The organism is Coraliomargarita sinensis, assembly GCF_003185655.1.
GTDB lineage: Bacteria > Verrucomicrobiota > Verrucomicrobiia > Opitutales > Coraliomargaritaceae > Coraliomargarita_B > Coraliomargarita_B sinensis.
This window is the reverse complement of the sequence record NZ_QHJQ01000003.1, coordinates 287,112-402,454: the sequence shown is the minus strand read 5'-3', so window position 1 is coordinate 402,454 and position 115,343 is coordinate 287,112. Positions and strand designations below refer to the sequence as shown.

Below are 115,343 nucleotides of genomic sequence, written 5' to 3'. Positions count from 1 at the left end.
GTTAATTTACTGAACGAACGGGTGCGTCACGCCGGTGAAATCGGGCGTATCAAGCACGCCCGTGGGGCCGACTACTACGATCCGACCCGCGAGGCCATCGTTATGGCCAAGATCGCTTCGCTGAACGAAGGGCCTAGCACCGATGTGACGCTGCAGGCGGTTTACCGCGAGGTCATTTCCAGCTCGATCTCTCTGGAAAAGAAGTTGGAAATCGCGTACCTCGGACCGGAGGCGACCTACACGCATCAGGCGGCCATCCGCAACTTCGGGGTGAGCCTAAACTACCGAGCGATGAAGACGATTCCGGATGTCTTTAACGAGGTGGAGAACGGAGCCGCCGATTACGGCGTGATCCCGATCGAAAATTCCACCGAGGGCGCGGTTTTTCACTCCATGGACATGCTGGTCGATTCCGATCTGCATATCTGTTCGCAGGTTTATCTCCCGATCGAGCATTGTCTCGTTTCGCGCGTGCCGCTGAATCAGGTCAAGGAGGTGCGTTCCAAAGACCAGGCCCTTGGCCAGTGCCGCGAGTGGTTGCACGCGAATTTGCCCGGCGTACCGACGATGGACGTTGTCAGTACCGCCGAGGCGGTGCGCATGGCATCCGAACTGGATGGGGTTGCCGCAGTGGCGAGTGTGCTTTCCGCCCAGCATTATGAAGTGCCGGTTCAAGCGCAGGGCATTCAGGACCGCGATGACAATGTCACCCGTTTCCTGGTGATCGGCAAGACGCAGGCCAAACCGCTGGGGAACGGCAAGGATAAGACCAGCCTGGTGATCTCTTTAAAAGACGAGCCCGGGGCTCTGGAAAAAACCCTCCGTCCCTTCGGGTCACGAGGGATCAACCTCAGCAAGATCGAGTCGCGCCCCAGCCGGAAGAAAGCCTGGGACTATCTGTTCTTTATCGACTTTATCGGCCACCACGACGATGCGAATGTCCAGGACGCGCTCAGAGAACTCGGTGAACACTGTGAGTTCGTGAAGTGGCTTGGGAGTTATCCGAATGTCGGACGCTGAAGTAATGTTCATCTAGCGTTTTCACTTAATGAGGGATTATACCATATCGAGTATGAAGGGAGAGCCCGTTTGGGGATCTCTCAGGCACATGCAACGCGATTCGGTTGATTTTCTGGAAACCTGTGGCGCACTGGGCGACATCGTGAATTACCGCTTTGTCAACCGGCGCATGGTTGGTTTGCACCATCCCGATCTGGTGAAAGATGTCTTGCTGACACGACACGAGCTGTTTGTGAAGAAGGGGATTTACAGCCGGATGAATGCGGTGTTCCGAAACGGGTTGCTCACCGCCGAGGGAGAATTCTGGAAAAAACAAAGACGTATTATCCAACCTTCATTCACCCGAAAGAATCTGAACACGATGGTGGCTGCTATGAGCGAGGAAGCTGCTGGCTTTCGTGATGAGCTTCTGGAATCTGCCGATAGCAACCAGACGGTGGATGCTTTTGAAGCCATGCTGAAAATTGCGCTTCGAATCATTACCAAAACCATGTTCAGTAATGATGTTTCCGGAAGGCACCGCGAAATTGCCGAGCATATTTATGCAATTAACGCGTTTCTAAAACACCGGAACTTCAGTTACGTTCCGCTGCCAACCTGGATACCCACACCATCGCATAATCGCTTCCGCCACGCCTTGAAGTCGTTGGACTCGATCGTAATGGAACTGGTCCGTGAGCGAATGCAACGTGAGGATCCTGGTGACGACCTATTGGGTATGCTGCTTAAGTCGACTGATCCTGAGACCGGCAAGCGAATGCCCATGCATCAAGTTCGGGCCGAGGCGATTACCATCTTCATCACTGGTCATGAAACCACGGCGACTGCGCTTTCCTGGGCCTATTATGAAATGGCGAAGGCGCCGAAGCTTGCGGAGGAATTGTATCAGACAGTGGATGCGGTTTTTGGATCAAGTGTGCCCGAGTTCACCGGCGAAGCGATGAAGGAGCTTGGGTGCCTTGACAATATCTTCTACGAGTCGATACGCATGCACCCGCCTATCTATGTGACTTACCGTCAAGCTGCGAAGGATGTGACGCTCGGCGGGGTGCGTATCCGGAGAGGGGATACGGTTCACATCAGTCCACTGATTGCGAATTACGATACAAGGTATTGGAACGAACCTGAGTCCTTTAACCCGCAGAGGTTTAAGGGTGGGGCAGAGGGAGACGATAAGTTTGTATTTTTCCCTTTCGGCGTTGGCCCGCGTTCCTGCATCGGTTCGCACTTCGCCTTGCTGGAGGCGCGTATTATCATGACAACTCTGGCTCAAGCGCTGAAGTTTGAACTAGTTGATCCCCACTTCGTGGCCAAACCGGAGCCGCTAGTCACGTTAAAGCCCCGGTCACCATTGCCGATGCGTGTACGCCGGCGTTGATCGGCTAAAAGCGGTAACTCAGCGAGGCCGCGATGGACTGGCTTTCCAGGTCATACTCGCCGTTAATCGGAAAAGAAGGATCGCCCGGCTGTGAAGAAAGTTGTCGTTCGGTATCCACGCTGAACTGGTAAGTTACCTGCCAAGACAGATTTTCGTAGTCGCGACCGATACCGAAGTTCAGGAAGGTTCGGTTGGCATCTGGCACCAAGGGCGAGAACTCTTCGCTGGGAATGGCATTTTCCGTGTAGGTGATACCGGCGCTGGCATGCCAGCCACCCTCAAAGAATCGGGTGGCTCCGAGTTCATAGAAAAAAGCGGATTCCCAGTTCAGCGGAACGGCTGCACTGAAGAAATCATTGGAGATGACCAGGTCGTCGACCTTATCCCAGTTTGTCCAGTCGATGTTGAATTCAATATTCCATTTTTCGTTAGGCCGCCATGAATAGCCCAGTATGATAGACTCCGGGAAGTCCAGCTTGGCCTCGGCTGATCCGCTTGTCGTGGCCGGTCCTATGGAAAAATTCTTCTGCTTTCCGTCGAATTCGAGTTCGGTCGCGTGTTGATAGTTCAGGCCGAAGGAGTGGTGCTCGTTCGGCTGCCAGAGGATACCAAAGGAGAAACCAAAGGTGTGGTCATCGCCCTCGAAGGTGCCCAGAGGGCCGGTCGTATGCAACTCGATATCTCCGTAGTCAAAGCTGGGCCCAAATCCAATCGAGAGTGTATCCGTGACCTGCCATGCCACCACGAGGTGGGACTTTAAGTAGTAGAGTTGTGATTTATAGCCCAGGTCAGAGAACGGCGCATCCTGACCCCAGTCGACACCGAGGGCAAAGGGGGCATAGCTGCCAAAGCCGATAGCAAAAGGCTGATCTTCGAATTTATGGGCTGCGAAGAAGCTCGGTAAGGGTTCGAAGCTATCATCGGTTTCGAATTCAAACGGACCGACTTTATAGGTATGTTCTGCTGAAAAGGCATAGACGCCGCCTTGAACCTCAGTGCCTGCCAACTGGGTTAATCCGGCGGGATTATAAAAAACTGCGGATGCTGAGTCCGCAGTTGCCGTGTAAGCATTGCCTCTGGCTGTGGCAAAAGCATCAATATAGGCAATACGGCTGCCCACCGCGCTGGTTATATTTGCGCAGAGCAGGAGCGGTGAAAGGGCAAGGAGGACTTTTTTCATCGTTTTTGTGGTGTAATAATTAGGTGGAAGCCGTCTCAATCAGCGCAGGAAGCCGAATGTCGATATCCCAGATGTTATCCGGGTTGCGTGGTTTCAATTGTAAAAAGCCGCCATGGTCAGTCACGACTTTATGGGCCACGGACAGCCCCAGCCCGACGCCTGTGTTTCGGGTGGTGAAGAAAGGTTCGAGCCCGGAGTCGAGGCTCTCCTCGGTAAAGCCTTTGCCTTCATCCCGCAGGAGTAGGTGGATAATGCCTTCCGCATTTTCCTGAAGTTCCAGGTGGATGGTGCGTGATTCCGGGCTGGATTGCAGGCCGTTCAGGAAAAGCTCTTCAAACGCATAGCAGAGTGCCTCCGGGTTGCCGTGAATAATTGCCTCGTCCTGTGAATTAGTCATTTCCAGTTTCGCGTCTTTGAAGCCGAGGTGTTCCTTCGCATTGTTGAAGGCGCTTAGTAAAACATCTTTTATTTCGATGTCTGCATTTCCGCTGGTGGCATCCTGGGCGAGGTAGAGCATCTGCTCACTGAAGCGTTTGATGCGTGATGTCTCCTTTAGCAGCGATTGTTTCAAAGACTTCTGGAATTTCGGATCGTCGATACGTTGCTCAATCAACTGGGCATGCGTCGTAAGTGGGACCAGTGAATTTCTTATTTCATGCGCAAAGCGCTCGGCGATCAGGCTGATTAATTCGTCGCGCGAGTCCTCAAGTGCCGTCTGTTTATTAGCCTCGATCTTGGTGAAATCATCCAACAACACCATGGTTGGCCGGGGGAGAAGTGTCAGCTCGCCTTCTGTGGTAAAAGGGAAGAGGGAAACTCTGAAAATTTCGTTTTCCTTCGAGCCCGGGATAAAGAAAGGCTCGCAGATATCACCTTTCTCAACGGCTCTGTGCACGACAGCTGCCAGCTTCGCGGGAAGCTCGGCAAAGTCGATCTGTCGACTGGTTTTACTCTCGACTTCAAGGAAGCGGCGAGCGGCTTCGTTCGCGTAGAGGATGTTTAATTCCTCGTCAATCACGATGGCGCCACTGTGTATCGCGCAAAGCACGTTCTCGATCATACGGCCATGGCTCGCCAACTCCATGTGCAGGCGGCTATTTCTTATGGCCAGGCCCAGTTCTTCCATCAAAAGGAACAGTAACTGCAATTCATCCTCGCTGTACGGGCGATCGGTGATCGGCCCGTTTAGGACCGCAAGACCGATGAGCCGCTCACGATCGGTAATCGGTACGGCCAGCTGACAGCCGAGGATGGCAAACTCCTTCATCAGGTCTTGATTGGTTAAGCATTCCGGTGAATTGGACCGGATGATTCGCGGATGTTCGGAGAGTGATTGTCCGATGCCCACGCCGCGACTGAGCTGGAAGCAGTCGATGAGGTCACCCGGAATGCCCAGAGATGCAATACATTCAAACGCTTGACCAACACCACGGCCAAGGAAAGGTTGCTTGGCCGAACCCTCGAGAAAGATGGCAATTCGGCTGAAGCTGATGTGCTCCCGCAACTTCATGATAAATTGCCGGGAGAACGCTTTGTAATCCAGACTGTAGCCGAGCACATGCGAAAAGTCGCGAAGGACTTGAAGTGCAGATGCCGTCGAGGTTGTATTGCCGTTTTGCGGAGGCAGGGTATTCGCCGTATGCGTCGTATCCGGCACTTGCTGTGTGGTGGGTCGTGTCAGGACACGCAGCAGCGTCCTGACAGGGAGCGGTTCAGCAAAGTAGAGGTCGGCCCCCGAATCAAAAGCGATCTTTTCCTCTTCGGCAGAGTATTCGGGTGATATAACAATCACTCTAATTTGATGCGATGCGTACTGTAACTGCGTCAGGTGACGCGCCATTAGGTCATTTTCCTGATTGGAATAGACCAGCGCGAACTCGAATACGTTTCGCTCCAGAGCTGTTTGAGCTTCCTGAGGTGATTGTTTGCAAACAATCCTTATGTCTGTGGTCGCGAGGGCTTCCCGAATGGTTTTCGGGGCTTTAGCCTCACTGCAAATAACTAGAATTTGGCTCACGGATTGGTAACTCAAATATTTCCTTGGTTTCGTGAGTTAAGAGCCTCGAACTGTTTGTGCAATAGAATTTCATCAGCAGGTGGTTATTGACCTGATCCTTGGAAGACAGTTTTAACTAGACAACCCTGCTCGATAAATAGTGCTACTTTCCTAAAATTCATATGCTCGCGCCAAAGACGACTTCTGGCCCGCAGGCCATCTCCAGCCGTTTGGTCTCGTTCCCCGGTCGACACGACTTGAGCTTGGTCGGTTACATTGACGAGGGACCGGAAGAAATCTGGAACGGACGTTTTATTATTCTGGCCCCGCGTTACGGGGAGACCAAAAAGAATAATCTTAAACTGGCGTACTCGTTCGCTGCATCAGGATTCCGCGTTTTACGCTTTGATCAAAGTAATCACATCGGTGAAAGCGATGGCACCATCGATAACTTTACCCTGCCCGGCGCGGTGGAAGACATTCTGTCGGCGGTCGATTATGTCGCTGGAGAGTTTGAGCCGGATGAGTTGATTCTTTTTACGGTAAGCTTGTCCGCCCGGTGCGGTTACCGCGCATGCTCGGTGGATTCGAGGATCTCCAGATTTATCAGCATGGTCGGAATGGTCGACATGGATGCGACTCTGAAATCAATCTACCAAAGGGATATTTTTGGTGAATTTGCTTCCGGGGCGGATTGGGAATCGATCGACATTCTTGGCTTTGAGATCAATGCAGAGAACTTTCATTCCAGCATGTGCCGTGCTGCCCTGATCGATTTGGAGGGGACTTTACAAGATGCCAGAAAGGTTGAGGCCCCGGTTTTGCACTTGCACGCTGCCAACGACCTTTGGGTCAAACTGGAAGATGTGGAGCGTGTTGTTGAAGCTTGTCCCCTTGGACAATTAATGACGGTTCCGGAAGTCGGGCATGAGGTAAACGAGAACAGGGAGTCACTTCAATTCGCCTTGGAGAAGTCGATCGAATTTTGCCTTTCCGGATTACCTCAGTCGGCCTCGAATGTGGCTCTCCCCGATAAGGAATCGCTCTTTCGTCAAAATAGGATCGAGCGTGAGCGAATGCAGAAGATAGTTCGTTTTACCGAACAGGAATCAGAATTCTGGGAGACTTATTTATCGAAATTCGGTATCATTGAAAAAGCTCATTATTACGTGGAGTATTTTCAACAATTGGCCGAATTGCTTGGGGGCGTAAAGGAAGACAGCGTATTTTTGGATGCCGGTTGTGGTAACGGCTTTTATGGTGTTGGCGTGATTCGTTCCGTCCTCCAGGGGGTAAATCAATTTGAGGGCTTTCCGAAGGCAGTCCATTATTGCGGAATAGATCTGACGGGGGGAGGCCTCGGCCATACCTACCTGAGGCATCTCGACGAGTTGTCCGAGGTTCATCTACAGTATCTAAGCCGTGAAGCGGGTATTGGTGTGTCGTACCGAAAGGTTGACTTCGATGTAGTCGATCCCCGCACGAACATGATTATTCCTTTGGCTGAGCAGAGTGTGGACAAGCTCTGCTGCAGTTTGGTTGTCTCCTATCTGAAGAAGCCACAGGCGTTGTTAGCGGAGTTCTATCGTTTGCTTAAGCCGGGAGGTGCGGCGGTTGTTTCAAGTATGAAACCGGGTTGCGATTTAACCGTTTTATACCATGACTCACTAGCGCGTAATTACTCGGATTCCAATCAGGAGCAGGCCACTGAACTGTTGAGTTCCGCCGGTCGTATCAAGACAAAGCAGGAAGTCGGCGTGTATAAATTTTATGAAGCTGCGGAGTTGGAAAGGCTGGCTTTTGATGCGGGTTTTACCGATATAAAAAGTATGAGCTGCTTCGGTAACCAAGCCAATTTGATTCGTATCTCAAAGTGAATCTGTATCTGACGGTTTCCTCTTTTCTTAATTTCTTCGTCTCCGTGGTTCTGGTGGCGTTGATTTCGTCCTCGTCGATGGACCGCAATCCGGTAAGCCGCCGATATCTTGCATTCCTGATAACGATCACCATTTGGTCGGCAGCTTATTTCTTCTGGCGGATCACTTCGTTAGAGGCCTATGCCTTCCTTTTCTGTCAGATACTGATTTCTGCTTCAGCGTTAATTCCGATAACCTTTTTTCATTTCTCAGTTAAGCTCGTCGGGCTTTCGGCGGAGCGTAGAGTGATCTTCGGATATTTGGTCGCAGGCCTGTTGGTCGCATGTGTCCCCTTCGGATGGATCGTGGAAAGCGTCTCTCCCAAGCTTGGACACGAATTCTGGCCTAATGCAGGAATTCTGATGCCCGCTTATCTGGTGTTTTTCACATTTTATGTTACTGCCAGTGCCTGGGTCTTGTTTAAAGGTTTCAAGGAACACCTTGGCCAGCGCGCCTCGGATTGTTTCTTTGTCCTGGGTAGCGGGGTGATCGGTTTTGCGGGCGGATCGACCAATTTCCCGCTCTGGTATGACATTCCGATACAGCCTTATGGCAATATTCTGACAAGTGTATATATCGTCATTGTCGGTTACGGGCTGTATAGCAAAAAAATCTCCGGGATCAGTCTGGATTTTTATAAGGCACTCTCAGAGCTTTTCCTCAATCTTTCGGTGGCGCTTTTTTATGTCATCGGCTACGGCATTTACATGCGCATCTCCGGTGAAGATGCCACACCTGCACAGCTTTGGATTCACGGCATAGGCTCTTTCTTGGTCAGTTACGCTTTGTTCTGGCTCATCCCCAAGGCAAAGTACTGGACGACCCGGATTGTAGACACGCAATTTCGTCAAGCTCAGGTGGATGCCCTTGAGTCCTTGAAGGCGCTGCCCACAGAGCTATCAGATATTTCCGACGTGAATGAGATCTTCAAGTTGGTGGGTGACTCTATCGCAGATGCTTTAGAGGTCTATGATGTTTCCATTTACATAGAGGAGACGTTCTCCAATGATTACGAATGTGTCTACGCAACCCGGGAACGGTTTGAGGAGTTGGGGAAAGAGCGCGTTTTCAGTATGGATCCACTGGCGGAGGTCTTGTCCAAAAAGCCGGATGTCATCGTCCTTGATCGGATTCATGATGTGCAAAGTTCTTTTTACGCGTCCTTGGTCGATTTAAAGCATCAGATGGACGTTTCTGTCATTGTTCCTGTTTTTGCCGGGCATGACTTGTACGGGTTGATTTTTATCGGCCAACCACGGCAGTCGAAGACATGGAATGATGAGGAAGTCTCCGCACTTTTTAACATCGGTGCTCAAGTCGGTTTGAACATCAGAGTTCGTGAGCTTGAGCGCAGATCGAGCGAGATCGACAAATTGGTCGCATTGGGAACGATGGCTGCCGGCTTGTCCCACGAAATCCGAAATCCGTTGGTTTCGGTTCAGACCATGACCTCGATGATAAAGAAGGGCAGTTCTGCGAACCAGATAAACGAGGAATTCAAGCAGGTCCTGATTCGTGATGTGAAAAGAATCGAAAATATTGTCGAAGGCGTTGCTTTATACTCCAGAAATCAAAAGGTGCATCAGGTTCCCATACGGATCGATGAGGTGATCGCAACCAGTATGGAGTTGGTCGAGGCGAAGGCCCGGGAAAAGGAGATTTCGATTCAGTACCGGGACCACTCCGATGTCGAAATTTCGGTCCGAGCGAACTACGACCAGCTGACTCAGGTGTTCCATAATCTTCTGGAGAACGCATTGGATGCGCTCTTGGTTGCAGATAAAAACGACAAAACCATTCAAATAGAAAAGAGGATCGTGACCGGTCAGCGGAAGCAGGCCTGGGTGGAGATTTCCATTTCCGACAATGGCGTGGGCATTCCCAAGAATATCCTTTCCAGAATCTTCGACCCCTTTACGACATCAAAGGATACGGGGCGAAGGGAGGACAAGTCCGGGATGGGCCTGGGATTGGCCATTTCCAAGCGGATTATTGATAACCACGACGGTGCAATAAACGCTCGAAATAATGCCGACTGCGGCGCAGTGTTCGTGGTTAGCCTGCCAGTCAAAGAAAATTGATTTAGAGTGATGAAAGGGAAGCAAGCCAAGTTGACGCAGAAAGCTGATTCTCCACAGGCGAGTCACTACTTAAGGGCGTTTGCTCAAGCCCTCGGCACGTTTCATGAGTTTGACGGTTTTGTGGCTTCGTTGAAACAACTTGTCTCCGAGGATCCGCATCTGCCGGGCCAGCTGAGTTTGCCTGCAGCCGACGCGTCTTCGTTACCCGATTTTGAAGGGCTTGATGATAAAGAATGCGTCGTGCCTGTTGTGGGCTATGAGGGAAATCACGGTTATATGCAATTCAGGCAAGCCAATGAAGGCCGACCTTTCGGCGCCGGAGACCTTCACCTTATGGGAGCGTTGGCCTCAATGATTTCTGCCCTGTATTCACAGGCACGCGAATACAGGCAGCAAAAGAGAAAAGCGAATATCATGCAGTTCCTGATCGACCAGCTGCCGGTAGGTATTATTTGCTTCGATGAACTGGGGGACTTGCTGGCCGGGAACAATTTGGCTTGGCGTCAGTTAAACCTGCAGAGCTTTTCCGGGTCGAAGAATGACGCACCTATACTGAATGCCTTGCGGGATGGCGTCGCGGAAAACGGGGAAGCCCATTTTGCGGTCGATGGACGTTTGATGTTTGCCATGAAGCGGCTCTTTGAATCCGCAGAGGGAGAGGCTATCTCGTCGTATGTTATCTACGACATGAGTAAGGGCAAAGAAAGGCTGATCGATGCGCTCGACCGGGACTACTATAAGGCCCTGAGCCAAGGTTCTGGTTTGTGCCTGGCCGTATTATATTCGGATAAGAGGGCCGGCTCGGTTTATTCAAAGGCCAAAGAACTTTGCGGTTCTCTGAATCTTGATGCCCAACTGATCGGTCCGGTTGATGCATACACCTGTGCCTGTGGGATCCCGGCGGACAAATTGTCACGGGCCAAGCTTGTGCTGGAATCTCTAGCCAAAGCTTTAGCCGAACCTGAACTGAGACTATCTTTGGTCCGTGTCGAGAAAACCCTGGGAACTTCTCCCGGGGCTAAAGGCATTGAACACGGAGTATCTGCACTGAGACCGGTTGAAGTGGCTTTGATTCCGAAATTAATGGTGCTGGATGTCTATCGCCCGGTATTTGAGACGCTTCGTATACTTCTCGATGGGGTGGCCGACTTGGATTATTTCCAATCTGCAGGCGAAGTCTCATTAGGAGTGCAAAGTGGTGATTATGACGGCGTAATCGTGGACCTGGATTCGCTTCAGTTCAGTGAAAGAGAGGTTTTGCTCGCGGATATGCATACCGAAGGCCAAGGAATGAAAGTGTTTTTTACCAGCACTCGTCGGAAATCGATGCTTTGTGAGGATGAGCTTCCGGTCCGTTTGGGCCAAATTTTATTTAAGCCTTTCGAAGCTGAGGCGGTGGTGAAAACTGTAAGATCGGCCTTTACCGAAGCACTTAATTAACTTGAGCTTTTTCTTCAGAGTTTGAGAGTTACAGTACGAATGAGCGAAAAGACAGATAGTTCTCTGGTAAAACGCCTTTTGGTCGTCGATGATGAAGAGGGCCCAAGACAGTCGCTCAGCATGATTTTTGGGGATGATTACGATGTTACGGTGGCCTCCTCGGGTGAGGAAGCCATTCAGCTATCTAAAAACGCACCCTTTCATGTCGTTATTACCGACATCCGTATGCGCGGTTTAAGCGGGATCGATGTTTTGCGTGAAGTGAAGGAGATCGACTCCCATACTGAAGTCATTGTTCTCACGGCGTATGAAACTCTGGAAACCGCCCGCCAGGCGATCAGCCTGGGCGCTTCCGAATATTTAAAGAAGCCCTTCGATATCGATCATATTCAAAAAGTGGTCGAACGCTGCTTCGAGAGCTACATGTTCTCGACCAATCAGGAGGTGTTGATCCGTAAGGACGTTAATGCGGCCAAGACGAACTTTCTGGAGATTGTCAGTCATGAACTGAATACGCCCATGAACGGGATCGTCGGCTTTATCGAGTTATTACAGGACACGAAGCTGGACGACGAGCAGACGGAATACCTCGAGACCATCCGGGACTGTAGCTTAAAATATTTCGAGCACGTGCAGGACATCCTGACTTACGCGAAACTTTCGATGAGCGACAGCGAAGTTTCCCGAAGCTCATTCAACCCGGCCACTTTAATCCTGAAGTTGATTCGTGAGGCCGAGGTTCCAGAGGGAGTGGAACTGCGCAGTGAAATCGAAGAGGCCATGCCGCAGCTGCTGACCGGCCCGGAACAGGAAATTCGCATCATTCACCGAAAGCTGATCCTGAACGCGCTGAAGTTCACCTCGGAGGGAGAAGTTGTGGTCGGGCTCAGCTGTGAGCCTATCGAGAAGGATCTTTACCGCTGCATTCTGACGGTGCGTGATACCGGCCCCGGAATCGACCCGGAGCTGATCCGTGGCGGCCGTATTTTCGATGCCTTTACCCAAGGCGATTCCTCGTTGAAGCGTCCCCATGAGGGAATGGGGCTTGGACTGGCTCTCTGCGACCGGCTCAGCGAGAAAATTGGTGCGAGCCTTAGTGTCGACAGTGAATTGGGGCAGGGTAGTACGTTCAAATTTGTCTTTGATCTGGTGAGTGATTCCTAGAAAAGCCTTCCCTCCGCTCGAAGTTTCGATTTGTCAAAGTACGGCAAATCCTCCAACCTGCGCCGCTTTTTTGACAATCGGCCGATAAAGCTCAATTTTGATAACATGCAGGTAACTCTACTAAAGTCCAAGCTGCTACGAGCAGAGATTACGGATCGGGCCCTTCACTACGAAGGTAGCTTGGCCATAGATTCTGCCCTCATGGAGCAGGTGGGCCTGCGCCCCTACGAAAAAATTCTCGTGGCTAATATTGCCAACGGTGAACGCTTTGAGACTTACGCCATCGAAGCACCTAAAGGTTCGCATACCATCTCGTTGAATGGTGCCGCAGCTCACAAAGGTGAACTCGGCGATTTGCTGGTCATTATGTCTTTTGCCCAGCTTGATGAAGCAGAGGCCGATACTTGGAAGCCAAAAGTTCTGGTACTGGCCGACGGGAACAAGCGCGTTGTGCGCGCGGACAATATCCAAGTCGCGGAAGACGTTTTCGTATAAGCGGCCGTCTATTCGTTTCGCTAATAGACGTGATTGAACCAGCTTTTAGCTGAATTTTGAGAATTGTTCTCACTCGTTGCCGTAATGTGATAATTCTGCGGGATTATCAGACATTAAAAATTCGTACACACACCGATACGACGATTGAATTTATTGCGCATGATTCTCATTAATCATTAAGGCTTGCTTCGCGAATTGGACTACCGCATCCAGCCTACATGCACCTGAAAAAAGTTATTCGGCAGACATTATTCATTCTCTCACTGGCGGCAGCTGGTTCGGTTTCCTTAGGGGCTGAAGAGCCAGAAACACCGGTTTACAAACTCGATGATTATGTTTTTGTCAGCACCCGCACACCACTAAGTACAGCGCGCTTGTCACCCTCGGTCACCGCAATAACCGATCTGGACATAGATCAGTGGCAGGATGCCTCTTTGTCCGAGGCTATTGCCCGCACACCCGGGATGGTGCTTTGGTCGAACGGTTCGCGTGGCAGCGTAACCTCGCTTTCAACACGTGGTACGGAGAGCAATCACACGGGATTCTTTCTCGACGGCAGGCGACTCAACCCCGGTTTTGGCAATCAATATGACCTGGGTTTTCTGCCGCTGAACAATTTGGAGAGCGTCGAGGTGCAACGCGGCGCGTCCACGGTCAATTTCGGTTCCAGCGGGATCGGTGGAGTGATCAACGCACGACTGAAATCTGCTCTTGGGCAAAAGCGCCCGGAAGCCAGCTTATTTCTTGAAGGGGGTTCAAATGACTATCGCAAAGCCGGAGTGGATTTTGCTCTGGGGACAGAGGCAGTGGGCCTGAGCCTCTCCGCTTCGACTACGCAGACCGATAACGAACGCCATAACGATAGCTTCGAGCAGCTCAGTTTGCTGAGTCGTTTGGATTGGAAACTGGCGGACTCCGTTTATCTGGAATTGATCGGTTCTGCCTTCGATACCATGAAGGAATTGCCCGGCTCCACGACAGGACCGACGCCGTTTGACAATCAGGATACAACCAGTTGGCTGCTTTCACCGGGGATTCGTTATTTGACGGACGACCTTTCGGTTCACCTGTTCTATTCGCGATCCGAGCGGACAGCCGACATTTTTGAGGTCAATTCAGCTTTTGATTTTGGCGTCTTTCCCGCCCTCTATTTGGGTGACTTTCCGATTTCGAATGAAATTGACGTATTAACAGACGAAATGGATCTGCAGATCGACTACTCACTCAGCGATAACGTTTTGCTGACCGGAGGTGTGGTGTATCGAAATGACGACGTACGTAATACCAACATCAACACAGCCAGCCCATTGGCACCCCCCGCACCTTACGGCGAAAGCTTCCAGCAATGGGGCAGCTTCGCCTTACTCTCCTGGCAACTCTCTGACAGATTTGAAGTTCGTGCGGGTATTCGTCACGATGATTATTCGGACTATGACGACGAAGTGACCGGCAACGCTACTTTTATCATAAACCTGGAAGAGCTGAATGCGACCGTCTTTGCCAAACTGGCAAATTCCTACGCCCCTCCCGGTCCCGTCGATCTTGCGTACGATTCCGACCAGAGCACACCGCTCAATGCGGAAGAAAGCGTTTCGTATGAAATCGGTTTTCGACAAAGTCTTTTGCAGGACGAACTGACATATTCGTTGGTGCTGTTCCGCAATGAGATTGATGACCTGCTAAGCTTTGAGCCGACGACCTTTGACACCTTCAATATTGAGGAAGCCGTTACGCAAGGTGCTGAAATATCCGTGAAGTATCAGGCGAGCAAGAAACTGGATCTCGGTCTGGGTTACACGTATTTGGTTGCCGAGAGCGATCGCTTGAACGATCCGAGGACGGGCGGGTTCGTGGCTGACCCGGCGAGAGACGTACCTTTGGCCCGCCGTCCGGAGCATCTTTTGCAGCTCTCCGCTTTTTATCATTGTACGGATAACTTCAGTGCCGGGGTTCAAGCGATAGGACAATTTGAACGCGAGGATATTGATCCGGAAACTTTCCTGCAGGTGCCGGCTGAGGATTTCTTCGTGGTTCGGCTCGTCGCGGACTGGGCGATCGATGAAAACTGGTCGCTTTACGCCAAGATAGAAAACCTGCTTGATGAAGAATACGCTTCTGCGGCAGGCTATCCTGCACTTGGCCGCGCCGGATATCTGGGACTGAAATTCACCTACTAATGCCGCATACAAAACAGCGTGAAGCGATCATCGATGTGCTGCGTGAAGCCGGTCGTCCCCTGACGCGCGATGAAATCCTTCGGCTGGGCCGTCAAAAAATCGAGCGACTCGGCTCAGCGACCGTGGATCGTGCCATCCGCGAAATGGCGGAGCAGTTTCACTTGATCGGTCTGGAGTATCCCGGTCAGCCCAAACGCTATGAGTTGCCCGCCGATGCTGAGCACCCTCACTTCGTTTGTCGTCGCTGCGAGCGGGTTTTCGATCTGCCGGTGGTGATGAAGGTTCCCGCGATCAAAGCGCCGTCCGGATTTAAAGTGACCGGAGGCGAAGTAATTTATTCCGGGACTTGTCCGGATTGTCGCTAATCGGTAGGGCATCCGCAAGCGGAGCCCCTACGATAAGTACGAACACAGGGCGTTACGCCCATTTCTGATTTAGCACCCAGTCGATGACTGCATCGATGGAATCAAATTCCGCTTGCTGGTCGCCGCGCGTTACTTGCCAAGCAGAGCCTTTGATATGTATCGAAAAAGCGGCGTCAGAGGCATCCTCGCAGATCCCGAAGCCCAATCGTTCCAGTGCCCGTCTTGTCCAGAGCGCGGCCACGCCTTCGCCCTCGATTTTAGCGTGGAGGCAGGGTGTGGGGTGGGTGCGAAAGCTGCCCGTTTGAGGGTCCCAGTCGAGGTTGTTGCTTTCAAATACCCTGGCAAAGTCTCCACTCATGGCGATGGCTTCGGGGTAGCCTTGGATGAGTTCGCCCTCGCCGCTGAGCACCCAGAGGCGGTCGGCAAAGCGCAGGGCCAGATCCAGGTCGTGCGTGGAGAGCAGCAAGGCCAGTTTTTCCCTGTGGGCAAGGTTGCGCAGAATACGCATCAATTCGACCCGCCTGGGTAGATCGAGAAACGCGGTGGGTTCGTCCAGGAGCATGACTTGTGTTTCCTGGGCCAGCGCCCGGGCAATCGTGATCTTTTGCCGTTCCCCGTCGCTTAACTCGGCAACCTGCCGCTGAGCCAGATGTTTGGCACCGACGGCTTCGAAGGCCCACTCAATGCGCCCACGGTCATGGGCATCCAACGAGCCAAACCAGCCGGAGTAGGGGTGGCGTCCGAGCGAGACCATGGCATAGGCATCCATCAATCCAATGGGGGCGGCTTCCGTCAGCACGACGCTGACAAGGCGGGCCCGCTCACGTGGCGGGATGCTGCCAAAGTTCTTCCCTGCGATTTGAATCTGACCGGCGAGGGGAGATTGCATACCGGCAAGTGTGCGGATGAGGGTTGATTTGCCGACGCCGTTTGGTCCCAACAGGCAAACGAATTCGCCGGGCATGAGCGAAACCGACAAATCCTCCGCCAGGCAGCGCTTGTCCGCACCTTGTTCGTAGCCGATGCTCAACGCGCCGGCCGTAAGAGCAGGATTTTGTGCCGTGGATGTCATCCGAAGAGTCGTTTCAAATTTCGTTGTTTGACCAGGGCGGCAATGATGACGGGCGCTCCGACCAGTGCCGTGATCGCGTTGAGCGGCAGCACGACGTCGAGCCCCGGCCCACGGGCGACGAAGTCGGATGCGAGGGAGAGCAGCGCTCCGATCAGAATACTGGAGGGGATGAGGATACGATGACTGCTGGTGCGGCAGAGGTAACGGCTGAGGTGGGGTGCCGCGATTCCCAGAAAGCCGATCGGCCCGCAAAATCCGGTGACGGCTCCGGCCAGAAGGGAAGCGGCCAGAAGCACAAGAAAGCGTGCCTGTTTGGTGCGTGTGCCCACACTCTCGGCGTATTGCTCCCCCAGAAGCAGGGCATCGAGCGGTTTGATGAACAAGCTGCTCAGCACAAGTCCGCCCAGAATCGCGGGGGCGAAGAATCGCAGGTGGCTCCAACTGACGTTGCCGTAATCCCCGAAGGACCAATTGATAAAACTTTGCAGGCGCTCCGCCATACTGAAAAACATTAGGATGCTGACGATGGCACCGATGGCGTAGCTGATCATCAGCCCGATAATCAGGACGGACATGATATCGACCCGGCGGGACAGGATAAGGACGACGAATAGAGTCGCCGCGGCACCTGCGCTTGAAGCCAGGATGACGAGTAACTGCCCCTTCGCGCCCAGGCCTGCTGTCAGGCTGATGCCGGCCGGAGCGAGGGCGAGCAGTACGACCGCTACACCCAAACTGGCACCGGAGTTGACGCCGAGGACGAAGGGGTCCGCCAGCGGGTTGCGAAAGACCGTCTGCATAAGCAATCCGGCGGTGCCGAGGGCTGCCCCGGCAAGCAGTGCGGTCAGAATGCGCGGCAGGCGAAAATCGATAATGATTTGCCGCATCACCGGTTCGACCGCATCGGAACCGGTTAAGGTTTTGATTACCGCATCAACAGGCAGGCGGACACTGCCCATACAGGTGCTTAACAGAGCCAGTAAAACAATGCCCAGTCCTGCGAGGAGAAAGACCAAAGTGGTGCGTTGACGGGTTGCGGTTTGCGAATGCACGGAACTGGCAAATCTGTGGTCTGTGGGGATTTTGCCAAACTATTTCAGGCAGCTTGCGAGCCATCATTGCAAAAGCTCGTAATAAACGAGTTCGTGCTCGGGCAGCAGGTCCGGATGGAAAATATGAATCAGGTCGGCCAGCACTTTGTCGGGTTGGGTGATGCCACGCTCCCAAATAGCATTTCCTCCGGACGGGCTGACTTGCCGGGTGTTATTGTAGACTTGGCCGTTCTTGGCGGGAGCAAACTTGGCAAAGCGCGCATCGGCAGCGTAAAGCGCGTGCATGCTACGGTAGAAACTCGGATTGATCCAATAATCGGCCCCGGCGGCTTTGAGAAAGACGCGTTCGGTATCGAGCGGGATGCCGCCTTGAGTACTGTCTTCGCTCCAGAGATAATCGCCCCCCGCATCAAAAATCATCCGTGCCGTGTAACTATCGCCCCCTGGTACATGCCAGACTCCGGAGTACGGGGCGCCGCAAAGGACGGTGGGCTTGTCCTCGATCTGTTTTGTCCGCGTCTCCAGTTTCCGGTAGCGTTTTTCAATGCCGTCGAAGATTTGATTGGCGAGCTCGTCCTCCTCGAAGAAGGCGGCCACAAATTTAATCCACTCCGCCCGGGCGAGAGGATCCTGCTCCATATACCCGGCAGACAAAACAATGGGCAAGCCGGTACGCTCCAGCTTGGCGGGGATATCAAACGCAGCGTCGCCGGAGACGCTGGTAATCAGGAGGTCCGGCTGTAAGAGAAGGAGCTTTTCCACGTCGATGGCCTGCCCGACCTGTACCGGTTGAATCGTGCCTTCGGCTACGCCCTGGCGAACCTTAGGATTACTGATGTAATCCACCGTCGCGGCGGCAATGATCGTATCCAGTTGGGCCAGGGCTTCCAGATAGCCGATGTATACGGTTTCCATGGCGACCACACGCTCCACCGGAGTACGGATGACGGTCGCGGCCTCGGGGAGCTCGGGCAGCTCGTTGCGCTTCGGCACCAGTGCGTAGTGGTGGATCTGTGTCGAATCGCGAAAGGCATTTGAGACGCTTAGCATGCGGTGGGTCCCGTAGTCGATGATCTCAAAGTTTCTGGCGTGTCGAACCTCACTGCTGGAGGCGGGCAGAAACGCGGCGGAGAGCAAGATGGTGAAATATGCGAGGAGCAGTAGTCTCATCGTCTCTTAAAGGTCAACCCGGTCGATTAGTTGCCGGTTATGACATCCTGCAAGGGTTGCAGGCGCCCGTCGGTGAGGCAGTAGATCCAGGTGTGGATTTCCAGATGTTGTCCACGCTTCCAGGCATTTTGAATGATCGGGTTGCGGCGCAGATTGTCTGCCTGGCGGATGACATTGAGTTCACACATACGGTCAAAGCGCGCGTCCTCGTCGAGCGGGGCGAGCTCATCCAAATGCACACTCTCGACATCCTGAATGTGCTGCAACCAGTTGTCCAGCAGCCCGTATTGTTCCTTGCGCATGGCGGCCTTCACGCCACCGCAGCCGTAGTGGCCGGTTACGATGACGTGCTTTACCTTGAGCAAGTCGATCGCATATTGCAGCACCGACAATAGATTCATATCCGTATGCACGACCATATTGGCGATGTTGCGATGGACAAAGACCTCGCCGGGTGCCAGCCCCATGATCTGGTTGGCGGGAATGCGACTGTCCGAGCAGCCGATCCAAAGGTAATCCGGGGTCTGCTGCTTCGCCAATTTGGTGAAAAAATCCGGTGCCTTTTCAGCAGCATCGTCCGCCCAGATACGGTTGCGCTCAAGTAGTTTGGAAAGTGTCGGCATTTGTGTGCCAAAAAAAGGCCGCCTTCCGAAAAAGGCGACCTTGAAAAAGGGGTTCGTTTCGAAGCCGTCTCGCTTTAGAAGGTAAACTCGTATTTCGCGAGCCGGTCACCGATTTCGGCGGCGATGGTTTTCTCGGCTTCCTCGCCCTGAGCAGCAAAGGTCACGGAGAAGCGGACAAAGCTGCCGCAATCGTCCCAGGGCACGGTGCTGATCAATTCGTTGGTGATCAGCCACTGGCTGAAGTCCTCACCGGAAGCAAACTCAGTCGTCTCCCCACCGATCGTCGCCGATTTAGGTGCGGCCACGTAAAGGAAGAAGCTGCCATTCGGCTTTTTCGCGGAGAAGCCGTTTTTGTTCAGTGCGTCGACCAGCAGGTCCATGCGGCGGGAGTATTTTTCCGCGATCTCTTCGGTAATATTCGGGTTGGCCAGTGCCGCTGCGCCGGCCTTTTGGATGGCGAGGAATTGCCCCGAGTCGGAATTATCCTTCATGTCGCCGTAAGCTTTGACGATGAGGGGATTGCCCACGACAAAGCCGATGCGCCAACCGGTCATGTTGAAGCTTTTGGAGAGTGAGTGCAGCTCGATTGCAACTTCCTTCGCTCCGGGCACTTGGAAGATGGAGAGTGGCTTGCCGTCAAAGATAAGTGATGCGTAGGCGGCGTCCTGCACGATGATCAGGTCGTTGGCCTTGGCGAAGGCGACTGCCTTTTCGAAAAACTCCAGCGTGGCGGAGGCTCCGGTCGGGTTGTTCGGGTAGTTGAGCACCAGGATCTTTGCCTTGGCCAGCACGTCGGTCGGCACGGCATCAAGATCGGGGAGGAAATTGTTCTCCGCTTCGAGCGGCATGTTGTAGACCTGACCACCGAGATACTTGGCATGGGTGCCAAGTACCGGATAGCCCGGCACTGTCATGAGCACGACATCACCGGGGTTGATGAAGCAAGCTGGCAGCATGCTCAGGGCAGTTTTCGAGCCGATGGAGTGGATGACTTCCGAAGCCGGATCGATGTCGGCGACACCGAAGACATCGGCCATGTATTTGGCGGCGGCCGCCTTGAAGTCGTCTCCGCCATTATCGGAGTAGCCGCGGTTCTCCGGCTTGGCTGCTTCGGCTTGAAGCGTCTTGACGACGACCGGGAAAGCCATCTCGTCGGGCTCACCGACGCCCATGTCGATGAGGTCGACGTCCGGCTTGGCTTCCTTGGCCGCCTTTTTGGCACGCTTAATCTTCTCAAATTTATAAATGGCAGTGGACTTGCCGTACTGATTGCCGCCGATGCGCTCGGCGAAGAGTTCCTGAATGTAGGGATCGCTCATGGTGTTGGTTTCGGATTCGTGATTACGGATTTCGGATGAATGATGTCGGAAGACGGACAAATTGGGCCGTCGGTCTTCCAATGTTTATGATTGTGATGTGAGTTTTTGGCCCCTAGCAAAGGGAGTTTAAGTGCTATGCAGACAATTCAATCGGTCAACGAAATGCAGTCTCACGCCATCGGGCTACGCTCGAGCGGTCATCTTATCGGCTTGGTCCCCACCATGGGGAGCCTTCATGAAGGACATTTGTCGCTGATTGATATTGCCAAGGAAAGGGCAGACAAAGTCATCGTTTCGATTTTTGTCAACCCCACCCAGTTCGGTCCGAGCGAGGACTACGAGAAATATCCCCGCGTTTTGGAGGAAGATCTGGAAAAATGCCGGGAGCGGGGCGTGGACATTGTCTTTAATCCGTCCGTCTCTGAAATGTACCCCAAAGGCTACTCGACTTACGTGAACGAGGAACACATCAGTGCCGGCCTTTGCGGGATCTCCAGACCGCACCACTTTCGTGGCGTGACCACGGTTTGCCTGAAACTTTTCAATATCGCCAGGCCGGACATCGCCATTTTTGGCCAGAAAGACGCCCAGCAATGCGCCGTCATCAAGAAAATGGTGACGGACCTGAACCTGCCGACAGAAGTTTTGGTCGGGCCGACGGTGCGAGAACCGGACGGTCTGGCCCTCAGTTCCCGTAATGCTTATCTGACCGACGTGCAGCGTAACGAGGCACTGAGTATTTCCAAGGCGCTCCACATCGCAAAGGGAATGGTCGATCAGGGGACCCGCAGCGTGGACCGGATTGTGGCCGAAATTACCCACCATCTCTCACTACATCGCCGCGTTCGTGTGATCTATGTGCAGGTTGTGGAAAAAGATACGATGGAGCCCGCAACGGAAATTCTCCCCGGCAAGCAGCTGGTGACGCTTGCCGCCTGGGTCGATCAAACGCGCTTGATCGATAATATTGAACTGTGAGCCGTTTTTAGACAGGATACAGAATGGCCCGTAAGGACGCGAGTGCTCAAAAACAACCGAGTCAGAGGAAGACCCCTGATCAAGGTGCGCCATCGAACTATGACTACGATGTGATTGTGGTGGGCAGTGGCATCGCCGGTCTTAGTTTTGCGCTGAAAGTGGCCGAGGCCGGCTGCAAGGTCGCGATCATCACCAAGAAGAATTCCGCGGAGTCCAACACCAACTACGCTCAGGGCGGCATCGCGGCAGTCACTTCACAGACGGACGACATCGAAATGCATGTCGCCGATACGGTGGACGCCGGCGACGGACTCTGTGATGAGGAAGCTGTTCGAGAGATCCTTCGGGATGGTCCGAGCTGTATCGATGAACTGATACAGCGTGGTGTGGAATTTTCGCAACTGGGGGACGGCCGCGTTTCCCTAGGTAGGGAAGGCGGACACTCCAAGCGTCGTATTTTACACGTCAAGGATGTGACCGGAAAAGCTATTGAGAAGGCTTTGCTTCATTCCGTCGAGACCTCGGAGAACATCGATACGCTGGAGCATCACTTTGCGGTCGAGCTCATTACGTCCGCCAAGCTCAGGCGCCATGGACAAACCGCTCCCGGTTTTAACCGTGTGCTTGGGCTCTATGCCCTCGATACTCAGAGTGGCGAGGTCGAGACCTTTAAGGCCGGTGCTGTCATGCTCGCTACGGGCGGTATCGGGCAAGTCTATCAGTATACCACCAATCCGTTCATTGCCACTGGGGATGGGATTGCCATGGCCTACCGGGCTGGAGTCGAGGTGCGTAATCTTGAATTTATTCAGTTCCACCCAACTGCTTTCTATACCAGTGATTCAGACCGCTTCCTGATCAGTGAGGCGGTACGGGGGGAGGGGGCCATCCTTCGCAATTTGGATGGCGAGGCATTCATGGAGCACTACGACAAGCGCAAGGACCTCGCGCCCCGCGATATTGTTGCCCGTGCCATCGATTCGGAGATGAAAAAATCGGGTGCCCGTCACGTCTGGCTCGATACCCGTGGGATCGGCCTCAAAACACTGCACGAACGTTTTCCTAATATTTACGGCTACTGCGCCAAGCGCGGTCTCTCTCTGGAAAAAGATATGATTCCGGTCGTGCCGGCCGCGCACTACCTGTGCGGTGGCGTGAAGACCAATCTCGACAGCGAGACGTCTCTGGCCGGGCTCTACGCCTGCGGTGAAGTGGCTTGCACCGGCCTGCACGGGGCCAACCGTCTTGCCAGTAATTCGCTTTTGGAGGCTGTGGTGATGGCCAACCGCGGGGCTGCTTCGGTGGTGGAATACATGCAGAAGACGTCGAAAGTAGGGAATGAGCTTCCTGACTGGCTTGATGGCGACGTGCGTGATTCCGACGAGCGGGTGGTTCTCTTGCACAACTGGGATGAAGTGAAGCGCACCATGTGGGATTACGTCGGCATCGTCCGGAGCACCAAGCGCCTCGAACGTGCCCGCACGCGCATCCATACCCTGGAGCGGGAAATCAATGACTACTATTGGAACTTCAAGGTGGATGAAAGTTTACTCGAGCTGCGCAACATGATTCTGGTGGCCCATTTGATTATCGAATGCGCTCTGCAGCGTAAGGAAAGCCGCGGGCTGCACTACACGCTCGATTATCCGGTCCGCGCAAAAGAAGCTTCCGACTCTTCAGTGCATAAGCTCTGAGCCTCGGTTATCTTTCGGTGGTCTTTTGGCAAAACAACTTTCTTTCGGAGCGAGGGCATTCTTGTCCACACTCCTGGGATGACTCTAATCAAAAAGAACTGTGTCCGTGCACTTGATATATTTTGAATTGGTAATGGATCACTTTAAAAAATTACTCTGCTTATCTTTCAGCGTATGAACCTCAAAGAAAAATCATGGGGACTCGTCGGCCCGGGGGCTGTCGGTCTCTATTACGGAGGCTTGCTGGCCGTAGACGGCCGTCAGCTCCATGTGCTGGCCCGGAGTGACGCCGCCGCGCTCAAGTCCCAGGGTATCATCATTTCAAGAATCCAGGCAAAGACCGGCGAAGTGCTGAACGAGACCACGATTCGACCCGAATCGGTGGCCACCGATGCCGGTTCGATAGGCCCGGTTGATTTTGTTCTGATCGCCGCCAAGTCGACGGTGAATGAACGGCTCATCGAGCCCCTCAAGGCGCTGGTCGAACCCGGGAGGACGGCGATCCTGACACTGCAGAATGGTATGGGGAACGCCGAGTTCTTCGCCCGTCATTTCCCCGAAAATCCGATCCTTTCCGGGCTCTGCTTTGTCTGCGTGAATCGTGTCGCGCCCGGCGTGGTCGAAAACTACCATCCCGGGCGGGTCGAAATCGGCTCGCTGCAAGACAGCTGGCCTGAACTGGCGCAAGAGGCGGTGGGCGCGTTTTCCGCCGCGGGGGTAAAGACAAACTTCTCGCCCGTGCTCGACGCCGCGCTCTGGCGTAAGCTCTGCTGGAACGTGCCGTTCAACGGGCTTTCCATCGCCGGAGGTGCCATCACCTGCGACCAGATTCTGGCCGACCCTGCGCTCAAGTCCCGCGCCCGTCGCCTGATGGAAGAAGTGCGTGCCGCCGCGGCCAGCTTTGGTCATGAAATATCCGATAGTTTTCTCGACGGGCAGTTCACCGTGACTGAAAAAATGGGGGCCTACCAGCCTTCCTCGTTGATCGACTTCGTTGAGGATCGTCCGGTCGAGGTCGAAGCGATCTGGGGCGAGCCGCTTCGGCGCGGAATAGCGGCGGGTCTTGAAATGCCCGAACTTCAACGACTGCACGACAGTATTGTTCAAGCCATTCAGCAGAGAGAGGCATCGGCCCGTTCGCAGTCACTCTAGTTGGCAGGTCTTTTCTATCGCCAAGTTCCCTGAGAGTCGTAGCGATTATTCTATGGCTGCAATAGATGATTTAATTGAAACGGTGGCGGCGCTCCGGGATCCGGAGACAGGCTGCCCGTGGGACATTGAACAAGACCATCAATCTTTGGCGGAATGCCTTGTCGATGAGTGTTGCGAGTTGCTGCAAACCATTGATCGTGCGGATATTCCGCATATGGAGGAGGAACTCGGTGACGTTCTGCTTCAGGTGGTCATGCACGCGCAACTGGCCGGAGAAGCGGGGCATTTTGATTTTGAGGGGGTATGCGCTTTGGTCAACGAGAAGCTCGTCCGCCGTCATCCGCATGTCTTCGGTGAAAACACCGATATCAAAGGTTCGGACGCGGTGTTGAAACAATGGGACGCGATCAAGGCGGAGGAAAAGAAACGCGGCCCGGAACAAAAAGGACGTTTCAAGGACTTGCCCCAACAGTTGCCTGCACTGATGTACGCCAAGGATGTTTTCAAACAGATACAAAAACAGGAAATGAAGGCCGATCATCTCCTCGATAATGGTTCCATACGTGACTGCGCGGACAGTTTCGAGACGGAGGAAGAGCTGGGCCAAAAGCTTTTCGAGATAGCAGCAGCTTGCCGCTTGAAGAAGCTCGACCCGGAAAGTGCACTGCGCCGGCATGCGCAGGGAATCGTGGATGCGCTCGAAGGTGAATCGACCTGAGTTTATAAGTTCGTCCGGGCGGGTCTTGTCCGTAGCGGTGCGCCGGCGCAAAGGCACACGCCACATGCGGTTGAGTATTGATTTGCACAACCAGATCGTTGCCTCCTTGCCCTGGCATTGCTCGGACCGGGCCTGTCAGAAGTTTATCGACCAGAATCGAAACTGGCTAGAGAAGCAAATCAATGCGGCCCCCGAAGTATCCGGTCTGCGCGAGTGGTTGAAGCAATCGCCCAGGCTTTCTGCTGGGGGCCGAAGTCTGGCCGTGAGTATGCACCTGTCATCCACCGCACGGGCGCACTATCGGATAAATGTACAGGGCTCGTGCATCGAGTTCTATCTTCCGGATGGCTCGGGTGAAGTGACGCGCTACAATCTGGTTTTGCAGTTTGCCAAAGCGGCCCTCTCGGATCGTGCCGCTGAGCTGGCATCGCGAATCGGTGTAACTTACCGGAGGCTCAGTGTGCGAAACCAATCGAGCCGCTGGGGCTCCTGTTCCTCCAGAGGGACGATCTCCCTGAATTGGCGGCTGGTTTTGATCGAGCCGCGGTTACAGGATTACGTTATCTATCATGAGTTCGCTCACTTAACGGAAATGAACCACTCCAGGCGTTTTTGGACCCTGCTTGACCGATATGATCCTCAGCGCGAGGAACACGAAAAAGAACTTGATGCGCTGACCCCGAAAATCATGCGGGTGCGATGGTGATGAGGAAGGGCCTTTTAAGGCCAAACTTCTTGTGCAGCCATAACCGGACTCTGGTCAGTTAAAAAAACGGGACAAGCGGAACATCGGTGCGCTTGCGTTCGATTGTCACACCGTTCTCAGTGCGTGAGGAGGCGCAACCACCTGCAGCAATGAGGCAGCAGAGGAGTAGTATAGAAATAAGGAGTCGAATGGTTTTCATAATTTCCCCTAGTTCTGGAGTTTGGTTTGGGACTGTTTGTTGTAAAGACTCCGGTAGAGCTTATTGGACTCATAAAGCTCTGAATGTGTCCCGGAGGCAATAATTTCTCCCGCATTAAAAACCAAAATCCGGTCAGCGTGCTGAATCGTGCTGAAGCGATGGGCAATGATAATGACGGTGCGGCCGCGCGAAAGCTCTTCGAGCGCGATCTGGATTTCGTGCTCGCTCTCCGCGTCGAGGGCCGAAGTAGGCTCGTCGAGAATGATAATCGGGGCATCTTTGAGAAAGGCACGGGCGATGGAGATACGCTGCCGCTGGCCGCCGGAGAGACGTGAGCCCCTCTCGCCCACTTGTGTTCCATATCCGTCTTCCAGCGCTTCGATAAATTCGTGGGCCTGCGCCATTTTACTGGCGGCCCGTATTTCCTCGTCGGTGGCCGACGGATTGCCGATGCGGATATTTTCCGCGATACTTTCTCCGAAAAGCACGGCCTCCTGAGAAACCAGTGCGACTTGCTGTCGCAGGTCGGCCTTACGCAGGGTTCTCACATCCTGTCCGTCGATCATGATCGAACCATCCGTAACGTCATAGAAACGCGGTACCAGGTTGGCAAAGGTGGATTTGCCTGCCCCGCTTGGCCCGACCAGAGCCACGGATTCGCCCGCAGGGATGCAGGCATTGATCTTGCGCAGCACGAGCTCGTCGTCGTAGGCGAAATTGACCCCCGAGAAGTCAATTCGGCCTTTCACACGTTCCAGTTGTTTGGGGTCCGGGGCTTCGGGCACGCTGTCCTCGCTGTGGAGAATGTATTCCAGGCGGTTGAGCGAGGCTTCGGCTTTCCGCAGGGTGTTGCTGACTTTGCCGAGTTTTTTAACGGGCTCATAACACATGTAGAGTGCGGTAAGAATCGCCGCGATGTCTTCGGGTTTAATCTCCTTTACAATCGTGACGTAAAAAGCGATCGGAATCACCAGGGCCGTGACCAACTCGATCATGGGCGTGAGTGCCTTGTCGTATTTGACCGTCTTTAAACTGTATTTAAAAAAGGCACGGCAGGCTTCCCCGAAACGAATACTTTCACGCTTCTGCAGGTTGTAAGCACGTACCTCCCGCGTGGCGCCGAGGTTTTCATTGAGCACGCTGTTGACGCGACCTGCTTCCTGCTGCGCCTGGGTTGCTTTTTTCAGAATCTTGCGACCAATGAGCCGGATAGGGAATACGCAGCAGGGAACGCTCATCAGAGCGATCAGAAGAAAGAATGTCTCCTCGGAGTGAATGGCCAGTCCAACCAGGAAAGCGATGGCAAAGAGCAGGGTCGCCGGTTGCCTCACGAGGCTGTTAACGCTGCTGATAATTGCGGTTTGCAGCGTTTGGGCGTCACCCATCACCCGAATCATGAGGTCGCCCGTCTGATTTTTTTGAAAGAAAGCGAGTGGCAGCGATTGTAGTTTATCAAAGACGCTGAGCCGTACTTTTTCCAGAACGTGCATCCCGGAGTGCGCCATGTAGTACTCGTTCAGGTAGGTCCCCCCTGCGCGGAAAAGAAAGACCACCGGGATCGTGAGTAAGATGCCGGCCAGTGCCATGCCGGTCGGTGCATCGTCCGAAGTCACAAGAGGCACCAGAACTTTGATGACAAAGGGCAGGCCTGCGCCGGAAGCTGCGGCCGAAAGAATGCCTGCCAAAAGCCCGACCGCGAATTTAACGCGGACTTCCTTTAAGTAAGCGAAGTAGGGTTTGAAGCGCTTTAAAACCATAGCTGTCTAAGCATAAAAATCTGCGATGACTTCGACCACACGCTCAATCATCTTCGGGCTTAAGTCCGGATAGATCGGCAGGGCCAGGCTCATGGCGGCAGCCCGTTCGGCATGGGGAAAGTCCCCTTTGGAATAAGCGAGCAAGCGAAAACACTCCTGCTCGTGCAGGGCAAGGGGATAGTAAATCTCGCAGCCCACATCGTTGGCTTTGAGGTGGGCCATCAGTGCATCGCGTTCTTCCGAATAGATAACATACTGATTATAGATGTGGTAGTTGCCTTCGCGCTCGCTCGGCAGAACGATGCCGCGCTCAAGGGAACTGTCGAGCTGGGTAACCTCGCGATTCAGGCCGGCCTCTTCGAATCGCTGACGGTAGAGTGCCGCATTTTCGCGCCGCTGTTCGTGCCAACGGTCCAGGTGCTGGAGTTTTACGTTCAGTACGGCCGCCTGCAGCGCGTCGAGCCGGAAATTGCCGCCGACCCTGGCGTGGTAGTATTTTGGCTCCATGCCGTGGTTGCGCAATTGTTGTGAGATGGATGCGTAGTCCGCATCGTCTGTCACCACCATGCCGCCGTCGCCAAAGCCACCCAGATTCTTGGTGGGGAAAAAGGAGAGGCAGCCGATGTGCCCGAAGGAACAGGCCGGGCGCCCGTTCTGTTTCGCGCCGATCGCCTGCGCGGCGTCCTCGATCACGAGCAGATCATGCTCGCGGGCCAGTCGATTGATCGACTGCATGGGGGCCATTTGCCCGAAAAGATGAACCGGCGCGATGGCCCTCGTCTTCGGTGTGATGGCAGCCTCGATTCTGGAGACGTCCAGATTGAAGCTGTCCGGCTCAATATCGACAAAAACCGGTTTTGCGCCGAGTCGGACAATCGAGCCGACCGTACCAAAGAAAGTGTAGGGGGTGGTGATGACCTCGTCGCCCTCACCGATCCCCATCGCCATCATGGCCACGATGAGGGCATCGGTTCCCGAAGAGACTCCGATGGCGTGTTTGACCCCGCAATAATCCGCGATGCCGTGCTCAAAGCATTCCACTTCAGGTCCGAGAATGAAATATTGCGATTTGACGACTTCTGAGACCGCAGCATTCAGGTCTGCCGCCAGTGCCTCGTATTGTGGCTTCAGGTCGAGTAAAGGAACTTTGATGGTGGATTCGCTCATTATTCTAAAACCCTTCATTCTCTGGCCTTCGTGGAAATAGTCTAGCCTCGATCTGGACGGGGCCAAGTCTTCCACCTGTAAGAAAGGCAAAGCAAAACAATAGTCGTCAGAAAAATGCACTCATGCCCGGGCAATACCTACAAATCAGCTGTCCGGTACGAATGCGTCGTAAATTATTTTGCTAAAGATCAATTCATCTCTACAAGTTCTCAACATTAATGGAGGAAGCAAAAACAGATTCAGGCGCACTGCTTGAGGTATACGACTTGAAGGTGTATTTCCCGATTCTGGGGGGCGTTTTGCAGCGAACCGTGGACCAGGTGAAGGCGGTCGATGGAGTCAGTTTTACTGTGCCGAGAGGGAAAACAGTCGGGCTGGTAGGAGAGAGCGGCAGTGGCAAGACCACGACAGGCCGTGCCATTGCCAAACTCGTTCCGGTCACCGAGGGCAGAATTTATTACGAAGGCGTTGAATTGACTGCGATGAACAGCAGCCAGTTTCAAAGTTACCGTAAAAGGATGCAGGTTATTTTTCAGGATCCCTTCGGTTCGTTGAACCCGCGAATGACGATCTACAGCATCATCGCGGAGCCTCTCGACATCCATTTCGGGGACTGGTCGCGCAGTCAGAAGCAGGACCGTGTGGCGGAACTGCTGAAACGGGTCGGCCTTGAGCCTGATTACATGCAGCGGTACCCTCACCAATTCAGTGGAGGGCAGCGGCAACGTATCGGTATTGCCCGGGCCCTCGCGGTGGAGCCGGAGTTTATCATTTGCGACGAACCGGTCAGCGCGCTCGATGTTTCGGTGCAGGCACAGATCGTGAATTTATTGCAGGATCTACAGGAGGAGTATGGCTTAACTTATCTCTTCATTGCCCATGATCTTGCCGTGGTGGAGCATATCAGCGATGATGTTCTTGTGATGTCAGAAGGGAAGATTGTGGAACAGGCCAGCGCTGAAGCGATCTACAACCATCCTCAGCATCCATATACCAGAAAACTCTTGGACGCTGTGCCCCAGCTCTAGCGTCTCAATTAATCAATTTTAAGCCGCTCGACAAATAAAGCGTTTTGCGCGAGAATATGAAAAATGGACGACTTTGATACTTTTAAGGCGTCGCGGGAAAAAATAGATCCTACATCACGGAAGTTTTCCAAGCGGCAGTGGCAGAAAGCCTACGCGGCCTACCGGAGTTCACGTGAACGGGTGGTGGAGAAAAGTTCCGCGAAATCAAGCGATTCATCCAAGCGGCACAGAAGCCGGGGGAAGAGTCGTTCCAGTCACCATGCGTCGAGTCATAATCCGGTGCTGAATCTGAGGAATGAAGTACGGCAAAATTCCGCTTACGGTGATTTGCGTCTCATGGTCGATTTGCTTGCATGGGTGGCGATCGCCGTGGTTGTACTGGTGGGAGGGGTCAAGCTGACCTTGCTCACGGATGGTATTGCACTGGTCGCTCTGCTCAACACATCAGCAAAAGTGATAGCGATCGTGGTTCTTCGTTTGCTCGGCCACGTTGTAATCGATATTCCCGATATCGCTTTGTACAGCCGAGTTCAGAAGGATGCGAAGGCGGCAAGCGAGGCAGCTGACACCGGGGAGTGAGTGTCCCGAACTAATAGCTTGTCAAGACGGGACGATTTTCCCTTTCTGCGTTCGCCCTTTAATTTATGCCCTACGAAGTAAGAGTTTCACATATTTGTGAAGATTACACGATAAGTGATGATCACTCCGAGGCATGGACAAGAACGATTGAAAAAAGCTCCGAACTTACACGGATACTGAACCGTATTGCTATCGCGACGACCCAATTTCCGGTTGTTGATTTTCCCGAGGTTAAAATTAACTGGGACTCCCACAACGTGCAGATTCGTGCCATACGTGGCAAACTTTACTACACCGAACTTAAATCGACGAATCGCAGGGACCTGGTTGTTACGCCGGACGAAGTCATCCGCCTTTTGGAGGGGCAATCGGTCGAGCAGGCACTGCGGCACGATCCGGACGAGGATGTTTACACTCGTCCATTGACCGGAGGCAGCCTCGGGACGAAGCAATTCAAAACGGGGTTGTTGACCATTTCTATGCTGGTTTTGGCAGGATCCATTTACTACAGCTGGAAAAACCTGAGCCATCAGGTCAACCTCGTTGAAGCGCCCCATTTCGTGCCGTCCATGGGGCAGGAGGGCAAGCTCTTGAGGCAATACGCGGACGTTTATATAAGCGAGTTTCGCGAAGGAAGTACAGTGATCGAACTCACGGAAGAAGGCTTGTTCACGATTTACGAATTATGGTATTCCCCGAAGCAGGAAACTTATAATCTGGTGCCCAAAGAGAGTTATGCCGTGGCGGCAGGGCTCCACCGGGGAGAGCCTGCACTGCTGGCGGGCGAAATACACTTGTTGGAACTGAAGGGTGATAAAATTACGCTACATGGTGTCACATACACGCGCCATGGTGATCGCCTGTCTTCACTGGGCGAAGTTCTGGAAGGCGGCTACTAAAACCTGATATAGTAGCGTATATTCAGTCCGTTTAAAATAAACTGCCCGGTCGAGGTGTTGCCGTCATCCATATCGTCGTCAATCTCCCTTAGCCGTTCCGCACTAATCAGAATAGGATTAGCGGGGCTATTCACAATTTCGATGTAGGCGCTGCGGTCGGAAGGTTTTTCCTCGGTGGTGTATACCCAGCGGTAGGTGCCGCCTATCGGGCTGGGCAGCTTCCAGGTGTCGGGCATAAGCTCGGCCATACCGTCAGGAAATTGCCCGGGAATGGGCTGGGATGGCGGAAAAAATTTATTCTCCAGTTCGAAAGTTTCAAAATTCTGTTCGTAAATACGAAGATCGTTTTCAATCGTCGCGATTCTGGTACTGTCTTGCGAGCGTTTATAGGCAGGAATCGCAAGTGCGACAAGTATACCGATAACAGCAACCACGACCGCGATTTCTACCAGAGAAAAGCCAGCTTTTTGCCGGGAAAAGTCTTGTATGTGATGGGTCACCGAATGGAAGCGTGCCTATTTCAATAGGAGGGCGTCGTTGGGGGTCAAGTACGCTTATGTTGAAAGCCCAATAACTCAATCTTCATTTCCCTGGCGGTTTTGAGGAGTTGAGCCTTGTCGAGCATGATGACACGACCGGCTTCCAATGCTGCAGTCTGGATACCGCTGGCATGCATGACCTCAAGAGTGCGCTCTCCAAATACCGGAACGTCGAAGCGGTAATCCTGATTGTGTTTGACTGTTTTTACGAAAATAAGGCCATCGGTTTTGAACGTTCCCGCACGTTGTAACATCGGGTCCGTGCCTTCATAAGCTTCGACTGCGAGCACGGTACCCTTGCGTACAACGCAACCCTGACCGATATCGAGTTCACTTACGCTTTTGGCGATTTGAATCCCGTGGTCGATGTAATCGGGTTCAGCTTTTAATTTGCCCGGAGTCATCAGACCTTCACTGGCCAATTGCCCATCCAGGAAACTTCGTGCATCAAGCATCCGGATATTGAGTGCTTCGATTTCAGCGGCAATTGCCCCAAAGATGGTTTCCGCATTCTTACGCCTCAGACCGTTTAAAATTTTCAGCGCTTTCAGGTCGGGGTGAAGTCCATGGAAAAGGCGCTTGGGAGTGAGTTGCCCTGCCATCAGAGCATAGCCGCAATCCAGTTTGCGGAGTGACTTCAGCAGCTTGCCCAGTTGCCCCACCTTGATCTGGCAGTGCTCTTCCGGTGCGAAGCTATCGATCAGTTCGGCTTCCGTTTCGCCCTGAAAGGAAATCAGCCGGACCGGCAGCCCTGTCCGACGGATCTGTTCGGCGGTTATGATGGGGTAACGCCCCTTGCCGGCAATCAGACCGATCGGTCTTTGGTCATAATCACCGGGCAGGAAAACGGATGGTTGGTCACGCATTAGTTCTGGTAACTGTAGGGGCGCGGGGACTCTTTTAGCAAGGCCTCAGGATCAGCCACAAGAACCGGGCGCGGAATGGCGGCCCCGCTCTCTGGACGGACCCTGAACAGGACTCGCTCTTTGGCGTGGTGGGTTGCGTCGATGAGCAGTTTGGTCAGTGTCGCGGAGCTGTCGGATTCCGATGGCTCCTTAGCCATACGTTTAAGCTCTGCGCCCTCCTGATTCAATCGCAGCTGATTCGGGGCATGAATAAAGTTTTCTTCCTCGCTGCCCGGGGAGTAGTAGCTGACGATGCCACCGGTAATGGTGATCACGGCTTCTTCTTCGTTGTAGATCAATCGTCCGGATGCCTTGTTCGCCTCGATTCGACCGATCGGTAATTGAATCACCAACTGGGAGAGCGGGGACAAATGCTCCGCCGAAAAAGTGAGACTGCCTTCCGTTAACTGAACGGTCATTCTGGAGAAAGTTGGCTCATGCTCAGTACTCTGCTTTTCACTGGGGAAGGGGCGTTGGCGGTAGCTCTCGAAACGCACTCGTGTGTTCTCGTAGACACCCAGGGCGCTGCCATTAGAGAGCGATAAAAAGATGTGGTCGTTCGTGCCGGTGGTGATTTCCGTTCCGCTCAATGTCTCGACGGCATGCAGCTCCGCTTCGCGTTTCCTGCCGTCACCTGCGGTGATGGAAACCTCCCCCTTTGTCGTGGTGATGATTGCGAGCCCGTCATTCAACTCGTAGCCGTAGTCTTCTCCGGCCAACCGGATGGCGGCACTGAAGATGAGGCAGCTAACGAAGAGGATGCGTGAGCGGGGCACCATGGTTACACGGCGACGATATTGACGATCTTTCCGGGCACGTAAATTTCCTTCTTGATGGTTTTTCCTTCGATGAAGTTCTGCACCCGCTCGCTGCTTTTGGCGGCGGCGATGGCCTCCTCTTTCGAGTGGTCGGCGGGCAGTTCAGCGTCGCCGCGGTACTTGCCGTTCACCTGAAAAATAATCTTCACCGTGTTGGAGACGAGCTTGCTTTCATCGTGTTTGGGCCAGCCCGCTTCGACGATGCTGCCCTGGTGGCCCAGACGCTCCCAAAGCTCTTCGCCGAGGTGGGGGGCGAGTGGGGCCAGCAACTTAAGAAGCGCCTCGACCGAGGACTTCGCCACCTTGTCGCCGCTGCTGAGTTGCTTCTGGCAGATCATCATTTGCGAGATGGCGGTATTGAAGCCGAGCGCTTCGTAGTCCTCGGTTACCTTCTTGATGGTGGCGTGGAGCTCGCGAAGATTGTCTTCGCTGTCTTCTCCCTCCGTCAGGCGTGACTCGTCGGTGGCGAGTGTCCAGACGCGGCGAAGGAAGCGGGCAATGCCCTCGATGCCCTTGGTATTCCAGGGCTTCATGGCTTCAAGCGGCCCGAGGAACATGAGGTAAAGGCGGAGCGCGTCGGCGCCGTAGCCGTCGATGATGGTCTCCGGGTTGACCACGTTGCCGCGGCTCTTGGACATTTTCTCGCCGTCCTCCCCGAGGATGATGCCCTGGTGGAAGAGTTTCTTGAAGGGCTCCGGATCGCTGACCACGCCGATGTCGTAGAGCACGTGGTGCCAGAACCGGGCGTAGAGCAGGTGGAGGACGGCATGCTCGGCGCCGCCGATGTAAAGGTCGGGGGTGCCCCAGTACTTTTCCTTTTCCGGGTCGATCAGCGCTTCGCTGTTTTTCGGATCGATGTAGCGGAGGTAATACCAGCAGGAGCCGGCCCACTGCGGCATCGTATTGGTTTCGCGGATACCCTCGATCCAGCCGTCGCGGGCCTCGGTCGAGGTTTCGCCGCTTTGCGGGTCGACATAGACCTTGAGCCAGTGCTCGGCCTTGGAGAGCGGGCTCTGTCCGTCGGGGGAGGGCGTGTAGCTTTCGACTTCGGGCAGTTCCAGCGGCAGTTCGGCATCCGGCAGCGCCAGGGCAAAGCGGGTCTCGCCATCGATCTGGCAGGAGACGGGACGGTCGGCCGATTTCAGCGAGTCATCCGCCTTGGCGTAGTCGGACTCGTTCACCCAGACGATCGGGAAAGGTTCGCCCCAGTAGCGCTGACGGGAGAAGAGCCAGTCGCGGAGCTTGAAGTTGACGGTGGCCTTGCCGCGGTTCTCGGCCGCGAGCTGCTCGATGACGGCCTTCTTGGCGGACTCGGAATCTTTGCCACTTTGTTCGCCGGAATTGATCAGTTTCCCGGGGCCGGTGTAGGCAGCGGTGAGGGCGCCGCTGTCATCTTTCTCGGCGGCGCCATCATCGTCGATGACCTGGACAATCTCCAGCCCAAACTCCCTGGCGAACTCGAAGTCGCGCTCGTCGTGCGCCGGTACGGCCATGATCGCGCCGGTACCGTAGGTCATGAGCACGTAGTCGGCCACCCAGATGGGAATCTCCTTGCCGTTGACCGGATTGATAGCGGTGGCGCCGGTCCAGACGCCGGTCTTTTCCTTGGCCAGCTCGGCTCTTTCCAGGTCCGACTTGCTCTTGGCTTTTTCCACGTAAGCCTCGACTTCCGTCTTCTGTTCGCCGGTCGTGATGGTGCCCACTAGGGGATGTTCCGGAGCGACCACCATGTAGGTGGCCCCGTAAAGGGTGTCGGGGCGGGTGGTGAAGACGGTCAGTTGGGCGTCGTGACCGGCGACATCGAAGGTGACCTCGCCGCCTTCGGAGCGACCGATCCAGTTTTCCTGCAGGCGCTTGGTGGAGTCGGGCCAGTCGAGATCCTTGAGGCCGGCGATGAGGCGCTCGGCGTATTCCGTGATGCGCAGGACCCACTGGCGGATGGGGCGGCGCTCCACCGGGTAGTTGCCTCGCTCGGAGCGCGGGCCCTCGGGCGTGTTCAGCACCTCTTCATTGGCCAGCACCGTGCCCAGTTCGGGACAGAACCAGACCGGCTTCTCGTCGACGTAGGCGAGCCCCTTCTTGAAGAGCTGCTTGAAGATCCACTGGGTCCATTTGAAATAGCCGGGGTCGGTGGTATTGACCTCGCGACCCCAGTCGTAGGCGAAGCCGAGTTGGTTGAGCTGCTCGGTAAAGCGGGCCACATTCTGCTTGGTGGTCACGCTCGGGTGCGTGCCGGTCTTGATGGCATATTGCTCCGTGGGCAGGCCGAAGGCGTCCCAGCCCATGGGATGAAGCACGTTGTAGCCTTGGGCCTTCTTGAAACGCTTGAGTGCATCGCTGGCGGTGTAGCCCTCCGGGTGGCCGATATGGAGCCCCGCACCGGAAGGATAGGGGAACATGTCGAGCACGTAGAACGTGGGCTTGTCCTCGAAGTCCTTGGCCTCGTAGGTCTTGTGCCCGGCCCAGAAGGCCTGCCACTTCGGCTCAATTGCCGCGAAATCGTAATCTTTGCTTGGAGTCACCATTTTTTAAAAATGGCGGATTTAGAGGCCTCGCTACGCACCCGTCAATGGCGGAGGAACGGGAATGACTTGAATCTTGGGCGACTTTAGCCCTTAAATTGCATGCAGTGTTGCACTTTAGAACAGTTTTACTCTTTGCCGGACTGGTCCTGATGAGCAGTTCATTCATGGAAGCAATCCCTGGTTTCTCCGATTTGGTCGGGCGTAAGGCCGAGCGTGTGGAGGAAAAACGGGTGGAAAAAAAGTTTTGGTCGGGCAAGGAACAGTCACGCCTTCAGGATAAAACTTTTCCGATCAAGGAGTGGAACAAGCATTTTTCTTCCCTCGGATCCAAGCGTGCGCCCATCACTTTGGATGAGAAAAAAAAGAAGGAGCGCTTTGAGGTCGAGGTTCTGGACCGCAAGACCATGGACCTTGAAATGTCCAGGTGGAACGAGCGGATGGCCGACTTACACAAACGCGCCGATATCAAAATGGACAAAGAGGCCGAGTTGGTGGCCGACCGCAAACTCTACAACATGATGCTGCAGGATTCCCCGCACTACATGGAGCTGGCTGAGGAACTGTCGATGCGTGATCTCAACCGCTTCCAGTTTCGCCGGAACCGCTCTGATGACGGCGTTTCCGTGAAAAAAGCCGGCTCGGGCGACGAATAGTTTTCGATCACGAGCGCGTTGATTACGGGACTTTTCCCGTACCGCTAAAAAATTTTAGCCAGTTAGACTTGATCCGCTGGGTTGGTTGAGAACTATACGCGCTTCCACTACCAAAGAATCCACTAACCTCAGACGAATGCCTGAATTCCTCATCGCCTGCCCAGCTATTATTTTTATAGCTGCTTTCGCCGCACCTTGTCTGCGGTGTCTTCTGGGCGACCGGGTGGGTTATGTGCTCAGTGTCGCTCCGTTTGCGGCGCTTGGACTCATCCTCTCGCAGGCGGGCCCGGTGGAAAGCGGAGCGGGGGTTGCCTACAGCCTCGACTGGTTCAGCGCGCTGGGAGCTTCGCTTGATTTCCGCCTGGATGGTCTGGCCTTCCTGATGTCGATTTTGATCACCGGTATCGGTGGATTTATCGTCCTTTATGCTCAGGGCTACATGCACGGCCACCCGCAATTGGGGCGCTTTTACCTCTACCTTCTGGCCTTCATGGGTGCCATGCTCGGGCTGGTCCTGTCCGACAATTTAATCCTGCTCTTTGTTTTCTGGGAACTGACGAGTATCACTTCCTACCTCCTCATCGGTTTCAACCATGAGTCGAAGGAAGCGCGCTGGAAGGCGCTGCAGGCACTGCTCGTCACCGGGCTCGGTGCCATGGCGATGCTCGCGGGTTTTGTGCTGTTGGCTGCCGTCACCGGCACCTGGAAGATCAGCGAGATCAACAACCTCGGTGACTTGGTGCAGGCGAGCCCGTTCTACAGTGGTATCATTGTTCTGCTGTTGATCGGCGCATTTACCAAAAGTGCGCAGGTGCCCTTTCATTTTTGGCTTCCCAACGCGATGGCGGGGCCGACTCCGGTGAGTGCCTTTCTGCACTCCGCGACCATGGTCAAGGCCGGGATCTTTCTCATCGCGCGGACCAACCCGGCACTGAGTGGCAGCGGACTCTGGGAATACAGCCTGGCGATTTTCGGGAGTCTGACGCTCCTTCTGGCCATGTTCCTCGGGCTCTTCCAGAAGGATGTGAAGTCGATTCTCGCCTACACCACGCTCGGGGTGCTCGGTGTCCTTACGATGCTACTCGGCATCGGCTCGGAGTATGCCATCAAGGCGATGGTGGTATTCCTGCTCGGGCATGCCCTGTACAAGGCGACGCTCTTCATGGTCGTGGGGTCGATTGACCACGAGACCGGCACCCGGGATGTGACTTTGCTGCGCGGTCTTCGAGGGTTGATGCCGATCACCGCAATCGCCAGCGGCCTGGCCGCGCTCTCCATGTCCGGCCTCCCTCCCTTTTTCGGCTTCATCGGCAAGGAGTTGATCTACAAGGCGGGCGTCAAGCTGGACGGTATTGAGATTGTCTTTCTGGCGGCCGCGCTCGTGGGCAACCTCGTGATGATGGGCCTGGCGCTGAAAGCGGGGATCGGTCCCTTCTTCGGGAAGCCCAACCACGACGCCCTGCCCAAGAAGCCCCATGAAGCACCGTTTTCCATGTGGATCGGTCCGATCGTGCTGGCGGTGGCGGGGCTGGTCATCGGGATCATTCCTTTCTGGGTGACTGAGTTCATGGTCTCGCCGGCAGTGGCCGCCATCAAGGGAACCGAGATTGCCCACCTGGATCTGGCCCTCTGGAATCTGGTCAAGCCGAACCTGCCTCTGCTTTTGAGCGGAATCACCGTGTTGGGGGGCTTCTTCGTCTTCCTTTACCGCGCCCGCTTCTGGGCTGTGGCGGATCGCGTGCTGGCGGCCATTCGGCCCTACGGTGCGGAAGCGATGTATGAGCGCATCTTCAATGCGACGATGTGGTTCTCGAAATTCCAGACGCGCCGCCTGCAGACCGGGCGGCTGCACGACTACGTCTTCATGATCGTGGTGGTGGCGGTAGGACTTTTGCTCTGGGCGATCAATAAACACGGCGAGTGGTCGATTGCGGTCAACTGGGCGGAGTACGATACCCTCATGGTGGGCCTGACGATCATCATGACGATTGCCGCCGTGCTGGCGGTCCTCGCCAACAGCTACATTACCGTGCTCGCCTCGCTCGGGACCATCGGTTTCGGGGTGGCACTGATCTTCGCTTACTACGGCGCGCCCGACCTCGCGATTACCCAGCTCCTCGTGGAAACACTGACGGTGGTGCTCTTCATGTTCGTCATCCTGATGCTGCCCAAGTTGAAGACCTTTTCCAGCGGGGCGACCCGTCTGCGCGATATGATTGTGGCCTCGGCCTTCGGCGCCACCATTACCATTCTTCTGCTGAAGGCACTGAACATTCAGTTCAGCCCGGCAATTTCCAGCACGCTGGCTGAGATGAGTTACCCGGAAGCCAAGGGGAAGAACGTGGTCAACGTCATCCTGGTGGACTTCCGCGCCCTGGATACGCTCGGCGAGATCGTCGTGGTGGCGACGGCGGCGCTGGGCATCGCGGCTTTGGTCGCGGCGGGCCTGAAAAAGAGAAAGGGGGAAGAATCCTCATGAGGTACTTTATTCTCGCTCAAGCCGCGCGGATTCTTTTTCCGAGCCTGCTGGTGCTTTCCCTGATCGTGCTTTATCGCGGCCACAATCTTCCGGGAGGTGGGTTCATCGGCGGCCTGATGGCGGCTACGGCTTTTATTCTGGTCGGTATCAGCGAGTCGATGGACCGTGCCAAGCGCCTGCTGCGCATCGAGCCCTTCGTGCTGATGGCCTGGGGGCTGGCGACTGCGGCGGGGAGCGGCTTGCCCGGCTTGTTTACGGGGAGCGCATTCATGACCGGCCAATGGTTGCCGGGCTTTTCCCTGCCGCTGATCGGGAAGGTCCACCTGGGGACGCCACTGGTCTTTGATGTCGGTGTTTATCTCGTCGTGATTGGCTTTGCCCTGCACACGACCTTCAGCCTCGCGCAACTTTGTCACACGGAAGAGGAGGAAGAGACTTAATTATGGAAGCTTTGATCGCAGTGCTCGTCGGTGTGCTTTTCGCTGCCGGAACTTACAGCCTGATGCGGCGCAGTGTCGTCAAGCTGGTCATCGGTGTCCTGTTGATCTCGCAGGGCGCCAACCTTCTTGTCTTTACGGTGGGCGGTTTGCTGGCCGGCCGTCCCGCCCTGGTTCCTTCCGACGGCACGGTCCCCCCCGAGCCCTACGGTGATCCGCTGCCACAGGCGATGGTCCTGACGGCGATCGTGATCGGTTTCGGTCTGGCGGCCTTTCTGCTGGCGCTGGTTGCCCGCGCGCAGGAGGCGGTCGGCAGCGACGATATTAACGCATACAAAAATACGGATACGTGAGCGAGCTAAGCATACTTCTGCCTATCATGATTCCCCTGGGGGGCGCGATCGCGCTGCTCTTCGGCTACCGTTCGCTCGCCGTCCAGAAAGTAGGCGGGGTGGTCTTTTCGAGCCTGGCCTTTGCCGCTTCGCTTTATCTGCTCTATGTCACCGATTGCGCCGGTCACGTCGTTCTCCAGGTGGGGGATTGGTCCGCGCCTTTCGGGATTACGCTGGTAGCGGACCGCTTCAGCGCGGTGATGGTAGCGGTGTCCTGCTTCATGGGGGCGGCGGTTGCGGTCTATGCGCTCAGTGAGATCGACGAGTACCGTCTCCGCCGGTTCTTCTTTCCGCTCTATCTTGTCCTGATGTTTGGGGTCAACGGGGCCTTCCTCACCGGTGACCTGTTCAATCTTTATGTTTGGTTCGAGGTCATGCTGATCGCCTCGTTCGTGCTCATCTCAATGGGGGGCAAGCGCGCCGAGCTCGAGGGCGGGATGAAGTATGTCTGCCTGAACCTCTTGTCCTCGGCCATGTTCCTGGCCGGGGCGGGCATCATCTACGGGAAGACGGGCACGCTCAACATGGCGGACATCGCCCAGGTCCTCATCCACGCCCCGGACTCCGACGTGGTGATCAGCAGCTCCATGCTCCTGCTGGTTTCCTTCGGAATCAAAGCCGGTATTTTCCCCTTCTTTTTCTGGCTGCCCGCTTCCTACCACACACCACCCTCGACCGTCTCGGCCATCTTCGCCGGTCTTCTCACCAAGGTGGGGGTGTACGCGCTCTTCCGGGCCTACACCCTGATGTTCGCCCCGATTTTTGACGAGGTGCAGCCGATCATTCTGTTCTTTTCGATCATGACGATGATTACCGGTGTCCTGGGTGCGGCTTCGCACTTTGACATGCGCCGGATCCTCTCCTTCCACATCGTGAGCCAGATCGGCTACATGGTTTTGGGGCTCGCTTTCATGACACCACTCGCCCTGGCGGCGGCGATCTTCTACCTGGTGCACCACATCATTGTGAAGACGAACCTGTTTCTTGTCAGTGGGGTGGTTGTCCGCCTTAAGGGCAGTTCTGATCTGGCCAAGGTGGGCGGGCTTTGTAAGTCCGCGCCCTGGCTGGCGGCGCTCTTCTTCATCCCGGCCTTCTCGCTGGGTGGTATCCCGCCGCTTTCCGGCTTTTGGGCGAAGTTTGCCGTGGTTAAGGCCGGTCTCGAAATCGAGGCCTGGATTTCAATCACCGCCGCTTTGCTTGTCGGTGTTCTGACCCTTTATTCCATGACCAAGATTTGGGCGGAGGCTTTTTGGAAGAAACAACCTGACGAGCAGGAAACGGTGCCGACGGAGCATCCGGGACCACTGGGCTTCATGGTAGCCCCGATTGCCGTGATGGCCGTGGCCACCGTTCTGATCGGCCTCTTTGGCGAGCCGCTTTTTGAATTCTCGCAGCGGGCTTCGGCGCAACTGATGAACCCGCAGGAATATATCTCGGCTGTGCTCGGGAGCGGAATGGAGGGCCGACCATGAGCCGTATTTTTGCCACAATCGCGTTTTTGCTCTTCTACATCAAAGAGGTGGTGAAATCGAATTTCCGTGTTGCCCAGGATGTGCTGACCCCCGAGTTCGGAATGGAGCCGGGCGTCATCGCGGTGAACGTGGAAGGGATGACGGACCGCCAGCTGCTTTTTATGGCGAATTTGATCACGATGACTCCGGGAACACTCGGACTCTATGTCTCAGAGGACCATACCCGGCTCTACATCCACACCATGTATGCGGACGGTCAGATCGACGCGATGGTCACGGAACTGGAAAACGATTACGGAAGGAGAGTGCGACGTGTCTTTTGATGGACTGGAAATGCCCCTTATTATCGGCACATTGATCGGATCCCTGTTTTTGCTGGCAGCACTGGCGTTGGCGCTGGTGCGGATCGCCCGGGGGCCGACACCGTTCGACCGGGTCATTGCGCTCGACCTGATGGGGGGGATCTGCCTCTGCGTTCTGATCTACTTCGCGATCGCTTTCGACCAGCAGGTCCTACTGGATGCGGCCTTCGCCATTGCGCTGGTCAGCTTTCTCGGGACGGTGGCCTTCGCGCGTTATCTGGGAGGGAGTAGAGAAGAATGAGTTGGATTGTAGCAATATTGTTGGTGACCGGAGCGTTTTTTGCCTTTGTGGCCGCCCTGGGGGTGCATCGCTTTCCCGACTTTTACATGCGGATGCACGCCGCGACGAAGGCCGGCGCCTTCGGCGCCAGTCTTCTTTTGCTCTCGGCGGCGCTCCATTTCGGAACACTTCGTGCCGCCATTACCTCGCTGCTTATTATCGGCTTTTTCTATCTGACCACGCCGATTGCCGCGCAGACGATCGGTCAGGCTGCCTACCGGAAGAAAGTACCGCTCTGGAAGAAGACCTGCCACGATCAACTGGCAGAAGACGAACAAACCGAGTCGCCGCGCTCGGATTCGTAAATTGCTTGCCTCCGGTGGCGATGCGAGCATTCAAAAGAGCATGCTTGGGTCCCTTTTGAGATTAGCCCGTCGGGCTGGAATGGCGGTCGTATTTCTGCTGCTGCCGCTGGTTCAGCTTTCCGCCAGCCCCGGCGCTTCCGATGAATCCGAGCATTTGAATTTTCCGCTCCCACTCGAGGCCTATCAGGAGCTGCAAGTGGAACGTGCCAACGAGCTCGGAATCGCGCCGGAGGACCTGGGAATTGTTGAAATTCTGAAAGTGCGCATCGCTGCGGATCCCTTCAACCTGATTGCCACGCTTATCTTTTTCGGTGCGGTCGCGCACACCTTTCTGGCGACCAAATTCAACAAGTTGGCGCATCAATTCGAGGCGGCGCACCTCGCCCGAATTAAGAGCCATCGGAAGGTTTACGTGCAGGGAAAGGAGCCGGTTAGTTTCAGGGCCACCCTGTGCCATTTCCTGGGGGAAGTGGAGGCGATCTTCGGTATTTGGCTGATCCCCCTTCTGCTCAGTCTAGTGGTGTTGGAACCGAAGGGACTGTTAACGGCCGCGTACTACATCGACTCCCGGAATTACACGGAGCCCATGTTCGTGGTAATCATCATGGCGATCGCCTCGAGCCGTCCGGTGATTCAGTTTGCCGAAACCTGCATGCGGGGAATCGCCTCAATCGGGAGAAAGACTCCTTCGGCCTGGTGGCTGACCATTCTGATGATCGGACCGCTTCTCGGTTCATTCATCACGGAGCCCGCAGCCATGACCATCGCCGCGCTTCTGCTGGGGCAGCAGTTTTACCATCTCGATCCCTCGCCGAAATTCAAATACGCCACCCTCGGCCTGCTCTTCGTCAACATTTCAGTGGGCGGTACTCTGACTCATTTTGCGGCACCCCCGGTGCTCATGATCGTGGACACCTGGCACTGGAATCTACCCTACATGTTTACCCACTTCGGCTGGCGTGCGGTTCTCGGAGTCGCCGTCTCCACACTGGCCTACTATCTGGTTTTCAAAAAAGAATTTGTTCAGCTCGACCGGAAAGCAAAAGAGCTCGAAGCCGAATCGAAGAACGAGCCGGAGCCGGAGCCAGCTCCCTTGTGGGTGATTTTCGTTCACCTCGGCTTTGTGGCATGGACGGTGATCACGCTGCACCATCCGGCTTTCTTCATCGGAGGTTTTCTCTTCTTTCTCGCCTTCACCATGGCAACGCACCACCACCAGTTCGACATTCAGTTGAAGTCGCCCTTGCTCGTGGGCTTCTTTTTGGCGGGACTCGTCACCCACGGAGGGCTGCAGGGCTGGTGGATCTCGCCGGTCCTGAGTATGCTGGCCGAAATTCCATTGTTCATCGGCGCGACTATATTAACCGCATTCAACGACAATGCTGCGATCACTTTTCTGGCATCCCAGGTGCCGGCTTTCAGCCCCGACGACTTTCTTGCGGGGCATTGGGTTTCGAAAACCGGTAAGGCACTCGCCACCGCGCAGGGCCTGGAGTATGCGGTCGTGGCTGGGGCCGTCACGGGCGGGGGACTCACCGTGATCGCGAATGCGCCGAATCCCGCCGGACAGAGCATTCTCAGCAAATATTTCAAAGGTGGCGTGTCGCCACTCTATCTGTTGTTGGGGGCCTTGTTCCCCACCTGCGTAATGGCAGCTTGCTTTATGATTCTGGCCCATTAGAACTGAAACCATGCCTTTAGGTGGTGGATACCAGCACTCCCGGCCGGTCCGGGTTTTCAACAGCAATCCTTCCAGCAGCATTGCGGGAACCAAATCGGATGTGCGGGAAATGCAGGCGCAGGTGGATAAGCTCGAACTTGTGGTCGAGGCACTCTGGCGCCAGCTCAAGCGGCACACCGAACTGACGGATGAAGATTTGATCGAGACGGTTTCGGAGATCGATTTGGAGGACGGTCAGTACGACGGGAAAAAGGCGAAAAAGTCTTTTCGTGAATGCCCGAGTTGCCAGCGGCGGATCAACCGGAGCCATAGCAAGTGCTTCTATTGTGGTGAGGTCTTACTGGCGGATCCTTTCGGTTGATCAAGTATTTGAGGGGTGTGAGCGAGGACTCGATCAACGAGCAGGTTTTCCGTTTTCTGGAGGGCGAGTGGATCGTGCACCGCCGTTTCGAAGGGAGCTATCGTGGAAGCTTTTCGGGGAAGGCATGTTTTGCTTCCGAAGCGGACACGCCTTCGAATTATCTGTATCATGAACAGGGAGAATTGATCGACGGTGAGAATAAGCGATTCGATGCCAAACAGAGCTACCTCTATCGTTTGACCGAAGGCAAGCTGGAGGTGCTGAAGCAGGACGGCTCGGCTTGGGAAGCCATGCATGTACTTGAATTTCAGAAGCAGGAGGGCATCGCAACGGCCTCGCACGTGCATCTTTGCGGTGACGATCATTACGCCACGGTGTATCGCGTCGATTTATCCCGAGGCTGGGAGCTGAGTTATACCGTGAATGGACCGAAGAAAGACTACCGGATACATACGTTCTATTCGCGCGGCACGGGGTAGCGCGTAGAGCATTACCTTTAAGTCGATTTTATCGACGCGAGCTTGCATGTTCGTTTCGCTGGTTAGGCCGACTTCCTTTTCCCGATAAAGACGGCTGCGGTAATCAGGGCCGCACCGACCAGGAGCCGAACCAAATCGCTTGCCGATGCGCCGGAGATTTCGCCAAAGACGAACAGGGAAACGAACATGGCGAGGGGGATGAGTGCATTATTGAAAGCGGCCAGCGCGCCCGCGGAGCAAAGGGTGGCGCCCTTGTTCCAGAGGAAGAAGCCCAGGCCTGAAGCGATCGCACCCAGATATAGAATGACGCCGAATTGCACGCCGCTCGCCTCCAGGAATTTTCCTGGCTCGGGCGTTATTAAAAACGAGGCCAGCAAGGCCACTGCGGCTCCGCCGGCATAAAGGAAACCGAAAACTTCGTGGTCTTTTGCCTCCGTACGCCCCAGTCGCCAATCACGATAAGCCACCTGCCCAAAGGCAAAGGAGACACCCGAAACCTGCATTAGGGCAAAGCCGATCCAGATCGAACCTGACTCGCCGCCCTGGGCTTTGATTACGGACGCTCCGGCTACAGAAAGCATCGCGGCCAGTAGGTATCTGAAATGTAGCTCCTTTTGGCTGATATCATGTATCAGCACAACGTAGATCGGTGTGAGTACTGAAAACAGTGCAACCAGGTGGGAAGGGATGAAGCGAAAGGCCGAGAGGTAACAAATATACATGGTCCCGAATTGAACCGCACCAATGGCGGCCAGATGCAACTGTTCGGCGACGGAAACTTGTTTTGGGCGCAGAAGCGGCAGAAAGACGAGTAGGGCGGTCGCCAGCCGTGCCCCGGCGATCATCATCGGATCGATCCCCTGCAGAACCTGACCGATCAATCCAAAGGAAAAGGCCCAGATCAGCGTCGTGATGAAGAGGTAGAGCATTTTATTTTAGAGAATAGACTGTGTCTTCGAGCTATTATTTTATGAAGTCAATGGATGGTGGGGAGGGCCGCCCACAGTGTTCCGCGACTTGGGGTCGGGCGCGGGCCTCTGGGGAAGCCTCCCCACCGAAAGCTACCAACTGAAGCGCACGCCACCCGAATATTGGTCGCCACGTCCGGGCGTGCCGGGCACATCCTCGAAGTCCTCCTCCCAGACATTATCGCCTGCTAAAAAGATTTCCAGACCTTCAACTTGCGGAGGGTAAAAGCTGACGCCGATGTGAGTGAAGAGGGCGCTGTCGTCGCCGTTGCGAAGGTCGTTTTCTCTCTGATCACGCCACTCATTGTCGATGCGAAACTCGAACCAATTCACCGGACGCCAAATACCGCCCAGGGTCACCCGGTGCTGGGCAAAATTGAGGGCATAGAAGCTGGCATCGACTGCTGCGGAGCCATAATCCTCATCCTTGTGCAGATAGGTGTAGCTGCCGATCAACTCGACGTCCCCGATTTGTCGGGTGGCAATGAGTTCGAAGCCCAGCGTCTCAATATCCACCGGGTTTGCGGCACGAACGTAAAAGGTGGGTGACGTGCTGTCGTAAGTCCAGTCGGTCAGATCGTCATCCCAACGGTAAAACAATGCCGCGTTCAAGCTCCAAGCGCCTTCCTCGATGGTCGTTCCCATCTCCAGATTCTTGCTCGTTTCCGTATCCAGCTCTGGATTGCCACGAAAGAGGCCACTCCCGGTTGGGCCTCCCACTGCTGTGTAACCGCTGACTTGGCTGTTTTCTGCATAGGAGAGATAGATGCTTTGAGAATCACCGTTTTCTTCGATGTGTTTCCAGGTAATATCGCCAAGCGGAGAAAATTCGGATTCATTACGATTCGTATCGAAGTAGCTCAAGCCAGCACGCAGGATCAGGCTCTGGCCGGAACCGAGCGATACGCTATATTCCGGAACTAAGCTGATTTTTTGATAACTGCGTGATGTGAAACTGTTTTCCAGATTCGTGGATTCAATCTCATCCGCCGAGAATTGCCCTGAGTAGTTCAGAGAAAGTGAGTCATTCAATCTGTGTTTTCCGGAAATAGCCCCGGTGGTGACCTCAGTGTCATGAACAAAACTGCGGTCGCTTGGGATATTACGATCATAGAGATAATGATCTGAATTGTCCCGATGGTAGGCGGTCGCTTCAAACCAACTGTTTTCACCATAATTCTGTTTATGACTTACCATGAAAAGCCGCGTCTTGAGGTTTTCCGTTTCAAACGACCCAAATGGGGCGGCATACATGGCAAACCATCCGAAAAATTTCTCCTGATAACCAGCAAAGAAGTCGGTTTGTGAGTTCGGCCCGACCAACTGGACGCGTCCGGAACAGCGATAGAAATCGTGGTCGCCGAATTTAATCGTGCCGTCGCTTTCAGAGCGTGAATACTCCGCTTCGACGCCGAGGCTCCATTCTCCGGAGTCACCCAGCGGCGTCATCCAGCCCTGGTGCAAACGCTGGAAATTCAGATTGTGGTCACCTGCACCAGCGGTGGCGCTCCCGCCGGTTTCAATTTCGGACCAGCCGTAGCTGATGGTGCCGACTGTGCTGTTGAAGCCGTAAAGTGCGTTGTCCGCACCGGTAAAGACCTGATACGGCTCCAGCATTTCCGGTGCAATCGGCAGTTCCGCAAAATAGTGGCCAGTTTGCGGATCGATCAGGGTGGCGCTGCCCACTCGGATACCTGTATTTTCAAAAATACCACCCCGAATGGTGATGTCGCCCTGAGCTTCCGCCATGTTGCGGGACTGTAGGTCGATTCGAGGGTCAAACTCCAGGTTTGAGACCGCTGTCGTGTAGGTGGCAGCGGATCGTTCGTTGGCGGTTTCCTGGCTTTGCAGCACGAGGGTCGGCAGCACGATGGATTTGCTGACGTTCTTGACTTCTTCTGCATGGGCAAGCACGGCAGCTGCGAGGCAGGAAAGAATGGCGGGCGATGCTTTCTTCATATGCAAGCAACCGAAAAACAAGCTTTGACCGCCGGATCAATAGTTAAGTTAAAATTAAATTATCTTAACAATGGGGCTAGATGTTGGTGCCCGTCAGTAGTGGGCACAGCATATCCGGCATTTTGAACTGATTTCGACGGTTGGAGGTATGCCCTAAGCTGCCGGGTGGCTTAGTCGCAGGGCAGGACCGGATCGTTGGCGAAAAACGCCTTCAGTTTGGAGGCCGCCAGCTTTTTCTCTCTCTCGGTCAGTGGTTGATACTTGCGTGTATAGTTCCATCCGTAGCCCCAGCGATACCAATTCTTGAAATAGGGGCTGCCGCCCATGCGCACGCCAAGATACATGGCTTCGGCCAGTTCGGCATTGCCGGTGGTTTCCAAAACGCAGTCCCGCAGAGCTTCGTCGGCGGCCAGGCGCTCGGCTTCTGTGCCGCCCTTCCAGTAGGCAATATCATGCGCCAGGCAGCAGTCGCACCAGTCGTCGGCATTAATCAGGGAGCTGTCGGGGAAAAGTGAACAGCCGTCACTCTTAAAATCGCTCAACTCGCCGTCAGGCTTGAAGGGGATGATGTGGTAAAGGACGCTGCAAAAAGTCAGAATGACAAGAACGGACAGGACGATTTTTAAACGGATCTTCATTGAAGTGGTGAGGAGAGGGGACTTCAAAGTAGGTACCGAGCCTGGAATTGATTCAAGTTATGTTCGGAGAATATCATGACCCGTTTTGTTGTTTTCTTGTTATCCTGTGCGATTTTGTTTTTGGAGGCTCCGCTTGCGAATGCCATTCTTTGCCAGTGGAAAGCACGGGTTTTCGAAGCGACTGCGCGGGGAGCGTCAGTGGGTTGGTTTGAATAATTTCTACGACGTCGCTTTAGTGCGACACCGCGGCATGCGTAAGGGCAGCCTCTACGTTCACCGGTTGTTCGGCTCACGCATGGTGTCACGCGAGTCCAACATTAAGCGGCCCTGCGTCGAGCATGCACCAGGCGCGTCAGGCAAGCGTAGGCTGCAATCACAATAAAGCAGAGGCAGGGAAGATAGAACGAGCCGCGCGTGGCATCGACCCCCATGAAAGTCTCCATATCCATAATGCCGCCTTGCAGGCGCGGCATGAAGGCCCCGCCGACGATAGCGAGAATCAAACCGGCCGAAGCGATCTTCGCATCCGGCCCCAGCCCTTCGAGTGCGATACCATAGATCGTCGGGAACATGAGCGACATGCAGGCGGAAATTGCCATCAGGCTGTAGAGCCCAGCCATGCCTTCGAGATAAATTGCGCCAAGTGTGGCGCCGATTGCGGCCGACGAAAGGGTCAGGAGCAAGGCACCCGGGCTGATATATTTCAGGAAAAAGGTGCAGATGAAGCGGCTGCTCAGAAAAACGACCATGGCCCCGATATTGTGGTTTTGGGCGGTGGCTTTATCCATGCCCAATTCGTTTTGCGCGTATTGGATGATGAAGGTCCAGCACATGATCTGCGCACCCACATAAAAGGTCTGCGCGACCACGCCGCCGAGGTAGAGAGGGTTCTTGAAAAGTCGTCCCAGAATTTCCCCCAGACTGGAGTCCTCCCGGTGGTCACCCACCGACGCTGTGTGGGGCAGCTTACTGACGAGAAACACGACCAGCACGCCGATGACGACAAATCCGATGATCATGTAGGGGGTTGATACGATTTTCAGATCATGATCCTGCAACTCGCGATGGGTTTTGCCCATAAAAGTCTCGAGTTCGCCGTCCTTGTAGTCGGCAAGGGCCGCGTCCAGGCTCTTTTCAGGGTTGTTCGCGACGTATTCTGCCATGACAGGGTCCTTCACCCGCTCTTTCGGTGTGGACTGAAAAATGGGCAGAACATTGTATTCGACTGTCTCCACCTGTTGTGTCCCCTGATCGCTATGATAACCGGCAAAGTCGGTGCGGAAGTCCTCTACCTGCAGGTTGGAGAGGATAAAGATACTGGCGACGGTCATCCCGGTCAGCGAGCCCATGGGATTGAAGGCTTGGGCAAGATTGAGGCGCCGGGTCGCGGTTTCCTCCGGTCCCATGGAAAGAACGTAGGGGTTTGCTGTTGTCTCGAGGAAGGCGAGGCCGAAGGTCAGAATATAGAGGGCGGCCAGAAAGAGGTTGAAGCTGGCCATGGAAGCGGCCGGTACACAAATCAGGGCGCCGGTTGCGTATAGAATAAGCCCCAGTACGATACCGGACTTGTAGGAGAACTTTCGGATAAAGAGCGCCGCCGGAATCGCCATCGTACCGTAGCCGCCGTAGAAAGCCATCTGCACCCAACTGCTCTGGGCGTTGTTGATCACGAAGACGTCCTTGAACGCGGCGACCAGTGGGTTGGTGATGTCATTGGCAAACCCCCAAAGCGCAAAAAGGGAAGTAACCAGGATGAAAGGGAAAACCATGCCGGCCCCGATAAGGCGTGCATCTTTTTTATCAGTTGGAGTATTCATATGGGGTTAATAAAAATCAGCAAAACGAATGAGTTCCCATCCAATGCTTTGCAAAACAATTTACTGCGACAGCTTGAGAAAACGGTCATTTCCTAATCGTTCATGTAAGCGGGGCTGCATTCTTGTTCGCAAGTCAGGCGAAATCGGGTGACATCCATCCTATCTCTTTACATTTAAGATTAAACCTGCACAGATACTGGCATGTCTAAACTATCAGGAAAATCTATCATTGGCTTCTCACGCTCTGACAGTGACGAAGTCTTCACGAAAGCCGTTAATCCGGCGACTGGTGAGAATCTCGAGCCGCAGTATTTTTCCGCTTCATCGGATGAAGTGACGAAAGCGGTCGATCTGGCTGAAAAAGCGTTCCCGGTTTATTCCAATTTGCCTGCTGCCAAGCGCGCGGAGTTCCTGCGTAAGATCGCCGAACTGATTGAAGAGGCCGGCGATGCTATCGCCGAGCGCGGTGTCCAGGAAAGCGGTCTGCCGGAAGCCCGCATGCGCGGCGAGACCGGTCGGACCACCGGCCAGTTGCGCATGTTTGCTGCTCTTATCGAGGAGGGGTCCTGGGTCGATGCCCGTATTGAAAAGGCCAATCCGGACCGTGAACCGCTGCCCAAGCCGGATCTCCGCTCCATGAAACGACCGCTCGGACCTGTCGTCGTCTTTTGTGCCAGCAACTTCCCGTTGGCTTTCTCCGTGGCGGGTGGTGACACTGCTTCGGCACTCGCCTCAGGATGCCCGGTGCTGGTCAAGGCTCACCACTCACATCCCGGAGTTGCGGAGATCGTGGGGAATTGTGTCGATCAGGCCGCCCGCGACACGGGGATGCCGGAAGGTGTCTTCTCGCTCCTCTTCGGTGGCGGTCGCACGATCGGTGTTTCCATGGTGGAAGCCCCTGCGGTTCAGGCCGTCGGCTTTACCGGTTCACGTTCGGGCGGCACGGCGCTCATGAAAGCCGCAGCCGGTCGTCAGCAACCGATTCCTGTTTATGCCGAGATGAGCGCGGTCAATCCGGTCGTGCTTCTTCCTGAAGCTCTGAAAGAACGAGGTGAGGCGATTGCCGAAGGCATGCTCACATCCCTGACCATGGGCGTGGGGCAGTTCTGCACCAACCCCGGGCTTATTTTTGTTCCCAGCGACGCAGATCCCGCCTTTAAGCAAAAGCTGGCCAGTCTGGTGGCTGAGGCCGCCGGGGCCTGCATGTTGAACGCCGGCATCGCCAAGGCTTTCAAGGAATCCACCGCCGCGATTGCTGCGATTGACGGAGTCGAGACGGTCGCCACGGCGAAAGACGCGGGCGATAATTGCGGCTCTCCCGCTGTTTTCTCGGTCTCCGTGGAGAAATTCCTGAACAACTCCGACCTTGAAGCAGAGATGTTCGGCCCAGCCACCCTGATCGTGGAAGGTACCGTCGAGGAAATCGAAGAGGCGGTTTCTGGACTCGAGGGGCAACTCGTGGGCACCGTTCACGGCACCGAAGCAGAAATCAAAAATTACACCTCTTTGGTGAAAGCACTGGAAGGCCGTTGCGGCCGTCTTGTCTTTAATGGTTTCCCCACCGGTGTGGATGTCTGTCACGCTATGGTTCACGGCGGTCCGTTCCCGGCGACCTCGGATGGCCGCAGCAGTTCCGTCGGGACGATGGCGATTGATCGATTCTGCCGTCCGGTAGCGTGGCAAGCGTTCCCCGAGTCTCAGTTGCCTGAGGAACTTCACAACAGCAATCCGCTTAAGATATGGCGGCTCGTCGATGGTGAGCGCAGCCGCGACGCACTTTAACCGAATAATAAATACGATGTCTAAAAACGAATCACCAGTTTTTCGCGGGACGATGCCCGCACTCATGACGCCTTGCGACAAGGACGGCAAGGTCGATTACGACGCGCTCGTTGAGACCGGCAAGTCCTTGATCGAGCAGGGTATGTCAGGCGTGATCTACTGTGGCTCCATGGGCGATTGGCCGCTCCTGACCGATGAGCAGCGCCAGACCGGGGTCAAGAAGCTCGTAGATGCCGGAGTGCCGGTTGTGGTCGGGACGGGTGCGGCCAGCACCGCCGCTGCGGTCGCGCATGCCAAACATGCTAAAGAATGCGGCGCCATTGGCCTGATGGTCATCCCGCGTCTGCTCTCGCGTGGCATTTCCGTACCGGCCCAAATGGAGCACTTCTCTGCTGTCTTGACGGCCGGTGAAGGGCTTGAGGCCGTCATCTACAACAGCCCATATTACGGTTACCAAACCAAGGCGGACCTCTTTTTTGCGCTTCGCAAGAAGCATTCCAACCTGGTTGGCTTCAAGGAATTCGGCGGGGCGGATGCGCTTTCCTATGCGGCCGAATTTATCACTTCCGGTGACTCCAGCCTGACGCTTGCTGTCGGTGTCGACACACAAGTTTACCACGGTTATGTGAACTGTGGTGCGAAGTGCGCGATCACCGGTGTGGGGAACGCGCTGCCGAAAGAGGTGCTTCGTTATGGTGAACTTTGCCAACGTGCCGCTTCGGGCGACGCCCAGGCGCGCATTTACGCTCAAGAACTTGAGGAGGCCTTGCGCGTGCTTTCGACCTTCGACGAGGGCCCGGACTTGGTGCTCTACTACAAGAAGCTCATGGTTCTGGAGGGGCACGCCGCCTACGAGCACCAACTCAATTCCTTCGACAAGCTCTCACCGAGCCAGGATGCCTACCTGGAAGACCAGTGGAAGCTCTTTCGCAACTGGTGGGCCAACTGGCCCGGCGCCCAAGACTAGTCGGAAGTCCAGTCTGATTTATAACAATGACCCGCATGAAAATACGGGTCTTTTTTTGAAGGTGCTAGTTCATCTGGAAGCTGGGCGATGGTGGCATGAGGTTCCCGGCTATTCGGAAGCACTGTTGGGCTAATGCGTTGACAGTTATGCTAATAGCATTCATTAGTTATATTTATGGGTGTGTCTTTTTGCCGGTTCTACAAGGTTTTTTTGGTCGGTTGGATAAGCTTAGCTTTATCATTAGTTCAAGGGGCGACGACGATAGATTCCACCAATAAGTACGCATGGAGTTCGAATGCGGGCTGGATCAATTTTGAGGGTGATGTGAACCAGGGGATTGCCATCACCGAGTCCTATCTTTCGGGCTACGCCTGGGCATCTAATTTTGGCTGGATTTATTTTGGTAATGGCTCGCCTGCGAACGGCTATTCATATGCCAACAACGCTTCAGCCGATGTGGGGGTCAACCATGACGGGGCCGGTAACTTATACGGCTACGCTTGGTCCGCCAATGTCGGCTGGATCCATTTTGGAACGGAAGGTTCGGTGGATACAAATCGGCCGCGCTTTGATCTGCAGAGTGGCGATTTTACGGGTTATGCCTGGTCGGGTAATTTAGGTTGGATTAATCTCGGTGGAGGTCTCTTGACGACGAGCCGTATGGATTGTCCGGACACGGATTCGGATGGCATGGCTGACAGCTGGGAAATGAAATATTTTGGCAACCTGACTACGGCGACGGATAAAAGCGACTACGACGGCGACGGTGAGATTGACCCGCGTGAATATCTTTCGGCCACCGACCCCACTGATCCAGATCAACGCTTCCAGATTGTGGATTACGCCTTTGGCCTGGGCTCGGGCAAATATTCCCTGGTATTTACTTCCTCGGTAACCCGCCTTTATCGAATCTATCATAACGACGATCTCGAGACGCGATGGACCTTGGCCTCGCTGGGGCTTTTTGCGCCGGATACCGGAGGCATAACCAGTAAGACCTACACTGGCCCGATCAGCGATATGCTCTTCTTCCGGGTCGAAGCCGTCAAACCACTACAACCCTGATATCGATGAAAACAACCCATACGCTCATGATCGCGACGGCTACTATGATGGCCGTAACTTCTCTAATCGCTCAATCTGGTGGCCCGATTGTTCCACCCGGGGTACCAGGTCAGACGATGAAGAGCCTCGATGAAATCGAGCCGAGGACCCCTCTAGTGGACGGAGCTGCCGGAGTGAGCATCGGAGGCTTGAATGTTATTACAATAAGCGAGGCGGGAAGTTATTATTTAACGGGTAATCACGCTACGAGTGGTACGCACGGCATCGTAGTCAGTTCGGACAATGTGACGATCGACCTGCGCGGACATACGATCTCAAGGGGAAGCGGTGCGGTTTTTGGTAGTGGTGTTTACCTCAATAATATTAGCAATGTGCGCATCTTGAATGGTATCATCGACGACACGGATTTGAATAACGGGGTGTTTTTTGGAGGCACGGTTGGGAATGTCGAAGTTCGGAATGTTATCGTCCGCAACACGGCAGTCGGTGGAATTATCCTACCGCTGAATACACCTTCCGCCGTTTATGAAAGTACGGTTGCCTCAGCGACGGATACCGGAATCCAAGCTGCCTTGATTGTGGGTTGCAACGCAAGTGCTACAGGCGTCGCGCTGCAGGGAGGAACCGTGCGGACTTCCAATGGGGTGAGCTTTGGTGCCAACGGCATCGATGCCGCGAATGTCTTCGAGTCTGTCGGAATTACCGCGGTCGGCGTCGGCATTCAAGCGACCAAGATGATCACCAATTCGCAGGGCACCAGTGCCGACGGCGACGGGATCAATGGTGCAATGGTTGTGAATTCTATGGGCATTTCCAACGGCGGTGATAATGCAGCCAACGGCATCGATGCCGACCATGTCGTCGCCTCAAACGGCACATCGACCAGCGGGCATGGGATTTTGGCGACGAATATCGGTCAGTCTTCCGGGATATCGACTTCGACGGCGGACACGCACGACGGGATTTCGGGCGATATTGTGACCGCTTCCTATGGCAGCAGCACAGGCGACGACGGTATTCATGCCCTGACTGTAGGTTGAGAGTGTCGGGTACAGTACAGGAGACTCTGTCGGAGCCAGCACGGACGGAATTTTTGCCCTACGTAATATTGTTAATTCATCTGCGTTCAGCCAGAACAGTGACGCACTATCCGCGACGATTGTGGCCTTCAGTCGAGGCGTCTCCGGTAGCGGTACCGCAGGTGATGATGAGATAAACGCCACCACTGCAATCGGTTGCTGGGTCAATGGAGGCGAACTCGACGCCAGCGAGACTTACATCATGAGTCCGTAGCCGGTGTTTGGTCGATCATTACCCAGTCTATTGTTTTTGATCAGTTTGTTTCCTAAGACCAAGCCGTCATGACTCCGGTCGACCGTCCGGGAAGTAAGTATCCATAATCTTCTGGAGCGTGCCCCGTACCTTTTCAGCGACTGCCTTGTCGTAGGATTCCCAATACGCCGCGTGATTGCGCTCGGTAGTGTAACCATCTTCATTGGGCTGCTTTTCCCACCAGGATTTTGCGTATTTGCGAAAAGCGCCGCGATCCTCCGGGATCAAGCTTTTGTAATGTGCAAGGGTGTCGTAAACCGCCTGCGAGGGTTGGATACCCAAATCGTGAATGGCCTTTGCCTGCTTTTCAAAGTCGTGAGGCGGGATGCCCCAGAAATGGAGGAGAGGGCGCAGGTCGGCGCCGGTCACCTTCGAGAGGCGTACGGTGTAGCGGTCCGAGTCATCGTCTCTCACATCCTTGGGCCAGGAATTGCCCGCTTCGTAATCCGCGTGTGTGGACTCCCAGAAGCGGCCAAGCATGTGCCATCCAAACAGGCGGGCAACATCGACATACTTGGCGTGCCCCTTGAGTTGATACTGTCGTTCGTAGGGCTTCATGAAGCCGTCCTCGACAAAGTTCTGGCTCATCATCCAGGCGATGGCGGTGGTGTCCAGGGTGCGGAAATCGTTTTTCTCGCCACGGGAGCTGCGGAAGGCGGCATCCAGATCCATGCCAAAGGCCTGGCTCATCACCGCCACATGGGGGAGGTTGACGGCGGCTTCCCGGTCGCCCGCGTATTTCGGGAAGAGAAAACCGTGGCCCTTTTCATGGAATTCGTAGCTGTGCGCATTGCGCGGGCCGCGCACAAGGTGGTGGTTGTGGTAGCCGCCATAGTCTTTTCTGGGATCGTAGCCGGCGTTGACTCCGGGGTATCCCGGGTGGAAGGCGCGTCCTCGCAGTTGGGTGTCCACTTGCGTGTAGACGGTCTCTCGTCCGAAAAGGTGGGGGCGGCCCATCAGGTCGTTCATCCTGTCCATGGAAAGATCCCACTCATTCATGTAGGTCGCCGGGTCGTCCATTTTGTAGATCCAGCTGGTGGGGACCTGTACCATGAATTTATCGGACTGGAAGTCCGTCCATGGCGCCTTGTGATGACGTTCGCTCTCACGCCATTCCTTCAGCGAGGTTCTGTGAAAGTGCTTCCATGAAAAATAGGGCGAGCGGGCCGCGTTCTTGACCGCGACTTCGACAATGCCGGCATCGGCTCCGGGGGGCACTTCAATGTAGATGCCGCCGCCCAGAGGATTGGCCACGCGGACTTCCGTGCTGTCGATGTCGTAGAGCGCGGAAACCCGGAAGAGCCGTTCGACGCGCGGTTTCTTCTCCAGGTCCCAGGAATGGGCGCCGACCCGTACCTGATAGCCCCGGCCGACAAGCGATTCCGGGACGATGATCGTCGCGGTTGTTCCGGGAACGAGATAGGCACCGGTCGGTTTCACGGCGGGACGTTCGTCCTGAAATTGCGGTGAGCCCCAGACATCGGGGTAGCTGCCGTTGATTGTTACTGTGTAGGCTTCCGGATTGATGGGCGCTTCCACTTTTCCGGGGAAATAATCCGCAGTGCGGAATTTGAGCGAGCCAATCAAATCGCCGTATTTCTTGAGTCCCTTGCTGTGATAGACCTGGTCAAAGAGGTGCTGCATCGCCCAGAAAGCCGCCCAGTGAATCGTGTCGCTGCTGTCCTTCTTCTTTTGGTGCAGTTGTTTTTTGCCGATAAACAAAGGCTTATGTCTGGCGTCGTAGGCATTGATAAACTCGATCACATTCTCGATGGAAGCGGCATCTTCACCGATGGCCGCCGCATTCGTATTCAGGGTTTCGAGTTCGGACGCGATTTCTTCCGTGGTCAGTGTCTTGCTCTTGTTGACATGAGCGGTGAGTACGTCGAGCGCACCCTCCAAAGCAGCTGCGTCGGCCGCGTTTGCCGGGGTGATCGCGATGGCGCTGCAGGCAAATGCCAGGAGCGCGTAGAGTCGGAATGCGGGAATCATCATAAGTAAAAGTTAAAAATAGAAAAAGCGCGTGAGGCGCAGGCATGGGACTGAGCCTACAGGATGTGCCCTGAAGTCAATCCCAGGGAACGAAGGGTTTTTGTCCCGACAGGCTTGCATAAGTTCCCGCCCGATGTCCCGTAAAACCTTGAATTCCGTCTTCGGCGGGACATTACCTTTATTATGATCAAAATACTTCGACCCCTGATTTTAATTTCTCTGGCATTCATCTTGGTAGGGTGCTTCAAATCGAGCTTCGAGGCGAAGCAAGGAAAATGGATTCCTTTGTTCAATGGAAAAGACCTGACAGGCTGGACGCCCAAGTTTGCGGGCCATACCCTGGGTTACAACCTCAACAATATTTTTCGGGTCGAGGACGGGCTTTTGAAAGTCTCCTACGAGGACACGGAAGAATTTAAAGGCGACTTCGGACATCTGTTCTACGAGACGCCCTACAGCCACTACCGGATCCGGGCGGTCTTTCGCTTTACCGGCGAGCAGCTTCCCGGCGGCCCGGGCTGGGCTTACCGCAACAACGGGCTCATGCTCCACTCGCAGGATCCGATCACGATGGGCCTGGACCAAAAATTCCCGGCGTCGATCGAGGTACAGTTCAAGGGCAACAAATTCGTGGACGGTCAACCGACGGATAACAAGACCATGGGCGCACTTTTCAACCCGGGCACGACCGCTCGCGTGAATGGCGAAAAGGTCGTTCAAGCGCAGACCTCGTCACCGGTCTTCGAGGGCACAGAATGGTGCACTGTCGAGGTCGAGGTGCGTGGCCAGGAGGAAATGATTCACTACGTCAACGGGGAAGAGGTGCTTCGCTCGACCGACTTCCGCTTGGACCGCGGCGCGCCGATCGGCAGCGGCTTCATCGCCATTCAGGCCGAGACCCATCCGACCGAGTTCAAGTCCATCGAGTTGATGCTGCTCGATCCCCCGGCGACCGCCACAAAAACGGGCACGAACAATAAGGCGCCGGAGGGCTATACTTCCCTTTTCGATGGCGAAACCCTGGAGGGATGGAAGGTTCACCCCAAGAGTGTCGGCCACTGGAAGGTGCTCGATGGCGTGATTGATTACGATGCCTTGAGTGAGGCGCCGGGCAATGAGCGGCACCTTTGGACGGAGAAGAGCTTTGGTGATTTTGAACTTCATGTAGACTGGCGGATCAAGGAGCTCAACGGTCTTTACCCCGTGCCGATCATTCTTTCCGATGGAACTTACAAGAAGGACGAAGACGGGAAGGTCATCACCATGCCCACGCCAAACGCGGACTCAGGGGTTCTTATACGGGGTGAGATGAAATCGCAGTGCAATATTTGGAACTGGCCGGTCGGCTCCGGAGAGGTCTACGGCTACCGGATGGACAAGAGCATGCCGGCCGAGGTGCGGGCCGCCGTCACCCCGAGTCGAAAGGCGGATAATCCGATTGGCGAATGGAACAAATACATCATCACCATGAAAGGCGATCGCCTGACGGTAAACCTAAACGGGCAGACGGTGATCGAAAACGCCAAGTTGCCGGGCATCCCGCAAGAGGGTCCCATCGGTTTTCAACACCATGGTGGGAAGAACAAGGACGGGGAGTATAACAACTCCGCCAGCCTGGTGCAGTTTCGCAATATATTCATCAAGGAGCTCTAGTCGCCGGTCCGACTTGCAATGGACAACCGTAGGCAATTTCTAAAACAGACCGGCCTTGTGGCCGGCGCGTTTGCCGTCACTCAGCCCCATCAAGTTCTGGGACAAAAATCAGCCAGGGAGCCTAAGTTGAGGGTCGGCATCATCGGCTGCGGCGGGCGATCCCACAATGTCGGTGAAATGGCGCTGAAAGACGGCCGCTACGAGATCGTGGCGCTGGCGGATTATTTTCAGGATGCTGTCGACGAGGTCGGTGAAAAATACGGGGTGGCCGCCAATCGCCGCTATACCGGTCTGAATTGTTTTCAGCGGCTGATCGACGCGGGTGGGGTGGATATCGTCGCGGTCCTTTCGCCGCCTTATTTTCACCCCGAACAGGTCGAAGCCGTCGTCGAGGCTGGCTTGCATGTTTGGCTCGCCAAGCCGATCGCGGTGGATGCTCCGGGCGTGGCGCGTATCGAGGCGGCCGCCCGTAAGGCGGCATCGAAGAAGCGATGCTTTCTGGTTGATTTTCAAACCCGTGCGCTGGGGCACTATCACGAGGCTGCACGCCGAGTGGCCGCGGGAGACCTCGGCCATCTGGGCTATGGCGAGATCGAAGCCACCAGCACGGCCTTCGGGCTACGCGTTCCCCATGGAGGCAAGGAAACGAAATTGAAGAACTGGCTACAGTGGAAAGATCTCTGCGGGGAGAACATTATCGAGTTTTCCATTCACGCCATCGACATGGCCAGCCTGATTATTGGTCGCCCGCCGGTTTCGGCGACTGGCTTCTGCGAGCGCAACATAATTAATGAAATGCCGGGCGACGTCCGTGATGTAACCAGTGTGGTTTACGATTACGGTGACGGCTTCAAGTGCGTGTTACGTGCAAAACGCTTTAAACATTATCAGATTTCCGGTGGGCTTGATCTGGCCCTCTTCGGCGAAAAAGGCGGGCTCTTTGCCACCTACAAAGGGGAAGTTTATATCAAGGGTGAGGCACCATTCAACGGTGATCGTTACATGGGCGAGAAGATACGAGGCATTTACAACCTCGGGATTCTAAAGAACTGGGATACATTCTATAGGAACATTACCGAGGGCGATTACAGTCAGGCCACAGTGCAGCCCAGCGTGGACTCTCACTATCTGGCCCTTCTCGGCCGTGAGGCGGCCTATGCGCAAGGGGCCAGCGTGACTTGGGATGATATCGTAAAAAGCCGCAAGTCTATGGAGTTCGATACCAGCGGGCTGAAAGTCTAATGCCAGAAGACAAGAGAAGTTCGGTTTGGCGATTTTGCTGACCGTGGTTTAATTACTCCACCGTGACTGATTTCGCCAGGTTACGTGGTTTGTCGACGTCACAGCCCCGTTCCAGTGCGATGTGATAGCTGAGCAGTTGCACGGGAATGCTCATGAGTATCGGCTTTACGATCTCGTGGCACTCGGGAACCACGACGAGATCGTCGATCAGGTCTTCGGGAATGTCGCAGTCTTCGGTGGCGATGCAGATGATCTTTCCTTTGCGTGCTTTGACCTCCTGAATGTTGGCCAAACTCTTGTGAAAGATCTCTCCGGAGGTGGCGAGGAATACGCTGGGACATTGCTCACTGATCAGAGCGATGGGGCCGTGCTTCATTTCGGCGGCAGGGTAGCCCTCGGCGTGGATGTAAGAGATTTCCTTGAGCTTGAGCGCGCCTTCAAGAGCGATCGGGAACATAAGTTGGCGGCCGAGGAAGAGGCAGTCCTCATAGTTGGCATATTGCTTGGCGATCGCGGCGATTTTATCGTTTTGCCGGAGAACTTCGCGGATTTGTTCCGGCATGGCTTTGAGTGCTTTGACGATCTCGACTCCATCACCATAGCTCAGGTCGCGCAGGCGACCGAGGTAGAGCGCGAGCATGGCGCAAAGCATAATCTGCGAGGTGAAGGCTTTGGTCGAAGCCACACCGATTTCCGGGCCGGCGTGCTGGTAGATCCCGCCGTCCGACTCGCGGGCAATGGTGGAACCGACACTGTTGTTGATGGATAATGTGCGGTAACCTTTTCGCTTTGCTTCGCGCAGCGCGGCCAGCGTGTCGATTGTTTCGCCGGACTGGCTAATGGCGATGACCAGGGTGTTTTTGTCCAGCGGGGCATTGCGGTAGCGAAACTCGGAGGCGTACTCCACCTCGACCGGGATGCGGGCGTAGCGTTCGATAAGATACTCGGCTACGAGGCAAGCGTGCCAGGCGGTGCCACAGGCAATAAAGAGGAGGCGATCCACATGGCGGAGTTCCTGCGGCGTCAGGTTCAGGCCGCCAAAGAATGCCGTGCTGCCGTCGTCGGCGAAGCGGCCACGCATACCGTTCTCCAGAGAGACGGGCTGTTCAAAGATTTCCTTCTCCATGAAGTGGTGGTAGTCACCCAGCTCGGCCGCGCTCGTATCCCAGTCCACCTGATGAATGACGGCTTCGACGCTTTTACTGCTGACGGTGCAGATGGAAAAATCATCGCTCTTGAGGTGCACAACTTCGTTGTCGTTCAGATAGACGACATTTTGCGTGCAGTGAGTGATCGCATTGACGTCGGATGCCAGTAGATTTTCGTCTTTTCCGATACCAACGATGAGGGGCGAGCCCTTGCGTGCCCCGATTAATTCCCCGGGGCACTCTGTGCAAACCACGGCAATTCCGTATGTGCCCTCGACGTGGCTGAGCGTTTTTCGTACGGATTCGAGAAAGCGGCTTTTCCCATCCACCTCGGGCTCCTTGGCATAGTGGTAGGCGATCAGGTTGCAAAGGGCCTCGGAGTCGGTGTCCGATGCAAAGCGATAGCCCTTATCAATGAGGAATTTCTTCATCCCGAGGTAGTTTTCGATGACCCCGTTGTGGACGAGTGAGATCTTCCCGTCGCTGCTGGTATGTGGGTGGGCATTGGCCTCGGTGACGTTGCCGTGGGTCGCCCAGCGGGTGTGACTGATGCCGAGATTCCCTCCGAGTTGAGCTTCGCTCAGCGCTTCTTCCAAAGCCTTCACCCGGCCTGTTCGCTTGACTTGCTCAAAGCCGTCAGGCATGGCAACTACCATCCCCGCAGAATCATAGCCTCTGTATTCCAGACGCTTTAAACCATCCAGCATGACACTTCCCGCACGTTCGCGGCCGACATATCCGACAATTCCGCACATAAAGCTTCAAATGAGTGCATGTAGCGCCTAAGTTACAAGCCTATTGCTACTCTCAATTTACCCTTAAAAGACATGAAAAAACGCAAAGTAATCTGCATTATCATGGGCGGCGGCCGTGGATCGCGCCTGAGCCCACTGACGAAAGAGCGCTGCAAGCCGGCTGTCCCATTGGCCGGGAAATACCGTCTCGTGGATATACCGATCAGCAACTGTCTGAATTCAGGTTACAATCAGATCTTTGTCTTAACCCAATTTCACACGGCTTCGCTGCACCGTCATATTCAGGAATCCTACAAGTTCGACCCATTTGGAGGCGGATTTGTCGACATTCTGTCTGCGGAGCAGACAGATCGCGATGACAACTGGTATCAGGGCACGGCCGACGCGGTCCGTCAGAATATGCATCACTTCCACGGTGGCGGTGAGGACGACCTTTATATCATCCTGTCGGGTGACCAGCTCTACCGCATGGACCTACACGATGTCGTGCGTGAACACGATGCCTCCGGTGCGGATGTGACCATCACCGCCAAACCCTTGGGGCTCGATCAGGCCGAAGGTCTCGGCCTGATGCGGGTTGATGATAATCTCGAAATTAACGAGTTCGTGGAGAAGCCCACGGATCCGGAAATTATCAAAGGATTGGCCGTCGGTGATTCAGTGAAGAAAAAAATGAAAGATCCGGGCGATCGGGACTACTGCCTGGCTTCCATGGGGATCTACGTTTTCAACGCAAAAACACTGAATCAGGCACTCGATTCGGATACGACTGACTTTGGTAAGGAAATTATCCCCGGTCTGCTTGGTAAGTCCAAAATGTGCAGTTACGTATTCGATGACTATTGGGAGGATATCGGTACGGTGAAGGCCTTCTTTGAGTGCAATCTCAGCCTGACCAATCCGGTGCCGGAGTTTGATTTTTTTAATGAGGATGAAATCATCTACACGCACGCCCGTTTTCTGCCTGCTTCCAAATTGAATAAGTGCAGCTTTGAAAGCTCCATGATGGCCAATGGTTGCATGCTGGATTCGGCCGAGTTCCGCCGCTGTTCGCTTGGGGTCCGTTCCCGGGTCAAGCAGGGAACGAAGATGGAGAATGTCGTTATGATGGGCTCCGACCGGATTGAACGCCTCTTTGAAATGGACGAAAACCTTGAGAAGGGACGTCCTGATGTCGGGGTGGGTGAAAATTGTACGATCAAAAATGCCATTCTCGATAAGAACGTGCGTATCGGCAACAACGTGGTGCTCGATCCAACTGGACTGGCGGATAATTACGGGCCCGATGTCGACGTAGCCATCCGGGATGGGGTTTTAATCGTCTGTAAGAACACAACTGTACCTGACGGTTTTGTACTCAAGGCCTAGGCCGTTAACAGTTCGAATGGGTTTCTTGCTCGTCGCTTTAACGTTGCAAGGAAGTGTCTTTTTGAAGAGACTTGTGACATCCCAAGAGAGGAAATCCACTTACCCAATCAGCCCCAAATCCCATGAACAAGATACTCGTTTGCACCGACGGTTCCCAGTATTCACAAGTCGCCTGTCAATATGCCGCTTGGTTGGCCAAGATGGAGAATGCTTCTATCACTGCGCTCTACGTTACCGACCTTCGTTTATTTGAAGTGCCGGCCGTAGCGGACTTAAGTGGTAGTATGGGGATACAGCCCTTCGAGGGCATGGTCGCTCAGCTGCAGGAAGTGGAAAAAGTGAAGGCGAAGTTTGTCGATGAACAAGCCACTTCTATTTTTCAGGAGGAGGGTCTTGCCGATCAAGCCGAATTCAAACACGAAACCGGTCTCTTGGTGGATGTCGTCAAGGACATGGCCGATAGCTATGACTTGATCGTTCTGGGGAAGCGTGGCGAAAATGCCAACTTCGCCTCCGAGCACCTTGGGTCGATGTTGGAGCGCGTGGTGCGGGCAGTGGATAAACCTTGCTTCGTCAACAACCGGGAATTTTCCGAGATCAAACAGATCGCGATTGCATACGACGGCAGTGAGAGTTGCCAAAAAGCCATCGAATACTTTGTCGCTCAACAGAGCTTCCATAAGATGCACTTTCACGTTCTCAGCTCGGTCGAGGGGCACGATGAAGACCTTGCTTCACAGCGGCTGACCGAAGTCGAAAGCCGATTTAAGGCTGTCGGTATTGACGCGACTTACCAGAGCCTAAACGGAGTCGTGGAAGCGGCCATTACGGAATATGTGGAGGACAACCGGATCGATCTGCTGGTTTTGGGTGCCTACGGCCACAGCCGGATACGTGAACTACTTATCGGCAGTACGACGACCGAGCTACTCAGGCGATGTCATGTGCCGGTATTCTGTTTTCGTTGATTCCTTCGGGCCAGGATGATCACGAACGCTCCGGCTAGAATCAGGAAAATTGAGTAGAACTGGCCGCGGCTGATTCCGAGGATCAGGCTGGCGTCCGGCTCGCGGAAGATCTCCCCGAGTATACGGACCAAACCGTAACCCAGCAGAAATTCCCCGCCGATTTGACCTGCCGGAGTACGGGTCTTCCAGAAGCGCCATTGCAGATAAATCAGAAGGAAAGTGCCCTCCAGAGCGGCTTGATACAATTGTGAGGGGTGGCGCGGGTCGGGATAGTATCCGCCAAGATCGGGGTGGTAACTCGTCGGGCTTCCGGGAAAAATGACGGCCCACGGCACCGTGCTGATTTTGCCCCACAGCTCACCATTTATAAAATTCGCAATACGCCCGAACATAAGGCCCAGAGGGGCAAGTGATGCAATGGCATCGCCCAGCTTTAAAAGCGGGTATTTCTGCCTGCGGGCGAACCAATAGAGTGCGAGGGTGACGCCAACAAAACCACCGTGGCTGGCCATACCTCCCTGGTCGACACGGAAGAGGAGTAGGGGATTGCGGATAAAGGCATCCAGATCATACATAAGCATGTAGCCGAGGCGGCCGCCCGCCAGTACCCCGACAATGACGGCAGTTATCAGAGTCGCCCGCGCATCGGCGTTGATCGCAAATTTTCCACGTTGATCGTAAACGCGGAGCATGAACCAGGCACCGATAAAGCCCGCCAGGTAAGCCAGCCCGTAATATCGAATCCCATCGATTCCCAGCGGGTTGTCCGGAAAGCGAATCAGGAAAGGGCTTAAATCATGCACCCAATAGGAGCTGGCCATCGGCATAGACTAGGTTCTTCAAGATCGATCAGGACTCATAACAGAAGACCCTTAATTTGCCAGCACGTGGCGGGGCAAAGCAAACCCAACTAGTTTGCAAAGGAAACGAACTGAATGTCCGCAGCAGCGCAGGCATCCAAAACCTGTATTGCTTTATAGTGCGGCGAAACTGGGTCGGCTTGTATCACCACGATCGTCTTAACCCCCATGTTGTCCGAGGACGCCTTCAAGCGTTTCAGCGTGGTGATTAAGCCATTCAGGACGATATTTTCAGAAGTGCCACTGGCGATTTGCCCGCCATTAAGGTGAACACTGCCGTCAGGTAAGACGTCAATAATATGCTTACTGGGCAACTCATCGGAAGGCTCACCGGGTACGTTCGTCGGCAACTGAATACCCAGGTCCGCCTCTTCCTTGATCAAGCTTGTGGTGACCATGAAGAAAATCAGAAGTAGGAACACCACGTCGATCATCGGCGTCAGGTCGGCTTTTTCGCCACTCCCTAAAATGTCTTGAGTCTGCATTATGTTAACAAGGTTTTACTTATCAGACTGGTAGGCTGCGAAGATGACATTATAAATGCCAACGCCCGCACAAGTCTCCATTACGTCGTATACGAATTGGTGCTCCGTGTAACTGTCGGCACGGATGTAGACCTTCAATTCCGGATCATTTTCCCGTTCTCTTTTCAGGATTTCTTCCAGGCCATCGAGATCAGTGGGGTAGACGCCGGCATAGAGACTGCCATCACGCATTACCGTTACCGTGTTACGGCCACCGAATTCCTCCGGGATGACGGAGTGGATCGCCACCGGCATATCGACCTCCTTCTTCTCCGCAGTTACCATATTGGCAACCGTCATAAAGAAGACGATCAGCAGGAAGACGACGTCGATCATCGGGGTGAGATCGATCGTCTCATCTTCGGTGTCTGGTCTCCAAATCTTCATCGCGTAGGTAGGTTGAGCTTGTGCTTATGCGATTAGCTCTTTCTGGAGCGAACAATGTCGCCGTAGAAGCGGCCGAGAATCAAAGTAATCTCAGAAACAATCTTACCATATTTGTTCTTGAAGAAGAAAAAGAAGAACATGGCGGGAATGCCGATGGACATACCGGTCGCGGTGGTGATGAGCGCCTCCGAAATATTATCGGCAAGAATGTCAGGCTTACCCATGCCCTGTGCCGCGATCGCGTTGAAGGCTTTAACCATGCCGCTAACCGTACCGAGTAGACCGAGCATAGGTGCAATCGCCGCAATGATGGACAGGTAGTTTACAATGACGTATGGGCCGGTCAGTTCTTTGGTGGACGCTGCTTCAAAGGCTTTTTCCACGGAATCGGCATTCACTTGCTCGCCCCGGAGAGTTTCGTCGATGACGTGACTAATTGTGTTGGTCACCGGGCCGGGGTTATTGACGCACTGTTCACGTGCGGCATCGAAATCGCCGGAATTGATGCTGTTCTCGACGGAGTCGATCACTTCATCGTCGATAAAATTACTACTCCGCAGGGCGATCCCGTTATAAACGGCAAGGCCGACTGTCGCGACGGAAAGCAGCCCGAGTGGCCACATAGCCCAACCACCAGCTTTGATCATGTCGAGCAGAGATTTTTCAGCGGGAGGCGCGTCCTCGGTGAGTTCCGCCATTTCCTCAGTGGAATCCGCGTCACTACCTGTTGTTTGAGCAGACAATGGCAGAACGAGTGCCATCAATAATCCTGCGCTGATGAGAATGGTATGGATGTGATTTTTTTTCAGCTTCATATGGGTGTGGATTAAAAGTTAGTGTAAATTAGTTTTGTTGTTCGATTTCTGGGAAACGGTTGATGATTGATTTGCGCCACATGTTGTTGGGATAGAAAACAGCCATCTCTTTGGCCAGGCGGCTCGCAGGGACCTTATTTTTGTCCATCATATAGGATTGAATCATGAGAAAGTAAATCTCTGGTTTGTAGGAGTCGGCAATAGTGGTCCGAACCATGGCGCGGGACAAGTAGCGAAGTGCCTGAACAGAATTTTCTTCTGACAGGGCCAGACGGCCTTGGGCGAGGCAATAGATCGAGAACAAAGGACTTTCTTCGGTCACCTCGCCGATCTCATTCAGTAGGCGCTTGGCCTCGTCGGTGCTGCCGGTATTGGCGAGGTTATAGGCAGTCCACATGCGGCCGAGTTTGCGCATGGTTTCGTCTGAGGACTGGCTGAGCACGTTGTAGATGCTTTCCACGATTTCATTTTCGCCCAGCAGTCTGAGCTTATCAGCAACCGGCAGGGCAAGGTTGGAAAATTGTGCGACTGAAAGTCCCTTCTGCAAGGTGTTGAGAAGATCTTCTGCGAAGTTGATGCGCTTCTCGTTTACCATGCGCTCCAGCAAGGTGCTGGCATGGTCGACAAACACCGGCGGTAGGCTGGGGCTATTCCAGGGGATAGCCGATGTCGCCTCAACGGCAACTTGGGGCGCACCGGCGTAGACCAGTGCCCGATAGTAAATTTCGGAGTAGAGGTGAAAATTACAGTTGGACTCGGGGACGACAAGGAAACGCAGCAAGTCGATCGGAGGATTTCTGATTGATCGCAGTGCCTGATCGTAATTGCCGTTGAGGACATTCAACTGAATATCACTGAAGTTGTCAGGATAAGAGTAGGTGAGCCTTATCTGTGAATCCTCCTTAATGGGAATCGAGGCTTCTGCACCCTCCATACCGGCAAACTGGAAAGTGACGGAATTTCCCTGCATGCCGACCAGCATGATTTTCTGTCCGTCCTGGTTGGTCACAGGGATCGGTTCCTTAATTCGGAAATTCTGTGCCTCTGACTGTGCATTCAGAGAGCACACCAGCGCCATGCTGGCCGCTAAGACGGCCGCCGGGGTTTTCTTTAAATTAAAGCGCATAGTTTTCTTCGATTAAACGGTATCCTTTAGTGTCTTTCAGATCGTCACGAGTGCGAACTTCCGAGAGCAACTGATTAACGCTCTCGCTCTCATTCATAGATTCCAGGGTTTTGAGGTCCCAGTAATAAGCTAATGCGACTTCGTCGCGGAAACCGGCGAACCCGAGCATAAGCCTTTCAAAGAAGCCATGCGCTTGAGCGTAGCTTTGCATGTTGTAGTAGGCCACGCCTAGATGCAGGTGGGCTTCAGCTTGGGGCCTGCCGCGCCACTCCGGATTTCTGAGAATGTCGGAGAGCACCTTCAGGGCCTCCTCTTCGCGCTCAAGCTTGATCAGGATCTCGCCCTTCGCGAGGAAAGGGGTGCCGTTTTCGGCACGCATTCCAAAGCGCTCAATGACACGCTCGTAGTGAGACAATGCATTTTCCCAGTTTTCTTTGGACGGATTGCCTTCTGCCTGGCCCTTGGCGATTTCGGCCATCGTCAGCATGGTCTCATAGCGATTGGGAGCGTAAGGGTGCTTTTCGAGCGAAACCTCAAGTAGAGCATTTGCCTGAGCCGGATTCATCGTCATTAGCTTCTTTGCACGCCACAACATGACAGCCGGAGAGGCACTCTTGACTTGTTCTTCCGTAAAAGGGAAGAGCATGTCTGAGTCGGTGAGTTTTTCCCGCCCCATGGCGATTCGAAGTTCAAGAACTGTCGTCGAACCAGTGGCCTCGGCGAGTAGCTTGGAGAAAATCAGCTCCGGTTTGTAGGGTGCGAGCTGATCCAGCTTTTCGTTGTAGTCGGAACGAAGCCCGCTGAGGATATTTTCCGGATTCGCTGTCAGCTTCTTGCGGAAGTCCCGGTCGCGTACGATTTTCTGCGTCAGGTTGGGGTCCACTTTCTGCCCCTCATCAGATTGGAAGAATTTGTACTGAGCGGCACGGTCCTTGATGATGCTGTCGCGATAAGCGGCATCATCCAGAAGGGATTCGATCAGATCGATGGCGGCCTCATAGTTCGTGACGTAAATCGGGTAGTCTTTGACATACTCCAGTAAAATCTGATCGGCGGCATATCGCGTGGGATCGTTAGCCGTGGCTTGCAGGCCGAGCGAGTTGTATTTGAAGCGTTCGGCAATACGTCCCTGCCGCTCTTCGAATCTTCCGAGGCGCAGATAAGCTTCCCCCAGTTCGGCGTCATCACCGTAGCGGTCGATATAGGAAACCAGCGCCTTGACGGCTTCCTCGTCGTTTTGCTTCATTTCATAGACCTCGGATATCGCGAAGGTCGCCTTTGTGATGAAAGTAAGATTGTCTGTGAAGTCTTCCACTTTCTTGTAGTGCTCGAGTGCACTATCCATGTCGTTCTTCTCACGCATGATATCGCCGAGGTACAGTTCGGCTTCACCTCGGCGCTTGCTGTTCGGATAGCGCTCGACGAAATCTGCGAACAGGCTGTAAGCCTCTTGAGCGTTTTGGGCGCCATAAACGCAGATTGCACGGCGATAGTAAGCATCCTCTGAGAACATGCTGCTGCCACCATATTCATCGATGAACTCATTGAAGCTTTCCAAGGCACGATTGTAATCAGCTGCAATTGTCAGCCCCAGGGAGCGCCAGTATCTGGCCGACTCCTGAGTTGCATCCAGGTTTGAGTAGGCTTTGCTGTAACGCTCCATTCGTTCGGAGAGCTCGGCGTAGCGCTCTTTCTCCAATAGGAAAATAGCGAGAAGGTTGGCCAGTTGCGCGCCAACTTCGTCTTGTTCGGGACCTTCGTCCAGATACCTGGTTGCGAGATCGTAGAACTCTTGTTCCTGGCCCTGTTCCTGATAGTAGCTGGCGAGGTCGAGGGTGATTTGTCCTTGGTATTTTTTATACTCGTCACGACCGAGGTAGTCTTTCGCCAGCTTTTCCAGCATGAAGTCGTCTTTGACCTCGCGTGCCTGGCTGAATGCCAAGAAGAGGAATTCTTCCGCCTGCTCGTGCTCGGGATAGTCGAGCATGAGGTTGTAGAAGGACCAGAGGGCTTCCCATGTGCGCTCCGATTCGAGCAACACACGAGCGGAGCGCCACCTGACGTCTGCATCGTAATCTCGAATACCTTTAACCGCCTTAAGGTTGGCTTCGGCTTCCCGGAGGCGTTTTTCAATGGATATGGCTTCCTCTGAACCGGGGGCTTTGTAATCAAGCGCAGTCTTCAACTGCTGAACGGCTTGCTCATAAAAGGCGACGATATCCTGTTTCTTCTTAACAATCGCGTAGAAGAGAATCGCAAAGTCGTAATTCCCACTCTCGAAGAGCTGGTCCCCGGCTTTGATCAGGGTAACGTTGAATTTCGGGTTGTAGAGAGCTGCCTTTTTACCGGTCAGATCATTGAAGTAGGGCAGGATCGCGTCGATGTCGCCTTTCGAGAGGTAGGCCTGCAGCAGCCATGTGGCGGCTTCGGCTTTGGCCTCTTCGTCCAGAATGGCTTGTTCATAAGCTTCCATGAAGTAGGGCATACCCGCTTCCGGCTTGTCTGTTTTCAGATATGTTTTTGCGATGACGCGTCTGATATCGTTCCGTACGGAGCCACTCGTTCTGGGATTGTTGTAGATCTGGGTGTAGGTGGTAATTGCTTTGCCATATTGCTTCAGGTCCGAATAAGCGTCGCCGAGATTAAGCAGGGCGATGATTTTTCTCGGCCCGCTGGGGTATTTCTCGATGTATTCTTCGAAAGCTTTGACCGCATTTTGCAAAGATTCCTCTTTCTCCGTCTCCTGATACTCCTGCAGGTGGGCTGAGGCTAAAAAGAAAGCGATCGCTTCCATGTTCTCCTTGTTGTCCTGCTCCTCCATCCGCTTCTTCATCTCAAGAAGGAAGGGGCGGGCCTGGAGAAACTCGTTTTCCCCCACCAGCTTGATGACTTGCTCGTTGAGGGACTGGTCGCCGAGCTCTTCTGGGTTCGCGGTCGTTGGCGTACTTTGACCGGCCAGAGTTCCGGCAATGAGAAGAGCGGCGAGGTATGTAAAAATTTTGCTGCGAAAACCAGCCATTTTAGGGAACAGTTTTGTTATGATGTAACGATTGGTGAGACTAAACGTAAGCAATATCCCAATTAATAATTAGATGTAAAGCTCTCTCTTACATTCGGGAGTCTGCAGTGTTCCTTTTGAAAGCACTTTCGTCTCCACCGATGGCATTCAACAGTTTTACGATTTTTATCATAAGAATAAGACGAGTCATCCCCACTTGCTAGTCGCAGCGTGTTGTTTTCTGGTTTTGACTTTTTATCGGCCGAAACAATCGTCGTGTATTATGATGCGTAGATTGTATTTTGCCATGTCTCTAAGCTTGGGTGCTTTAGTGACGTCACCGTCGCTGTTCGCCCAGTCTGACAGCCTGCGGGTCACCGTAGCCAACCTCAGTCAGGACGTGAGCCAAATGGAGCAGCAAGTTAAGACACTGCGGCTTGAGATTGAGCAGATGCATCGACTCAATAAGCAATTGCGCGCTCAGTTGGCAGCAGCCACCTCTAGCAACCAGACGAACGCTCAGATTTCAAGTTTGAGCACTGCAATTGACGCAGTCCGCCGGGAATACAAGGCGGCCGATGCCAGCCAAAAGGAGCAGATCCTCGCCGAAATGAACCGGCAAATGGAAGTTCTTGCCAAAGAGACCCAAAAGGCCGTCAATACGGTCGCCGAAGCGGTGGGCAGCGAGCCACAGGTATCAACTCCCGTTCACTTTTCCAGCGACTATCCCAAAACGGGAATCACTTATACCGTGCGAAGCGGAGATACTCTGAGTAAGATTGCCCGCGAGCATGGTTCGAATATCAAACACATCCAGAATGCGAACAAGATTGTCAATCCGGCCCGCGACCTTCAAGTGGGACAGACTATTTTCATCCCGATCGCACAGTAAATATGTCTAGTTCAAAATCCCGACTCGGTCGTGGCCTCGGCGGGCTGATTTCCGGCGCTGGCAACAACGCAGAAAAATCACAGTCCGCTCCCCCAAAGAAAGCAGCCAAAACGGCGGCTAAGAAGGTGGCGACCAAGAAGTCCGCCGTGACACCTGCTGAGGCGAAATCCCTGCCCAATGTGCCCGGCTACTCCGAGATCAACCTCAAGGATATTGTCGCCAATCCTTACCAGCCACGCCGGGAGATCAACCCTCAGCACATCGAGGAACTGGCCAAGAGTATCGTAGCGGAGGGCCTGATTCAACCGATCGTCGTCCGGCAAAAGCAGAAGAAATATGAACTGATCGCCGGCGAGCGCCGTTTCCGTGCCTACCAGCAACTGAAGCGCGATACGATTCCGGCACGGATTATCGAGGCGAGTGACGCCTCCTCCGCGACCTTGGCTCTGATTGAGAATCTTCAGCGTGAGAACTTGAATCCCATCGACGAAGCGCTCGGCTACGCAAGCTTGGTGCGCGACTTTGACCTCACGCAGGAAGCCGCGTCCGAGCGGGTCGGAAAAAGTCGTGCCGCCGTAGCCAATGCTCTGCGCTTACTCACACTGAGTTCCGAGATCCAGGGCTTTCTCAGTCGGCGGCTCATTTCCACTGGTCATGCAAAGGTGCTTCTTGGCTTGGAGAGTGAGGAGCACCGCAGGCTGCTCGCGCGGCGCATCATCGAGACCGGCATGAGCGTGCGGGAAGCTGAACTACAAGTGCGGCGTCTCAAAGAAACCGGTGGCGGTTCCAAGAGCGGTAAATCGCGCAAGGTGCCCGAAGCCGAGAGCACCGCGATCCGTGACCTTGAAAAGCGCATGGGCGATCACTTCAATACGCGAGTCGCACTGCAGCACTCCCCGAAGAAAGGTAAGATCACTATCGAATACTACGGTAACGACGACCTCGACCGCATTCTCGAAAAACTGGGGCTCCAGTGACTGGAGTGAGAGGTGAAATTGTTGTAGGCACTTGTGTGGTCTGAGCGATTGATTATCCTTTTCCTCGCATCCCGCATCCCGCATCCCGCATCCCGCATCCCGCATCCCGCATCCCGCATTTATGCAATATTGGTTAATGAAATCCGAGCCGGATGTCTTCTCTTTTGGAGACCTCAAGGCCTGTAAAAATCAAACTGAGCCCTGGGACGGTATTCGCAACTATCAGGCGCGCAACTTCATGCGTGACGATATGAAAATAGGGGACCAGATCCTCTTCTACCATTCCAACACCAAGCCGCCCGGTGTGGCCGGGATCGCGGAGGTGGCCAGCAAACCTTATCCGGACTTCACCGCTTTTGATAAGAAGTCGAACTACTACGATCCGAAGAGCGACCCGGACAACCCCCGCTGGATGCTGGTCGACGTCAAATTCAAGGCCGACCTCAAGCGCTATGTGCCGCTGGATGAAATCAAGACCATCCCCGAGTGCTCGGAAATGCGCCTCATTCAACGCGGCAACCGTCTTTCTATCACACCGGTGACCAAAGCCGAGTTCCAGGCGATTAAAAAGGCTGGCATGCGGAAGAGCTAAGCATCCAGCCCAAGTAACTTGCCGCCATGTCAAAATGTACAAGGATCGGTCTCATACTCGTAGGGGCTACGATCTGTAGTATTCTCTATGGAGCCGACGCATCCTCCGGGGACATTACGGAGGGACCGAATATTCTGGTTGTCTTGAGTGACGATCAGTCCTGGCCTCACGCAGGAGCTTACGGCACGGATTGGTTGAGCACCCCGCACTTCGATACCCTGGCCCGTGAAGGGGTTCTCTTTAACAATGCTTTCGTCTCGGCCCCGTCCTGCGCGCCGAGTCGGGCCTCGATTCTGGCGGGCCGGCATTTTTATCAGATGGAGGAGGGCGGCATTCACGGTGGCTTCATTCCGGCAAAGTTTCCGCTCTATACTCACCTGCTTGAAGCGTCGGGCTACCGCGTCGGCTACACAGGTAAATCCTGCGGCCCGTTCTGGGAGAACGACGAGGTCGGCCAGCAGAAGGACCCCTACGGGCGGAAATTCAACCAGCATCGGATTTCCCGGGACAAGGACGACATTCACTCCTGGAACAATATCGATTACGCGGCGAACTTCCGCGAATTCCTCAGTCAGCATCCGGACCGCCCTTTTCACTTCACCTTCAGCTCCTGGGAGCCGCACCGGCCCTACCGCAACGGCGCGGCCGAAGCGCACGGTTTGGATCCTGCCAGACTCGATATTCCGTCATCATTGCCCGACGCGACGGTGGTACGCAGGGATTTCAACGAGTACGCCTACGAGATCGATGAACTGGACCGTGACATCGGCCGCTTCATTTCAATCCTCAAGGAGCACGACTTATACAAAAATACCATCATCGTCGTCACTTCCGACAACGGCATGCCTTTTCCCCATGCCAAGATGCAGTCCTACGAATACGGCCACCATGTGCCCTTTGTGATTTCCTGGCCCGCTGGTATCGAAGCGGGGGCTGCTACGGACGCACTTGTCTCCGTGCCCGAAGTGGCCGCTTTCTTTCTAGAGGCCGCCGGTTGTGACGTGCCGTCCGGCATGATGGCGACGACGCTGCCCAATATTCTGAATCTCGACGGGTTCACCCAAAATCCGGTTAACCCTTTCGTGGTCTGGGGCAAGGAAAAGCACAATCCGGCCCGCGAGTGGAACCGGAGCTACCCGATCCGCGCCCTTCGCACTGATGAATTTCTCCTGGTCAAAAATTACGAGCCGGAGCGTTGGCCTGCGGGCCCGCCACCACACTACAAGGACTTCATGTGGCGCGACAGTGCACTCGCCATGGCGCACATTCTCGAAAATCGGAAGGAACCGGGCATTCAACCCTTTTTCGACCGCTACACCCGTAAGCGTCCCGCGCTGGAGCTGTTCGATCTACGCCGTGATGTTGCCTGCCTGCATAACCTGGCGCAGCAGGACAACTACCGTGAACTGGCCAAACGGCTTGAAGTCAAACTCGATGCCAAGCTGATCGCCGATGGTGATCCCCGTGCCTTTGGTAATGGGGAGCTCTTTGAATCCACGCCCTCGCTATTCTCCAATCCCAAAGACCCCGATAGCGGAGAGCCGATTTTTGAAAACTTTCCGGCTTCCCGTGAGCCAGTGCCCGGGTTGAGGACTTTCAGGGACTAGGTTTCGCTGTTTAGGTACTCCCGCTCCACGCTTTGCAGGCAAGCCGGAACCGGTACACCGGTTCAAGCCTGCTCTTTCGGCAGTTGAATAGTAAAGGTCGTGCCCCGGGCGCTGGTCTCGAAGTCGATACTGCCTTTGTGGGCCAGGACGATGCTTTTGACGATGGCGGTGCCGAGACCGGTGCCCTCGTTTTTGCCCTGCGTGACAAAGGGCTCGAAGAAGTTTTCCCGGATGTCGGGGGGGATGCCGGGGCCGTTGTCGCTGACGCGGATGATCACATCATCGCCCTTCGTTTCAGCGTCGACTTTGATTTCACCCTCGATTTCAGCTGTGTGAAGGGCATCGATGGCGTTACCTACTAGATTCTGCAAGATTCTGAGGAGGCGGCTGGCGTCACCTTGAAGCGTGATCCCGTTACCGTTCAGTTTGAGGTCGATCTGGTTGTCATCGAAGAACGGGCCGTTCAACTCCTGAAAGTGTTCGAATAGGGTGTCCAGGGAGATGTGGGCAATCTCGATTTCGTGTTCGCCCCGGGCAAAAGCGGCCAAATCGTTGGCCATGTTGACCATGCGGCGGATCTGGGTTTCCATATCGTTACAGATCTTGGCGGTTTTCGGATCATCCTTGTGGCGGTTTTGGATGATGGTGGAGCCGAGGCTGATAATGGAGAAGGGATTTTTGAAATCGTGCAGGATGGAGGAGACCATCGTGCCGACGAGGGCAAACTTTTCCGTGCGCATGACCTCGCTCATGTAATGATTGGTCGTGCTCTTGAGATGGTGAATGACGCTCTCCAGAATACGGCGGACCGGCTCGGAGTCTTCGATAATTCTTTTCACGGTCGGTTCGGGCACGCGGGCCACGCGGCTTTTTCCCCGAGTCTGGGCGCCGAGTGCCCGTTTTTCCCCGGTGAAGACGCCCACTTCGCCGAAGAAGCTGCCAGCCTCGGACTCGCTGACGATTTGGCGACTTCCGTCGTTCTTCGCCTTGGTGAAACAGACAGAGCCTTCGAGAATGAGATAAAGTGCATCCGGTTCGGATTTTTCCTCGAAGATAGGCATCTCCGGTTCGAGTTCGAGCACCTCAATCTCGCCCAGGATCAAGTCACGACGTTCCGCGGAAATACTTTCTATAAATGGGTGTTCTTCCAGCTTCATTGTGAACCGCAGTTACTGCGTTCAGAGATGCGACTATTTTTCGCGGAGGCGTTCAAATCTCTGAGAGTGAATAAGGTCATCTTTGCTTAGCGTCTCTTAATAGCTGATTTCTTAATAGGTAAGCTTTGGCAAACGTCGAATCATAATTTTCATGCTTGTGTGGGATGTAAAAAATTGCATCAGGACAAGCGGTCGCGGTAGTCGGCATAACCGAATTGCCGGATCCCGGTCAGGCCGGCAGCTTGGGAGTAGGTATTGATCGAGGGAAGTGGCACACCGTTAAACGTCGTGGTCTTGACCATTGTGTAGTGTGACATATCGAGGAAGGCCAGGCGTTGGCCGACCCGCAGCGGTTCCTCAAAGGAGTAATCTCCGATCACGTCACCTGCCAGGCAGGAGAGCCCTCCCAGGCGGTAAGTGTATTCATTTTCGCCGGGTTTGCCGGCGCCGGCGATATTGGGGCGATAGGGCATTTCCAGTACGTCGGGCATGTGGCAGGTCGCGGAGCTATCGAGTATGGCGAGCTGGTGGCCTCCGGCCTCAAGAATGTCGAGCACGGTAACCACGAGAATTCCGGTGTGCAGTGCCACGGCTTCGCCCGGTTCAAGGTAGATCTCGACTTGGTAACTCTCCCGGAAGCGCCGTATGACCGAGATCAGTCTCTCCACATCGTAGCCCGGTCGGGTAATGTGATGCCCACCGCCGAAGTTGACCCATTTGACCCGTGCGATGAGGTCGCTGAATTTGGCTTCAAAAGCCGCGACGGTATGCTCAAGCGCATCCGCGTCCTGTTCACAAAGGGCATGAAAATGCAGGCCATCCAGAGCCTCGAAGGCATCCGGGTTCTCGGTCAGCACCGTATCCAGGGCGGACCTGGGTGTGCCCAGTCTCGAGTCGGGCGCACAGGGATCGTAGAGGTCCGTTTCCACCTCCGAATATTCCGGGTTGATTCGCAGGCCGATTTCCGGGCGGCTTTTCTTTTGCAGTGATTTCAGGCCGGCCTCGAGCTGCCTGGGCGAGTTAAAGACAAGACTGTGTGCGAAGCTTCCGAGCTCGGCCAGTTCTTCGCTTTTATAGGCAGGGCAGTAGACATGAACTTCCTTCCCAAAGTACTCTTTCGCCAGAAGTGCCTCATGGAGCCCGCTGGAGGTCGTCCCCTGCAGATACTGGCGAATCAAAGGGAACGTGGCATGACAGGCGAAGCCCTTGAGGGCGAGGAGGACCTTGGCGCCCGAGCGTTCGGCCACTGAGGCGAGGAGTTGGCAGTTTTCCTCCAGCCGGTCCAAATGCACGACATAGCCCGGTGAGGAAACCGCATCGAGCGGAATTTGGGCCAGTTGTTTCAGGCTTTGCGCGGATAAAGGTGGTGTCGGGTCTTGTGACATACAGGTGGCGACCAGGCTGAGTCCGGTCGTGTTTATATATATGGTTTAATCCAGTGGTCGTGGGACGGAAAACAAAAATTCCCGCAGGTTAAAAATTCCAAAACTTTAGGTTGCTTTTCGATTCGGCTATTCTACTCTGCCCCGTTTTCTCAATTCCAGAGCCGTTTCAGGAACGGCGTAGTCTTGAATTCTACCAGTTATGCAAACATATTCGTTAAACATATCCAGCCGTGAAAACACGGGCCGCGGTGTTGCCCGTCGCCTACGAGCAGAGGGTCGCATCCCTGCCTCGCTTTACGGTCAGGGCAATGCCCGCTCTATTTCCGTTTCCGCGGTCGATTTTCGTAACCTGAACCGTGAGATCGGTGGTGGCGCAGCTGTGGTCGAATTGACCGACGAGAAGGGGGAGAAAGCACTCTCCTTGGTCCAGGATATCCAACGAGATGCCGTCAAAAACATCATCAACCATATCGATTTCCAGGAAATCGAGCGCGGCCACGCCTTCACCACACACATTCCGGTGCATCTTGTCGGTGAGGCCGATTGTGTCGGTGTGAAGAACGACGGTGGTGTGATCGACCACAAGACGCACGATGTGGACATTCGCTGCCGTCCGTCCAAGCTTCCCGACCACGTTGAGGTTGACGTGAGCAAGCTTGAGGTGGGTGAAGCCATCCACATTGACGAGCTCCCTGAACTCGAAGGCGTGGAGTATCTCAACGAACCGGCCCAGGTGATTGTTTCCTGCCAGCCGCCGACAGTCGAGGCTGAGCCTGAAGAGGGTGCTGAAGAAGTCGCCGCTGATGAAGTGCCTTCGACCAAGGTCAGCGATGACGAAGAAGCGCCCGAAGGAGGCGACGACTCCGACGCTGACGAAGCTAAGAGCTAATTTTTCATCCAATTCAATCCTACCTGCAGGCAAGTTGCCTGCCGAACTGTTCTTTCAAAATGTCCATCGCGGTCATTGCCGGTCTCGGAAATCCGGGCCCAAAATACCGCAACACCCGCCACAACATCGGTTTTGATGTTGTCGACCGGTTCGCTTACCAGCTTGGGGGCGTCTGGCGTCCGGAGGCCCGTTTCGAGGCTGAGGTCGCCACCGTTCAAGCTGGAGAGCGCAAGCTATTGCTGGTCAAGCCGCAAACCTACATGAACGACAGTGGTCGCTCACTCGGTGCGGTGCTTCGCTACCACAAGCTTGGGCCGGAGTCACTCCTGGTGACTTACGACGATCTGACGCTCGACCTCGGTCGGGCCAAGCTAAGTGTCAACGGCAGTTCGGGTGGCCACAACGGCATAGGCGATCTGCTTGATCGGATCGGTCCCGGATTCGTCCGCTACCGGATCGGGATTGGCGCCAAGCCTGTTAAAGAGATGGACCTCGCAGATTACGTACTCAGCCAGTTTAAGCCGGCCGAGCGCGAATTGATTTCAAGTCGCATGCCTGACTTCCTCGATCATATACGACTGATCATTGACAAGGGCATCGAGACCGCCTTCAACATCATCAACCAACGCACATCAACGACGCATGAGCGCAGTCACAACAAATAACTACAAAGCAACCTTCATCCTAGATCTCCGCGAGTCCGAAGACGACGCCGCGAAGGTTTTGGCTGATATTAAAGACGTTTTCGGCGACATTGGAGCCGAAGTGAGTGAAAGCGAGGATCTCGGTATCCGCGATTTCTCCCGCGCCGCCGATCAACGCTACAAGCAAGGGCACTATCTGGAGTTCTACTTCAGCGGACCCGGTTCGGTGCCTGCCACGCTCAAGGAAAAGCTTCGCCTCGACAAGCGCGTCAACCGTATCTTCGTCGAATCTCTCTAATTCCAATCCTACGCACGTCCCATGGCCTCATTCAATAAAGTCATCCTTCTCGGTAATCTGACCCGCGATCCGGAGACTCGTGTGACGGCTAATGGCAACACCATCTGCAAGCTGGGCATGGCGGTTTCCCGGGTATTCTCGACCCGCGACGGCGAGCGCCGGGAAGAAACCACCTTCGTGGATATTGATGCTTTCGGTAAACAGGCCGAAGTCATTACCAAATACATGCGCAAAGGTCGCCCGCTTATGGTAGAGGGCCGCTTGAAGCTCGACCAATGGGAGACCAACGAAGGACAAAAGCGCAGCAAGCTGGGCGTTGTCCTGGAAAATTTCCAATTCATCGGCGGGCGCGATGACAATGCAGGCGGTGGCAATTCCGGTGGTTACGAGAGCAGTTCACCACCCGCGAATTCCAAACCGTCCGCTTCCTCCTCGCAGAACGACGATAGCGACACGCTCGACGAAGACGTGCCCTTCTAAAAACACCTATTACACTCATTTACTCAAATACTCATCATGGCCAATAATCAGGTTCTTCTCTTAAAACCCATTCATGGACTCGGCGCGGAGGGCGACACCGTCACCGTTCGTTCCGGCTACGCTCGCAACTTTCTGCTGCCGCGTAAACTGGCACTGCCGATCACGCAGGCGAACAAGAAGCAGATCGAAGCGCTTCTGAAAGCCCGCGAAGTGCGTGAGCAAAAGGAACTCGATGAAGCCCGCACGCTGGCTGAGCAGATTGATGCCAAGAATATCGCGATCGCGGTAAAGACCGGCGAGGGTGGCAAGATGTTTGGCGCCGTGACCGCCAACGACCTGATCGAGCGTCTGAAGGAAGAAGGCGTCGAGCTGGTGAAGAAGCAGCTCTCGCTACCGGCTCCGATCAAGGAGCTTGGTTCCCACACGGTCACTGTGAAACTTGCCGGCGAAGTCACGGCAGAGCTCAAGTTCGAAGTCGTTTCTGAAAATCCCATTGAGGAAGCTGCCGAAGAAGAGGCTGCGGACGCTGAAGACAAGGAATAGTTTTTCACATCCGGCGGGATAGGGTTGATTCACCGCTGTCAATACGACACCACCTATTTCCATGCCATCTGATTCGAGCGCCGCTGGTTCCGGTCGAAAAAAATTTCCGGGTAAAAATCGATTTACTCCCGAGACTGCTGAGGGCTCGGAGCTGCGTGTGCCGCCCCATAACATGGAGGCGGAGGAAGGCTTACTGGCCGCCTGCCTCCTGGACGGGGGGCTGGAGGTCATTACGACCTGCATTGAGATGCAGATTCAACCGGAGTGTTTCTTCAAGGAAGCACACGCCCAGATCTATCAAACCCTGCTAGAGCTCTATGAGATCGGTGATCCCATCGACGAAATCGTCTTATTTGACACTCTGCAGCGAAAAGGGATTGAGGAGGAAGTCGGTGGGCTGGCTCAAATCTATCATATCCAGGGCCGGATCGAGACTTCAGCGCACGCCAAATACTACGCCAAGATTGTTCATGAGAAGTACCTTCTTCGGCGCCTGATTCGTACCTCCCGCGAGGCGACAGAGGCCTGCTACCAGCAGCAGGAGGATATCAGTGTTTTTATTGATAAGATCGAGTCGGAGATTCACCACATCAGTAGTGGCCGGGTTTCCAAAACCGCGACACCCATCAAGGAATCGCTCAAAGATGCGGTTTCCGATATTCATGCCCTCTTGAATAACAAGCAGGAAGCCAGCGGCGTGCTGTCCGGCTTCCGCGATCTCGACGGCATGACCTACGGCTTTCATCCCGGTCAGATGATCGTTCTCGCCGCCCGTCCTTCCGTGGGTAAGACGAGTCTTGCGATGAACTTTGCCGAACATGCCATCATTCCCGATGGTGGTCGCGAACCGACCGGCGTGCTTGTTTTCAGTCTGGAAATGACGGCGGCGCAGTTGGCCATGCGTTTGATCTGTAGCCGTGCCCGGGTGGACATGAAGCGCATCCGCGACAGGGTGGCCTCGTCCGATGACCAGCGCCAGATCACCCAGACCGTGAAAGAGCTCGAGCGTACACCGCTTTGGATTGATGACGCGGCGGACTCCACAATTCTCGACCTGCGCGCGAAGGCCCGACGGATTGACGCCAAGAATCGTCTCGGCCTGATTGTAATCGACTATCTTCAACTGGTTCGCGGCACAGATTCGCGTGCGCCCCGCGAGCAACAGATCGCCGATATTTCCCGAGGGGTGAAGAGCCTGGCGAAAGAGCTGGATGTTCCGGTCGTTGTGCTCAGCCAGCTTAATCGTGAGTCGGAAAAGGACAACCGCGATCCACGTCTATCCGACCTTCGTGAGTCCGGTTCGATCGAGCAGGATGCCGACGTCGTATTCCTACTGAGCCGCGCCAAAAAGCGCGATGATGATGAAAGCGTTGAAGAGGGCGGACTGCCCGGAGATGTTGAGCAAATTAAATTAATCATTGCCAAGCAACGTAACGGCCCAGTAGGGGATATCGATCTTACCTTCGTTCGCCGTTATACCCGCTACGAGAATTTCCAGCACTAGCTGCCCGTATTCCCCAGGAATTAGTCCATGCGTTTCTTCAAAACACTTTTTCGCACCCTTACTCTATCATCCGTTCTTCTGAGCTGTACCGGCGCGCTGGCGCAGGACGCCGCGGAGGAGTATCCGGAAATTCGTCGTATTATACCGGAGTTCAAAGGATTCCGTGCGGTCAGCGACCAGTTCATTTTTAGTAACGTTCAATTGCGCCCCGGGATGGATTATAATCCTGCCCTGATCGACCAATCGATTCGTGCGCTTTACTCCTCCGGTTATTTTGAATTTGTCGAAGTCCGGGTGGAAAAAGCTCCGGAAGATAAAATCGATGTTTATTTTGAACTGGAGTCCAAGTATACCATCGAGCGCATTCGCTTTAACGGGAACGAAAACTATTCGGACAAGCGTCTGGCCCGAAAAGCTGAAATTGAAGAGGACGTCACTCTCGAAAGCGGCGATTCGCTCGATGAATACAAAGTCAGCCTGGCTGCGGATGCAATCGCGGCTTATTATGTGAAGAAAGGCTACCCTGATGTGTCTGTGGACTATCGTATTTCGCGAAATCCTGAAACCGGTTATGCGATTGTGGATATCGACATAGAAGAAGGTGGAGACCTGCGGATTGAGGATATTATTTTTAAGGGCAACGAAGTCTTCTCGGACAAGAAGCTGCGTAAGCAACTGGAGACGAAAAAGGACGGGTGGTTTTCCTGGATCACAGGCTCAGGGAAGTTTGATGAAAAGCAGTTCAAGGAGGACCTTGAAACATTGCGGAATTTCTATCGGGACAACGGCTATCTGGATTCTGTCGTTCATGAAGATCGGGTCGAATTTGAATTCGAAGGCGAAGACGAAGTCGATATCGTCATCACCGTGTCGGAGGGAGACCTCTACTACCTCGGGGAGCTTTCCGTGGATAATAATACGGTATTCACCAACGGGGAGCTCCTGTCCGGAATTAAGGTTGAGACCGGCGAAAAGTTTTCTCCCCAGAAGGTTGACGATGCAGCCAGCACGATTCGCGAATACTACACTTCGCGTGGTTACCTCGATTCCGGTGTCCGCGCCGAGCGTGTGCCGAACATGGAAAACCGCCGGATCGATGTTGTCTTTCGCGTTCGTGAAAGTGAACGCTTTTACCTCGAGTCGATTCGTGTCGAGGGGAATACCAAGTCGAAAGCCACGGTAATTATCCGTGAATTGGCCTTACGCCCAGGTGATGTCTTCGACCGGCAAAGAATGGACGTGAGCGAAGCACGTCTTAAAAACACCAACTACTTCGAGGATGTCCGCCTCAACCCTGAACCGACGAATATTCCCGGGCGCAAGGATCTCGGAATTACCGTACGTGAAGGGCGTACCGGTAACTTTACCATAGGCGCGGGTTTTGGTTCGGTTGAAAGTGCAGTCGTCTATTTCGAGGTGACGCAGGGCAATTTCGATCTCTTTAATTGGCGCTCCGGTTTTCAAGGTGACGGTCAAAAATTCCGTTTCCGCGCTTCGGTCGGTACGGAGAGTAATCAGGTTGTTGTTTCCTTTATCGAGCCCTGGCTTTTCGAGCAGCGTCTGGAGTTCGGGGTCGAGCTTTATCGAACGGAGTCCGACTACAACAGTGCCGATTATAACGAGTTGCGGACCGGTTTTGAGCTCTTCCTTCGCCGCAGGCTTTTTGAACTGGTTGAGGCACGTTTGTCCTACCGGCTGGAGCTGGTTGAGATCTTCGACGTAGCGCGTAATCCGGGTGCACCCGGAGCGGTCCTGAATGCCGACGGTTCCATTACGGGTGACGGGGTTCCGGATGTTTTTCAGGCGGCAGAAGGCGAAGAGTTGATTTCAAAAGTAGGGCTTACCTTCCTGAGAGACAACCGGGACAGCCTGATTTTCACCCGCAAAGGTAATCGGACCTCGTTGAACAACGAAGTGGCCGGCCTCGGGGGGGATGTGAACTACTACAAATTCGAGGCCAAGACCGCGCATTACTTCCCGACCTTTGACACTTTGGAACAGTCTTTTTCAGTCGTCGCAAGGGCCGGCACGGTAACGCCTTGGGGGAACAGCACGGATGTTCCATTCTATGATCGTTTCTACCTTGGTGGACCGGACACCTTGCGCGGTTTTGATTTCAGAGACGTCGGTCCGAGAGATCCGGATGATGACGACGAATCAATCGGTGGTAACAGCTACTCCATGGTTTCTTTCGAATATCTCTTCCGTGTGGCGGAACCTTTGGGGCTCGTGGTTTTCTACGATTGGGGCTTTGTTAATGAAGAAGATTTTGATTTCAGCATGTCAGACTATGCCGATAACTGGGGTGTCGGTGCCCGTATTCTCCTTATGGGCTCGCCACTACAGCTTGATTACGGCATTCCGATTACTTCGCCCGAAGGCTCCGGCGGCGGCGGACAGTTCAATTTTTCTTTTGGCACGCGCTTCTAGTCCTGTTTAATCCACTCTCGAAAACTCACCTACACCAAAAATTATGAAAAAACTTGTTACTATTATCACTGCCTCGGTCATTTTCGCTGCCGCCCTGGTCGCCCAGAAAACACCGGTTGTCGGCACGGTCGATGTACAGCGCGTGCTGAACGACTACACCGAATTCCAGACGGCGGTGGAAAAAATCCGTGGTTCGGTCGCTCCGGTCGAGGAGGAGATCAAAAAAATGCAGGAAAACATCCAGCAGATCATCACCGAAGGACGTGAGGCCGAGACCATGGCCAAAAATCCTGCAGCCAGCGAATCAGCCGTTTCGGATGCACAGACCAAGGTAGCTGAATTGCAACAAAAGCTGCAACAAGAGCAGGTTAAGCTACAGCAGTTCCGTCAACAGGCCCAGCAACTCGCCCAGAAAGGACAGCAGGAAGATCTTGCGCCGCTGCAGGAAAAAGCGGTGGAAGCGGTTTCCGTGGTGGCCAAGGACAAGGGAATCGACCTCGTCGTCGCTAAGAACAATGTCATCTTCGCGGACGACTCGCTCGAAATCACCGATGCGGTGATCGCTGTCCTCAACGCACAGGCTGCAGAGTAGTCTTGTCAAAATAACTAATTTCCAAACCCTGTTCTGTTTTGCAGAACAGGGTTTTTATTTAGTATGGCATTTGTTTTTTCGCTCCAGCGCATCCTTGAGATGCTGCCACCGGATGTTGAGTCGGTGGGAGATTTTTCTGGCGATATTGTCGGGATTGCTTCCTTGTCCAGCGCGAAGGCGGGCGACCTTTCTTTTCTGGGTAATCATAAATACCACAGCCAGGTCGAAACTTCGAACGCTTCGGTCGTGCTCCTGCCCAAGGACTACGACGGCGAACCCTCCGAAGGGCAGATCTACCTGAAGGTCGAAAATCCTTCTTTTTCCCTCGCGATGATCTGCCGGGAAATCGAGCGTTTGCTCATGCCCGCACCCGAGCCTGGGGCCCATCCCTCGGCCGTGATTCACCCTGAGGCGAAGGTTTCACCCGAGGCGACCATTGGGCCGCTCTGTGTCGTGGAGGCCGGAGCCACGGTTGAGGCTGCCGTCCTGGAAAGCCAGGTGCATGTCGGGCGACATGCCAAGATTTCAGCAGGGACCTATTTGTTTCCGAGGGTTGTGGTCGGGAATTACTGCGAGATTGGCGAGCGGAACCGTCTCCTGCCGGGCTGTGTTATCGGATCGGACGGATACGGCTATGAATTCGTGGAGAATGCGCATCAGCGCGTGCCTCAAGTGGGCAGAGTCGTTACCGCTGCGGATGTTGATGTCGGGGCCAACTCAACCATCGACCGCGCGCGTTTCGGCAGCACCTACATCGGACAAGGCACGAAAATCGACAATCAGGTGCAGATTGCCCACAATGTTCGGGTGGGGAAGCACTGCCTGCTGGTTGCCCAGGTCGGCATCAGTGGCAGCACGGAGATCGGCGACGGCGTCGTCATCGGGGGGCAGGCAGGTGTTGCCGGCCATCTCCAAATCGGTGACGGGGCGATGATCGCAGGCGGTGCGGCTATCGTGAAGTCAGTCGAGGCAGGCACGAAGATGCGGGGCAGCCCGGCCACGGAAATGGCACTCCACAACCGGATTATCGTTCTACAGAGAAAATTGCCCGAACTTTTCAAAAGGTTTGATCAACTGGAGAAATCGATTGAGTCTCGTGAACAGGAATGAATATGAGTGAATCGCGGTTGAAAATTTTTTGCGGGAATTCGAATCCCGCACTGGCAAAAGAAATTTGTGAGTATCTGAAGACCCCGCTGGGCAAGGCTGATGTTGTCAGCTTTCCGGACGGTGAGAGCTTTGTGCGCATTAACGAAAATATCCGCGGCGCGGACGTTTTCATTATCCAATCGACCAGCAATCCGGCGAATCAGAATCTAATGGAGCTGTTCATCATGATTGACGCGGCCCGCCGGGCCTCGGCCAATCGCATCACCGCAGTAATTCCCTTTTACGGCTACGCCAGGCAGGACCGTAAAGACCAGCCGCGGGTGCCGATCACTTCCAAATTGGTGGCCAATCTGCTGGTTTCGGCCGGTGCCAACCGTGTGCTGACGGTGGACCTCCACGCTCAGCAGATTCAGGGCTTTTTCGATATACCGGTCGACCATCTCTACGCGTCTCCGGTGCTTTTTGAATATCTCAAGAATATCGACACCACAAATCTCTCTCTCTTTTCTCCCGATGTTGGGGGGATGAAAATGGCGTCCGCCTACGCCAACATGCTCGACGTGCCGCTTGGTTTTATCGCCAAACGCCGTGTGAGTGCGGAGCGTGTGGAAGCCACCTCACTGGTCGGGGAGACGGAGGGGCGGGATATACTGTTGATCGATGACATGACGGAGACCGCAGGCACGCTCTGTGCCGCCGCCGAACTCTTGAAGAAAAACGGCGCGAAAAGCGTCATGGCGGCGGTGAGCCACGGGGTGCTGAACGAGCGTGGTTACGAGCGTATGGCCAATGGCCCGATTGACCGCCTGATCACCACCAATACGACTCCGGTCAAACAGGAAGAGGGCTTGCCGATTACCGTGCTCAGTGTGGCCGAGCTGCTGGGCGAGGGGATTCTTCGCATCCACAACAATGCAAGCGTGACCGGGCTCTTTGAGATCAAGGGCTTCTAGTCGCTTATCGGGCTTCTCTCAGAGTGATTCAACTGGAAGTAGATGTCTTTTTTCTCCTCTACCTGGGAGCCGGCTTTCTTTTGATATTCGGACTTTGGTTTTACTATGATCGTCGTGATAAGAATCTGCATGAAGCCAAGCGTATGAAAGTTGTTTATCACTGTATTAAATGCAGCGAGATTTACACCGGACCACACCAGAGTTTTGAATGCGATTGCCCGCAGTGCGGTTTTACCAACGGGCGCTTAGGATTTTGATTTTACGACCTTCATTATCACCTTCACTTTCACCCTCACTTTCACTTTCACCTCCACTAAACCATGCCAGACACCATCGCCGTTCTCGATTTCGGATCTCAATACACGCAGGTCATCGCCCGCCGTATTCGTGAGGCCCACGTGCTTTCCCGTATTTACCCTTACAATACCAAGGCCAGCGTCCTGAAGAAAGATGGCGTCAAGGGCATCATCCTGTCCGGCGGGCCTTCTTCGGTCTTGCTGAAAGGATCGCCCCGTCCGGACAAGAAAGTCTTCGAGATGGGCGTCCCCGTCCTCGGGATCTGCTATGGCGAGCAGCTCATGGCGCATATGCTCGGCGGCCGGGTCGGCAAGAGCGAGCAGCGCGAGTTCGGCCACGGCACGCTGAAGGTGGCGAAAAAAGGTAAGCTTTTTGCCGGCCTGCCCAAGAACCTCCGCGTCTGGAATTCGCACGGGGACCGATTGGACAAACTACCTAAGGGCTTTGAAGCCATCGCCTCCACGGAAAATTCGCCTTACGCCACCATTCAGGATGCCAAGCGCGACTTTTATGGCATGCAGTTTCACCCGGAGGTCGCCCACTCTGAGATGGGGATGGAAGTGCTCAATAACTTTCTGGTGAAGATCTGTAAATGTAAGCGCGAGTGGTCGATGGCGAACTACATCGAGGAGTCCGTACGCCAGATTCGCGAAACCGTGGGCGACAAGCGTGTTATTCTTGGACTCAGCGGGGGGGTCGACTCCTCTGTCGCCGCGGCCTTGATCCATAAGGCGATTGGTAAGCAACTCACTTGTGTATTCGTGGACAATGGCTTGCTGCGTCTGCATGAGCGCGAGCAGGTAGAGAAGCTTTATGGTGATCATTTCGATCTCGATCTGCGTGTCGCAAAAAAGGCCAATCTTTTCCTCGGCCGTCTTAAAGGGGTTTCAGATCCGGAGAAAAAGCGTAAAATTATCGGCAATACCTTCGTCGAAGTTTTTGACGAAGAAGTGAACAAGCTGAAGAAGCGCGGCAACTATGCTTTTCTTGCCCAGGGCACACTTTACCCCGACGTCATCGAATCGGTGGCGATCGATGGGAACCCCGCGGCGTTGATCAAGAGCCATCACAATGTCGGCGGTTTGCCTAAGAAAATGAAGCTCGATCTGCTCGAGCCGCTGCGCGCGCTTTTCAAAGACGAAGTTCGCGAGCTCGGCTCCGAGTTGGGCCTGCCCAAAGAGGTCGTCTGGCGGCAACCGTTCCCCGGGCCGGGGCTTGGTGTGCGCGTGATGGGGCCGATTCGTAAGAAAGACCTCGATGTGCTCCGCCGTGCCGATGCGATTTTGCACGAAGAGATGATGGCCGCCGACTTGTACTACAAAGTCTGGCAGTCTTTCTGTGTCTTTCTCCCCGTTAAGACGGTGGGTGTTATGGGTGACGAGCGCACTTACGAAAACGTGGTCGCACTCCGTATTGTCGAAAGTGTCGACGCCATGACGGCGGACTGGGCGCGTGTTCCCTACGAGGTGCTGCGCACCATCTCGAGCCGGATTATCAATGAAGTCACGGGTTGTAATCGGGTCGTGCTGGATATTAGCTCGAAGCCTCCCAGCACAATTGAGTGGGAGTAGGCCGAACCTTTTCTTTTCTTTCTGGTCGTATCACTTGGTATGAAGAGAACTATTCTACATCTATTCTTGGGATTCGCCATGGTGGGGAACTCGTTGGCCAAGGCGCCCTCGACGACCGATTTGATCAACCGTGCCCGGGCAACCCTGGGAACGGAAAAAGCACTGAACGGCGTCGTCACCTTGAAAATGGTAGGCAGCCTTGAGCCGGTAGACCCGAAAGTGCCTGCGGCCACGGTCCTGATCATTGCGCGTAAACCGCAGTCGCAGCGCCTGGAGATCCGGGTGGATGACATGGTGGAGACGACCATCTTGAACTGCCGCAAGTCCTGCATTATCCGCTCCAACCTCAAAGAAGACGCATCACAAATGCGGGAGTTGACCGGCCCGGAGCTGGAGCGCGTACGCCACAGCACCCGGCAGTTTTTCAACTTCTACCGGCCTGATTTTAAGAACGGCGAACGCGTTTCCTATGAAGGGATCGTGACGCACCGTGACAAGCGTGCGCATAAAGTGAAATACACCTATCCCGAAGGTTTGGAGACGATTCGCTACTTTTCGGTCGAGGACGACACTCTTGTGGCGACGATCACGGAAAATGATGTCGAAAGTGTTAATCGTGGCGCGCAGGTCGTAAAGGGGATCAAGTACCCCGAGTCCATCGATTACTATGAGGACGGTCGTAAGCTTCACACCATCAAATGGTCTGAAGTAGAGGTGAATGAGCCACTTGCAGCCGGTGTCTTTAAAGTGCCGCAAGCGTCTGAAAAATAAGGCAGCGCCTTGCACTGAACAGAGAGACTTGTTCTTCTAGCGACATGCAAAAACTCGATTATTCCAATTCGCCGAAGTTTCAGAAGGCGTTGAGTCAGTTCTGTGAGAAGGCTTCCGCCAGCGGGGACGTTTCGTCGGTGGTGTCCGGAGTGCTGCAGGATGTCCAAAAACGCGGTGATGCGGCAGTTCTGGAATATACGACAAAATTTGACGGGGCCAAGATGAAGGCTCCGGATATGCGCGTGTCCGCCGATGAGCTGAAAGCGGCTAAATCCAGCCTTTCTCCGGCAGACCGAAAAGCTATTCGGGCATCCATTGCATTGGTGAAGGACTTTCACAAGAAGACCCTACCCAAGGACTGGAAAGCAAAGAACGCCCAGGGCGGAACGGTGGGCGAGCGCTTTTATCCCATTCAGCGTGTCGGCCTTTATGTGCCGGGTGGAAATGTCCCCTTGGTCTCGAGCGTCATTATGTCGGCCGTGCTGGCCAAGCTGGTGAAGTGTCCGCAGATTGTGGTCTGCACACCGCCGAACGCGGAAGGAGAGATTGCCCCGGGTATGCTGGCCGCACTCGCCATGGTGGGCATTGAAGAAATTTACAAAGTGGGGGGCGTGCAGGCCATTGGCGCCATGGCTTACGGGACGGAGACCGTTCCTGCGGTCGATAAGATTTACGGCCCGGGAAATGCCTTCGTTATGGAGGCCAAACGGCAGGTGCTCGGCACTGTAGGCATCGACTTGCTGCCGGGACCCAGTGAGGTGATGGTGATTGCCGACGGCGGCGCCAAGCCCGCCCACGTCGCCGCCGACTTGCTGGCTCAAGCCGAACACGGCAGTGGTAAGGAGATTATTTATTTTGCCACCACCAGTAAGGTGCTGTTGGGGAAGGTGGAGAAGGAAATCGAGAAGCAGTTGCCGGAACTCAGTCACAGCGCCAAGTGTGAAAAGGTGATGCAGGATCGTTTTCTGGCGGTGGCCTGCCAGTCCCTGAGCCAGACCGCGACTGTGGCCAACTACATTGCACCGGAACACCTGGAGCTTCAGGTTGCGGATAAGTCGATCGAACCACTGACCAAACAGATTACGACTGCCGGTGCGATCCTGCAGGGCTATATGACGCCGACGGTTTTGGGTGACTTTACCGCCGGCCCCAGCCACACACTGCCGACCGGACGAGCCGGGCGTTTCTTTAGCGGGCTGCAGGCGACCGATTTTATGCGCCGCTCCAGCACCGTGCGCTACAACGCGAAATCACTTCAAGCGGCCGCACCGGTCGTCGAGACCTTCGCACGCCTCGAGCAACTGGATGCCCACGGCAGGTCGTTGACCATTCGACTCTAGTTAAGAGAAAATTTTTTTACGTAGCCGGAGCGCTTCCGCTTCGGTCGAACTTTGTGGAAGTTCGATACGACCGAACGGGAAGCCGTTCGGCTACGAGTTCGGGAGATCCGAAGTGTGAAAAGCTATTTCGCCGGACCGTAGGAAAACCAGGCGGTGGCGGTGGTTGCGGTATCGCTGGCTACGCGTACCCAGTGGGCGTGAAAGCCCTCAGGAAATAGGTGATGGACCGTTTCTCCCGCCGCCAGAGTGAATGTCTTGTAGGTCGACCAGGTATCGTCGGCAAGGAAATCGACCTCGACCGTGAAAGTAGTGGCTGAGTCGGTGGACAGGGTTAGTTCCTTGCGGTCGTATCCATACATCAGGTAGGGGGCAGAGGGTCGATTTGCGGTCACGGTCGTGTTCTTCCATGGTCCACCTGTTCCTCTCGGTTCGCCCATCTTCCAAATGTCATCGACCTCTCCCAGCCAGAGCGCGGCGCCGGAGGGGCTGCGCACCAGTGACTCGCTGGTCGGCGCGTCGTCGCGCACTCCGGTGAGCACGAGCAGTCCGCGCCAGGAGGCAAAATCCGTGATGCGCTTGCCGTGCGTGGCGAGAGGGCGTAGCAGGCGCTTGCCACCGGAGTTGTCGCGCGGGACTTCGTAGAAGGTTCCATGGACGTTCAGCAGCTTGCGTTCGGTAACGACTTCCCGCTCGCCCCGGGCCCAACCGGAGAGGAAGGGTGCATCGTAAAGCGGATCAAGTTTCGGAAGCCGGAAGCGTGTCCCGCCGTCATCAATCCATGCCGAGGCCGCGTCGCTGCCGAAATCCCGACTCAGGGCACCTTCTGAGCGGAGGTCTGCCTCGGCGGCGCGACTGTCGATGTCCTCTAGGGAAAGCGCTTTACCGATCCGGTGATAGCCCTTGTCCGAAGCGAACTCCAGCTGCAGATCACTGCTACCCATCGCCCGGATAATTCCGTCGGATTGCTCGGTGGTGTCGTGGATGTTGGCGAGCGCGGCGAAGCGTCCGTTTCCGGTCGATGGAACGGAAGCGTGCGGGTAGGGGTTGGACATATGGAAGAAGGCGGTAAGTTCGCTGCTGGAACCCTTCGCGGCAAGGCGGACCCATTCACCGGGAAGTTCGCTGATAACATCGTAGAGATATCCGCCGGCCGGCAAATTGAGGGTCATGGCGGTTGCCCATGAGTCGTCCCCCTTCGACGTTTGAATCTCGATTTCAATAGCGGAGTGACCGCCGTTACGGAGGTGGAGGGTCCTCTGGGTAAAACCGTTCACCAAAAACGGCTCGGATATTCCGCCGTCGGGAACTGCTTCGTTCAGCCAGACCGAACCATGTCCGGAGGGGGCGCCCCATTGCTCCAGGTCGGATAGCTGTCCAAACCAGAAGTTTGACTGTGCCCGCAGCGCCAGAGCATTGTCGAACTTTGAAGCGTCGTTCTTGGCGATCACGAGCTGGCCGTTGAACATACAGTAGTCGACCGGCATCTTGTAGTAGTTGCAAATCGGTTTGAGCCGGGAGAAATCGTTTTTCGAGAAAGTCGGTGGAAAGTCGAAGAAAAGCCCGTGCATGTGCATGAGATAGGGGGAGTCCGGGTGATCGGGATCAAGTTGCCGGATCCGGGGCCATTCGGTGTGCCAGCCGTGGGAGCCGTCATGTGAGTAGGAGGCCTTTGGTAGCCTCCAGGTGTTCCATTGGCCGTCTTCCAGCACCCGCAGTACCACCGACTTGGCGTCAAAGCCTGTGGCCCAGACCGGATCCGTGGCCGGATTCGGGTTGCCCCGAATTCCTCCCGGGCCGGTGACTTCGCAATGCTGCACAGTAAAGTCCTGGGTCCACCCCGCAATGTAGTCCGGCTTGCCGGCAACCGGGCTTTTGCTGTTTTCGTAATTCGTGTCGCTGTTGATCGCAGGTCGAGGGAGATAGTTGTTCCCCTTGTCGGCGTAGGTCGTGCCGTCCCAACGCGCCAGCACGCCGGAGGGCTTCAGCGGGGTGTGCTGGCTGGAGGGGCGTCCATTGTTTGCGACGACCAAGGTCCCCTGTCCGGTGTAAGCCCCCTTGCCATGATAACCGAAGAGAAACTGGTCTCCCTTGGATTGAACGTCGGGGTAACGGATTACAAAGCTCAGGTCGTTGACATTAACATCGTAGACGGCGTTCTCCATTGTAAAGATGTAGATGCGGTTTTCCGGATCTGTCAGGTGCGCGGCGGTACCAGTGGGGCGGCCCGGTGCGGCAGAGTAGGGCAGGTTGCGGACCTCGCCTGATGCGTCGACGAAGTGCTGTCCGATGATCAGCTGCTGTGAGGGTTCGTGGATAAAACGGTTAGCAGGGGTCCCTCCGAGCGATTCGGGGCGGATCACCGGGTTGAGTGCCTGATCGATTTCATAGAGCTTGTTCGAATTATCTCCCTTGGGAAGGTGCGGGCCATAAGTGATGGCCCAGAGACGACCCGCCCATGGCACGACGGCACCGATCCCCACTTCGCGCTCGTCGCTGGTTACGGCAAGGTGGGGATAGACTCCGGAGATCTGGGGCAATCCATCGGGTCCGGAGACGATTTCACCTGTCGTTACCGTCTTTCCCAGGCCAAAGCCCAGTACGGCTAGGGCCGAAATGCGCAAGGTTCGCTGTAGCTTCCTCACGAGAGGTGTACCCAAGCTCACGAACCCTTTCGGCGATCGGTTAACCAGGTTTTTGATTGGGGTATCTTTGAGGTGCCTAAGTAGCGTCATTATTCTCTTGGTGTGTGGAGAATACGGCTTCCAAGACAGCGGTCGAACTCTTTTAATAAAAAGAGCAATCCTCTCGCGCATTGGGGGAAGAGCTTCTGGCTCCGCAACAGAAAAGGTCGGCCCGATTTAGGCTTCGTAGACGCCTTGTTCCGTCAGCTTCGCGATGCTTTCAACGACACGTACTTTGTCCTCGGGGTAGGTCACACCGAACCAAGGGCTGTCGGTCCTTAAAACCGGACATTCTGTCTGACCGTCCCTGATCAGCTGGTCGACCAGGGTCGGCAGGTAGTATTCCGATTTCATTTCGCTTCCTCTTGAGGCGAGAAACTGTGCGAAGCCCTCTTCCAAAGGTTCGAAGAGAGAGGGGGAGAAGCCCCAGAAGTTCATGGAGACGATGACATCCTCATCCAGTTTGACCCGTTGTCCATCCCGCCCCTCGCCGCGCAAGGTTCCGTCTTCATCGATTCCGATCGCGATAAACTCTTCGACAGCCTGTAATTTGCCGTCGTCGAGTCGGCAAATCCCCCGGTTGACCGTGCCGTGGGGGGAAAGGGTGTTTTTCAAAACATAGCCGACCATACTGGCCGACAAGGCCTCCGTTCCGGCGATCCCGCGCAAATGCCCGGCCATTTGGCGATAGGCCTCAGCCCCGTAGAAGTCGTCCGCGTTGATCACAGCGAAGGGCTCGGAGATGACATTGCGCGCCGCGCGAACGGCGTGGGCGGTTCCCCAGGGCTTGGTGCGTCCCTCGGGTACGGATTGCCCCGCGGGCAGGTCGTGGAGGTCCTGAAAGGCGTATTCGACAGCAATACGCTTCTCGTAGCGCTGTCCGATCGTCTCGCGAAACTCGGCTTCAAAGTCTTTCCGGATGACGAAGACGATCTTGCCGAAGCCGGCCCGGATGGCATCAATCACCGCGTAGTCGATCATGGTTTGGCCGGACGGCCCCATGGCGTCCAGCTGCTTGAGGCCACCATAGCGTGAGCCCATACCGGCGGCGAGGAGAAGGAGAGCGGGTTGCATGATATCTCAATAAGGAAACAAGCCGTTTGCTGACAACACGCAAAACTCAATCTTTGCTCACAACCTCGCCGTAGAGGTCACGCTCGATATCTTCCAGCGTCCGCCCCTTTGTCTCCGGTAGCACGCGCCGTACCACGAGAAAACCGACGATGCAGACCCCCGCGAAAAGCCAGAACACGCCGGACATGCCGAGCTGCTTGTTGACGGTGGGGAAAGTATAGGTGAGAGTGAAGTTGGCCACCCAATGGGCGGTCGCGGCAATCGAGATGGCGGCCCCGCGGATCCGGTTGGGATAGATCTCCGAAAGAATGACCCAGAGCAGGGGAGCGAGGGTGAAGGAGTATACCGAGACACAGATCAGCGTCAGCAGCACCACGGGCAGGCCTTGGACGCCCGTATGAAAACAGATTCCAATTGCGATATAGACGGCGGCCAGTACGCCACAGCCGAAGAGGAGCAGGCTCTTTCGTCCCACCCGGTCCACCAGCGCCATGGTGATGAACACGGAAACCACCATCACGCTGCCGATCACCACAATATTCAGCATCATCGCCTTCAGATTATAGCCAGCGGCTTTGAAGATGTCGGCGGCATAATAAAAGACCGCATTCATGCCACACCACTGCTGCAGGAAACTGAGAAAGACACCGAGCAGGAGCACTTTCAGGACATGTCGCTCGATCAGGTCGGAAAAACGCACCACGCCGATCTCTTCCTTCGGGAGTGTGCTGGCGACATCGGCCACCTCGGCATCGGCATAAGCTTTGCCACCGAGTTTTTCAAAGACGCCTCTCGCTTCCTCGTGGCGTCCCTTTTTCATCAGCCAGCGGGCGCTTTCCGGCACAAAGAACATGAGGACAAAGAAGAGCACCGCCGGCACCGCCTCCGCGCCGAACATCCAGCGCCAGCCGGTCAGGCCGTTCCAACTCCCGGCGATGATTTCCGGCGTGGCATCGACCGGCATGGCGGTATCGATGAGGGAGATGCGCCAGTTAACGATTTGGGCGCAGAGCACCCCCAGCATGATGGAGAGTTGGTTGACCGAGACCATCATCCCGCGCATCCGTGAGGGGCTCATCTCGGAAATGTAGAGTGGCGAGACATTCAGTGCGATGCCCATCCCCAAGCCGCCGATGATCCGGAAGCTGTTGTATTGGGAAAAGGTCTCTGCCAGTCCGGTACCCACTGCGGAAATGGCAAAGAGCAGCCCGGCCAGAATCAGCAGGCGCTTACGGCCAAAACGGTCCGAGACAAACGAGCAGCCAACCGCCCCGATGATACAACCGATGAGAGCCGAGCTTGTGCCCCAACCCTTGGCCAGTTCCATGCCCTCGCCGTAGATCCCGAAGTGTGCTTCGTAAAATTCCTTGGCCCCGCCGACCACGACCCAGTCGTATCCGAAGAGAAAGCCGCCCAGTGTTGCGACAAGACAGATCGTCCAGAGGTAGGCCTTGTGAACCTGCGTTTCATCGGGGTGGGTGGGGTGCATGCTGACAAATCCATCGACTGCCCGCGCCCTGGACAAGTGAAATTGTTTCGCCTTCATATTCCAACTGAGTCCGGGTGTTGGTTCGCCTCTGTAATACTATTGGATACAGGAAATTCATTAATCTGAAGTTTCGTGCAGTTGATTCTCTTATCTTTCTCATGCAATGTGTGCCTTCATGCATTCTCGACTGCTCTCCAAATTTCAATCTTTGCCCGCCTTTCTCGTTGTCTTATGGACGACTTGCATTTCGACGGCCCTTGCTCCAGCAGCTGCGCGCAACGCAGTTGTCATCTTGGTCGACGACCTTGGATGGAGGGATCTCTCGTGTATGGGCAGCCCGGTTTACGAGACGCCGCACATCGATGCGCTGGCGGCAAGCGGTATGCTTTTTACCGACGGCTATGCTCCCAGTTCCATTTGCTCGCCCTCGCGGGCTGGAATCCTGACCGGATCGCAGCCGTCCCGTCATGGGGTTTATACGGTGGTGAAGAACCGCGGGAAGGAAGCGGAATGGAAGGTCGTTCCGAAACAGAATCGAAAATTTCTTCCCAAAGATTATCCGACCATCGGCACAGTGTTGAGCGATGCTGGAATCGCCAACGGCACCATCGGGAAATGGCACGTCGCGGTCAGTTCCCCGTCCCACGGTTTCGCCGAGGGCAAATGGGGCGGCTATCTGGGTTTGCCGATCAATTACTTCGCACCTTTTAAGCTAGGCTTTTTACCCAAGGATGTGCCGGAAGGCGCTTACCTGCCTGCATTCATCCGGGATGCGGGAACCGATTTTCTCGAACGGCATAAGGACGAGCGCTTCTTCCTCTATTTCTCCACTTATCTGCCGCACGACGAAATTAATAACGAGGGCGAAGACCCGGATGCCGAAGGCATGTTCCGACTTGCGGCCCCCGAGCCGGTCGTGGAAAAATACCGAAAGAAAATCGCGGCAATGCAAAGGGCCGGCGAAGATTTGCAAGGGCATGACAATCCGGTCTATGCCGCCATGATCGAAGAGACGGACCGCTCGGTCGGGGCGATTATCGATAAGCTGGATGAACTCGAATTGCGGGAGAAGACGCTGGTTCTTTTCATCTCCGACAACGGCGGGCTCAGTAAATACACCAGCAACCGTCCCCTGCGCGGCGAGAAGACCACCCTCTACGAGGGTGGTATCCGGGTGCCCGTGATCGCTTCGATGCCCGGCGAAATCGTCGCCGGAAGAATCTCGCACGAACCGATCTCCGGAATCGATTTTTATCCGACGCTCTGCACCTTTTTCGGGGTGAAGCCTTCCGACCCCGCCAAGGTCGATGGCGAGGACCTCTCCAAGTTGCTTTTTGACGGAAAACCGCTGGGTGAGCGTAACTTATTCTGGAATTTTCCGTCCTACAACGACCCTCAAGTGCCGGCCCGTGGACCGCGTAGCGCCCTGCGGCGCGGGGATTGGAAGCTCATCCACCGCTACGAGGACGACGGGTATGAGCTCTACAATCTCAACACCGACATCGGCGAAACGACCGACCTGTCGGCTGGCCGTCCGGAGATTCTCCAAAACATGCGTCAACATCTGGAGGCCAGCTATCAGCGCTTCGGTGCGGCGGCATCACTGCCGCCCAATCCGGCTTATCGGGCAGATTGATTCCAGAGAGTTGCCTCAAAAAGTTATGAACTCTTCAATATTTCGAAACCTCTTTCTCACCGTGCTCTTTGGCGTGAGCTCATCTTTCGCTCTGGAAAAGCCCAACATCATTCTCATCCTCGCCGACGACATGGGGCCGGGTGAACCGAGTCACATGGGGGGCCTTGTGCCAACCCCGGCGATTGACAGCCTCGCTGCCGAGGGCATGCGCTTTACAGATGCGCATACGTCTTCCTCGGTTTGCACGCCCACCCGTTATGGCTTGCTCACGGGGCGCTACAACTGGCGTAGCCGTCTCAAGCGTTTCGTGCTGATCGACGCGACGGAAAAGGCACTGATGGATCCAAAGCGTCTCAATATGCCGGCTTTCCTGAAAGAGCAAAATTACCACACCGGGATGATCGGCAAGTGGCATCTGGGCGCGGATTTTGAACGGCTGAATTCACCGCCCGGCGACGAGGATCGCCAGGACGCCTCGTGGAAATTGGATTACACCAAGCCGTTTCGTAACGGGCCGGCCGACATCGGTTTCGACCAGTCTTTTTTCGTCCTCTCTTCCCTCGACGTGCCTCCCTACGTTTATCTTCGGGATGACAAGGCGGTCGCTGTTCCCACCGAAAACGGAGGCTGGCCCCACAACGAATACAATGATTTCAAACGCGTCGGTGCCCGCGATCCCGAGTTTGACGCGCACGATGCGCTGCCGGATTTCGCCCGGGAAGCGCGGGAGTATATCAAAGTCCAAGCCGAGAACGAAGCGAAGCCGTTTTTTCTCTTCCTTTCGTTAACCTCCCCGCATACCCCCATTACACCTAGCGAACGCTTCAAAGGCAAATACCCCCAATACAGTCATTACGCCGATTTTATTGCCGAGACCGACTGGGTTGTCGGAGAAGTCATCGCGGAGGTTACCGCTTCCGGGATCGGGGAAAATACCATGATCATCTATACTTCGGACAATGGTTTCGCGCCCTACGTGAAAATCCCCGAAATGCTCGCTGCCGGTTACAAACCCTCGGGAGACTGGCGTGGCGACAAGGCGACCATCTACGAAGGCGGGCACCGCGTGCCCTTCCTCGTGCGTTGGCCCGCCGGGGTCGAGCCCGGCACCACCAGTGATGTCACCGTTTGCACTACCGATTTCTACGCGACCTTCGCCGACCTGCTCGGTGCCCGCGATGCGATCCCCCCTGATGCGGCCGAGGATTCCTTTTCCTTTCTGCCCGCCCTTCACGGGTTCAGTGATCCGATCCGGCCTTTTACCATTCACCACTCGCTCAACGGCACCTTCGCGATTCGAAAGGGCGATTGGAAATTGATCTTCGGCACCGGCCCCGGCGGAGGCTGGTCCGATGAACCGCCGCCGCCCGCAGAACTCGTCCAGCTGTTCAACCTCGCGAAGGATCCGGCGGAAACCCGTAACCTCGAGGCCGAAAACCCCGCCAAAGTCGCCGAACTGGTGGACGATCTCGCCGAGACCTTTCATCGCGGACGCACCACGCCCGGCCCGGATCAATCCAACGACGGCTGGCCCATGTTGCGGCGGGATCTCAATGAGCTGGCCGCCAGCTTCCCCCAACTCGCTCCGCCCGATGAATAGACCGATCATACACGCTGTTATTCTTCCATGCAGGCGGTTGCTTTAAAGCATCATCTGCCTGGGTGGTGGGTCGCTGTCGCTGGCCGAAACCGCCGAACCGGTCACCGTGCAAGCCCCGGGAAACTTGATTCTCGTTCTGATCGACGACCTCGGCTATGGCGACATTGCGGCACACGGTAATCCGGTGGTCCATACGCCGAACCTCGACGCCCTGTGTTAGACCAGCGTTGAGTTTACGAATTTCGCTGTCAGCCCCACCTGCGCACCGACCCGGGCGGCACTGCTGACCGGCAAGCATGAGTTCAAGTCCGGGGTCACGCATACGATCCGGCCCATGCGCAACATGGATGTGAACTCGACCACAATTGCCGAAGTCTTCCGGCGCAACGGATACGCCACCGGTCTCTTCGGTAAGTGGCATCTCGGCCAGTCGGAGCGATACGGTCCCTGGTTTCGCGGCTTCGACGAAACCCTCACCGCCGAGGGCGACAACCAGCGCTCGCACTTCGATCCTGTGTTATTGCAAAACCGCAAGCCGGTCCCTTTCGAAGGTTACCGGACCGATGTTCTTTTCGACGAAGCCATCGATTTCATGAAGCGACATCAGGAGGAGCCGTTCTTTTGTTATCTGCCGACCTACACGCCGCACGCCCCGCTCAAAGTGCCGGAGCAATATATCGAACCCTATAAACACTTGGATCCCCAGATTGCCGCCTATTACGGGATGGTCGCCCAACTCGTGCGGACCCACACCTGTTATCGTCCGGACTGCCAACCCTGCTACCAAGCGATGCACTCCGGACATCGTGTCCTGCAGCGCTCCGCAAGCAGTTTCGTTCCGCAGGTGGGCGACGAGTTGCTCGATGGCGGACTGATCCTGAAAAGCTTTCATCGCCGGAAATCTGTATCCCTAAGTGATACAGAAGCTCAAGTTCTGAATTCTCGAAATCTCGGACCGAAAACTCATGGTTGGGGTTAAGTTTCCGATATGCTGCTCCTTTCGATAATGTGAATCCAACGAATTTACGCTCTCAAACCATTAACCAAAACGCCTAAAAAATCATGAAAAGAATGAATAAGCTCTCCTTCTTGGCACTCGCTGCATTAACTGCCTCCAGCGTGTCAGCCCAAATCAGTCTCGATCTCACAAATGATGCCGGCACGTTTAATGGTTCATTTAATAGTTCACCGATTGGAGATGGAACGACTTACACCGTTAGTTCACTGAGTAACGGTTCGCCAAGCGAATCAGGGTGGAGTAACATGGAAAGTCGCGCCGAGCCAAGTGGTTCTTTAAGCGGCGTCTTAAACACAGCATCATTTAGCTTTATCGGCGGCACCTTTACCGCATCTACTCTATCGGGTAGTGACTTCTCAACCAGTGATATCGGTCAAGCGGCGTTCGCATCAAATGGCTCTGGGATTGAAATCGCTGGTGCTGGCTTAACTGGCGACAGAGGCTTCTTCCTGCAATTTGATGTGTCGAATTTTGACCCTGGCTATACACTGCGTGTAACAGGGGCAACCGCAACTGTGGATAACGCTGGCACAACCGATTCAATGCAACTGATCTTCGGTTCTTCCACATTTTCAGACGGCGGGGACTTGTCCATTACCTCAACGAATACGACGAGTGGCACTGGTATGACACTTAATGACGGGAGCATCAATTACTCGGGCCTTGCGCTCGACATCAGCGACGGCGATTACCTGTTCTTCAGGAATACAGGCGACAGTCAGTTTCGCGTTTCCAGTTTAACATTTGACGCTGTTGCTGTTCCCGAGCCTTCCGCATTTGCTCTTATTGCGGGTGCGTTTGGCTTGGTTTCGGTCATGCTGCGTCATCGCAGGAGCTAGGTCGCCACAGGAGCGATTGCTGAAAATTTTTACACGGCAGCGGACCCATGGGGGCGCTGCCGTTTTTTCTCCTCATAACCGCATCCAATCCAGTTAGCGGATTGTAACGACCGGAACCGGCGTGGAATCTTTTCAGACTGGTGTAGATTTAAACAATCGCACAAATTGAGGAATTCCCTATCCGCTGTACTTTGGATGAAGAAGCGATCCGCAAATGGTATTTCGACTATGAATACCCTGACAAGCGGGAGATCAAGGGGAGAGACTTGATAACCGCAGTGGAAAGTGTGACGACGCGTCGGCGCTACGAAACCGTGATCTTTGTCTGGATGCGGGGAGAACGGGATGCCAAAGAAGGATTCTCGGGAGTTTACGCGAAGGGTTTCCGTGGGATTCACGAACAATTGGATGACGATCCGAAGCCGTCGGAAATCTACTTTGTGCCTACGTTTCGCTGAAGAGGCGATCGCTTTGATCAAGAACCAAGGATGAACAACAGAGGCAGGCGAGTCGACGCGCCGTTCTGCGGAGCCTTTCTCCTCATGCTTTCTCAAGGGTGAATTTACCACGCCAAGCTACTTGGAGGCAGATTTTAGAAGAATTTATTTGAAAACATCCATAAGAAAGATCCCACCTGCTCTAATAGCCGCATGTCTCGTCACGATGTTCGGTACGGCTTACGGGTATGCGCCGAAAAACGTAATTCTCGTTTTGATCGACGACCTCGGCTATGGCGACCTCGGCGCACACGGCAACCCGGTGGTCCACACGCCGAACCTCGACGCCCTGCGTGAAACCAGCGTTGATTTTACGAATTTCGCCGTCAGCCCGACCTGCGCGCCGACCCGGGCGGCCCTGATGACGGGCAAGCACGAGTTCAAGTCCTCGGTGACGCACACGATCCGGCCCATGCGCAACATGGACCTGGATTCGACCACTATCGCGGAGGTCTTTCAGCGAAACGGATTTGCCACCGGGCTTTTTGGCAAGTGGCATCTCGGGCAATCGGGACGATACGGTCCCTGGTTCCGCGGTTTCGATGAAACCCTGACGGTCGAGGGTGACAACCAACGCTCGCACTTCGACCCGGTTTTACTGCGAAACCGCGAACCGGTCCCTTTCAAAGGTTACCGGACAGATATTATTTTCGGCGAAGCCATCGACTTCATTAAGCGCCATCATGAGGAGCCGTTCTTTTGCTATCTCCCGACCTACACCCCGCACGCCCCGCTCAAAGTCCCGGAGAAATACATCGAACCCTACAAGCACTTGGACCCCCAGACTGCTGCCTATTACGGGATGGTCGCCAATGTGGATGAAAACCTCGGTCGTTTGTTGGCCGAAATGCAGCAGACTGGTTTGGACAAAAATACGCTATTAATCGTCATAACGGACAACGGCGGCACTTTCGGCGTGGATACCTGGAACGCCGGCATGCGCGGACGCAAAGGTTCGGCTTGGCGTGGCGGCACGCGGGCGATCTCGTTCTGGCGTTACGACGAAGCTTACGATCCCGGCGAGTGCGGGCAAATGACCGGGCACGTGGATGTGTTTCCGACCCTCGTGGATTTATTCGGTCTAGAACTGGAAGACGGCCTGGTGGCTCAACTCGACGGCGATAGTCTGCGGCCCTTGCTCGAAGATGCCGATGTCGAACTGAGCGGTGCCCGCATGCAAGTCCATCACCGGGGCCGCTGGCCCGAACCGTCCCTGTGGCGGGATCACAAATACACCCATGCCGTTGTGCGCTGGAAAGACTACCAACTTGTGCGCACCCAAACGTGTGATCGTCCGGACTGCCAACTCTGCAACAAGATTCGCCGCCGGGCGGCCGGCGAAGGGCATCTCGGCTACTCGAAAGATGTCGAAAACTACCGCATGACGGATGGTGGCGCGTGGGAACTCTACGATATCAAAGCCGACTCTTTCCAGGAGCACGACCTTGCCTCGGAAAAGCCGGAGATTCGGGATGCCATGGCTGCATATTACGAAGCCTGGTGGCAGGGAGTTGCGCCGATGCTGGCGAGGAGCGCCAGCCGGGCGGAGTAGACAGGATTTTCGGGTTCTTCGGTTGGGACTTATTCTTAAAACCCGAATAACCTTTGGGCGTTCCCTCGATAGATATCGATCTTCACATCATCGGGAATGTCCAGGGTTCGCATCAATTCGAATTGCGGAGCAGGTTTTGCATTTTTTCGAAACGACCACCAGCCGCAATCGGTCCCGAAAAGTAATTTCTTCCGATGGCGTTGCATGAATTCGGCGGTGTAGGTTCTGTCCTTGCTGAGTGCTGTGGCACCGCTCCCCGCCGAAATGTCGGCATAAAGATTGGTGTGTTCACTTAACATGCGGTCGCAGTTGCTGCTGCCGAAACGTTTCCACCAATTTGGCCCGTGCGCGATAAAGATTGTCTTCGGGTAACTGTCCAGCGCATGGGCGAGGTGTTTGAAGTCCGCAGTGTCTTTGTTTTGCTTGTCGTCCATGTGGAACATGATCGGCAAGCCCACTTTTTGGCAGGCGGCGAAGAGGCGCATGTTGGCGGGGGCGTCGAACATCAGGCCCTCTCCGTAATGCTCGCCGAAACCGATGGCTCCATCCCGCTTTTCCGTTTCGAGGATTTTCACCGCCTCCTCAATCGAGCCGACTTCATTCGGCTTGATGATACAGAAACGCTCGATCCTGCCGTCGTGCGCTTTGAAGTGGGCAAGCATCTTCCGGCGTTCCACGTCGTTTTTCGGGCGGGACTTTCCGAGTGGATGGACGATGGCATGGATGACACCTTTTTCTTCCATCCATGACGTCACTTGGTCGAGGGCGTCATCCTGGCATGCCATCGCGTGCCAGTGGGTATCGATGATGCCGTCTGCCGCAGGATCGGCATGCACCATCGGAAGTAATCCAGCGTAGAAGAACACGATGGATCGAAGGATAGTAATTGGGTTTCTCACGGCTTGGTTCTGATTTTTGAAAATTTTCATTTGGTGTGGAGGTGGTCATTGACCAAGTCCGGCCCGAGAGGTTCGTTTTTCGGAATCCACACGGAAAGCCTCTTGATAACGGTCTGGAGGTCCTCGCGGCTGTTAACTTGGTCAGCCAGATTGTCGAACTCGTGCGGATCGTTCAGGCGGTCGTAGAGTTCTTCGGACCCATCTGCATAGCGCGTGTAGCGGTAGCGGTCGTCGCAAAGACTGTGATTGTGCGCGTAGTGGGTTGTGATTGCGGGGCGCTCCTTCGGCGCTTCCGGGTTGTGGAGCCAGGGTATCAGACTGAGGCCATCGAGCTCCGAGTCGCTTGTCGCCGGAGCCAGTTCGAGGGCATCGACCAAGCTGGGATAAACATCCAGTAACTCGACAGGGCGGTTGCAGCGCACGCCGCGCGGGGTGTCCTCAATGCGCTTGGGCGGGACGATGATCATGGGCACGCGGGTCGAGCGGGTCCACAGGGTTTGCTTGGCGATGTGGTTTTTTTCACCAAGGTGCCATCCGTGGTCCGAGAGGACGACGATCCAGGTGTTGTTCGCCATGTCGCTGTCGTCAAGAGCGTCGATCACCTCGCCCAAAGCATCGTCCATGGCGCTCGTGCAGGCGAGGTAGGCCTGGGTCAGGCGGCGCAGGTTTTCCTCGTTCTCAATCGCCCAAGGCACAAGCTGATTGTAGTGCACGCGGGTGCCGATGCGCTTTGCGATTTCCGGAAGGTCGTCGAGGTCGTTCTCCGGCATCGGCGAAAGCACCACTTCTTTCCTCGTTGGGACCGCATCGAACCATTTTTGCGGTGCGAATAGGGGCAGGTGCGGGTTGTAAAAGCCCAGTGCCATGAAGCGCGGCGAATCGGAGGGCAGGTAAGGCTCACGGATTTTGCCCGCTATCCACTTTGCGATCCGCAGGTCGTTGAAATCCTCTTCATTTTCAGGATAGGCTCCGATGTCCCAGATTCGGGCAGGTGTGACCGATTCGGGGACGTTGAGCTTCTCCGGCGGATAGGGCCCCTGATTGGTTCGGAAGGACGGTGCCGTGCCGCCGAGTGGTTCGTTGCGCCCGCGATGGAGGAGCTTGCCCGCAGTGAAGATCTCGTAGCCCGCCGCTTGAAAACGCCGTGTCATCCAGGTCACCTGTTCGCCGGGTCGTAGCCGACCCTCGGCATCATACTCTCCACGGTTGCCGTAGATTCCGGATGTCGTCGGCCGTAGTCCGGAAAAAATGCTGGTGCGCGAGGGGCGGCAGATTGGTGCTTGGCAGTGGGCGTTGGTAAAGAGCACACCACGGCGGGCGAGGCGGTCCAGGTTCGGTGTGTTGGCTTGAGGGTGTCCTTCGCCGACAGCATGTTTACGGTTGTGCCTCGATTCGATGGTATCGGACAGGCAGCCGATCCAGTCGTTCAGGTCGTCGATCGTGATGAGTAATATGTGATCTTTCGGTTCCTGGCTTTTGGCCACCAGAGCGTTTGCGCTCACGGTAAGGGCCAGAAGAAGCGAACAAATGAGAGCTTTACTCATGGCGCGTTTCTGGGCTTGTTTCGAGTCGGGCGGATGCTTCTTTGAGGACAATGAAACCTCTTTTTTGTTGGGGGCAGACCGTTAAGCAATGGAAAGTTCTGGGAAATTAGAAATATCATGTGTCCCAAAAGGACACAGATACAATTTCATCTTTTTTATTTTGCGCTTCCCTGTCTCCTGTCTGGTGCTGAGTGTGATCCCTGCTCCGTCGATTGGGTTCTGTTTTACTGAAAAGTTTGAGCCTGCTTTTCGAAGGTGGCCGTGAAATACATTTCCGTATCGGCGATTCAAAAGCGTGAAAATTTTTAAAATCTTTCTCATTGTGCTTCCCGGCACGTATGTCGCTGCAGCGCAGCCTCCAAACGTCGTGGTCATTCTCGCAGACGACCAGGGTTGGGGCGATCTCAGTCTATCGGGGAATACGAATCTTTCGACACCGCATATCGATTCGCTTGCTGCCGATGGAGCGCAGTTTGACCGATTTTATGTCTCGCCGGTGTGCTCGCCGACACGAGCGGAGTTTCTCACCGGTCGCTATCATCAGCGCGGTGGAGTTTATGGCACTTCCGCCGGGGCTGAGCGTCTCGATCTCGATGAGGAGACGATCGGAGATACCTTCAAGGCGGCGGGATACCGGACCGCGGCTTTTGGGAAATGGCACAATGGGATGCAATATCCTTACCATCCAAACGGGCGCGGCTTCGATGAGTTTTACGGATTCTGTTCGGGGCATTGGGGAGACTATTTCAGTCCGATGCTGGAGTATAATGGAAAGATCGTGAAAGGTGACGGCTTTGTCGTGGATGATTTTACGAACAGGGCGATCGGCTTCATCGAGAAGAGCGGCCACAAGCCATTCTTCATTCTTTTGCCCTACAATACACCACATTCCCCGATGCAGGTGCCGGATGTGTTCTGGAAGCGCTTCAAAAATAAAGAAATATCGATGCGTCATCGCAATCCGGAGAGGGAAAATGGTCTGCATCTCCGTGCAGCACTTGCGATGTGTGAGAATATCGACTGGAACGTCGGTCGGATTCTCGATACGCTCGATGAATTGGATCTGGTGGAAAACACCATCGTTATGTATTTTTCTGACAACGGGCCGAATGGTGCGCGCTGGAATGGAGGAATGCGCGGCATGAAAGGGTCGGTCGACGAAGGAGGTGTTCGCAGTCCCTTGTTGATCCGCTGGCCAGCGGGCATAAAGCCGGGAACAGAAGTGAAAACGCTATCCGCCGTGATCGACCTTTTTCCGACGCTGGCGGAAATGGCATCAGTGCCCCTGACTTCCAAGAAACAGCTGGATGGCATCAGCCTCGCTCCGTTATTGAGCGATACAGCAGGAGGCCGTAACCTTGCGGGGCGACTTGCTGGACGAAAGATTTTTTCGGCATGGAGGAACCATTCCAGCGTCAGAACTCCGCGCTACCGGCTCACTCAGAGCGGAAAACGGAATGCACTTTATGACATGATCGCTGATCCAGGGCAGTATAGAGATGTTTCCGCGGAACATCCGGAACTGCATGCCGAACTTTCGCAGGAATTGCGCGATTGGATGTCAGCCATGCGCCAGGACCTGGGAAAGGAAACAAGGCCATTTCTGATTGGGCATCCCGGGATGGCCTGGACGCAGTTACCTTCTCGCGATGCCATCCCCGTCGGTAATATCGAGCGTTCCAACAGGTTTCCCAATGACTCTTTCTTTACTAACTGGACCTCGACCGGGGACAGGATTGTCTGGGATGCCGAGGTCGAGGAGGCCGGTGAGTTTGAGGTGCGAATATACTACACCTGTGACCCTGCTAACGTCGGATCGATCCTCGAACTCAGTTTTGGAGAATCCACTCTGAGCGGCCAAGTGACCAAGGCCTATGGCAGTGATTTGCTGGGTGCTGAGCAGGACCGCTCCCCGCGGATGGAGAGTTATGTTCAGGACTGGACGCCGATGACCCTCGGGAAAATCAAGCTACCCGCAGGACCAGGGAAACTCACCCTGAAAGCAACGGAAATTCCCGGAAATGAAGTGATGGATTTTCGACTGCTTACATTGAAACGGCTTTGAAATATTCTGCAAACTTGTCACCTGATTTAGTGGAACGACAAGCGACAGGCTCTTTTGAGATCGTTTTTAGCCGAAATTCTGTATGGCTCACCCGCTGTTGAATTCGGCTGTAAATCATACATCCAAAGGCTGAGTTTAGCCCGTCGCCGGGCCGATGGTGCCACCTTCGATAAACTTTGTTTTATAGCGGGTCTGTTTTTTGTTGTTTTGACCTCGAGCCACGCCGTTGGTCCATTTCAAGACCGCTTGAATCATCGGACCCGCGTTCCAATCGATATGGGAAATCGGCGGCTGGCACCAGTCGAATTCCGGAGCCGGGTCGGTGCAAATTAAGGACAGGTCTTTCGGGACGCTTATTTGTCTGCCTGCTAGATATTGATAAGCTCCCAGAAAGAGTTGGACTTCGCTTATGAAGAGTGCGGTTGGGGGTGTGACTTTAAAAAGGGTGTCCAAAACCTCATGAAGACCCTCCCGCGTCTCCTCCCAGTCCGGTAGATTATAGCTGCCGACCTGGATACCGTGAGCCATGAGTCGATCCAGAAAGGCCTGCTCAAACAGGGCTGGAGTCGGAGAACGATGGTCCTCACGGACGAGCAATACGATACGCCGGTGCCCCATCCGGACGAGCTGGTCGACTGCGGTTTGCATCGCTGGAATTTTACGGGGTACCACCCCCGCCAAATCGAGCCCGCTCATCCGCCCGAACATGGCAAATACCGGAAACGGCTGCCCCACAAACCACTGCAAGATTTCCAGCGAACCGCCGCAGATGATCCACGCGTCACCTGGATTGTTCCTCACCAGCCGTGCAAGCTTTCGGGGGTCCATCGCTATTTCTTGCATGCTTTTCGTCGCATAATCCGGCTGGTGCCCTGCCGCCTTCATCCGGTGCATCAACTCGATCATGTAAGGCAGGTCCTGATCGACTTTATCGTAGGTGAGCACGCGCACAGCGGTTCCGGATCTCTGTTGTTTGACTCGACCGACGATCCGGACACTTCTGCGCTCACCCTGATTGATAACCAAACCTTCCTTCTCCAACTGGCGCACCGCCGCTACCACCGTCTTTGTGCTCACTCCAAGCTCCGCCGCCAGACGATGCACTCCGGGCAAGGTTTCGCGCAGTGTCCCGGACTTAATTTCATCCCTCAAGTGAGTAGCGAGTTGCTCGACCGTGGATTTTGCCTGGAATGCTTCCATTAATCAAAACCCGTATCCCTTATGGATACAGGACTGCAAGTTATAAATCCTTGGGGAGTTGAGAGGAAGGCTCAGATTAAGGGCTGCGTAAAAAATAGGTCGTCCCTGCCAGAACGATGGACCTGAAGAGACCACAACCTGAACCAGAGCAAGCGAATGAAAAGAAACCTACAAAAATTCTTTCTCGCTCTGATCCTTGCGGGCCTCTTTTAGATGTCTGGGACCGCTGGAGTCGCTGTCGTCGCCGAATACAATTCCGAATCTGACGATTTTACGTCCGTTGATGTCGCCAATAGATGGGCGATCAGCGACCTCGCCGCTGGCGACGCTGCCCGCAGATAAGCGCCTCACACCTGCTTGCGGGAACGATTGTCGGCTCGGCTGACCGGCTCAAGTAGGCTTCTTCCATTCGGGTTGTTTGTAGGGCGATGCCCGATAATTCTGTTGTCTTGGAATCTCTAACTGGCTTCGCTCTAGCTTTTGCAAATGAAAAAATCTTTTGATGCCTTAAACAATGCATTACCTCACGTGCAGCAGCTCCAGCCCTACGTGCCGGGCGAGCAGCCGCAGGGCGAAGGCTGGGTAAAACTCAATACCAACGAAAATCCCTATCCGCCCTCACCGAAGGTCGCCGCAGCCGTGTCGGTGGAAGTGGAGAAGTTGCGGCTTTATCCGGAGCCGGTCAGCGGCAAGTTGCGCCAGGCCATCGGCGAGCGCTACGGCATGACCGCCCGGAATGTTATTATCGGTAACGGTTCGGACAACCTGCTCGATTTGATCACCCGCTGTTACGTCAGCGACCCCGGTGCCGGCCATACCGTGCCGAGTTATTCGCTTTATCCCGTGGTCTGCGGCATGTCGGGACAGCAACTGATCGATTTGCCCTTTGACCGATCCATGCAGCTGAATACGGAAGCGCTGGCCGCGACCGGCGCCAAGGTCTTCTTTCTGACCAATCCGAATGCGCCAACCGGTGTCGCCTTCACCCGCGCCGAGATTGAAGCGGTTCTTCAGGTGATTGACGGACTGCTGGTGGTGGATGAGGCCTATGTCGATTTTGGTGGCGAAACCGCAATTCCCTTACTCCGTGATTACGAAAATCTGATTGTCGTGCGCACCTTCTCGAAGTCCTACTCGCTGGCAGGCATGCGGGTGGGCTATGCCCTGGCCAGTGACGCTATTATTGCGATGCTCGATCGGGTGCGTGACGCCTACAATCTCGACCGGATTGCCCAGGCCGCGGCTTTGGCCGCCTTCGAGGATGTGGCCTACTTCGAAGCCCAGCGGCAAAAAGTCATCGCAACGCGTGAAGCGACCCGTGAGCAGCTCGATGCCTTAGGCTGGTTTACTTATCCCTCGGCGACAAATTTCCTTTTTACCGAGCCTGCCAATGCAGACGGCGAATCCGGCGAGCGGGTGGCCCGTGAGCTTTTCGACTTCCTCAAGGAACGTCGCATCCTGGTACGCTATTTCCCAAACCATCCTTTAACTTGCGCTTTTATCCGCGTCAGCATAGGAACGGACGCTCAAATGCAGGCATTTACCGAAGGCATTCAATCATGGCTGAACAACGCATAGCAAAACTGACCCGTAATACCAAGGAGACTCAGATCCAAATGGAACTGAATGTCGACGGCACCGGCGTGTCCGAAATCGATACCGGGATTCCCTTTTTCGACCACATGCTCACGCTCTTTTCCCGCCACGGACTCTTCGACCTTAAGTTGAAGGCGGTGGGGGATATTGATGTGGACTATCACCACACGGTGGAGGACACCGGCATTGTTCTGGGGCAGGTCTTAAAGGAAGCGCTTGGAGAAAAACGTGGCATTCGCCGCTACGGGTTCTTCGTGCTGCCGATGGATGAATCGCTGGCCCGCGTGGCGCTGGATCTCTCCAATCGCCAGGCCTTTGTCTACAAGGTCGACTACAAGGAAGCCATGGTGCGTGACTTCAGTATCGGACTGGTCAAAGAGTTCTTCCAGGCCTTTGCCAACGAGGCCGGCTGCAACCTGCACATCAATCTCGAATACGGTGAGGAGCCGCATCACATAGCCGAGGCGATCTTCAAAAGTTTCGCCCGCGCCCTCGACATGGCAACGACGATCGATCCGCGCGTGGGCGATGCTGTGCCCACGACCAAAGGCACACTTTCGGAGTAAGGCAGTTTGATGGGCAAGTCGTTCACCACCCGGCGCCAGTCTTTGCCGTTGGGGTCGAAGACACATCTTGTCGGCATTCTTAATCTGACGCCGGATTCGTTTTCCGACGGGGGAGACTATGTCGATTTGGCGGCAGCCGAGGCGCAGTTCCTTCGCATGGTGGAAGAGGGTGCTTCGATCATTGATATCGGAGGCGAATCGACCCGACCCGGTCATACGCCCGTCCCGGCGGAGCAGGAGATTGAGCGGGTCGTACCCTTTATCGAGGCGATCCGGACCAAGTGCGATGCGCTGATTTCCATTGATACCTCCAAGGCCTCTGTCGCGGCCGCGGCGCTCGACGCCGGGGCCGATATCGTTAACGACGTCTGGGGCGCCCAGCGAGATACGGAGATGGCGGGTGTCATCGGGCGGTGCGGTGCGGCCTGTATCCTCATGCATAATCGACCGGCGGAGGAAGCGGGGCAGGGTGATGTTATCGAAGCCATCACAAGTTTTCTCAAAACATCCATCGAAGCGGTGAAGGCCGCCGGTGTGGGCGGGGATGCCATCGCTCTCGATCCGGGGCTGGGCTTTGGCAAGTCCTACGAGGAAAACTGGGAGATTATGCGCCGCCTGCCCGAGCTACAGTCTATGGGCTATCCACTACTGGTCGGGGCCTCCCGCAAGTCCATGATTGCGAAGCTCCTTCAATTGAAAGATCCCAAGGCCCGGCTGTCCGGGACGCTTGGCACAACCGCACTCGCCATTCAGGCCGGAGTTGATTTTATCCGGGTCCATGATGTTCGCGAAAACCGCGAATGTGCCGATGTTCTCGATCATTGTTTACGCCATGAATAAGACTAAAATTGAACTCAAGGATCTCGCCTTTTTCGCCCACCATGGGGTCCTCAAAGAGGAAGCGGAGCTGGGCCAGCGTTTTAAAGTCGACGTGACACTTCGCCTGATCGACGGCCTCAAATTTGCCGCTGATTCTCCCGACTGCACCGTTAATTACGTGGATGTTTACGAGGCGGTGAAGGAGACCTTTCTCGGGAAGCGCTTCAACTTGATCGAATCTGCGGCCGAAGCCGTTGCCGCCGTCATCCTTGAGCGTTTCAGGAAAGTGGTTGAGGTGTCGGTCATTGTGAAGAAGCCCGCCGTGCCCGTGGATTGTATTTGTGAGTATTTCTCCGCGGAGGTGACGCGGTGCCGCTAGCCTACATTGCCCTGGGCAGCAACCTCGGCGACCGCATGTGGCAAATGCGACGGGCGCTGGAACTGCTGGAGTTAGGGGATCGGGTGCACGTGCTGCGTGCCAGCCCGGTCTATCAAAACCGGGCCGTGGGTATGGGCGAGGATGCGGACGATTTTCTCAATGCGGTGGTAGAGGTCAGTAGCACACTCGAACCACTTACGCTTCTGGATACTTGTCTTGAAGTCGAAGAGCAACTGGGCCGTACACGTTCCGAAGAGGGTTGGGCCCCGCGCACAATCGATTTGGATATTCTGTTCTACGAGGGGGTGAGTTTCGAGAATGAACGCCTGACTCTGCCGCACCCGCGTATTGCCGAGCGTGACTTCGTGGCCGTGCCGCTGGCCGACTTGGCGCCGCATCTGGAAATCAACGGTTCGATGGCGAGCCGGATCATCGAAGGATTGCCGCAAAACGAAATGAAGCCCTATCCGGAGTCAATTTTATGCTAACCGTAGCTTTCGTGGCCGAAAGAGCGGGGACATGCTTTAGCTACTGCTGCAGGACCCAGATCAGCGAGATTGAGGATAAGGTTCCGATGACACAAAGGACCGCCCATTTCATGTGTCTGCTAGTTCCCTCAAACATAATAATAGCGCTTCGATTTAATTATGGTTCAACCGAGTTGATGTAGCAGAGCCAGTCTCTGGCTCTGTCCCGATATGTATGCATGAGGATGGCAGAGGACCCGTCCTCATCGGATTACGCCGAGGCATGCTGCCATAGCTACAAAATAAACTAATAGATTATATCAATTCTAATTTGATTTCGCATAAGGCTGCGGCTCCAAATAATCAAGCGATACCAAAAATTGATCCATCTTTTGAATCGTATCATCGTGGTATTTTCTACCGTGGTTGAAAAATCCATGTGGCTCGTCCTGATAGAGGTGCAGGTCGCTACGGAGTCCGAGCGCTTCCATTCTTTCTTGATAGGCTTTGGCGGTGGCTACGGGGACGAGTTTATCTCTTGTTCCAAAAAAGACCAGAGTAGGGGGCGTGCCTTCGCTGATATTGTGCATCGGGGAAATTGCCTCCCAGTAGTCTTTGACCCGTTCGTGCCCGCAGCCGTTCGGGCCGTTGTCGTAGACCGGATTGAACAACAGGAGTGCTTCGGGCCGTGAACTGACGGCCAGCTCTTCTCCTTCTTCTTCAAAGCCTTCAACCGTGCCCGTAGCGGCGGCAACGTGTCCACCTGCCGACCCGCCTCCTGCAAGAACACGTTCCGGATCGACACCAAGCTTGTCGGCATGCTGCTTGATCCAGCGCACCGCGGATTTTCCGTCTTTGACGCATTCCTGTGGCGTTGTCTGGTGGCGGGATCTGACCCGATATTCGGCCGACATCGCGACCATGCCTCGTGAGGCAAGGTATTCACAGTGAGGGTAGAACTGGCTGGGCGAGCCGGAGACCCATCCGCCGCCAAAAAAGAAAACGATGGCCGGGCGCTGGCCGGAAGGGTTGTGGTTTTCCGGATAGAATACGTGCAGTTTCAGCTTTGTTTCCCCGACCGTCTTGTAGACGAAGCTTTCGTCCGGTTGAAAGCCTTCAGTCTCAAGTGCATGAGATGAAAGGATAGGGGAAATAAGCGAAAGGTATAAAAGGATTCGTTTCATGGGGTGATCGGATAAATTAAACTTGAGACGGCTGGTACTTTTTTGAATCAGGGCAACAGTTGACGATTTTCCTCCGGTGATGGCAAGGGGCAACTGTCCTTTGACAAAATCTTTCTTCGGTTTGCCGCGATCCAGTTGTAAATACCGTCGCGCCAGCTGCGAGGAATCAGCAAGGCGGGATGCGCGAAAAAACGCCAGGCACTGCCAGTATCGATAAGTGCCCGAAGCACGGCGTCGGAGCGAATGAATGTCTCCCCGTCAGCACGTTGGTAAACCACTGTGGTAAGCGATTGATGCAGGTCGGTTTCCAGCCTGTGACTGGCCGTCTCCCCTTGCAGTGGGGCAAAGTAAAGTAAGCGGGACCGGTCCTGCCGCATCAAAAAACGGACCGAGCGGCTGCATAATCCACAGTCACCGTCATAAAAAAGAACAGGTGCATCTTTATCACTCACCATCTACCAGTATTGTTAGGACCAGCTTTTGTCAAAAGATGCTGGCAGCATCGGCGCATTATCCTCAAGTTCCCACCTTATGAAACATCCTCTATTCGCTCTCATTTTTCTTCTTCCGGTGATTGCTTCAGCCGATGCGCTGAAAGTTTCGACCCAGGTCCTGCAACGCGCCGACGATGGGTCGGCGATTCGCGGGCAGTTTGTCTATCCAAGTGTGGAACTTGAATCCGGTGAGACCGGCAGCATGCACATCGGCCGAAAGGTGCGTTACCCGGTCTGGGTGGAAAAAGTGGATCTGGGCAACGGAGTTTCGAAAGACGAGACACGCTATGAGGAATCCCCGATCGGGCTTTTGTTTTCCATCAAATTCAAATTGA

102 protein-coding genes and 1 pseudogene (2 of these 103 cut by a window edge) are annotated in these 115,343 nt (G+C 54.8%); 68 read left to right on the top strand and 35 right to left on the bottom strand.

Annotated features, from left to right (window positions below; all coding sequences use genetic code 11):
* Together pheA and DDZ13_RS06310 are read left to right on the top strand one after the other, a co-directional pair.
* Window positions 1-1,020 carry the 3' portion of a prephenate dehydratase gene (gene pheA / locus DDZ13_RS06315; RefSeq protein WP_110130584.1) on the top strand. 270 nt of this gene lie to the left of the window's left edge, so 1,020 of the gene's 1,290 nt are visible here — the last part of the coding sequence; its start codon lies off the left edge, out of view; the stop codon is at window positions 1,018-1,020.
* An 88-nt stretch (window positions 1,021-1,108) separates the two neighbouring features.
* The gene (locus tag DDZ13_RS06310) at window positions 1,109-2,398 is read left to right on the top strand and encodes a cytochrome P450 (RefSeq protein WP_158279817.1); all 1,290 of its coding nucleotides are present in this window, start codon (window positions 1,109-1,111) and stop codon (window positions 2,396-2,398) included.
* Window positions 2,399-2,402: 4 nt separating this feature from the next.
* On the opposite strand, the gene DDZ13_RS06305 is transcribed toward DDZ13_RS06310, so the two are convergent.
* Together DDZ13_RS06305 and DDZ13_RS06300 are read right to left on the bottom strand one after the other, a co-directional pair.
* Entirely contained in the window at window positions 2,403-3,578 is a 1,176-nt protein-coding gene (locus DDZ13_RS06305; protein ID WP_110130582.1) for an OmpP1/FadL family transporter, read from the bottom strand.
* A 19-nt stretch (window positions 3,579-3,597) separates the two neighbouring features.
* On the bottom strand, window positions 3,598-5,595 hold the full coding sequence (locus tag DDZ13_RS06300; RefSeq protein ID WP_110130581.1) for an ATP-binding protein: 1,998 nt from the start codon (window positions 5,593-5,595) through the stop codon (window positions 3,598-3,600).
* A gap of 161 nt (window positions 5,596-5,756) precedes the next feature.
* On the opposite strand from DDZ13_RS06300, the gene DDZ13_RS06295 reads away from it, so the two are divergent.
* The 7 genes from DDZ13_RS06295 to DDZ13_RS06265 all read left to right on the top strand — a co-directional run bounded on the left by DDZ13_RS06295 (window position 5,757) and on the right by DDZ13_RS06265 (window position 15,212).
* Complete coding sequence (locus DDZ13_RS06295; RefSeq protein ID WP_110130580.1) at window positions 5,757-7,451, top strand: methyltransferase domain-containing protein; 1,695 nt, start codon at window positions 5,757-5,759, stop codon at window positions 7,449-7,451.
* 401 nt (window positions 7,452-7,852) lie between these two features.
* Window positions 7,853-9,571 carry a sensor histidine kinase gene (locus DDZ13_RS06290; RefSeq protein ID WP_158279816.1) on the top strand — a complete coding sequence of 573 codons (1,719 nt, stop codon included), beginning with the start codon at window positions 7,853-7,855 and terminating at the stop codon, window positions 9,569-9,571.
* Between the two features lie 9 nt (window positions 9,572-9,580).
* On the top strand, window positions 9,581-11,011 hold the full coding sequence (locus tag DDZ13_RS06285) for a hypothetical protein (protein ID WP_110130578.1): 1,431 nt from the start codon (window positions 9,581-9,583) through the stop codon (window positions 11,009-11,011).
* Between the two features lie 39 nt (window positions 11,012-11,050).
* Complete coding sequence (locus DDZ13_RS06280; RefSeq protein WP_110130577.1) at window positions 11,051-12,175, top strand: ATP-binding response regulator; 1,125 nt, start codon at window positions 11,051-11,053, stop codon at window positions 12,173-12,175.
* A gap of 105 nt (window positions 12,176-12,280) precedes the next feature.
* Window positions 12,281-12,670, top strand: coding sequence for an aspartate 1-decarboxylase (gene panD, locus DDZ13_RS06275; protein ID WP_110130660.1), 390 nt, complete (start codon window positions 12,281-12,283; stop codon window positions 12,668-12,670).
* A 218-nt stretch (window positions 12,671-12,888) separates the two neighbouring features.
* Window positions 12,889-14,847 (top strand): TonB-dependent receptor, encoded by a 1,959-nt coding sequence (locus DDZ13_RS06270; protein ID WP_110130576.1) that lies wholly within the window; start codon window positions 12,889-12,891, stop codon window positions 14,845-14,847.
* On the top strand, window positions 14,847-15,212 hold the full coding sequence (locus DDZ13_RS06265; RefSeq protein ID WP_110130575.1) for a Fur family transcriptional regulator: 366 nt from the start codon (window positions 14,847-14,849) through the stop codon (window positions 15,210-15,212). The genes DDZ13_RS06270 and DDZ13_RS06265 overlap by 1 nt, the downstream gene beginning before the upstream one ends.
* A 52-nt stretch (window positions 15,213-15,264) precedes the next feature.
* Here the strand turns inward: DDZ13_RS06265 and DDZ13_RS06260 are convergent, their stop codons facing one another.
* The 5 genes from DDZ13_RS06260 to DDZ13_RS06240 form a co-directional block, all read right to left on the bottom strand.
* Window positions 15,265-16,284: an ABC transporter ATP-binding protein gene (locus DDZ13_RS06260; protein ID WP_110130574.1), complete on the bottom strand. Its 1,020-nt coding sequence runs from the start codon at window positions 16,282-16,284 to the stop codon at window positions 15,265-15,267.
* Entirely contained in the window at window positions 16,281-17,336 is a 1,056-nt protein-coding gene (locus DDZ13_RS06255) for a FecCD family ABC transporter permease (RefSeq protein ID WP_233246099.1), read from the bottom strand. Before DDZ13_RS06255 ends, DDZ13_RS06260 begins: the two co-directional genes overlap by 4 nt.
* 63 nt (window positions 17,337-17,399) lie before the next feature.
* Window positions 17,400-18,506, bottom strand: a complete 1,107-nt coding sequence (locus DDZ13_RS06250) for an ABC transporter substrate-binding protein (protein ID WP_110130572.1) — start codon at window positions 18,504-18,506, stop codon at window positions 17,400-17,402.
* Between the two features lie 26 nt (window positions 18,507-18,532).
* Complete coding sequence (gene can / locus DDZ13_RS06245) at window positions 18,533-19,129, bottom strand: carbonate dehydratase (protein WP_110130571.1); 597 nt, start codon at window positions 19,127-19,129, stop codon at window positions 18,533-18,535.
* 74 nt (window positions 19,130-19,203) lie between these two features.
* Window positions 19,204-20,448 (bottom strand): LL-diaminopimelate aminotransferase, encoded by a 1,245-nt coding sequence (locus DDZ13_RS06240; RefSeq protein ID WP_110130659.1) that lies wholly within the window; start codon window positions 20,446-20,448, stop codon window positions 19,204-19,206.
* Window positions 20,449-20,583: 135 nt separating this feature from the next.
* On the opposite strand from DDZ13_RS06240, the gene panC reads away from it, so the two are divergent.
* From panC to DDZ13_RS06215, 5 genes are all read left to right on the top strand, one after another.
* Window positions 20,584-21,426: a pantoate--beta-alanine ligase gene (gene panC / locus DDZ13_RS06235; protein WP_110130570.1), complete on the top strand. Its 843-nt coding sequence runs from the start codon at window positions 20,584-20,586 to the stop codon at window positions 21,424-21,426.
* Window positions 21,427-21,449: 23 nt separating this feature from the next.
* Complete coding sequence (gene nadB, locus DDZ13_RS06230) at window positions 21,450-23,120, top strand: L-aspartate oxidase (protein WP_110130569.1); 1,671 nt, start codon at window positions 21,450-21,452, stop codon at window positions 23,118-23,120.
* Between the two features lie 174 nt (window positions 23,121-23,294).
* Complete coding sequence (locus tag DDZ13_RS06225) at window positions 23,295-24,272, top strand: 2-dehydropantoate 2-reductase (RefSeq protein ID WP_110130568.1); 978 nt, start codon at window positions 23,295-23,297, stop codon at window positions 24,270-24,272.
* Window positions 24,273-24,324: 52 nt separating this feature from the next.
* Entirely contained in the window at window positions 24,325-24,990 is a 666-nt protein-coding gene (locus DDZ13_RS06220; protein ID WP_110130567.1) for a MazG family protein, read from the top strand.
* The gene (locus tag DDZ13_RS06215) at window positions 24,947-25,696 is read left to right on the top strand and encodes a M48 family metallopeptidase (RefSeq protein ID WP_110130566.1); all 750 of its coding nucleotides are present in this window, start codon (window positions 24,947-24,949) and stop codon (window positions 25,694-25,696) included. Before DDZ13_RS06220 ends, DDZ13_RS06215 begins: the two co-directional genes overlap by 44 nt.
* Before the next feature lie 207 nt (window positions 25,697-25,903).
* On the opposite strand, the gene DDZ13_RS06210 is transcribed toward DDZ13_RS06215, so the two are convergent.
* A complete protein-coding gene (locus tag DDZ13_RS06210) occupies window positions 25,904-27,652 on the bottom strand; it encodes an ABC transporter ATP-binding protein (RefSeq protein WP_110130565.1) in 1,749 nt (582 codons plus the stop codon).
* 6 nt (window positions 27,653-27,658) lie between these two features.
* Window positions 27,659-28,819, bottom strand: a complete 1,161-nt coding sequence (locus DDZ13_RS06205) for a DegT/DnrJ/EryC1/StrS family aminotransferase (RefSeq protein ID WP_110130564.1) — start codon at window positions 28,817-28,819, stop codon at window positions 27,659-27,661.
* Between the two features lie 218 nt (window positions 28,820-29,037).
* Between DDZ13_RS06205 and DDZ13_RS06200 the strand changes: the two genes are divergently transcribed.
* The 3 genes from DDZ13_RS06200 (at window position 29,038) to DDZ13_RS06190 (ending at window position 31,325) form a co-directional block, all read left to right on the top strand.
* The gene (locus tag DDZ13_RS06200; protein ID WP_110130563.1) at window positions 29,038-29,847 is read left to right on the top strand and encodes an ABC transporter ATP-binding protein; all 810 of its coding nucleotides are present in this window, start codon (window positions 29,038-29,040) and stop codon (window positions 29,845-29,847) included.
* A gap of 63 nt (window positions 29,848-29,910) precedes the next feature.
* Window positions 29,911-30,426, top strand: a complete 516-nt coding sequence (locus DDZ13_RS06195; protein ID WP_110130562.1) for a hypothetical protein — start codon at window positions 29,911-29,913, stop codon at window positions 30,424-30,426.
* A gap of 65 nt (window positions 30,427-30,491) precedes the next feature.
* Window positions 30,492-31,325 (top strand): hypothetical protein, encoded by an 834-nt coding sequence (locus DDZ13_RS06190; RefSeq protein WP_110130561.1) that lies wholly within the window; start codon window positions 30,492-30,494, stop codon window positions 31,323-31,325.
* Here the strand turns inward: DDZ13_RS06190 and DDZ13_RS06185 are convergent.
* Genes DDZ13_RS06185 through leuS form a run of 4 tightly spaced genes read right to left on the bottom strand, consistent with a single transcriptional unit; the run spans window position 31,322 to window position 36,112 of the window.
* Window positions 31,322-31,825: a type II secretion system protein gene (locus DDZ13_RS06185; protein ID WP_110130560.1), complete on the bottom strand. Its 504-nt coding sequence runs from the start codon at window positions 31,823-31,825 to the stop codon at window positions 31,322-31,324. The genes DDZ13_RS06190 and DDZ13_RS06185 overlap by 4 nt on opposite strands.
* Window positions 31,826-31,869: 44 nt before the next feature.
* Window positions 31,870-32,730, bottom strand: coding sequence for an LpxI family protein (locus DDZ13_RS06180; RefSeq protein ID WP_110130559.1), 861 nt, complete (start codon window positions 32,728-32,730; stop codon window positions 31,870-31,872).
* Window positions 32,730-33,548 (bottom strand): FecR family protein, encoded by an 819-nt coding sequence (locus DDZ13_RS06175; RefSeq protein WP_110130558.1) that lies wholly within the window; start codon window positions 33,546-33,548, stop codon window positions 32,730-32,732. The genes DDZ13_RS06180 and DDZ13_RS06175 overlap by 1 nt, the downstream gene beginning before the upstream one ends.
* 2 nt (window positions 33,549-33,550) lie before the next feature.
* Window positions 33,551-36,112, bottom strand: a complete 2,562-nt coding sequence (gene leuS / locus DDZ13_RS06170; protein ID WP_110130557.1) for a leucine--tRNA ligase — start codon at window positions 36,110-36,112, stop codon at window positions 33,551-33,553.
* Between the two features lie 149 nt (window positions 36,113-36,261).
* Here leuS and DDZ13_RS06165 point away from each other — a divergent pair, with 149 nt between their 5' ends.
* The 11 genes from DDZ13_RS06165 to DDZ13_RS06115 all read left to right on the top strand — a co-directional run bounded on the left by DDZ13_RS06165 (window position 36,262) and on the right by DDZ13_RS06115 (window position 45,013).
* Complete coding sequence (locus DDZ13_RS06165; RefSeq protein ID WP_110130556.1) at window positions 36,262-36,765, top strand: hypothetical protein; 504 nt, start codon at window positions 36,262-36,264, stop codon at window positions 36,763-36,765.
* 136 nt (window positions 36,766-36,901) lie between these two features.
* On the top strand, window positions 36,902-39,244 hold the full coding sequence (gene mbhE, locus DDZ13_RS06160) for a hydrogen gas-evolving membrane-bound hydrogenase subunit E (protein ID WP_110130555.1): 2,343 nt from the start codon (window positions 36,902-36,904) through the stop codon (window positions 39,242-39,244).
* The gene (locus DDZ13_RS06155; RefSeq protein ID WP_110130554.1) at window positions 39,241-39,684 is read left to right on the top strand and encodes an MnhB domain-containing protein; all 444 of its coding nucleotides are present in this window, start codon (window positions 39,241-39,243) and stop codon (window positions 39,682-39,684) included. Before mbhE ends, DDZ13_RS06155 begins: the two co-directional genes overlap by 4 nt.
* Window positions 39,685-39,686: 2 nt before the next feature.
* Entirely contained in the window at window positions 39,687-40,034 is a 348-nt protein-coding gene (locus DDZ13_RS06150; protein ID WP_110130553.1) for an NADH-quinone oxidoreductase subunit K, read from the top strand.
* Entirely contained in the window at window positions 40,031-41,545 is a 1,515-nt protein-coding gene (locus DDZ13_RS06145; protein ID WP_233246098.1) for a Na+/H+ antiporter subunit D, read from the top strand. Before DDZ13_RS06150 ends, DDZ13_RS06145 begins: the two co-directional genes overlap by 4 nt.
* Entirely contained in the window at window positions 41,542-41,868 is a 327-nt protein-coding gene (locus tag DDZ13_RS06140) for a Na+/H+ antiporter subunit E (protein WP_110130551.1), read from the top strand. The genes DDZ13_RS06145 and DDZ13_RS06140 overlap by 4 nt, the downstream gene beginning before the upstream one ends.
* Before the next feature lie 10 nt (window positions 41,869-41,878).
* Window positions 41,879-42,148 (top strand): MrpF/PhaF family protein, encoded by a 270-nt coding sequence (locus DDZ13_RS06135; protein ID WP_110130550.1) that lies wholly within the window; start codon window positions 41,879-41,881, stop codon window positions 42,146-42,148.
* A complete protein-coding gene (gene mnhG, locus DDZ13_RS06130) occupies window positions 42,145-42,492 on the top strand; it encodes a monovalent cation/H(+) antiporter subunit G (RefSeq protein WP_110130549.1) in 348 nt (115 codons plus the stop codon). The genes DDZ13_RS06135 and mnhG overlap by 4 nt, the downstream gene beginning before the upstream one ends.
* Before the next feature lie 79 nt (window positions 42,493-42,571).
* Window positions 42,572-44,173 carry a putative Na+/H+ antiporter gene (locus DDZ13_RS06125; RefSeq protein WP_233246097.1) on the top strand — a complete coding sequence of 534 codons (1,602 nt, stop codon included), beginning with the start codon at window positions 42,572-42,574 and terminating at the stop codon, window positions 44,171-44,173.
* A 10-nt stretch (window positions 44,174-44,183) separates the two neighbouring features.
* Window positions 44,184-44,534: a hypothetical protein gene (locus tag DDZ13_RS06120; protein ID WP_110130548.1), complete on the top strand. Its 351-nt coding sequence runs from the start codon at window positions 44,184-44,186 to the stop codon at window positions 44,532-44,534.
* A 17-nt stretch (window positions 44,535-44,551) separates the two neighbouring features.
* Complete coding sequence (locus DDZ13_RS06115) at window positions 44,552-45,013, top strand: DUF6314 family protein (protein WP_146209265.1); 462 nt, start codon at window positions 44,552-44,554, stop codon at window positions 45,011-45,013.
* A 62-nt stretch (window positions 45,014-45,075) separates the two neighbouring features.
* Here the strand turns inward: DDZ13_RS06115 and DDZ13_RS06110 are convergent, their stop codons facing one another.
* The 4 genes from DDZ13_RS06110 to DDZ13_RS06095 form a co-directional block, all read right to left on the bottom strand.
* Window positions 45,076-45,942, bottom strand: coding sequence for an EamA family transporter (locus tag DDZ13_RS06110; protein WP_110130546.1), 867 nt, complete (start codon window positions 45,940-45,942; stop codon window positions 45,076-45,078).
* 132 nt (window positions 45,943-46,074) lie between these two features.
* Window positions 46,075-47,940, bottom strand: coding sequence for a TonB-dependent receptor plug domain-containing protein (locus DDZ13_RS06105; protein WP_110130545.1), 1,866 nt, complete (start codon window positions 47,938-47,940; stop codon window positions 46,075-46,077).
* A gap of 170 nt (window positions 47,941-48,110) precedes the next feature.
* On the bottom strand, window positions 48,111-48,578 hold the full coding sequence (locus DDZ13_RS06100) for a hypothetical protein (RefSeq protein ID WP_199221063.1): 468 nt from the start codon (window positions 48,576-48,578) through the stop codon (window positions 48,111-48,113).
* A 317-nt stretch (window positions 48,579-48,895) separates the two neighbouring features.
* The gene (locus DDZ13_RS06095) at window positions 48,896-50,395 is read right to left on the bottom strand and encodes an MFS transporter (protein ID WP_110130544.1); all 1,500 of its coding nucleotides are present in this window, start codon (window positions 50,393-50,395) and stop codon (window positions 48,896-48,898) included.
* Between the two features lie 201 nt (window positions 50,396-50,596).
* Here DDZ13_RS06095 and DDZ13_RS06090 point away from each other — a divergent pair, with 201 nt between their 5' ends.
* From DDZ13_RS06090 to DDZ13_RS15815, 5 genes are all read left to right on the top strand, one after another.
* On the top strand, window positions 50,597-52,177 hold the full coding sequence (locus DDZ13_RS06090) for an aldehyde dehydrogenase (NADP(+)) (protein WP_110130543.1): 1,581 nt from the start codon (window positions 50,597-50,599) through the stop codon (window positions 52,175-52,177).
* A 16-nt stretch (window positions 52,178-52,193) separates the two neighbouring features.
* Entirely contained in the window at window positions 52,194-53,144 is a 951-nt protein-coding gene (locus DDZ13_RS06085) for a dihydrodipicolinate synthase family protein (protein WP_110130542.1), read from the top strand.
* 324 nt (window positions 53,145-53,468) lie between these two features.
* Window positions 53,469-54,209, top strand: coding sequence for a hypothetical protein (locus DDZ13_RS06080; protein ID WP_146209264.1), 741 nt, complete (start codon window positions 53,469-53,471; stop codon window positions 54,207-54,209).
* A gap of 5 nt (window positions 54,210-54,214) precedes the next feature.
* Window positions 54,215-55,249: a hypothetical protein gene (locus tag DDZ13_RS06075; RefSeq protein ID WP_146209263.1), complete on the top strand. Its 1,035-nt coding sequence runs from the start codon at window positions 54,215-54,217 to the stop codon at window positions 55,247-55,249.
* 121 nt (window positions 55,250-55,370) lie between these two features.
* Window positions 55,371-55,502, top strand: coding sequence for a hypothetical protein (locus DDZ13_RS15815; protein WP_269845164.1), 132 nt, complete (start codon window positions 55,371-55,373; stop codon window positions 55,500-55,502).
* 66 nt (window positions 55,503-55,568) lie between these two features.
* Here DDZ13_RS15815 and DDZ13_RS06070 read toward each other — a convergent pair whose 3' ends face one another.
* On the bottom strand, window positions 55,569-57,536 hold the full coding sequence (locus tag DDZ13_RS06070) for a M60 family metallopeptidase (protein WP_110130539.1): 1,968 nt from the start codon (window positions 57,534-57,536) through the stop codon (window positions 55,569-55,571).
* 180 nt (window positions 57,537-57,716) lie between these two features.
* Here DDZ13_RS06070 and DDZ13_RS15605 point away from each other — a divergent pair, with 180 nt between their 5' ends.
* Window positions 57,717-59,186, top strand: a complete 1,470-nt coding sequence (locus DDZ13_RS15605) for a 3-keto-disaccharide hydrolase (protein WP_199221062.1) — start codon at window positions 57,717-57,719, stop codon at window positions 59,184-59,186.
* Window positions 59,187-59,204: 18 nt separating this feature from the next.
* Window positions 59,205-60,428 (top strand): Gfo/Idh/MocA family protein, encoded by a 1,224-nt coding sequence (locus DDZ13_RS06060; protein WP_110130538.1) that lies wholly within the window; start codon window positions 59,205-59,207, stop codon window positions 60,426-60,428.
* 52 nt (window positions 60,429-60,480) lie between these two features.
* On the opposite strand, the gene glmS is transcribed toward DDZ13_RS06060, so the two are convergent.
* The gene (glmS, locus tag DDZ13_RS06055; RefSeq protein ID WP_110130537.1) at window positions 60,481-62,331 is read right to left on the bottom strand and encodes a glutamine--fructose-6-phosphate transaminase (isomerizing); all 1,851 of its coding nucleotides are present in this window, start codon (window positions 62,329-62,331) and stop codon (window positions 60,481-60,483) included.
* Between the two features lie 72 nt (window positions 62,332-62,403).
* On the opposite strand from glmS, the gene DDZ13_RS06050 reads away from it, so the two are divergent.
* Together DDZ13_RS06050 and DDZ13_RS06045 are read left to right on the top strand one after the other, a co-directional pair.
* Window positions 62,404-63,699: a glucose-1-phosphate adenylyltransferase gene (locus DDZ13_RS06050; RefSeq protein ID WP_110130536.1), complete on the top strand. Its 1,296-nt coding sequence runs from the start codon at window positions 62,404-62,406 to the stop codon at window positions 63,697-63,699.
* A 122-nt stretch (window positions 63,700-63,821) separates the two neighbouring features.
* A complete protein-coding gene (locus DDZ13_RS06045) occupies window positions 63,822-64,667 on the top strand; it encodes a universal stress protein (RefSeq protein ID WP_110130535.1) in 846 nt (281 codons plus the stop codon).
* Here DDZ13_RS06045 and lgt read toward each other — a convergent pair.
* The 6 genes from lgt to DDZ13_RS06015 all read right to left on the bottom strand — a co-directional run bounded on the left by lgt (window position 64,640) and on the right by DDZ13_RS06015 (window position 71,398).
* Window positions 64,640-65,488, bottom strand: a complete 849-nt coding sequence (lgt, locus tag DDZ13_RS06040; protein WP_233246096.1) for a prolipoprotein diacylglyceryl transferase — start codon at window positions 65,486-65,488, stop codon at window positions 64,640-64,642. The genes DDZ13_RS06045 and lgt overlap by 28 nt on opposite strands.
* Window positions 65,489-65,577: 89 nt before the next feature.
* The gene (locus tag DDZ13_RS06035) at window positions 65,578-66,012 is read right to left on the bottom strand and encodes an ExbD/TolR family protein (RefSeq protein ID WP_110130533.1); all 435 of its coding nucleotides are present in this window, start codon (window positions 66,010-66,012) and stop codon (window positions 65,578-65,580) included.
* A 15-nt stretch (window positions 66,013-66,027) separates the two neighbouring features.
* The gene (locus DDZ13_RS06030; RefSeq protein ID WP_110130532.1) at window positions 66,028-66,438 is read right to left on the bottom strand and encodes an ExbD/TolR family protein; all 411 of its coding nucleotides are present in this window, start codon (window positions 66,436-66,438) and stop codon (window positions 66,028-66,030) included.
* Between the two features lie 32 nt (window positions 66,439-66,470).
* Window positions 66,471-67,253: a MotA/TolQ/ExbB proton channel family protein gene (locus tag DDZ13_RS06025; RefSeq protein WP_233246095.1), complete on the bottom strand. Its 783-nt coding sequence runs from the start codon at window positions 67,251-67,253 to the stop codon at window positions 66,471-66,473.
* Between the two features lie 28 nt (window positions 67,254-67,281).
* Window positions 67,282-68,379, bottom strand: a complete 1,098-nt coding sequence (locus tag DDZ13_RS06020) for a hypothetical protein (protein WP_110130531.1) — start codon at window positions 68,377-68,379, stop codon at window positions 67,282-67,284.
* Window positions 68,369-71,398, bottom strand: coding sequence for a tetratricopeptide repeat protein (locus DDZ13_RS06015; RefSeq protein ID WP_110130530.1), 3,030 nt, complete (start codon window positions 71,396-71,398; stop codon window positions 68,369-68,371). Before DDZ13_RS06015 ends, DDZ13_RS06020 begins: the two co-directional genes overlap by 11 nt.
* Before the next feature lie 262 nt (window positions 71,399-71,660).
* On the opposite strand from DDZ13_RS06015, the gene DDZ13_RS06010 reads away from it, so the two are divergent.
* From DDZ13_RS06010 to DDZ13_RS05995, 4 genes are all read left to right on the top strand, one after another.
* Window positions 71,661-72,269: a LysM peptidoglycan-binding domain-containing protein gene (locus DDZ13_RS06010; protein ID WP_110130529.1), complete on the top strand. Its 609-nt coding sequence runs from the start codon at window positions 71,661-71,663 to the stop codon at window positions 72,267-72,269.
* A 2-nt stretch (window positions 72,270-72,271) separates the two neighbouring features.
* A complete protein-coding gene (locus tag DDZ13_RS06005) occupies window positions 72,272-73,246 on the top strand; it encodes a ParB/RepB/Spo0J family partition protein (protein ID WP_110130528.1) in 975 nt (324 codons plus the stop codon).
* Window positions 73,247-73,367: 121 nt separating this feature from the next.
* Entirely contained in the window at window positions 73,368-73,838 is a 471-nt protein-coding gene (locus DDZ13_RS06000) for an EVE domain-containing protein (RefSeq protein ID WP_110130527.1), read from the top strand.
* Window positions 73,839-73,864: 26 nt separating this feature from the next.
* Window positions 73,865-75,445 (top strand): sulfatase family protein, encoded by a 1,581-nt coding sequence (locus DDZ13_RS05995; RefSeq protein ID WP_110130526.1) that lies wholly within the window; start codon window positions 73,865-73,867, stop codon window positions 75,443-75,445.
* Window positions 75,446-75,507: 62 nt separating this feature from the next.
* Here DDZ13_RS05995 and DDZ13_RS05990 read toward each other — a convergent pair whose 3' ends face one another.
* A complete protein-coding gene (locus DDZ13_RS05990) occupies window positions 75,508-76,602 on the bottom strand; it encodes a sensor histidine kinase (protein ID WP_110130525.1) in 1,095 nt (364 codons plus the stop codon).
* A 179-nt stretch (window positions 76,603-76,781) separates the two neighbouring features.
* Window positions 76,782-77,987 (bottom strand): carboxynorspermidine decarboxylase, encoded by a 1,206-nt coding sequence (nspC, locus tag DDZ13_RS05985; protein ID WP_110130524.1) that lies wholly within the window; start codon window positions 77,985-77,987, stop codon window positions 76,782-76,784.
* Between the two features lie 199 nt (window positions 77,988-78,186).
* Between nspC and DDZ13_RS05980 the strand changes: the two genes are divergently transcribed.
* The 13 genes from DDZ13_RS05980 to hisD all read left to right on the top strand — a co-directional run bounded on the left by DDZ13_RS05980 (window position 78,187) and on the right by hisD (window position 91,409).
* On the top strand, window positions 78,187-78,876 hold the full coding sequence (locus DDZ13_RS05980; RefSeq protein WP_110130523.1) for a 50S ribosomal protein L25: 690 nt from the start codon (window positions 78,187-78,189) through the stop codon (window positions 78,874-78,876).
* 59 nt (window positions 78,877-78,935) lie between these two features.
* Entirely contained in the window at window positions 78,936-79,541 is a 606-nt protein-coding gene (gene pth / locus DDZ13_RS05975) for an aminoacyl-tRNA hydrolase (RefSeq protein WP_110130522.1), read from the top strand.
* Window positions 79,519-79,818 carry a 30S ribosomal protein S6 gene (locus DDZ13_RS05970; RefSeq protein WP_110130521.1) on the top strand — a complete coding sequence of 100 codons (300 nt, stop codon included), beginning with the start codon at window positions 79,519-79,521 and terminating at the stop codon, window positions 79,816-79,818. Before pth ends, DDZ13_RS05970 begins: the two co-directional genes overlap by 23 nt.
* A 21-nt stretch (window positions 79,819-79,839) precedes the next feature.
* The gene (gene ssb, locus DDZ13_RS05965; RefSeq protein ID WP_110130520.1) at window positions 79,840-80,298 is read left to right on the top strand and encodes a single-stranded DNA-binding protein; all 459 of its coding nucleotides are present in this window, start codon (window positions 79,840-79,842) and stop codon (window positions 80,296-80,298) included.
* A 36-nt stretch (window positions 80,299-80,334) separates the two neighbouring features.
* Window positions 80,335-80,841, top strand: a complete 507-nt coding sequence (gene rplI / locus DDZ13_RS05960; protein ID WP_110130519.1) for a 50S ribosomal protein L9 — start codon at window positions 80,335-80,337, stop codon at window positions 80,839-80,841.
* 61 nt (window positions 80,842-80,902) lie between these two features.
* A complete protein-coding gene (gene dnaB, locus DDZ13_RS05955; RefSeq protein ID WP_110130518.1) occupies window positions 80,903-82,345 on the top strand; it encodes a replicative DNA helicase in 1,443 nt (480 codons plus the stop codon).
* Between the two features lie 27 nt (window positions 82,346-82,372).
* Complete coding sequence (gene bamA / locus DDZ13_RS05950) at window positions 82,373-84,775, top strand: outer membrane protein assembly factor BamA (RefSeq protein WP_110130517.1); 2,403 nt, start codon at window positions 82,373-82,375, stop codon at window positions 84,773-84,775.
* A 43-nt stretch (window positions 84,776-84,818) separates the two neighbouring features.
* On the top strand, window positions 84,819-85,367 hold the full coding sequence (locus DDZ13_RS05945; protein WP_110130516.1) for an OmpH/Skp family outer membrane protein: 549 nt from the start codon (window positions 84,819-84,821) through the stop codon (window positions 85,365-85,367).
* Between the two features lie 63 nt (window positions 85,368-85,430).
* Entirely contained in the window at window positions 85,431-86,477 is a 1,047-nt protein-coding gene (gene lpxD / locus DDZ13_RS05940; RefSeq protein ID WP_110130515.1) for a UDP-3-O-(3-hydroxymyristoyl)glucosamine N-acyltransferase, read from the top strand.
* Window positions 86,478-86,479: 2 nt separating this feature from the next.
* On the top strand, window positions 86,480-87,430 hold the full coding sequence (locus DDZ13_RS05935; protein ID WP_199221061.1) for a ribose-phosphate diphosphokinase: 951 nt from the start codon (window positions 86,480-86,482) through the stop codon (window positions 87,428-87,430).
* Window positions 87,431-87,750: 320 nt separating this feature from the next.
* On the top strand, window positions 87,751-89,298 hold the full coding sequence (guaA, locus tag DDZ13_RS05930; protein ID WP_110130513.1) for a glutamine-hydrolyzing GMP synthase: 1,548 nt from the start codon (window positions 87,751-87,753) through the stop codon (window positions 89,296-89,298).
* 39 nt (window positions 89,299-89,337) lie between these two features.
* Complete coding sequence (locus DDZ13_RS05925) at window positions 89,338-90,069, top strand: hypothetical protein (RefSeq protein ID WP_146209262.1); 732 nt, start codon at window positions 89,338-89,340, stop codon at window positions 90,067-90,069.
* 44 nt (window positions 90,070-90,113) lie between these two features.
* Complete coding sequence (gene hisD, locus DDZ13_RS05920) at window positions 90,114-91,409, top strand: histidinol dehydrogenase (protein WP_110130511.1); 1,296 nt, start codon at window positions 90,114-90,116, stop codon at window positions 91,407-91,409.
* 122 nt (window positions 91,410-91,531) lie between these two features.
* Here hisD and DDZ13_RS05915 read toward each other — a convergent pair whose 3' ends face one another.
* The 3 genes from DDZ13_RS05915 to DDZ13_RS05905 all read right to left on the bottom strand — a co-directional run bounded on the left by DDZ13_RS05915 (window position 91,532) and on the right by DDZ13_RS05905 (window position 96,710).
* On the bottom strand, window positions 91,532-94,051 hold the full coding sequence (locus DDZ13_RS05915; protein WP_233246094.1) for a hypothetical protein: 2,520 nt from the start codon (window positions 94,049-94,051) through the stop codon (window positions 91,532-91,534).
* Between the two features lie 216 nt (window positions 94,052-94,267).
* The gene (locus tag DDZ13_RS05910; protein ID WP_110130509.1) at window positions 94,268-95,164 is read right to left on the bottom strand and encodes a nucleotidyltransferase family protein; all 897 of its coding nucleotides are present in this window, start codon (window positions 95,162-95,164) and stop codon (window positions 94,268-94,270) included.
* Window positions 95,165-95,210: 46 nt separating this feature from the next.
* Window positions 95,211-96,710 (bottom strand): sugar porter family MFS transporter, encoded by a 1,500-nt coding sequence (locus DDZ13_RS05905; RefSeq protein ID WP_199221060.1) that lies wholly within the window; start codon window positions 96,708-96,710, stop codon window positions 95,211-95,213.
* Window positions 96,711-96,816: 106 nt separating this feature from the next.
* Between DDZ13_RS05905 and DDZ13_RS05900 the strand changes: the two genes are divergently transcribed.
* From DDZ13_RS05900 to DDZ13_RS05875, 7 genes and pseudogenes are all read left to right on the top strand, one after another.
* Entirely contained in the window at window positions 96,817-98,289 is a 1,473-nt protein-coding gene (locus DDZ13_RS05900; protein ID WP_110130508.1) for a sulfatase, read from the top strand.
* Between the two features lie 25 nt (window positions 98,290-98,314).
* Complete coding sequence (locus DDZ13_RS05895) at window positions 98,315-99,889, top strand: sulfatase family protein (RefSeq protein ID WP_110130507.1); 1,575 nt, start codon at window positions 98,315-98,317, stop codon at window positions 99,887-99,889.
* A 106-nt stretch (window positions 99,890-99,995) separates the two neighbouring features.
* A complete protein-coding gene (locus tag DDZ13_RS15715) occupies window positions 99,996-100,109 on the top strand; it encodes a sulfatase-like hydrolase/transferase (protein WP_233246092.1) in 114 nt (37 codons plus the stop codon).
* Between the two features lie 21 nt (window positions 100,110-100,130).
* A pseudogene (locus DDZ13_RS05890) lies at window positions 100,131-100,868 on the top strand (sulfatase-like hydrolase/transferase); the annotation flags it as partial.
* Window positions 100,869-100,960: 92 nt separating this feature from the next.
* On the top strand, window positions 100,961-101,746 hold the full coding sequence (locus DDZ13_RS05885) for a hypothetical protein (RefSeq protein ID WP_146209261.1): 786 nt from the start codon (window positions 100,961-100,963) through the stop codon (window positions 101,744-101,746).
* Window positions 101,747-101,937: 191 nt separating this feature from the next.
* Window positions 101,938-102,204: a hypothetical protein gene (locus DDZ13_RS05880; protein WP_110130504.1), complete on the top strand. Its 267-nt coding sequence runs from the start codon at window positions 101,938-101,940 to the stop codon at window positions 102,202-102,204.
* A gap of 148 nt (window positions 102,205-102,352) precedes the next feature.
* Window positions 102,353-103,795: an arylsulfatase gene (locus DDZ13_RS05875; protein WP_146209260.1), complete on the top strand. Its 1,443-nt coding sequence runs from the start codon at window positions 102,353-102,355 to the stop codon at window positions 103,793-103,795.
* Between the two features lie 35 nt (window positions 103,796-103,830).
* Here the strand turns inward: DDZ13_RS05875 and DDZ13_RS05870 are convergent, their stop codons facing one another.
* Together DDZ13_RS05870 and DDZ13_RS05865 are read right to left on the bottom strand one after the other, a co-directional pair.
* Entirely contained in the window at window positions 103,831-104,694 is an 864-nt protein-coding gene (locus DDZ13_RS05870; protein WP_158279813.1) for an amidohydrolase family protein, read from the bottom strand.
* 26 nt (window positions 104,695-104,720) lie between these two features.
* Window positions 104,721-106,238 carry a sulfatase gene (locus DDZ13_RS05865; RefSeq protein WP_146209259.1) on the bottom strand — a complete coding sequence of 506 codons (1,518 nt, stop codon included), beginning with the start codon at window positions 106,236-106,238 and terminating at the stop codon, window positions 104,721-104,723.
* Window positions 106,239-106,533: 295 nt separating this feature from the next.
* Here DDZ13_RS05865 and DDZ13_RS05860 point away from each other — a divergent pair, with 295 nt between their 5' ends.
* Entirely contained in the window at window positions 106,534-108,303 is a 1,770-nt protein-coding gene (locus tag DDZ13_RS05860; RefSeq protein WP_199221059.1) for an arylsulfatase, read from the top strand.
* A 135-nt stretch (window positions 108,304-108,438) separates the two neighbouring features.
* Here the strand turns inward: DDZ13_RS05860 and DDZ13_RS05855 are convergent, their stop codons facing one another.
* Window positions 108,439-109,503: a substrate-binding domain-containing protein gene (locus DDZ13_RS05855; protein ID WP_110130500.1), complete on the bottom strand. Its 1,065-nt coding sequence runs from the start codon at window positions 109,501-109,503 to the stop codon at window positions 108,439-108,441.
* A gap of 486 nt (window positions 109,504-109,989) precedes the next feature.
* On the opposite strand from DDZ13_RS05855, the gene hisC reads away from it, so the two are divergent.
* The 5 genes from hisC to folK are packed head-to-tail and all read left to right on the top strand — an operon-like array spanning window position 109,990 to window position 113,351.
* Complete coding sequence (gene hisC, locus DDZ13_RS05850) at window positions 109,990-111,081, top strand: histidinol-phosphate transaminase (protein ID WP_110130499.1); 1,092 nt, start codon at window positions 109,990-109,992, stop codon at window positions 111,079-111,081.
* Window positions 111,063-111,665, top strand: a complete 603-nt coding sequence (hisB, locus tag DDZ13_RS05845) for an imidazoleglycerol-phosphate dehydratase HisB (RefSeq protein ID WP_110130498.1) — start codon at window positions 111,063-111,065, stop codon at window positions 111,663-111,665. Before hisC ends, hisB begins: the two co-directional genes overlap by 19 nt.
* 9 nt (window positions 111,666-111,674) lie before the next feature.
* Window positions 111,675-112,505, top strand: a complete 831-nt coding sequence (gene folP / locus DDZ13_RS05840) for a dihydropteroate synthase (protein WP_110130497.1) — start codon at window positions 111,675-111,677, stop codon at window positions 112,503-112,505.
* On the top strand, window positions 112,498-112,863 hold the full coding sequence (gene folB / locus DDZ13_RS05835; protein ID WP_158279812.1) for a dihydroneopterin aldolase: 366 nt from the start codon (window positions 112,498-112,500) through the stop codon (window positions 112,861-112,863). The genes folP and folB overlap by 8 nt, the downstream gene beginning before the upstream one ends.
* The gene (folK, locus tag DDZ13_RS05830; protein WP_110130495.1) at window positions 112,854-113,351 is read left to right on the top strand and encodes a 2-amino-4-hydroxy-6-hydroxymethyldihydropteridine diphosphokinase; all 498 of its coding nucleotides are present in this window, start codon (window positions 112,854-112,856) and stop codon (window positions 113,349-113,351) included. The genes folB and folK overlap by 10 nt, the downstream gene beginning before the upstream one ends.
* A 305-nt stretch (window positions 113,352-113,656) precedes the next feature.
* Here folK and DDZ13_RS05820 read toward each other — a convergent pair whose 3' ends face one another.
* Both DDZ13_RS05820 and DDZ13_RS05815 read right to left on the bottom strand, forming a co-directional pair.
* The gene (locus tag DDZ13_RS05820) at window positions 113,657-114,514 is read right to left on the bottom strand and encodes an alpha/beta hydrolase (RefSeq protein ID WP_110130493.1); all 858 of its coding nucleotides are present in this window, start codon (window positions 114,512-114,514) and stop codon (window positions 113,657-113,659) included.
* Window positions 114,515-114,561: 47 nt separating this feature from the next.
* Window positions 114,562-114,969 (bottom strand): thiol-disulfide oxidoreductase DCC family protein, encoded by a 408-nt coding sequence (locus tag DDZ13_RS05815; protein ID WP_110130492.1) that lies wholly within the window; start codon window positions 114,967-114,969, stop codon window positions 114,562-114,564.
* A 76-nt stretch (window positions 114,970-115,045) separates the two neighbouring features.
* Here DDZ13_RS05815 and DDZ13_RS05810 point away from each other — a divergent pair, with 76 nt between their 5' ends.
* On the top strand, window positions 115,046-115,343 hold the 5' portion of the coding sequence (locus DDZ13_RS05810; RefSeq protein ID WP_110130491.1) for a hypothetical protein. Its footprint extends 200 nt past the window's final position; 298 of the gene's 498 nt are visible here — the first part of the coding sequence; its start codon is at window positions 115,046-115,048; its stop codon lies beyond the right edge, outside the window.

Excerpts from the sequence above, each read along its gene's own strand:
- DDZ13_RS06285 (WP_110130578.1), top strand. The coding sequence starts at position 9,581 with ATGAAAGGGAAGCAAGCCAAGTTGACGCAGAAAGCTGATTCTCCACAG.
- DDZ13_RS06090 (WP_110130543.1), top strand. The coding sequence starts at position 50,597 with ATGTCTAAACTATCAGGAAAATCTATCATTGGCTTCTCACGCTCTGAC.
- DDZ13_RS06260 (WP_110130574.1), bottom strand. The coding sequence starts at position 16,284 with ATGACATCCACGGCACAAAATCCTGCTCTTACGGCCGGCGCGTTGAGC.
- DDZ13_RS06225 (WP_110130568.1), top strand. The coding sequence starts at position 23,295 with ATGAACCTCAAAGAAAAATCATGGGGACTCGTCGGCCCGGGGGCTGTC.
- DDZ13_RS06205 (WP_110130564.1), bottom strand. The coding sequence starts at position 28,819 with ATGAGCGAATCCACCATCAAAGTTCCTTTACTCGACCTGAAGCCACAA.
- DDZ13_RS06020 (WP_110130531.1), bottom strand. The coding sequence starts at position 68,379 with ATGCGCTTTAATTTAAAGAAAACCCCGGCGGCCGTCTTAGCGGCCAGC.
- pth (WP_110130522.1), top strand. The coding sequence starts at position 78,936 with ATGTCCATCGCGGTCATTGCCGGTCTCGGAAATCCGGGCCCAAAATAC.
- hisD (WP_110130511.1), top strand. The coding sequence starts at position 90,114 with ATGCAAAAACTCGATTATTCCAATTCGCCGAAGTTTCAGAAGGCGTTG.
- DDZ13_RS06195 (WP_110130562.1), top strand. The coding sequence starts at position 29,911 with ATGGACGACTTTGATACTTTTAAGGCGTCGCGGGAAAAAATAGATCCT.
- DDZ13_RS06200 (WP_110130563.1), top strand. The coding sequence starts at position 29,038 with ATGGAGGAAGCAAAAACAGATTCAGGCGCACTGCTTGAGGTATACGAC.
- DDZ13_RS06070 (WP_110130539.1), bottom strand. The coding sequence starts at position 57,536 with ATGATGATTCCCGCATTCCGACTCTACGCGCTCCTGGCATTTGCCTGC.
- DDZ13_RS06150 (WP_110130553.1), top strand. The coding sequence starts at position 39,687 with ATGGAAGCTTTGATCGCAGTGCTCGTCGGTGTGCTTTTCGCTGCCGGA.
- panC (WP_110130570.1), top strand. The coding sequence starts at position 20,584 with ATGCAGACAATTCAATCGGTCAACGAAATGCAGTCTCACGCCATCGGG.
- folB (WP_158279812.1), top strand. The coding sequence starts at position 112,498 with ATGAATAAGACTAAAATTGAACTCAAGGATCTCGCCTTTTTCGCCCAC.
- DDZ13_RS06175 (WP_110130558.1), bottom strand. The coding sequence starts at position 33,548 with ATGGTGCCCCGCTCACGCATCCTCTTCGTTAGCTGCCTCATCTTCAGT.
- DDZ13_RS05895 (WP_110130507.1), top strand. The coding sequence starts at position 98,315 with ATGAACTCTTCAATATTTCGAAACCTCTTTCTCACCGTGCTCTTTGGC.
- rplI (WP_110130519.1), top strand. The coding sequence starts at position 80,335 with ATGGCCAATAATCAGGTTCTTCTCTTAAAACCCATTCATGGACTCGGC.
- DDZ13_RS06005 (WP_110130528.1), top strand. The coding sequence starts at position 72,272 with ATGTCTAGTTCAAAATCCCGACTCGGTCGTGGCCTCGGCGGGCTGATT.
- mnhG (WP_110130549.1), top strand. The coding sequence starts at position 42,145 with ATGAGTTGGATTGTAGCAATATTGTTGGTGACCGGAGCGTTTTTTGCC.
- DDZ13_RS06140 (WP_110130551.1), top strand. The coding sequence starts at position 41,542 with ATGAGCCGTATTTTTGCCACAATCGCGTTTTTGCTCTTCTACATCAAA.
- DDZ13_RS05935 (WP_199221061.1), top strand. The coding sequence starts at position 86,480 with ATGAGTGAATCGCGGTTGAAAATTTTTTGCGGGAATTCGAATCCCGCA.
- DDZ13_RS06110 (WP_110130546.1), bottom strand. The coding sequence starts at position 45,942 with ATGCTCTACCTCTTCATCACGACGCTGATCTGGGCCTTTTCCTTTGGA.
- DDZ13_RS06085 (WP_110130542.1), top strand. The coding sequence starts at position 52,194 with ATGTCTAAAAACGAATCACCAGTTTTTCGCGGGACGATGCCCGCACTC.
- DDZ13_RS05900 (WP_110130508.1), top strand. The coding sequence starts at position 96,817 with ATGTGTGCCTTCATGCATTCTCGACTGCTCTCCAAATTTCAATCTTTG.
- DDZ13_RS06165 (WP_110130556.1), top strand. The coding sequence starts at position 36,262 with ATGAGCAGTTCATTCATGGAAGCAATCCCTGGTTTCTCCGATTTGGTC.
- DDZ13_RS06270 (WP_110130576.1), top strand. The coding sequence starts at position 12,889 with ATGCACCTGAAAAAAGTTATTCGGCAGACATTATTCATTCTCTCACTG.
- DDZ13_RS06095 (WP_110130544.1), bottom strand. The coding sequence starts at position 50,395 with ATGAATACTCCAACTGATAAAAAAGATGCACGCCTTATCGGGGCCGGC.
- DDZ13_RS05820 (WP_110130493.1), bottom strand. The coding sequence starts at position 114,514 with ATGAAACGAATCCTTTTATACCTTTCGCTTATTTCCCCTATCCTTTCA.
- DDZ13_RS06135 (WP_110130550.1), top strand. The coding sequence starts at position 41,879 with ATGCCCCTTATTATCGGCACATTGATCGGATCCCTGTTTTTGCTGGCA.
- DDZ13_RS05990 (WP_110130525.1), bottom strand. The coding sequence starts at position 76,602 with ATGAAGCTGGAAGAACACCCATTTATAGAAAGTATTTCCGCGGAACGT.
- DDZ13_RS06280 (WP_110130577.1), top strand. The coding sequence starts at position 11,051 with ATGAGCGAAAAGACAGATAGTTCTCTGGTAAAACGCCTTTTGGTCGTC.
- DDZ13_RS06305 (WP_110130582.1), bottom strand. The coding sequence starts at position 3,578 with ATGAAAAAAGTCCTCCTTGCCCTTTCACCGCTCCTGCTCTGCGCAAAT.
- DDZ13_RS05815 (WP_110130492.1), bottom strand. The coding sequence starts at position 114,969 with ATGGTGAGTGATAAAGATGCACCTGTTCTTTTTTATGACGGTGACTGT.
- DDZ13_RS06190 (WP_110130561.1), top strand. The coding sequence starts at position 30,492 with ATGCCCTACGAAGTAAGAGTTTCACATATTTGTGAAGATTACACGATA.
- DDZ13_RS05885 (WP_146209261.1), top strand. The coding sequence starts at position 100,961 with ATGAATAAGCTCTCCTTCTTGGCACTCGCTGCATTAACTGCCTCCAGC.
- DDZ13_RS05865 (WP_146209259.1), bottom strand. The coding sequence starts at position 106,238 with ATGAGTAAAGCTCTCATTTGTTCGCTTCTTCTGGCCCTTACCGTGAGC.
- bamA (WP_110130517.1), top strand. The coding sequence starts at position 82,373 with ATGCGTTTCTTCAAAACACTTTTTCGCACCCTTACTCTATCATCCGTT.
- DDZ13_RS06050 (WP_110130536.1), top strand. The coding sequence starts at position 62,404 with ATGAAAAAACGCAAAGTAATCTGCATTATCATGGGCGGCGGCCGTGGA.
- DDZ13_RS06075 (WP_146209263.1), top strand. The coding sequence starts at position 54,215 with ATGAAAACAACCCATACGCTCATGATCGCGACGGCTACTATGATGGCC.
- DDZ13_RS06215 (WP_110130566.1), top strand. The coding sequence starts at position 24,947 with ATGCGCAGGGAATCGTGGATGCGCTCGAAGGTGAATCGACCTGAGTTT.
- guaA (WP_110130513.1), top strand. The coding sequence starts at position 87,751 with ATGCCAGACACCATCGCCGTTCTCGATTTCGGATCTCAATACACGCAG.
- DDZ13_RS06010 (WP_110130529.1), top strand. The coding sequence starts at position 71,661 with ATGATGCGTAGATTGTATTTTGCCATGTCTCTAAGCTTGGGTGCTTTA.
- DDZ13_RS05905 (WP_199221060.1), bottom strand. The coding sequence starts at position 96,710 with ATGAAGGCGAAACAATTTCACTTGTCCAGGGCGCGGGCAGTCGATGGA.
- DDZ13_RS06120 (WP_110130548.1), top strand. The coding sequence starts at position 44,184 with ATGCCTTTAGGTGGTGGATACCAGCACTCCCGGCCGGTCCGGGTTTTC.
- DDZ13_RS05980 (WP_110130523.1), top strand. The coding sequence starts at position 78,187 with ATGCAAACATATTCGTTAAACATATCCAGCCGTGAAAACACGGGCCGC.
- nadB (WP_110130569.1), top strand. The coding sequence starts at position 21,450 with ATGGCCCGTAAGGACGCGAGTGCTCAAAAACAACCGAGTCAGAGGAAG.
- DDZ13_RS06220 (WP_110130567.1), top strand. The coding sequence starts at position 24,325 with ATGGCTGCAATAGATGATTTAATTGAAACGGTGGCGGCGCTCCGGGAT.
- DDZ13_RS06180 (WP_110130559.1), bottom strand. The coding sequence starts at position 32,730 with ATGCGTGACCAACCATCCGTTTTCCTGCCCGGTGATTATGACCAAAGA.
- DDZ13_RS06105 (WP_110130545.1), bottom strand. The coding sequence starts at position 47,940 with ATGAAGAAAGCATCGCCCGCCATTCTTTCCTGCCTCGCAGCTGCCGTG.
- DDZ13_RS06240 (WP_110130659.1), bottom strand. The coding sequence starts at position 20,448 with ATGAGCGATCCCTACATTCAGGAACTCTTCGCCGAGCGCATCGGCGGC.
- lpxD (WP_110130515.1), top strand. The coding sequence starts at position 85,431 with ATGGCATTTGTTTTTTCGCTCCAGCGCATCCTTGAGATGCTGCCACCG.
- glmS (WP_110130537.1), bottom strand. The coding sequence starts at position 62,331 with ATGTGCGGAATTGTCGGATATGTCGGCCGCGAACGTGCGGGAAGTGTC.
- DDZ13_RS05925 (WP_146209262.1), top strand. The coding sequence starts at position 89,338 with ATGAAGAGAACTATTCTACATCTATTCTTGGGATTCGCCATGGTGGGG.
- nspC (WP_110130524.1), bottom strand. The coding sequence starts at position 77,987 with ATGTCACAAGACCCGACACCACCTTTATCCGCGCAAAGCCTGAAACAA.
- dnaB (WP_110130518.1), top strand. The coding sequence starts at position 80,903 with ATGCCATCTGATTCGAGCGCCGCTGGTTCCGGTCGAAAAAAATTTCCG.
- DDZ13_RS15605 (WP_199221062.1), top strand. The coding sequence starts at position 57,717 with ATGATCAAAATACTTCGACCCCTGATTTTAATTTCTCTGGCATTCATC.
- DDZ13_RS05910 (WP_110130509.1), bottom strand. The coding sequence starts at position 95,164 with ATGCAACCCGCTCTCCTTCTCCTCGCCGCCGGTATGGGCTCACGCTAT.
- DDZ13_RS05855 (WP_110130500.1), bottom strand. The coding sequence starts at position 109,503 with ATGGAAGCATTCCAGGCAAAATCCACGGTCGAGCAACTCGCTACTCAC.
- DDZ13_RS06210 (WP_110130565.1), bottom strand. The coding sequence starts at position 27,652 with ATGGTTTTAAAGCGCTTCAAACCCTACTTCGCTTACTTAAAGGAAGTC.
- DDZ13_RS06155 (WP_110130554.1), top strand. The coding sequence starts at position 39,241 with ATGAGGTACTTTATTCTCGCTCAAGCCGCGCGGATTCTTTTTCCGAGC.
- DDZ13_RS06025 (WP_233246095.1), bottom strand. The coding sequence starts at position 67,253 with ATGAAGCTGAAAAAAAATCACATCCATACCATTCTCATCAGCGCAGGA.
- DDZ13_RS06045 (WP_110130535.1), top strand. The coding sequence starts at position 63,822 with ATGAACAAGATACTCGTTTGCACCGACGGTTCCCAGTATTCACAAGTC.
- DDZ13_RS05970 (WP_110130521.1), top strand. The coding sequence starts at position 79,519 with ATGAGCGCAGTCACAACAAATAACTACAAAGCAACCTTCATCCTAGAT.
- DDZ13_RS06125 (WP_233246097.1), top strand. The coding sequence starts at position 42,572 with ATGGCGGTCGTATTTCTGCTGCTGCCGCTGGTTCAGCTTTCCGCCAGC.
- DDZ13_RS06060 (WP_110130538.1), top strand. The coding sequence starts at position 59,205 with ATGGACAACCGTAGGCAATTTCTAAAACAGACCGGCCTTGTGGCCGGC.
- DDZ13_RS05995 (WP_110130526.1), top strand. The coding sequence starts at position 73,865 with ATGTCAAAATGTACAAGGATCGGTCTCATACTCGTAGGGGCTACGATC.
- mbhE (WP_110130555.1), top strand. The coding sequence starts at position 36,902 with ATGCCTGAATTCCTCATCGCCTGCCCAGCTATTATTTTTATAGCTGCT.
- DDZ13_RS06015 (WP_110130530.1), bottom strand. The coding sequence starts at position 71,398 with ATGGCTGGTTTTCGCAGCAAAATTTTTACATACCTCGCCGCTCTTCTC.
- DDZ13_RS06310 (WP_158279817.1), top strand. The coding sequence starts at position 1,109 with ATGCAACGCGATTCGGTTGATTTTCTGGAAACCTGTGGCGCACTGGGC.
- can (WP_110130571.1), bottom strand. The coding sequence starts at position 19,129 with ATGCCGACACTTTCCAAACTACTTGAGCGCAACCGTATCTGGGCGGAC.
- folP (WP_110130497.1), top strand. The coding sequence starts at position 111,675 with ATGGGCAAGTCGTTCACCACCCGGCGCCAGTCTTTGCCGTTGGGGTCG.
- lgt (WP_233246096.1), bottom strand. The coding sequence starts at position 65,488 with ATGGCCAGCTCCTATTGGGTGCATGATTTAAGCCCTTTCCTGATTCGC.
- DDZ13_RS05945 (WP_110130516.1), top strand. The coding sequence starts at position 84,819 with ATGAAAAAACTTGTTACTATTATCACTGCCTCGGTCATTTTCGCTGCC.
- DDZ13_RS06000 (WP_110130527.1), top strand. The coding sequence starts at position 73,368 with ATGCAATATTGGTTAATGAAATCCGAGCCGGATGTCTTCTCTTTTGGA.
- leuS (WP_110130557.1), bottom strand. The coding sequence starts at position 36,112 with ATGGTGACTCCAAGCAAAGATTACGATTTCGCGGCAATTGAGCCGAAG.
- hisB (WP_110130498.1), top strand. The coding sequence starts at position 111,063 with ATGGCTGAACAACGCATAGCAAAACTGACCCGTAATACCAAGGAGACT.
- DDZ13_RS06295 (WP_110130580.1), top strand. The coding sequence starts at position 5,757 with ATGCTCGCGCCAAAGACGACTTCTGGCCCGCAGGCCATCTCCAGCCGT.
- DDZ13_RS06030 (WP_110130532.1), bottom strand. The coding sequence starts at position 66,438 with ATGAAGATTTGGAGACCAGACACCGAAGATGAGACGATCGATCTCACC.
- hisC (WP_110130499.1), top strand. The coding sequence starts at position 109,990 with ATGAAAAAATCTTTTGATGCCTTAAACAATGCATTACCTCACGTGCAG.
- DDZ13_RS06250 (WP_110130572.1), bottom strand. The coding sequence starts at position 18,506 with ATGAGACTACTGCTCCTCGCATATTTCACCATCTTGCTCTCCGCCGCG.
- DDZ13_RS06265 (WP_110130575.1), top strand. The coding sequence starts at position 14,847 with ATGCCGCATACAAAACAGCGTGAAGCGATCATCGATGTGCTGCGTGAA.
- DDZ13_RS06035 (WP_110130533.1), bottom strand. The coding sequence starts at position 66,012 with ATGCAGACTCAAGACATTTTAGGGAGTGGCGAAAAAGCCGACCTGACG.
- ssb (WP_110130520.1), top strand. The coding sequence starts at position 79,840 with ATGGCCTCATTCAATAAAGTCATCCTTCTCGGTAATCTGACCCGCGAT.
- DDZ13_RS06290 (WP_158279816.1), top strand. The coding sequence starts at position 7,853 with ATGCCCGCTTATCTGGTGTTTTTCACATTTTATGTTACTGCCAGTGCC.
- panD (WP_110130660.1), top strand. The coding sequence starts at position 12,281 with ATGCAGGTAACTCTACTAAAGTCCAAGCTGCTACGAGCAGAGATTACG.
- DDZ13_RS06100 (WP_199221063.1), bottom strand. The coding sequence starts at position 48,578 with ATGAAGATCCGTTTAAAAATCGTCCTGTCCGTTCTTGTCATTCTGACT.